The sequence below is a fragment of the Verrucosispora sp. WMMD703 genome (genome assembly GCF_049178935.1).
Lineage (GTDB): Bacteria > Actinomycetota > Actinomycetes > Mycobacteriales > Micromonosporaceae > Micromonospora > Micromonospora sediminimaris.
The window spans coordinates 3,816,168-3,931,510 of sequence record NZ_JBMHMM010000004.1 but is presented as its reverse complement, the minus strand read 5'-3'; the positions used below and the strand labels follow the sequence as shown (position 1 = coordinate 3,931,510).

The 115,343-nt window shown below is 70.7% G+C and carries 101 protein-coding genes and 1 pseudogene (2 of these 102 cut by a window edge); 62 read left to right on the top strand and 40 right to left on the bottom strand.

Features of this window, described 5'->3' with window-relative positions:
- Positions 1-602, top strand: partial view of a sensor histidine kinase gene (locus ACN26Z_RS18565; RefSeq protein WP_093406757.1) — the 3' portion only. 562 nt of this gene lie to the left of the window's left edge; the window shows 602 of its 1,164 coding nt (coding positions 563-1,164); its start codon lies off the left edge, out of view; it ends in the stop codon at positions 600-602.
- A gap of 64 nt (positions 603-666) precedes the next feature.
- On the opposite strand, the gene ACN26Z_RS18560 is transcribed toward ACN26Z_RS18565, so the two are convergent.
- Together ACN26Z_RS18560 and ACN26Z_RS18555 are read right to left on the bottom strand one after the other, a co-directional pair.
- On the bottom strand, positions 667-1,611 hold the full coding sequence (locus tag ACN26Z_RS18560) for an FAD-dependent oxidoreductase (RefSeq protein WP_282238198.1): 945 nt from the start codon (positions 1,609-1,611) through the stop codon (positions 667-669).
- A 9-nt stretch (positions 1,612-1,620) separates the two neighbouring features.
- The gene (locus ACN26Z_RS18555; protein ID WP_421462580.1) at positions 1,621-2,739 is read right to left on the bottom strand and encodes a GNAT family N-acetyltransferase; all 1,119 of its coding nucleotides are present in this window, start codon (positions 2,737-2,739) and stop codon (positions 1,621-1,623) included.
- A gap of 57 nt (positions 2,740-2,796) precedes the next feature.
- Between ACN26Z_RS18555 and ACN26Z_RS18550 the strand changes: the two genes are divergently transcribed.
- Complete coding sequence (locus tag ACN26Z_RS18550; RefSeq protein WP_421462579.1) at positions 2,797-3,246, top strand: MarR family winged helix-turn-helix transcriptional regulator; 450 nt, start codon at positions 2,797-2,799, stop codon at positions 3,244-3,246.
- A gap of 164 nt (positions 3,247-3,410) precedes the next feature.
- Entirely contained in the window at positions 3,411-3,908 is a 498-nt protein-coding gene (locus tag ACN26Z_RS18545) for a VOC family protein (protein ID WP_282238201.1), read from the top strand.
- A 28-nt stretch (positions 3,909-3,936) separates the two neighbouring features.
- On the opposite strand, the gene ACN26Z_RS18540 is transcribed toward ACN26Z_RS18545, so the two are convergent.
- Positions 3,937-5,403, bottom strand: a complete 1,467-nt coding sequence (locus ACN26Z_RS18540) for a hypothetical protein (RefSeq protein WP_421462578.1) — start codon at positions 5,401-5,403, stop codon at positions 3,937-3,939.
- A 419-nt stretch (positions 5,404-5,822) separates the two neighbouring features.
- Here ACN26Z_RS18540 and argS point away from each other — a divergent pair, with 419 nt between their 5' ends.
- From argS to ACN26Z_RS18525, 3 genes are all read left to right on the top strand, one after another.
- Positions 5,823-7,547 carry an arginine--tRNA ligase gene (gene argS, locus ACN26Z_RS18535; protein ID WP_421464676.1) on the top strand — a complete coding sequence of 575 codons (1,725 nt, stop codon included), beginning with the start codon at positions 5,823-5,825 and terminating at the stop codon, positions 7,545-7,547.
- Positions 7,548-7,747: 200 nt separating this feature from the next.
- Positions 7,748-8,362 carry a hypothetical protein gene (locus ACN26Z_RS18530; protein WP_421462577.1) on the top strand — a complete coding sequence of 205 codons (615 nt, stop codon included), beginning with the start codon at positions 7,748-7,750 and terminating at the stop codon, positions 8,360-8,362.
- Between the two features lie 194 nt (positions 8,363-8,556).
- Complete coding sequence (locus tag ACN26Z_RS18525; RefSeq protein WP_421462576.1) at positions 8,557-9,444, top strand: GNAT family N-acetyltransferase; 888 nt, start codon at positions 8,557-8,559, stop codon at positions 9,442-9,444.
- 218 nt (positions 9,445-9,662) lie between these two features.
- Here the strand turns inward: ACN26Z_RS18525 and ACN26Z_RS18520 are convergent, their stop codons facing one another.
- Positions 9,663-10,208: a GNAT family N-acetyltransferase gene (locus tag ACN26Z_RS18520; RefSeq protein WP_421462575.1), complete on the bottom strand. Its 546-nt coding sequence runs from the start codon at positions 10,206-10,208 to the stop codon at positions 9,663-9,665.
- Between the two features lie 266 nt (positions 10,209-10,474).
- On the opposite strand from ACN26Z_RS18520, the gene ACN26Z_RS18515 reads away from it, so the two are divergent.
- From ACN26Z_RS18515 to ACN26Z_RS18505, 3 genes are all read left to right on the top strand, one after another.
- A complete protein-coding gene (locus ACN26Z_RS18515; protein WP_093406731.1) occupies positions 10,475-11,929 on the top strand; it encodes a glycoside hydrolase family 43 protein in 1,455 nt (484 codons plus the stop codon).
- A 443-nt stretch (positions 11,930-12,372) separates the two neighbouring features.
- A complete protein-coding gene (locus tag ACN26Z_RS18510; protein ID WP_282238207.1) occupies positions 12,373-12,600 on the top strand; it encodes a potassium transporter TrkA in 228 nt (75 codons plus the stop codon).
- A gap of 49 nt (positions 12,601-12,649) precedes the next feature.
- Positions 12,650-14,128 (top strand): cation:proton antiporter, encoded by a 1,479-nt coding sequence (locus ACN26Z_RS18505; protein ID WP_421462574.1) that lies wholly within the window; start codon positions 12,650-12,652, stop codon positions 14,126-14,128.
- Positions 14,129-14,150: 22 nt separating this feature from the next.
- Here the strand turns inward: ACN26Z_RS18505 and ACN26Z_RS18500 are convergent, their stop codons facing one another.
- The 3 genes from ACN26Z_RS18500 to ACN26Z_RS18490 all read right to left on the bottom strand — a co-directional run bounded on the left by ACN26Z_RS18500 (position 14,151) and on the right by ACN26Z_RS18490 (position 20,069).
- Positions 14,151-15,857 (bottom strand): hypothetical protein, encoded by a 1,707-nt coding sequence (locus tag ACN26Z_RS18500; RefSeq protein ID WP_421464675.1) that lies wholly within the window; start codon positions 15,855-15,857, stop codon positions 14,151-14,153.
- 288 nt (positions 15,858-16,145) lie between these two features.
- Complete coding sequence (locus tag ACN26Z_RS18495; protein ID WP_421462573.1) at positions 16,146-17,738, bottom strand: xylulokinase; 1,593 nt, start codon at positions 17,736-17,738, stop codon at positions 16,146-16,148.
- 3 nt (positions 17,739-17,741) lie between these two features.
- The gene (locus tag ACN26Z_RS18490) at positions 17,742-20,069 is read right to left on the bottom strand and encodes an aminotransferase class III-fold pyridoxal phosphate-dependent enzyme (protein WP_421462572.1); all 2,328 of its coding nucleotides are present in this window, start codon (positions 20,067-20,069) and stop codon (positions 17,742-17,744) included.
- A 127-nt stretch (positions 20,070-20,196) separates the two neighbouring features.
- On the opposite strand from ACN26Z_RS18490, the gene ACN26Z_RS18485 reads away from it, so the two are divergent.
- Positions 20,197-21,378 (top strand): PucR family transcriptional regulator, encoded by a 1,182-nt coding sequence (locus ACN26Z_RS18485; protein WP_421462571.1) that lies wholly within the window; start codon positions 20,197-20,199, stop codon positions 21,376-21,378.
- A 234-nt stretch (positions 21,379-21,612) separates the two neighbouring features.
- Entirely contained in the window at positions 21,613-24,447 is a 2,835-nt protein-coding gene (locus tag ACN26Z_RS18480; RefSeq protein WP_421462570.1) for a BTAD domain-containing putative transcriptional regulator, read from the top strand.
- A 48-nt stretch (positions 24,448-24,495) separates the two neighbouring features.
- On the opposite strand, the gene ACN26Z_RS18475 is transcribed toward ACN26Z_RS18480, so the two are convergent.
- On the bottom strand, positions 24,496-26,757 hold the full coding sequence (locus ACN26Z_RS18475; RefSeq protein ID WP_421462569.1) for a hypothetical protein: 2,262 nt from the start codon (positions 26,755-26,757) through the stop codon (positions 24,496-24,498).
- 433 nt (positions 26,758-27,190) lie between these two features.
- On the opposite strand from ACN26Z_RS18475, the gene ACN26Z_RS18470 reads away from it, so the two are divergent.
- The 6 genes from ACN26Z_RS18470 (at position 27,191) to ACN26Z_RS18445 (ending at position 32,254) form a co-directional block, all read left to right on the top strand.
- Positions 27,191-27,346: a hypothetical protein gene (locus tag ACN26Z_RS18470; RefSeq protein WP_170863488.1), complete on the top strand. Its 156-nt coding sequence runs from the start codon at positions 27,191-27,193 to the stop codon at positions 27,344-27,346.
- Positions 27,343-28,380 carry a glycoside hydrolase family 11 protein gene (locus tag ACN26Z_RS18465; RefSeq protein WP_282238214.1) on the top strand — a complete coding sequence of 346 codons (1,038 nt, stop codon included), beginning with the start codon at positions 27,343-27,345 and terminating at the stop codon, positions 28,378-28,380. The genes ACN26Z_RS18470 and ACN26Z_RS18465 overlap by 4 nt, the downstream gene beginning before the upstream one ends.
- Before the next feature lie 272 nt (positions 28,381-28,652).
- Entirely contained in the window at positions 28,653-29,546 is an 894-nt protein-coding gene (locus tag ACN26Z_RS18460; protein ID WP_421462568.1) for a DUF1996 domain-containing protein, read from the top strand.
- Between the two features lie 71 nt (positions 29,547-29,617).
- Complete coding sequence (locus ACN26Z_RS18455; protein WP_421462567.1) at positions 29,618-30,232, top strand: DUF305 domain-containing protein; 615 nt, start codon at positions 29,618-29,620, stop codon at positions 30,230-30,232.
- A gap of 229 nt (positions 30,233-30,461) precedes the next feature.
- Positions 30,462-31,595, top strand: a complete 1,134-nt coding sequence (locus tag ACN26Z_RS18450) for a sensor histidine kinase (protein ID WP_282238217.1) — start codon at positions 30,462-30,464, stop codon at positions 31,593-31,595.
- On the top strand, positions 31,592-32,254 hold the full coding sequence (locus ACN26Z_RS18445; protein WP_421462566.1) for a response regulator: 663 nt from the start codon (positions 31,592-31,594) through the stop codon (positions 32,252-32,254). Before ACN26Z_RS18450 ends, ACN26Z_RS18445 begins: the two co-directional genes overlap by 4 nt.
- Positions 32,255-32,284: 30 nt before the next feature.
- On the opposite strand, the gene ACN26Z_RS18440 is transcribed toward ACN26Z_RS18445, so the two are convergent.
- A complete protein-coding gene (locus ACN26Z_RS18440; protein WP_421462565.1) occupies positions 32,285-35,011 on the bottom strand; it encodes a M48 family metalloprotease in 2,727 nt (908 codons plus the stop codon).
- Positions 34,995-35,516, bottom strand: a complete 522-nt coding sequence (locus ACN26Z_RS18435; protein WP_421462564.1) for a hypothetical protein — start codon at positions 35,514-35,516, stop codon at positions 34,995-34,997. The genes ACN26Z_RS18440 and ACN26Z_RS18435 overlap by 17 nt, the downstream gene beginning before the upstream one ends.
- Positions 35,517-35,671: 155 nt before the next feature.
- Here ACN26Z_RS18435 and ACN26Z_RS18430 point away from each other — a divergent pair, with 155 nt between their 5' ends.
- The 3 genes from ACN26Z_RS18430 to ACN26Z_RS18420 are packed head-to-tail and all read left to right on the top strand — an operon-like array spanning position 35,672 to position 38,909.
- On the top strand, positions 35,672-36,121 hold the full coding sequence (locus ACN26Z_RS18430) for a helix-turn-helix transcriptional regulator (RefSeq protein WP_421462563.1): 450 nt from the start codon (positions 35,672-35,674) through the stop codon (positions 36,119-36,121).
- 5 nt (positions 36,122-36,126) lie between these two features.
- Positions 36,127-36,537, top strand: a complete 411-nt coding sequence (locus tag ACN26Z_RS18425; RefSeq protein ID WP_282238222.1) for a VOC family protein — start codon at positions 36,127-36,129, stop codon at positions 36,535-36,537.
- Positions 36,534-38,909, top strand: coding sequence for an ATP-binding cassette domain-containing protein (locus ACN26Z_RS18420; protein WP_421462562.1), 2,376 nt, complete (start codon positions 36,534-36,536; stop codon positions 38,907-38,909). Before ACN26Z_RS18425 ends, ACN26Z_RS18420 begins: the two co-directional genes overlap by 4 nt.
- A gap of 330 nt (positions 38,910-39,239) precedes the next feature.
- Here the strand turns inward: ACN26Z_RS18420 and ACN26Z_RS18415 are convergent.
- Together ACN26Z_RS18415 and ACN26Z_RS18410 are read right to left on the bottom strand one after the other, a co-directional pair.
- Positions 39,240-39,419: pseudogene (locus tag ACN26Z_RS18415) on the bottom strand (hypothetical protein); the annotation flags it as partial.
- A 14-nt stretch (positions 39,420-39,433) separates the two neighbouring features.
- Positions 39,434-40,516, bottom strand: a complete 1,083-nt coding sequence (locus tag ACN26Z_RS18410) for a GlxA family transcriptional regulator (RefSeq protein WP_421462561.1) — start codon at positions 40,514-40,516, stop codon at positions 39,434-39,436.
- Between the two features lie 54 nt (positions 40,517-40,570).
- On the opposite strand from ACN26Z_RS18410, the gene ACN26Z_RS18405 reads away from it, so the two are divergent.
- The 3 genes from ACN26Z_RS18405 (at position 40,571) to ACN26Z_RS18395 (ending at position 43,529) form a co-directional block, all read left to right on the top strand.
- Positions 40,571-40,912, top strand: coding sequence for a helix-turn-helix domain-containing protein (locus tag ACN26Z_RS18405; protein ID WP_421462560.1), 342 nt, complete (start codon positions 40,571-40,573; stop codon positions 40,910-40,912).
- A gap of 119 nt (positions 40,913-41,031) precedes the next feature.
- Positions 41,032-41,730, top strand: coding sequence for a hypothetical protein (locus ACN26Z_RS18400; protein WP_421462559.1), 699 nt, complete (start codon positions 41,032-41,034; stop codon positions 41,728-41,730).
- A gap of 935 nt (positions 41,731-42,665) precedes the next feature.
- Positions 42,666-43,529 carry an IS5 family transposase gene (locus ACN26Z_RS18395; RefSeq protein ID WP_421464646.1) on the top strand — a complete coding sequence of 288 codons (864 nt, stop codon included), beginning with the start codon at positions 42,666-42,668 and terminating at the stop codon, positions 43,527-43,529.
- Between the two features lie 283 nt (positions 43,530-43,812).
- Here the strand turns inward: ACN26Z_RS18395 and ACN26Z_RS18390 are convergent, their stop codons facing one another.
- Positions 43,813-44,058 carry a hypothetical protein gene (locus tag ACN26Z_RS18390; RefSeq protein ID WP_421462558.1) on the bottom strand — a complete coding sequence of 82 codons (246 nt, stop codon included), beginning with the start codon at positions 44,056-44,058 and terminating at the stop codon, positions 43,813-43,815.
- 205 nt (positions 44,059-44,263) lie between these two features.
- Positions 44,264-44,938: an AAA family ATPase gene (locus ACN26Z_RS18385; RefSeq protein ID WP_421464674.1), complete on the bottom strand. Its 675-nt coding sequence runs from the start codon at positions 44,936-44,938 to the stop codon at positions 44,264-44,266.
- 1,483 nt (positions 44,939-46,421) lie between these two features.
- On the opposite strand from ACN26Z_RS18385, the gene ACN26Z_RS18380 reads away from it, so the two are divergent.
- From ACN26Z_RS18380 to ACN26Z_RS18345, 8 genes are all read left to right on the top strand, one after another.
- Positions 46,422-47,633, top strand: a complete 1,212-nt coding sequence (locus ACN26Z_RS18380) for a helix-turn-helix domain-containing protein (RefSeq protein WP_421462556.1) — start codon at positions 46,422-46,424, stop codon at positions 47,631-47,633.
- Positions 47,634-47,782: 149 nt separating this feature from the next.
- Positions 47,783-48,148: a hypothetical protein gene (locus ACN26Z_RS18375; protein ID WP_421462554.1), complete on the top strand. Its 366-nt coding sequence runs from the start codon at positions 47,783-47,785 to the stop codon at positions 48,146-48,148.
- Entirely contained in the window at positions 48,145-48,447 is a 303-nt protein-coding gene (locus ACN26Z_RS18370; RefSeq protein ID WP_421462553.1) for a hypothetical protein, read from the top strand. The genes ACN26Z_RS18375 and ACN26Z_RS18370 overlap by 4 nt, the downstream gene beginning before the upstream one ends.
- Positions 48,448-48,753: 306 nt before the next feature.
- Complete coding sequence (locus tag ACN26Z_RS18365) at positions 48,754-50,253, top strand: SulP family inorganic anion transporter (RefSeq protein WP_282238228.1); 1,500 nt, start codon at positions 48,754-48,756, stop codon at positions 50,251-50,253.
- Complete coding sequence (locus tag ACN26Z_RS18360) at positions 50,253-50,699, top strand: MerR family transcriptional regulator (RefSeq protein ID WP_282238229.1); 447 nt, start codon at positions 50,253-50,255, stop codon at positions 50,697-50,699. The genes ACN26Z_RS18365 and ACN26Z_RS18360 overlap by 1 nt, the downstream gene beginning before the upstream one ends.
- Before the next feature lie 243 nt (positions 50,700-50,942).
- Positions 50,943-52,598: a hypothetical protein gene (locus tag ACN26Z_RS18355; RefSeq protein ID WP_421462551.1), complete on the top strand. Its 1,656-nt coding sequence runs from the start codon at positions 50,943-50,945 to the stop codon at positions 52,596-52,598.
- Complete coding sequence (locus tag ACN26Z_RS18350) at positions 52,598-53,683, top strand: hypothetical protein (protein WP_282238231.1); 1,086 nt, start codon at positions 52,598-52,600, stop codon at positions 53,681-53,683. The genes ACN26Z_RS18355 and ACN26Z_RS18350 overlap by 1 nt, the downstream gene beginning before the upstream one ends.
- Complete coding sequence (locus ACN26Z_RS18345; protein WP_421462548.1) at positions 53,680-54,795, top strand: hypothetical protein; 1,116 nt, start codon at positions 53,680-53,682, stop codon at positions 54,793-54,795. Before ACN26Z_RS18350 ends, ACN26Z_RS18345 begins: the two co-directional genes overlap by 4 nt.
- Here the strand turns inward: ACN26Z_RS18345 and ACN26Z_RS18340 are convergent.
- Both ACN26Z_RS18340 and ACN26Z_RS18335 read right to left on the bottom strand, forming a co-directional pair.
- Positions 54,771-55,547, bottom strand: a complete 777-nt coding sequence (locus ACN26Z_RS18340) for an SDR family oxidoreductase (protein ID WP_282238233.1) — start codon at positions 55,545-55,547, stop codon at positions 54,771-54,773. The two genes, ACN26Z_RS18345 and ACN26Z_RS18340, sit on opposite strands and share 25 nt — an antisense overlap.
- A 72-nt stretch (positions 55,548-55,619) precedes the next feature.
- On the bottom strand, positions 55,620-56,309 hold the full coding sequence (locus ACN26Z_RS18335; RefSeq protein WP_282238234.1) for a DUF2306 domain-containing protein: 690 nt from the start codon (positions 56,307-56,309) through the stop codon (positions 55,620-55,622).
- 236 nt (positions 56,310-56,545) lie between these two features.
- Here ACN26Z_RS18335 and ACN26Z_RS18330 point away from each other — a divergent pair, with 236 nt between their 5' ends.
- The 4 genes from ACN26Z_RS18330 to ACN26Z_RS18315 all read left to right on the top strand — a co-directional run bounded on the left by ACN26Z_RS18330 (position 56,546) and on the right by ACN26Z_RS18315 (position 60,139).
- Positions 56,546-57,220, top strand: coding sequence for a response regulator transcription factor (locus tag ACN26Z_RS18330; RefSeq protein ID WP_093406167.1), 675 nt, complete (start codon positions 56,546-56,548; stop codon positions 57,218-57,220).
- A 186-nt stretch (positions 57,221-57,406) separates the two neighbouring features.
- Positions 57,407-58,039 (top strand): HNH endonuclease family protein, encoded by a 633-nt coding sequence (locus ACN26Z_RS18325; protein ID WP_421462545.1) that lies wholly within the window; start codon positions 57,407-57,409, stop codon positions 58,037-58,039.
- 148 nt (positions 58,040-58,187) lie between these two features.
- Positions 58,188-59,195 (top strand): 1-aminocyclopropane-1-carboxylate deaminase, encoded by a 1,008-nt coding sequence (locus ACN26Z_RS18320; RefSeq protein WP_282238236.1) that lies wholly within the window; start codon positions 58,188-58,190, stop codon positions 59,193-59,195.
- 83 nt (positions 59,196-59,278) lie between these two features.
- Positions 59,279-60,139 (top strand): class I SAM-dependent methyltransferase, encoded by an 861-nt coding sequence (locus ACN26Z_RS18315; RefSeq protein WP_421464673.1) that lies wholly within the window; start codon positions 59,279-59,281, stop codon positions 60,137-60,139.
- A 62-nt stretch (positions 60,140-60,201) separates the two neighbouring features.
- On the opposite strand, the gene ACN26Z_RS18310 is transcribed toward ACN26Z_RS18315, so the two are convergent.
- Entirely contained in the window at positions 60,202-61,440 is a 1,239-nt protein-coding gene (locus tag ACN26Z_RS18310; protein WP_421462543.1) for an RNA polymerase sigma factor, read from the bottom strand.
- Positions 61,440-61,829 (bottom strand): YciI family protein, encoded by a 390-nt coding sequence (locus ACN26Z_RS18305; RefSeq protein WP_282240785.1) that lies wholly within the window; start codon positions 61,827-61,829, stop codon positions 61,440-61,442. Before ACN26Z_RS18305 ends, ACN26Z_RS18310 begins: the two co-directional genes overlap by 1 nt.
- Positions 61,830-62,148: 319 nt before the next feature.
- On the opposite strand from ACN26Z_RS18305, the gene ACN26Z_RS18300 reads away from it, so the two are divergent.
- Together ACN26Z_RS18300 and ACN26Z_RS18295 are read left to right on the top strand one after the other, a co-directional pair.
- The gene (locus ACN26Z_RS18300) at positions 62,149-62,919 is read left to right on the top strand and encodes a neutral zinc metallopeptidase (RefSeq protein WP_093406018.1); all 771 of its coding nucleotides are present in this window, start codon (positions 62,149-62,151) and stop codon (positions 62,917-62,919) included.
- Between the two features lie 101 nt (positions 62,920-63,020).
- Positions 63,021-63,668, top strand: a complete 648-nt coding sequence (locus ACN26Z_RS18295) for an HAD family hydrolase (protein WP_282240786.1) — start codon at positions 63,021-63,023, stop codon at positions 63,666-63,668.
- Between the two features lie 80 nt (positions 63,669-63,748).
- Here ACN26Z_RS18295 and ACN26Z_RS18290 read toward each other — a convergent pair whose 3' ends face one another.
- From ACN26Z_RS18290 to ACN26Z_RS18270, 5 genes are all read right to left on the bottom strand, one after another.
- Positions 63,749-66,298: an ABC transporter permease gene (locus tag ACN26Z_RS18290; RefSeq protein ID WP_421462541.1), complete on the bottom strand. Its 2,550-nt coding sequence runs from the start codon at positions 66,296-66,298 to the stop codon at positions 63,749-63,751.
- Positions 66,298-67,065 (bottom strand): ABC transporter ATP-binding protein, encoded by a 768-nt coding sequence (locus ACN26Z_RS18285; protein WP_093406160.1) that lies wholly within the window; start codon positions 67,063-67,065, stop codon positions 66,298-66,300. The genes ACN26Z_RS18290 and ACN26Z_RS18285 overlap by 1 nt, the downstream gene beginning before the upstream one ends.
- A gap of 282 nt (positions 67,066-67,347) precedes the next feature.
- Entirely contained in the window at positions 67,348-68,034 is a 687-nt protein-coding gene (locus ACN26Z_RS18280) for a response regulator (protein WP_093406157.1), read from the bottom strand.
- 40 nt (positions 68,035-68,074) lie between these two features.
- A complete protein-coding gene (locus ACN26Z_RS18275) occupies positions 68,075-69,271 on the bottom strand; it encodes a sensor histidine kinase (protein ID WP_421462538.1) in 1,197 nt (398 codons plus the stop codon).
- A gap of 79 nt (positions 69,272-69,350) precedes the next feature.
- Positions 69,351-70,265 (bottom strand): RecB family exonuclease, encoded by a 915-nt coding sequence (locus ACN26Z_RS18270; protein ID WP_282238241.1) that lies wholly within the window; start codon positions 70,263-70,265, stop codon positions 69,351-69,353.
- A gap of 83 nt (positions 70,266-70,348) precedes the next feature.
- Between ACN26Z_RS18270 and ACN26Z_RS18265 the strand changes: the two genes are divergently transcribed.
- The 3 genes from ACN26Z_RS18265 to ACN26Z_RS18255 all read left to right on the top strand — a co-directional run bounded on the left by ACN26Z_RS18265 (position 70,349) and on the right by ACN26Z_RS18255 (position 73,218).
- Entirely contained in the window at positions 70,349-71,512 is a 1,164-nt protein-coding gene (locus tag ACN26Z_RS18265; RefSeq protein ID WP_282238242.1) for a site-2 protease family protein, read from the top strand.
- Between the two features lie 32 nt (positions 71,513-71,544).
- Complete coding sequence (locus ACN26Z_RS18260) at positions 71,545-72,531, top strand: tRNA (adenine-N1)-methyltransferase (RefSeq protein WP_232511299.1); 987 nt, start codon at positions 71,545-71,547, stop codon at positions 72,529-72,531.
- Positions 72,532-72,645: 114 nt separating this feature from the next.
- On the top strand, positions 72,646-73,218 hold the full coding sequence (locus ACN26Z_RS18255; protein WP_093406003.1) for a hypothetical protein: 573 nt from the start codon (positions 72,646-72,648) through the stop codon (positions 73,216-73,218).
- Between the two features lie 29 nt (positions 73,219-73,247).
- Here ACN26Z_RS18255 and ACN26Z_RS18250 read toward each other — a convergent pair whose 3' ends face one another.
- The gene (locus ACN26Z_RS18250) at positions 73,248-73,541 is read right to left on the bottom strand and encodes a ferredoxin (protein ID WP_421464672.1); all 294 of its coding nucleotides are present in this window, start codon (positions 73,539-73,541) and stop codon (positions 73,248-73,250) included.
- A 178-nt stretch (positions 73,542-73,719) separates the two neighbouring features.
- On the opposite strand from ACN26Z_RS18250, the gene arc reads away from it, so the two are divergent.
- The 6 genes from arc (at position 73,720) to prcA (ending at position 79,831) form a co-directional block, all read left to right on the top strand.
- On the top strand, positions 73,720-75,501 hold the full coding sequence (gene arc, locus ACN26Z_RS18245; RefSeq protein ID WP_093406000.1) for a proteasome ATPase: 1,782 nt from the start codon (positions 73,720-73,722) through the stop codon (positions 75,499-75,501).
- Between the two features lie 189 nt (positions 75,502-75,690).
- Positions 75,691-77,208 carry a depupylase/deamidase Dop gene (dop, locus tag ACN26Z_RS18240; RefSeq protein WP_093405997.1) on the top strand — a complete coding sequence of 506 codons (1,518 nt, stop codon included), beginning with the start codon at positions 75,691-75,693 and terminating at the stop codon, positions 77,206-77,208.
- A gap of 117 nt (positions 77,209-77,325) precedes the next feature.
- Entirely contained in the window at positions 77,326-77,541 is a 216-nt protein-coding gene (locus tag ACN26Z_RS18235) for a ubiquitin-like protein Pup (protein ID WP_013734319.1), read from the top strand.
- A 197-nt stretch (positions 77,542-77,738) separates the two neighbouring features.
- Positions 77,739-78,182, top strand: a complete 444-nt coding sequence (locus ACN26Z_RS18230) for an endonuclease VII domain-containing protein (protein WP_421462533.1) — start codon at positions 77,739-77,741, stop codon at positions 78,180-78,182.
- Positions 78,101-78,940, top strand: a complete 840-nt coding sequence (gene prcB, locus ACN26Z_RS18225) for a proteasome subunit beta (RefSeq protein ID WP_170863473.1) — start codon at positions 78,101-78,103, stop codon at positions 78,938-78,940. The genes ACN26Z_RS18230 and prcB overlap by 82 nt, the downstream gene beginning before the upstream one ends.
- Before the next feature lie 60 nt (positions 78,941-79,000).
- On the top strand, positions 79,001-79,831 hold the full coding sequence (gene prcA / locus ACN26Z_RS18220; protein ID WP_282238245.1) for a proteasome subunit alpha: 831 nt from the start codon (positions 79,001-79,003) through the stop codon (positions 79,829-79,831).
- A 103-nt stretch (positions 79,832-79,934) separates the two neighbouring features.
- Here the strand turns inward: prcA and ACN26Z_RS18215 are convergent, their stop codons facing one another.
- Genes ACN26Z_RS18215 through rfbB form a run of 6 tightly spaced genes read right to left on the bottom strand, consistent with a single transcriptional unit; the run spans position 79,935 to position 85,232 of the window.
- Positions 79,935-80,963, bottom strand: a complete 1,029-nt coding sequence (locus ACN26Z_RS18215) for a glycosyltransferase family 2 protein (RefSeq protein ID WP_282238246.1) — start codon at positions 80,961-80,963, stop codon at positions 79,935-79,937.
- The gene (locus tag ACN26Z_RS18210) at positions 80,960-82,267 is read right to left on the bottom strand and encodes a lipopolysaccharide biosynthesis protein (RefSeq protein ID WP_421462529.1); all 1,308 of its coding nucleotides are present in this window, start codon (positions 82,265-82,267) and stop codon (positions 80,960-80,962) included. Before ACN26Z_RS18210 ends, ACN26Z_RS18215 begins: the two co-directional genes overlap by 4 nt.
- Positions 82,264-82,965: a glycosyltransferase family 2 protein gene (locus tag ACN26Z_RS18205; protein ID WP_282238248.1), complete on the bottom strand. Its 702-nt coding sequence runs from the start codon at positions 82,963-82,965 to the stop codon at positions 82,264-82,266. The genes ACN26Z_RS18210 and ACN26Z_RS18205 overlap by 4 nt, the downstream gene beginning before the upstream one ends.
- Entirely contained in the window at positions 82,958-83,356 is a 399-nt protein-coding gene (locus ACN26Z_RS18200; protein WP_093405975.1) for a DUF2304 domain-containing protein, read from the bottom strand. The genes ACN26Z_RS18205 and ACN26Z_RS18200 overlap by 8 nt, the downstream gene beginning before the upstream one ends.
- A complete protein-coding gene (gene rfbD, locus ACN26Z_RS18195; protein ID WP_421462527.1) occupies positions 83,353-84,237 on the bottom strand; it encodes a dTDP-4-dehydrorhamnose reductase in 885 nt (294 codons plus the stop codon). The genes ACN26Z_RS18200 and rfbD overlap by 4 nt, the downstream gene beginning before the upstream one ends.
- A complete protein-coding gene (rfbB, locus tag ACN26Z_RS18190) occupies positions 84,234-85,232 on the bottom strand; it encodes a dTDP-glucose 4,6-dehydratase (protein WP_421462526.1) in 999 nt (332 codons plus the stop codon). The genes rfbD and rfbB overlap by 4 nt, the downstream gene beginning before the upstream one ends.
- 85 nt (positions 85,233-85,317) lie before the next feature.
- Here rfbB and rfbA point away from each other — a divergent pair, with 85 nt between their 5' ends.
- From rfbA to ACN26Z_RS18170, 4 genes are read left to right on the top strand one after another with little or no spacing between them, the layout of a single operon-like run.
- Positions 85,318-86,232, top strand: a complete 915-nt coding sequence (rfbA, locus tag ACN26Z_RS18185) for a glucose-1-phosphate thymidylyltransferase RfbA (RefSeq protein WP_282238250.1) — start codon at positions 85,318-85,320, stop codon at positions 86,230-86,232.
- Complete coding sequence (locus ACN26Z_RS18180) at positions 86,229-86,846, top strand: dTDP-4-dehydrorhamnose 3,5-epimerase family protein (RefSeq protein WP_421462525.1); 618 nt, start codon at positions 86,229-86,231, stop codon at positions 86,844-86,846. Before rfbA ends, ACN26Z_RS18180 begins: the two co-directional genes overlap by 4 nt.
- Positions 86,847-86,902: 56 nt before the next feature.
- Positions 86,903-88,261, top strand: a complete 1,359-nt coding sequence (gene pafA / locus ACN26Z_RS18175) for a Pup--protein ligase (protein WP_093405965.1) — start codon at positions 86,903-86,905, stop codon at positions 88,259-88,261.
- 53 nt (positions 88,262-88,314) lie between these two features.
- Positions 88,315-88,500: a hypothetical protein gene (locus tag ACN26Z_RS18170; protein ID WP_093405963.1), complete on the top strand. Its 186-nt coding sequence runs from the start codon at positions 88,315-88,317 to the stop codon at positions 88,498-88,500.
- A 42-nt stretch (positions 88,501-88,542) separates the two neighbouring features.
- Here ACN26Z_RS18170 and ACN26Z_RS18165 read toward each other — a convergent pair whose 3' ends face one another.
- The gene (locus ACN26Z_RS18165) at positions 88,543-89,655 is read right to left on the bottom strand and encodes a DUF3866 family protein (RefSeq protein WP_282238252.1); all 1,113 of its coding nucleotides are present in this window, start codon (positions 89,653-89,655) and stop codon (positions 88,543-88,545) included.
- 198 nt (positions 89,656-89,853) lie between these two features.
- Between ACN26Z_RS18165 and ACN26Z_RS18160 the strand changes: the two genes are divergently transcribed.
- The 8 genes from ACN26Z_RS18160 to ACN26Z_RS18125 all read left to right on the top strand — a co-directional run bounded on the left by ACN26Z_RS18160 (position 89,854) and on the right by ACN26Z_RS18125 (position 96,733).
- Positions 89,854-90,843, top strand: a complete 990-nt coding sequence (locus ACN26Z_RS18160; protein WP_282238253.1) for a helix-turn-helix transcriptional regulator — start codon at positions 89,854-89,856, stop codon at positions 90,841-90,843.
- Positions 90,840-91,862, top strand: a complete 1,023-nt coding sequence (locus ACN26Z_RS18155; RefSeq protein ID WP_421462523.1) for a helix-turn-helix transcriptional regulator — start codon at positions 90,840-90,842, stop codon at positions 91,860-91,862. Before ACN26Z_RS18160 ends, ACN26Z_RS18155 begins: the two co-directional genes overlap by 4 nt.
- Positions 91,863-91,872: 10 nt before the next feature.
- Positions 91,873-92,121, top strand: a complete 249-nt coding sequence (locus ACN26Z_RS18150) for a hypothetical protein (protein ID WP_282238255.1) — start codon at positions 91,873-91,875, stop codon at positions 92,119-92,121.
- A gap of 245 nt (positions 92,122-92,366) precedes the next feature.
- Complete coding sequence (gene tatA, locus ACN26Z_RS18145; protein ID WP_421462520.1) at positions 92,367-92,660, top strand: Sec-independent protein translocase subunit TatA; 294 nt, start codon at positions 92,367-92,369, stop codon at positions 92,658-92,660.
- An 18-nt stretch (positions 92,661-92,678) separates the two neighbouring features.
- Positions 92,679-93,629, top strand: a complete 951-nt coding sequence (gene tatC / locus ACN26Z_RS18140) for a twin-arginine translocase subunit TatC (RefSeq protein ID WP_421462518.1) — start codon at positions 92,679-92,681, stop codon at positions 93,627-93,629.
- A gap of 755 nt (positions 93,630-94,384) precedes the next feature.
- Positions 94,385-95,233 (top strand): hypothetical protein, encoded by an 849-nt coding sequence (locus tag ACN26Z_RS18135; RefSeq protein WP_421462516.1) that lies wholly within the window; start codon positions 94,385-94,387, stop codon positions 95,231-95,233.
- Positions 95,234-95,394: 161 nt separating this feature from the next.
- On the top strand, positions 95,395-96,030 hold the full coding sequence (locus ACN26Z_RS18130; RefSeq protein WP_232511292.1) for a response regulator transcription factor: 636 nt from the start codon (positions 95,395-95,397) through the stop codon (positions 96,028-96,030).
- Positions 96,031-96,154: 124 nt separating this feature from the next.
- Complete coding sequence (locus tag ACN26Z_RS18125) at positions 96,155-96,733, top strand: response regulator transcription factor (RefSeq protein WP_282238259.1); 579 nt, start codon at positions 96,155-96,157, stop codon at positions 96,731-96,733.
- A gap of 18 nt (positions 96,734-96,751) precedes the next feature.
- On the opposite strand, the gene ACN26Z_RS18120 is transcribed toward ACN26Z_RS18125, so the two are convergent.
- The 4 genes from ACN26Z_RS18120 to lanKC form a co-directional block, all read right to left on the bottom strand.
- Entirely contained in the window at positions 96,752-98,608 is a 1,857-nt protein-coding gene (locus tag ACN26Z_RS18120) for an ABC transporter ATP-binding protein (protein WP_421462513.1), read from the bottom strand.
- Positions 98,605-100,332 carry an ATP-binding cassette domain-containing protein gene (locus ACN26Z_RS18115; protein ID WP_421462511.1) on the bottom strand — a complete coding sequence of 576 codons (1,728 nt, stop codon included), beginning with the start codon at positions 100,330-100,332 and terminating at the stop codon, positions 98,605-98,607. The genes ACN26Z_RS18120 and ACN26Z_RS18115 overlap by 4 nt, the downstream gene beginning before the upstream one ends.
- Positions 100,333-100,405: 73 nt before the next feature.
- Positions 100,406-100,525, bottom strand: coding sequence for a SapB/AmfS family lanthipeptide (locus ACN26Z_RS18110; RefSeq protein ID WP_093405935.1), 120 nt, complete (start codon positions 100,523-100,525; stop codon positions 100,406-100,408).
- Positions 100,526-100,531: 6 nt separating this feature from the next.
- Positions 100,532-103,126, bottom strand: coding sequence for a class III lanthionine synthetase LanKC (gene lanKC, locus ACN26Z_RS18105; protein WP_421462509.1), 2,595 nt, complete (start codon positions 103,124-103,126; stop codon positions 100,532-100,534).
- 232 nt (positions 103,127-103,358) lie between these two features.
- On the opposite strand from lanKC, the gene ACN26Z_RS18100 reads away from it, so the two are divergent.
- Positions 103,359-104,294 (top strand): diacylglycerol kinase family protein, encoded by a 936-nt coding sequence (locus tag ACN26Z_RS18100; RefSeq protein WP_421462506.1) that lies wholly within the window; start codon positions 103,359-103,361, stop codon positions 104,292-104,294.
- A gap of 100 nt (positions 104,295-104,394) precedes the next feature.
- Here ACN26Z_RS18100 and ACN26Z_RS18095 read toward each other — a convergent pair whose 3' ends face one another.
- A complete protein-coding gene (locus ACN26Z_RS18095) occupies positions 104,395-105,150 on the bottom strand; it encodes an HAD family hydrolase (protein WP_421462504.1) in 756 nt (251 codons plus the stop codon).
- A gap of 86 nt (positions 105,151-105,236) precedes the next feature.
- Here ACN26Z_RS18095 and ACN26Z_RS18090 point away from each other — a divergent pair, with 86 nt between their 5' ends.
- The 3 genes from ACN26Z_RS18090 to ACN26Z_RS18080 all read left to right on the top strand — a co-directional run bounded on the left by ACN26Z_RS18090 (position 105,237) and on the right by ACN26Z_RS18080 (position 109,530).
- On the top strand, positions 105,237-108,017 hold the full coding sequence (locus ACN26Z_RS18090) for a DEAD/DEAH box helicase (protein ID WP_421462502.1): 2,781 nt from the start codon (positions 105,237-105,239) through the stop codon (positions 108,015-108,017).
- 167 nt (positions 108,018-108,184) lie between these two features.
- The gene (locus ACN26Z_RS18085) at positions 108,185-109,075 is read left to right on the top strand and encodes an MHYT domain-containing protein (protein ID WP_421462500.1); all 891 of its coding nucleotides are present in this window, start codon (positions 108,185-108,187) and stop codon (positions 109,073-109,075) included.
- A 41-nt stretch (positions 109,076-109,116) separates the two neighbouring features.
- Positions 109,117-109,530 (top strand): hypothetical protein, encoded by a 414-nt coding sequence (locus tag ACN26Z_RS18080; protein WP_093405922.1) that lies wholly within the window; start codon positions 109,117-109,119, stop codon positions 109,528-109,530.
- A gap of 95 nt (positions 109,531-109,625) precedes the next feature.
- Here ACN26Z_RS18080 and smpB read toward each other — a convergent pair whose 3' ends face one another.
- The 4 genes from smpB to ACN26Z_RS18060 all read right to left on the bottom strand — a co-directional run.
- Positions 109,626-110,117, bottom strand: a complete 492-nt coding sequence (gene smpB / locus ACN26Z_RS18075) for an SsrA-binding protein SmpB (protein WP_282238266.1) — start codon at positions 110,115-110,117, stop codon at positions 109,626-109,628.
- Positions 110,118-110,147: 30 nt separating this feature from the next.
- Entirely contained in the window at positions 110,148-112,499 is a 2,352-nt protein-coding gene (locus ACN26Z_RS18070; protein ID WP_421462497.1) for a hypothetical protein, read from the bottom strand.
- 257 nt (positions 112,500-112,756) lie between these two features.
- Positions 112,757-113,269, bottom strand: coding sequence for an NUDIX domain-containing protein (locus tag ACN26Z_RS18065; protein ID WP_093405913.1), 513 nt, complete (start codon positions 113,267-113,269; stop codon positions 112,757-112,759).
- A gap of 103 nt (positions 113,270-113,372) precedes the next feature.
- Positions 113,373-115,343: the 3' portion of a glycogen debranching N-terminal domain-containing protein gene (locus tag ACN26Z_RS18060; protein ID WP_421462495.1), read on the bottom strand. 87 nt of this gene lie beyond the right edge of the window; the window shows 1,971 of its 2,058 coding nt (coding positions 88-2,058); its start codon lies beyond the right edge, outside the window — the gene reads right to left on this strand; it ends in the stop codon at positions 113,373-113,375.

Sequence of the window (115,343 nt, the reverse complement as noted above, 5' to 3'; positions counted from 1 at the left end):
CGCTTGTGGAGCTGGCGGTCAGCCGACCGGACGCCCCGGACGAGGTTCGTCGGCTCGGTGAAGCGTTGCTGTCGGTGAACGAACGGCACGAGCGGCTGATCGACGGTCTGCTCACCCTCGCCGACTCGGAGAGTGAGGTGACCGAGCGCGCGGTGGTCGACCTCGCCGAGATCGCCGCCCACGTGGTCGAGCAGGTTACGCCTGGGCACCCCGGTGTTGCGGTGCACCGTTCGTTGGAACCGGTCCGCACGGTCGGCGACCCGGTGCTGCTGGAGCGGCTGGTGTTCAACCTGGTGGAGAACGCCCTGCGGCACAACGTGCCGGCGGGCGGCTGGGTGCGGGTGCGTACCGGGCAGGTGGCCGGGCGTCCCACGCTGGTCGTGGTCAACACCGGTCCGGTGATCCCGAGCTACGACGTGGAGACGATGTTCCAGCCGTTTCGGCGGCTCAGCCGGGAGCGGGTCGCCGGCACGCGGGGCTTCGGGCTCGGGCTGTCGATCGTGCGGGCGGTGGCCCGGGCCCACGGCGGCGTCGCCGAGGCTGAACCACGCCCCGACGGCGGCCTGACCGTGACGGTGACACTGCCGTCGTCCACGCCGTGACGGTGATGTCGCCGGTCGTGCCGTTGCGGTGATGTCGGCGCGTCGGCTCGCGGGGTGATGTCGCTCAGCGGAGTCCGGACACCAGGCGGGCGACGTCCTCGGCGCAGCCGTAGGAGAGCGTCACGCCGGCGCCGCCGTGTCCGTAGCAGTGAACCACCGGACCACGACCGGTGACCTCGACCTCCAGCCGAACGCTCGGACGGCCGGGTCGTAGTCCGACCCGGTGGCCGAGGATCCGCGCGTCGCGCAGCGCGGGTACGAGTTCGGCGCAGCGGTCGACGATGCCGCTGGCCGTGTCCGCCCGAACGGTCAGGTCCTCGTCGCCGTCGTCGGCGGTGCCACCGAGCAGCACCGTGTCACCCCGGGGTACGACGTAACGCAGGTGCGCCGGATCGGACTGGTCGAGAACCCACTCGCGCAGGCCGAACTGGGCGACGACGACCACCTGCCCCCGCACCGGAGAGAGGTGTACGTCACCGACCAGTTCCCTGGACCCGAGCCCGGTGCAGTTGACCACGGCATCCACGCCCACGAAGGCGTCGGCCAGCTTCTCGTACCGCCCGGCGCGGACCGTCACCCCGGCGGCGGTCGCCTCGCCGAGCAGCCAGGGCAGGTGGACCGCCATGTCCGCCACCGGGACGGTCAGCTCGAAACCGTCGGCGTAGCCGGTCGGTAGTCGTTCGGCGGCGACCCGGGCCAGGTCCGGCACCGCGTCCCGCCACCACGGCTCGGCGGCGGGCCGACGGAACAGCTCCCGACCCAGGCGCATCCGTACGCCGGTGCGCCGATCGGCGGCCAGGCCACGCAGGGTGGTGTAGGTGGACGCCGACCAACGGGTCACCTCCGCCGCCGGATACGCGCGGTAGGGATACCAGAGTGCCGCCGCGGTCGCCGATGTCGTGTCGTCGCCCGTCCGGGCGGCAACCACATCGACGTCATGGCCGTCGCGTGCCAGGCGCAGCGCACTCGTCAGACCGACGACGCCGGCACCGACCACCCGGACCCTCATGCCTGGAGATCACACCACAGGGACACCGTGCTGGACAGCGCCGGCCAGGTCGTCGGAGCGTGGCTTGGACAGGCGGACGCTGTCCGGTGGGATGTCGCCGGTGGCGGTGCGGGTGTAACCGGCGCGCTCGTACCGGCTGATGTTGCGGACACTGCGGTGGCCGGTGAAGAGGGTGCAGTGCGTGGTCTGCTCGGGCGCCTGTCCTTCGGCGTACGACAGCAGCCAGGAGCCGATGCCGTTGCCCGCCTGGTCGGGCGCCACCATCAGGCGACCGATGAGCCAGGCGCGCTCCTGCGCCCGGGCACGCACCGCAGCGACGAGGCGGCCGTCGCGGCGTACGCACCACCACCGCCAGGTCTCCAGCGACGCCCGCAACTCGTCGATCGTCTCCCGCAGCGGCGCCAGGTCGAGGGTGTCGTTGACGATGGCCTCCTGGACCCAGCAGCACCGCTGCAGGACGAGCAGCTCCGCCAGATCGCCGGCCTGGGCTTCACCGAGCGTGAGACCGGGGACCGGCCCGTGGCCGGCCGTCGGGTCGGTCCCGGCGCGCAACGGACGCAGCACGCGGGCCACCCGGCTCAGCTCGCTCAGCACCGCGCGGGCGGCCCCGTCGAGCGCTGTGGACCCGGTCACCCGGTCGTCGTGGACGCTGTCCGCGATGCGCAGGGCGACAGTGGCTCCGATGGGCATCATCCGCAGCGTCGTGACGACCTGCTTCGCCATCTGCGCGGATCGGGTGCCGGCGGAGGTGTTGCCGTAGCTGACGAAGGCCACCGGCTTCCACGCCCACTCGTGGTAGAGGAAGTCGAAGGCGTTCTTCAGCGCCGCCGGCATGCCGAAGTTGTACTCGGGCGTCACCACCACGAAGGCGTCGGCCGCGGCGACGGTGCGGCTCCACCGGCGGGTGTGCTCGTGCCGGTAGCTGCCGTGGGCGGGATGTTCGGGCTCGTCGAGCAGGGGCAGCGCGACGTCGGCCAGATCAGCGACGTCGACCGTTATCGCGTCGGACGCGGCAGCCGGGCGGACGGTCCGGACGAACCAGTCGGTGATCGCGGGTCCGAGCCGGCCGGGTCGGGTGCTGGCGGTGATGACGAGGACACGAAGGTCGCCGGAGCTATTCGATGACATGTCAACGACCATAGGCGTACTTTCAATGACGTGTCAATGACATGTAGGGTGGCGGACATGGAGACGGCTTGGCTGAGTGCGGAGGAGGAGCAGGCGTGGCGGGCCTTCCGGCGGCTGCTCATCGCCCTACCCGCCCGGATCGGCCGCGACCTGGCACGCGACTCGGGGCTCTCCGCCGCGGACTACGAGGTGCTGAGCACGCTGTCGGAGAAGCCCGATCGTCGGTGGCCGCTGCGTGAGCTGGCCGCCAAGATGGAGTGGTCACGCAGCCGCCTGTCCCACCACGCCGCCCGGATGCAGGCACGGGGGCTCATCGACAAGGAGCCGGACCCGCAGGACGCCCGTGGTTGTCTCCTGCACCTGACCGACGACGGCTTCGCCATCCTCGAACAGGCCGCCCCGCACCACGTCGTCTCGGTACGCTCCCGTTTCCTGGAGCACGTGAGCGCCGACGAACTCGCCGTGCTGCGCAAGCTCTCGACCCGGATCGCCGACCTACCCGACTGACTCCGGCGACTCGACGTGACCGGGGCGGTGACCGCCGCGAGGTGCCCGGCGGCGCGACGACCGGCCCGGCCGCCCAGAGTGGCGGTCGGCGGCCGAGCGCACCACCATGGCCGGTGGGTGCCGGCACCGGCACCCACGGAAACCAGCGCGGGAGAGTGGCAGCAGTGAGTTCATCCGAGAGGTCCACGTCGACGGTCCGCCAGTTGCGGCTCGTAGTGCAGGCCGACGACTACGACGCGGCGGTGCGTTTCTATCGCGACGTGCTCGGCCTGCCCGAGCAGGCCGCGTTCTCCGGCGCGGACGATGCCCAGGTGGTGATCCTGGACGCCGGACGGGCCACGCTGGAGATCGCCAACCCGGCGCAGAAACGCATGATCGACGACGTGGAGGTGGGACGTCAGGTCGCCCCGCGCATCCGGGTGGCGTTCGAGGTGGACGACACCGCCGCGACCACCGACCGGCTGGTCGCGGCCGGCGCCGAGCAGGTGGCACCACCCACCACCACGCCGTGGCAGTCGGTCAACGCCCGCCTCGACGCCCCGGCCGGCCTGCACATCACCGTGTTTCAGGAGCTGCGTACGCTCGACGAGCGCGCCGCGCTCGACGGATTCGGCACCGACGCGGCCGGTTCCTCACCCACTGGCGACGACGTGGGCCGGTGACCGGACGTCCGGGCCGCCGGCACCGTGCTCAGTCGGCGGCCGGCTTCGGGGTGCCGCAGAGTCTGGTGCCGGGCGGAATGACCTCCTCGTCGCTGTGGATGACGTACGGCGGCGGCCCCAGCTTGCCGGACGGGTCGATCGGCTTGACGTTGATCAGGCTGAGGAACTTGTTGATCACGTTCACCACCGGGGCCAGGATCGTGTATCCGACGCCGTACGAGGCTCGGACGCCGATGCCCACTCCCCGGCAGACCGCCAGCGGAGCGCCGAGCGCCGATCCGATTGTCGTCCCGTACGCGGTGGACACCTCGAAGAACAGGCCGGCCTTGAGCACGAACGCGCTGAAACCGACGTCGAACCGGACCTGATGCTCGATGAGCAGGCCCATCACCCCGACCGGAACGCCAGTCAGCGAGTTGATCAGGCTCTCCTTGCGCTTGAAGTTCTTGCTGACCTGGGGGCCGAACGTGCCGTTGGCGTAGCCGTAGCCGAGCGAGCCGGCGAGGGAGAACTCACCCTTGCCCTTGATCGTCCCCGCCTTCGCGCCGAAGGCGGTGGTGACCTTCACCGTCTGGCTGACGGTCAACGCCAGCGGTACGCCGAGCACCGTGCCCATCGGGATGCTGAAGTCCACCGGGATGGGAAGCACCGTCCTGATGTTCTGCCCGTCCCGGAGACCAGCCTCGAACGAGTAGCGGATGCCGAAGCCGCCGCTGATCGACAGCTCCGCCCGGGTCACCGAACCGCCCTTGATGTTCAGGTGGAAGTCCGCTTCCGGCTTGGCGAAGGTCAGTGCGGCCCGTCCGGACAATTTCGTACCGTTGCGGTGGTAGTGGAAGCTGACCTCCGCGCCGTCGTTGAGGCTGACGCCGGTGGAGAAGTTGGCGACGACCGTCCTGACCTCGCCACCGCCACGGCTCGGCGGCGGCTGGTTCGGTCGGGGCGGTGGCGGGGCGAGCCGCAGCGGCCCGGCCCGGCCGGCGCGGCCGGTGGGTGTGGCGACCAGGGCGCCGGCCTCCTCCTCGGACATCGCCCAGATCGGCTCACCGGCCTGGTAGACGACCGGGTTCTCAATGGCGATGCCGCGCTGTTCCAGAGTGCCGTCGCGGATCACATCGGTCACGCTGACCGGGCCGATCGTGACGAGCAGGTCGCCCCCGTCGCGCTGCACGTCGAGCACCCGGCCGACGCCACGTCCGGTGACGAACATGACCTTCCCGGGCGTCAGGTCTTCGGCACGGGAGGCGTCGCCGTCGATCCGCCAGGTCAACCCGTCGGCGGTGACCGACCGGACCGAGCGGCCCCCACCGCCGACGAGCACCACATCCGGCTGGTACGTCAGGTCGGGATGCGGCACCGGCGCCATGCCGTAGCGCAGCGCGGACTCGCTGTACGGGTCCTCGGCGGCGGTTGGATCGCCCGAGGACCGACCGCCACACCCTGTCGTTGCCAGCGCGAGGACCACGGTGAGGACAGCCGAGACAACCTTGCGCACCGGGACTCCTCGTCGGATCGGGACGGCGCCACCCACCGGCACCCGGAGACCGGAGTTGCGGCTTCAGGCGCGGTCAGACCAGCGCGTACCGGGGCGGGCCATGAATCGACCCTAGACAGCGCCGGAGGCGAGGGAATCAGGGATTTCCCCACGCCTCGACGGCACCGGCGGGAAACCCGGTCCACGTCCGCACGGGACGGCGCGTACACTTCCGGCATCTGGCCGTGCTCGGTTCGCGGCCCCGGCGTTCGAGGCGGTGGAGATGGATCGGGTGCTCGGCACCGTCCGCCGCTCGCGCCTGCGACGACGATAGTCGTCCCGCTCACCCGCGCGTTCCTTTCGCCGTGCCCGCACCTGCCGTGCGGCCGGCCCGCCTCGTGACGATCCCGTTCATCCCATCCCAGGGAGTTCCCGTGACCGTGCCCTCGCTGGCCTCGTCGTTGTCCGACTCCGTCACCGCCGCCGCGGCCCGCCTGGGAATGGCGGACCTCGCGCCGCAGATCCGCCGCTCCGAGCACGCCGACTTCCAGGCCGACGGCGTGCTGGCGGCGGCGCGGACGCTGCGCCGCAACCCGCGGCAGGTCGCGGCGGAGGTGGTCGCCGGTCTACCCGACGACGGCCTGCTGGCCAGCGCGGGGGTGGCCGGGCCGGGCTTCGTCAACATCGAGCTGACCGACCGGGCGCTGCTGGCGCAGCTCGCCAGCCGGTTGGGTGATTCCCGGCTCGGCGTCGGCATGCCCGAGGCCGGCGTCACCACGGTGATCGACTACTCGCAGCCGAACATCGCCAAGGAGATGCACGTCGGGCACCTGCGCTCCACCATCATCGGCGACGCGCTGGTACGCATCCTGGAACACCTCGGCGGCACCGTGGTGCGGCGCAACCACATCGGCGACTGGGGAACCCAGTTCGGCATGCTCATCCAGTACCAGGTCGAGCACCCCGACCCGCCGGCACCGGACGACACCGGCACCATGGGCCGGCTGGCCACGCTCTACCGGCGGGCTCGGGGGGAGTTCGACATCGACTCCGCGTTCGCCGACCGGGCCCGCCGGCGGGTGGTGGCGTTGCAGACCGGAGACCCGGGCACCGTAGCCGCCTGGCGGGACATCGTCGCCGAGTCGACCCGCTACTTCACCCACGTATACGACCGGCTCGGGGTGCGGCTGACCGACGCCGACACGGTGGGGGAGAGCGCCTACAACGCCGCGCTGCCCGAGGTCGCCGACGATCTTGAGCGCCGGGGGGTCGCGGTGACCAGCGACGGCGCGCTCTGCGTCTTCTTCGACGACCTCCGCGGCCCGGACGGCGAGCCGACGCCGCTGATCGTACGCAAGCGGGACGGCGGTTTCGGCTACGCCGCGACCGACCTGGCCGCGCTGCGGCAGCGCGTCGTCGAACTGCACGCCGACCGGCTGCTGTACGTGGTCGACGCCCGGCAGGCCCTGCACTTCCGGATGGTCTTCGACACCGCGCGGCGGGCCGGTTGGCTGCCGTCGACCGTGGCCGCCGTTCACGTCGCCTTCGGTACCGTCCTCGGCCCGGACGGGCGACCGTTCAAGACCCGGGCCGGCGACACCGTCCGCCTGGTCGATCTGCTCACCGAGGCGGTCGACCGGGCCCGGGAGGTGGTCGCGGCGAAGAATCCCGGGCTGACCGGGTCCGCCCTGGACGAGCGGGCGCAGCAGGTCGGAATCGGCGCGGTGAAGTACGCCGACCTGGCGACCAACCGGACCCGGGACTACGTGTACGACCCGCAGCGGATGCTGGCGCTGGTCGGCAACACCGGCGTCTACCTCCAGTACGCGCACGCCCGCGTCCGCTCCATCCTGGCCCGCGCCGACGGTGCCGACGCCACAGTCGACGTGACGGCGGCGCTGGAACCGGCCGAACGGGCGCTGATCCTCGATCTCGACGGGTTCGCCGACACCCTCGCCGAGGTGGTCGCCGGTCACGAGCCGCACCGCCTCTGCGGCTATCTGTACCGGCTGGGGCAGACCTTCACCGCGTTCTATGAGCACTGCCCCGTGCTACGCGCCACCGGACCGCAGCGCGCCAACCGCCTGGCCCTGTGCCACCTCACCGGCGACACCCTCCGCACCGGCCTACACCTCCTCGGCATCCCCACCCCCACCCACCTATAACCCCCCACCCCCGCCCACCCACCCACCCCCGCCCACCCACCCCCACCCCCGGCGGACGCGTTGATCAAGAAGTTTTCGTCTGCGTTCGCGCGTGTCGGAGACCAAAACCTCTTGATCAACGCGGGCGGACGGACGGGACGCAGGTGCGGTGCGGTACGGGCGGACCGGTGCACGCGACCCCGATTCGGGGCGAGTCTGGTGTGGACCAGTGGCGGGCGACGGCGGGCGTTGCGCCACTGGCCACCTACCTGAGTGAGATGGCCGCGATCTGTGCCGAGGCAGACGACCAGCCGCTCGACCGGCAGCCCCTTGGCGCGGTGGCGGCGCGCCGGCCATCACCCGTACCCGTGGGCCGGGTATGTGAACATGATGGTGTGATCGTCGTGGCGTTCGACGCACCCGTTGACGAGCCAGCGCAGGTCACCGGGTTCGAGTTGGGACACGTCAGCCTGCGCTGGGACGGTGGGGCCCACAGTTCCCGCCAGTTGGGGTCGCGCGGACTGTTGATGGTGTATCTCGCCGCAGCGGACATGCTCCACGGCGTCGCGACCCTGTTGGCGCGCCGGGATGACAGTTACGTGTTCACCGGCGCCTCCAGCGCCTGGAGTTTCGCCTTGCGTCGTACCCGCCGTCACGGACTGCACCTCAGCACGCCCGCCGGCAGGCTGCTCTGCCATACCTCCGAGGCCGAGTACGCGATGGCAGTCTGGCACGGCACCGAGCGGTTGCTGGCAACCCGCACCCCGATCGACGGCGGTCCCTTGACCGACCTGCGGACCGCCATGGCGGCATTTCCGGATATCTACCGGCGCTGAGGTGCCGAGGCAGGCAGGTTTGATGCAGCCAGTTGAGCTGTGCCCGGCTACGAGCGACTGGCTTCGAGTCATCTCGGCAGTCGCTGCAGCGGCCGGCGCGCGAGACCTGGATACCGACATTCGGCGAACCGTGACGAGCGCCGACTGCTTCGATAATCGATGGTGCCAGGCCGCTCCTTGGGTTTGGGTGCACCATGAGCATCATTCTGAGCACCCCGAGCGTTGATGAGCTGCCACCAGCGGTGGACGCGCTCAAGCGGTGGCAGCACGACGGGGGACCGCTGCGACTGCATTCCGGCGATCTCGGCTGGCACTCGTTACGTGGCGCCGAGGCTACGGCGGCTGACCTCCGGATGTGGTTGCGCGACGGGGTGGTTCACGCGATCGGGCTGCTGGACGGCCCCGAACTGGTGCGCATGGCCGTCGCTCCCGACTGGCGTGATGACGAGGCGCTGGCCCGCCGGCTCGCCGCTGACCTGGACACCCCAGGGCGTGTCCTGGATCCCGACGGTGCGACCGTCGAAGCCCGAGGTGCGCAGCGTCTCACCCAGTTGCTGCTGGAACGGGGTTGGGAGCGGGATGAGCCGTGGACAACGTTCCACCGCTGTCTCTCAGACCCGGTGCAGGACTGCGGTCTGCGTATCGAGACCATCGAGTCCGATCGCGCCGAGGTGTGGGTCGGCGTCCACTGGTCCGCGTTTCGCGGGTCGCCCTTCAACGATGCCGACCGGCGCCGCACGGTTGGGCGTTGGCTCGCCATGGCCGGTGGCCCGTTCTACGCTGACGCACGCTGCCTCGCCGCATTCGATCAGGGCGGCGAGGCCGTGGCAGTCGCGGCGGTGTGGTCAGCCGGCCCGGGGCGGCCAGGATTGCTGGAGCCGATGGGCGTCCACCAAAGTCACCGAGGCCATGGTTACGGCACGGCGATCACGCTCGCCGCCGCTGCGGCCCTTCGCGACATGGGTTCGTCCAGCGCGAGTGTGTGCGTGGAGAGTTCCAACGTCGGCGCCGTAGCTACCTACGCCTCGGCCGGCTTCACGCCGTCAGCTGAGGTGACCGATCTGCGCCGCGGTTCCCGGTGAATACCGGGGCAGCTGTCGTGCTAGATGAGGGTGACGGAATCCGGTAGCCGCGGCGCGGGACGGCTGGGTAGAAAGCGTCATGACGTCATGGACCGTGGCGGCTCCCGCCTGCTGCTGACAGTGCTGGAGCACCAGGCATGCGTGCCTGGTGCAGTACATGGAGATCTGGTACGGCAAGCTCGCAGGGCGCCGATAAATGATCTTCCGGTGGGTATTCGTCAGGGCCGCCCTCGGGGCGACGTCTGGTTCGAGGGCGGGCACAGGGTTCGGCGCATGCAGACGCGGGGCCAGCGGTCGAGTCCGTGTGCTGCCTCGCGTTGGCGGATGGCCCGAAGACCCGGGGTGAGGTCGCTCTGGTCCAGGGTGTGAAAGCCGCAGCGGGCGTAGTACGGGGCGTTCCACGGCACCTGAGTGAACGTGGTGAGGGTCAGGGCGGGGATGCCGCTGGCCATCGCATGGTCGGCGAGGTGGTCGATGAGCTGACGTCCGATCCCGCGACGGGCGGCGTCGGGATGTACGGAGACCTGCTCGATGTGGAAGTTGCCGTCGACGAGGTCGGCGATGAGGTAGCCGACCGGCCTTTCGGTCGTGTCGGTGGCCACCCAGGCACGGCCTGCCTCGCGGTAGCGGACGAGGATGTCCAACGGCAGCGGTGCATCGTCGGCTATCTGCGGCATACCGACGTCGCGGAAGCATTGTCCGGCGGCGCGTTCGATGTCCTGCAGGATGGGTAGCTCGTCCTGACGCGCCTCTCGGATCTGCACCGGAACATTCTGTCGGTGCTGTTCTGTACCGTCACCCACGTTTCCGTGCCAGCGCCAGGTGCCGAGACCGGCCGGATGCCGAGACCGGGCGGCCGCCGTCGGCCCGTCGCCGTTGGCGTAGGCCACGGCGTGGAAGCGGTCACTGTCTTGACGGGTGTCGATTTCAAGCGGAGACTGCGTAACACCCCCGAAACAGTGACCAGGGCCGTCCGGGCGCGGGTGATGTTAGCGCTAACGTCGGCCGCGCCGGACGGACGGAGAGTCGCATGTCCAAAGTCCTGACCAGGGCGAGCGCTCTGCTCGCCGCCCTGTGTCTGCTGTTGCTGCCGGCGGCACAGGCACCGCGTGCCGAGGCCGCCGCGCTCGACCCGTTCGCTGGCTACCTGATGGCGCACTTCACCGGCGAGTCGGCCACCGGCGAGCAGGTCTACTTCGCCCACAGCCGGGACGGGCTGAACTGGCGCGACCTGAACAACGGCGCACCCGTGCTGCTGTCCACGGTCGGCACCCGGGGGGTGCGCGATCCCTCCATCGTCCGTTCGCCCGCTGGCGACCGGTACTGGATCGTCGCCACCGATCTACGGATCGCCAGCGGCACCTCGTGGAACGACGCGGCGAACCGGGGCAGCAGGTCGCTTGTGGTGTGGGAGTCCCGCGACCTGGTGAACTGGTCCGCACCCTGGCTGATCAACGTCGCCGGTGCCATCCCGGGCGCCGGCAACGCCTGGGCGCCGGAGGCCATCTACAACGCGGCGACCGGTGACTATGTCGTCTACTGGGCGACGAACTCCCTGCGCGACGGCGTGACCAAGCACCGCATCTGGTACGTCCGCACCAGCGACTTCCGTAGCTTCACCGCGCCCCAGCTCTACATCGAACGCCCCGGCGGTGGGCAGGGCATCATCGACACCCAGATCGTCGAGGTACCCGGGTCCGTCGGTGGGTACCGCTACTACCGGGCGTCGGCCGACGGGCACATCACCATCGAGGGCAGCAACTCGATCCTCGGCTCGTGGACGACGCTGGGTAACCTCTCCCACCTGGGCATCTCCAACGGCACCGGCGGCGGCAACGTGGTCGAAGGGCCGATGTGGATGCAGTTCAACGGTCGTAACGAGTGGGCGCTCTGGCTCGACCAGTACGCCACCGGGCGTGGTTACATGCCGGTCACCTCCACCAACCTGGGCAGCGTCACGAACTTCCGGACCCGGACCGACTACCAGCTGGGTGCCAGCCGTAAACGACACGGCTCGATCCTGAACCTGACCGCCGCCGAGGAGAGTGCGGTGCTGGGACGCTGGGGCGCCACCACCCCGGCCAACCGGATCCAGGCGTACACCCACCAGGACCGGTACGTGCGGCACGCCAACTACGACGTACGCATCGACGCGAACGTCAGCCCGGCCCAGGACGCCCAGTTCCGGGTGGTGCCCGGGCTGGCCGACGCCGCCGGCGTGTCGTTCGAATCGGTCAACTATCCCGGCCACTACCTGCGGCACTACGGCTTCGACTTCGTGTTGGCGGCCAACGACGGAAGCTCGGTCTTCGCCGCCGACGCCACCTTCCGGCAGGTCGCCGGCCTCGGCAACACGTCCTGGTCGTCGTTCCGGTCGTACAACTACCCCGACAGGTACGTCCGGCACTACAACTACCAGCTGCGACTCGACCCGATCAACGACGCCCAGGCACGCGCCGACGCCACGTTCCGCCTCACCTCGTAGCCGTTCGCCAACGGGTGCGCGTCGACGGTTCCGTCAGCGAATCGGCACCGGGGCGATCACCGCGAAGCCCACGTGCGGGTGAATCGGGACGAACCGCCTTTGCGGCTGCTCCGGTGCGCTGATCGGCCGGGACCTGCCTCACCCGTGTCCATGAACGGGGTACGCCAGCGGACGGATCGCGGGCTCGCGCCGTTTGCGACGCAATGTCCCGGGCACCGCGCAGCTTAATGTCCCGGGCACCGCGCAGCTTCAAGCACCGGATGCTGGCTCAGGCCCCGGCCCGCATCAGGTACGCCACCGCCGGCACATCTCCGACACGATCAACGTGTCCCCGCCCCTGATTGACGCCCTGCCGCAGACCAGGCAGGTGGTGATTCAGCCGGCCCGCGCCGGCTGCCTCGTACCATTGCGCAGAGATCGTGGACCGCGCAGCGGGAGGGGCCATGGGCAAAGGGATTTATGTGCAGGAACTGCCAGGTATCGGCAAGCGGTACGACGTCGACCTGGGCAGCAACACCCAACGGATCTCGGTGGTGGTACGCCGGGACGGCAACCGTGACCTCTACGTCTTCGCCGCCGGGCAGGATGATCCGGTCGCCGTGATCGAGATGTCGGAGGAGCAGGCGCGTAAGGTGGGCGCCCTGCTGGCCGGCACGTACTTCTCCGAGTAGTCGTTCCGCGTCTTGCGCTCTCGCTCAGTCCGCTCCAGGAGTCCTCATCGTGCATGCTGACCTCGTGGGCTTCGGGGCCCTCGTACTGATCGCGGGCCTGCTGGCCCGTGCGGGTCGTCGGATCAACCTGCCCACCGTGCCGTTCTTCATGCTGGCGGGCATCCTGCTCGGGCCCGGTACCCCGGGGCCGGTGCTGATCGCTCATCCCGAGGACCTGAGCCTGCTCGCCTCCCTCGGCCTGGTCCTGCTGCTGTTCCATCTGGGCGTCGAGTTCCCGGTCGACCAGGTGCTCGGCAGCGGTAAACGACTGTTCGTCGCCGCCGGTTCGTACATCGGCCTCAACGTCGGTGCGGGGCTGCTCTTCGGCTTCGCCCTCGGTTGGGGTGGCTACGAGGCGTTCGTGATCGCCGGTGCGCTCGGCATCTCCTCGTCGGCGATCGTGACGAAACTGCTCATCGAGTTCCGGCGGCTGGCCAACGCGGAGACGCCTGTCATTCTCGGCATCATCGTGATCGAGGACCTGTTCCTCGCGCTGTATCTGGCGCTGCTCTCGCCGCTGCTGTCCGGTGCCGGGTCCGCCGGGGAACTGGTGCTGCGCATCGGCCTGAGCTTCGCCTACCTGGTGGTGCTCTTCGCCGTCGCCCGCTTCGGCGCCCGCCTGGTCGGCAAGGTGATCGACAGCAACGAGGACGAACTGCTGGCCATCCTGATGGTCGGGTTGGTCGTGCTCGTCGCCGGGGTGTCGGCCGAGATCGGCGTCTCCGACGCGATCGGCGCGCTGATGATCGGTCTCGTGGTGGCCCGTACTCCCATCCGCGAACGGGTCGAACGTCTGGTGCTGCCGCTGCGTGACGTCTTCGCGGCCGTCTTCTTCCTGGTGTTCGGGCTGAGCATCGACGTCGGCGAGTTCGGCTCGGTGGCGCTGCCAGTGCTGCTCGCCGTACTGATGACCATCGTCACCAACGTGGTGGCCGGCCTGATCGCCGGCCGGTTGTTCGGGCTCAACCAGCGCGGCGCCGCCAACGTCGGCCTGACCGTGCTGGGCCGGGGCGAGTTCTCGCTGATCCTGGCCACCCTCGCCATCGCCGCCGGCCTGGACGACCGACTCGGTCCGTTCATCGCCCTGTACGTGCTGATCTTGGCCGTGGCGAGCCCGCTGCTCGCGGCGAACTCACGTTTCCTGGCTCGGATGATCCCGGACCGGCTGCTGCACTCCAGTTGGCGGTACGTGCGTGAGGAGACGATAAGCACCGCCTGCACGCACCTCGACCGGATCCACATCACCGAGTCCGACGCGGACGCGTGCCCGCAGTGTGTGGAGAGCGGCGACGACTGGGTGCAGCTGCGGATGTGTCTGACCTGCGGGGCGGTGGGCTGTTGCAGTGACTCGGTCAACAACCACGCGGAGGAGCACTACCGGCAGACCGGCCATCCGTTGATCCGGTCATTGGAGGAGGGCGAGGACTGGCGGTACTGCTACATCGACGGCGCCCTGATCCGCGAGCCCATGGGCACCACCCGGGAGTGACAAGCAGTACGCTGGGCCCGCCTCAGTCGAGGCGGTACACCCACGCGCCTGCTATCTCCTCCCGGGTGATGCCGAGGCCGTCCACCGGCCGGGCGGGCAGGCCGTCCCAGGGCGTTCCGGCGAGCCTGTCCGGCAGGACGACCACCGACCGGATGCCGACCTGCCGGAGGAAGGCGATGCTGCCCGGATCGGGGAAGGTCGTGGTCACCGCGCGGATCTGTTGTTGACTGGCCGGCAGGAAAGTGACCGACCCGTTGGCGACGCGGGGAAATCCCTCGGTGGACCAGAGCATGATGTCGGATTCGGCCACGCCGTTGCTGGGCAGGACCAGCATCGGGTCGTCCGCCGCCTGGAACGCTGGCGGGGCGGTGGGCACGGTGGGATGTGGTGTCCGGTTGACCCCTTCAACCAGGACCAGCAGCAGGGGCAGCAGGAGCACGACCGCGCTCACCGGCTTCGGCCACCCGACCTTGGGGCGATTTCGTCCGAATTCGCTTATCGCTCCTGCTGCGAGAATGGCGAGCAGCAGGCTCGTCCACACCATCAGCCGACCCGGGGTTCGTAGCGCGTCCCATCCGGGCAGCAGTCGGGACAGGGTCAGGTATCCCGGGTCGCCCTGACCGACGAGATTGCTGCCTAGCCCGAGCGCGCCGCTGACCAGCACGCCGAGCCCGAGCAGGACGCGGTGGCGCACCCGGAACGTCGAGTAGCTCAGCCCGGCCACGGCCAGCACGATCAACGTGACGCCCGGCAGCAGCGCCATCTCCGGCGGCCAGGACAGCTGGGCGCGGGCGGCCGCGAAGTGGCCGCCCCACAGCCACGAGTCCGCAGGCGCGACGAAGTATCCCAGCAGGGGTGGGGAGAACATCTCCGTCCAGGACAGATCCCGGTGCGCCTCCGGGTTCAGCTCCACCACCCGCAGGAAGGTGATCCCCAACCAGATCAACACCGCTCCGAAGACGACGCCGCCGAAGAGGTTCGCGAGCACCACCCGGCGACCAAACAACCAGGTGCCGGTCCGCCAGCGGGCCCAGCCAACCGCCACGAGGACCACAAGCATGGTGCCGGCCAGGAAGTACGCAAGCGGCAGGCCGATCGCCAGACCCAGGGTCAGCTGCCAGGCGGCGACCAGCCAGCCGGCCACGATCCAGCCGGGACGGTGCAGCGCCGGTCGGTGACCGTCCCGCAGGGACCAGCCGTGGCCGCGAGCCAGCATCGCCAGGCACAGTGCGACGCCGCCGATGGAGAGGATGTTCAGATGGCCGCTGTGCGCGAGCCGCCACGGTGCGAAGGCCCAGGCGACGCCGGCGACGGCGGCCGCCGTCCGGATGGCGCCGAGTTGGCGCACCAGGGCGTACGCCCCGACGAAGGCGAGTGCGTGCGCCAGGACGTAGAGGAGGTTGTAGCGGAAGATGGCCGACGCCACGCCGTTGACGAACAGACCGGCAGGTGCGTATCCGAGCACGATGTCGGTGTAGGCGTACGTGTACAGGTCGGGGAAGAACGTATTCGAATGCCAGAGGTTGAGCGGGTCGGTGACCAGCGCATGCCCGGCCCAGGCGACCTGCCACGCCTGCAATGGGGGATCGCCGATGTCGCCCGGGATGGTCGTCCACGGCTGCTTCAACGTCGGCCAGGTGAGGACAACAGCCACCGCCACTCCAGCGATTGCCGCCAACGTCCATTCATGCAGCAACAGGCGCGACGCCACCCGGACGGCCCCCGCCAGCCGTCCCTGTCCCTTACGAGGCGGGACATCCGCTGCCTGTTCCGGGTCGGCCTGCTCAGGGTCGGCGGAGGGGGCTCCGAGTAGCCTGCGACGTATTGCCTGCACGTATCCTCCTGTCGATGGCCGACGCCGACGTCATAGCGTCGCATCGATCAGAGGATAAAAGCCATCATCGATGACCGCCGAAACTTCCAGGCGGGCATCACAGCCGCCAATCCCGATTAATGGGAAACGGGCAAAAAGCTGATCACCTGTCGATCGCGCGGAAACCGCGGGTCGCCAAGCAGGTCAGCCGCGATTGAGACGTCGGTAGACCGGGGCGAGTCGTTGGTGCAGCTGCCGGTAGACGTCGAAGACCTCGTCGTAGCCGGACCGGTGCGCCGGGTCCGGCGTGAAGACCCGGTCGGTACGCATCAGGCCCGGGATGTCGGCGAAGGTGAGCTGCCCGGTGCCGACCGCGCCGATCCACCCGGCGCCCCTGGCGTTGACCGCGAGCGGCTGGGCGTCGCGGCGGATCTCGACGTTGAGCACGTCGGCGAAGATCTGACACCACGAGTCCGACAGCGCCCCGCCGCCGGTGATGGCCATCGAGGTGACCGGCGCGCCCAGGAACCGGTTGACCGCGCCGAGCAGCCAGCGGGTGTTGAAGGCGACCCCCTCGAAGACGGCCCGCAACAGGTCCGAGCGGTTGGTGTCGAGGGAGATGTTGAAGAACCCGGCACGCAGGCTCGCGTCGTCCACCGGGGCACGTTCGCCGTACAGCCAGGGGGTGTAGAGCACCCCGTTCGCGCCCGGCGGCACCGTCGGGATGATCGTGTCGAAGGCGTCGAAGATCGTCCCTTCGTCGCGGCTGAGGTGACCGGCGCTGAGCAGTGGGTCGTCGTACTCGACGATCTTGTCCCGCAGCCAGGTCAGGTTGGCGCCGGCGGTGGCCTGGAGGGCGGTCATCAGGTAACGGTCGCCGACCGCGCAGGGTACCGAGGCGATGCCGGCGGAGACGTCGGTCTTCTTCCGGGGCACGTGGGCCGCGATCCAGGAGGAGGTGCCGACGTACAGGTGCGGCTTGTTGTCATCGGTGGTGCCGGCGCCGATGGCCGCGGCGGTGTTGTCGATCGCACCGGCGACCACCCGTACCGTCGCGGGCAGGCCCAGGTGCGCGGCAGCGGCCGGTGTCAACGTGCCGATCACTTCGGTGCAGGCGACGATCGGTGGCAGTTTGTCCGCGTCGATGCCGCTGTCGGCGACCAGGGTGGGGGAGTAGCGGATGTCGCCGGGACGCCGATTGTCGGTCACCCACGAGGTCAGGATCGAGTCGACGGTCGCCACCGTGCGTCCGGTGAGCTTCAGGTTGATCCAGTCGAGCACGTTGAGGAACGTCGCCGTGCGCGCGTACACCTGCGGCAGGGTGTCGCGGACGAACAGCATGTGGGCGGCGGGGTCCTTGCCGGTGGGTGAGGGCATGCCGCCGGTGAGCCGCAGCCAGCGGGCGATCCGGCGCACCGACATCCCCTGGTACGCGGGAAAGCCGCCGAACCGCCGTCGCAGGTGCGGCGCGCCGCGCATGTCGAGCCAGCTGATGCACGCGGTCAGCGGTGCACCGGCCGCGTCCACCGCGATGGTCCCCTCACCCTGGGTGGAGGCGCACACCGTGGCGACCGCCCGCATCTGCTCAGGATGGTCGCGTCCCAGCTCGGCGGCGACCTGCCCGAGCGCGCTCCACCAGGCGAGCGGCTCCTGTTCGGCGCCGCCACCGGGCAGCACCCGCAGCGGGACCGGTCGCTCGGCCCAGCCGGTGACCGTGCCGTCGGCGGCGACCAGCGCGGCCTTCAGCCCGGAGGTGCCCAGGTCGATCGCGAAGACCTGCGGCGGGCTGGCGGCCACGGATCAGACCCCCTCGACCAGCGCGAAGACCCGGTCGAACCGGGCGAGCGCGTCGTCGATGACCTCGTCGGTGTCGGCCATCGACGTGTACATCCGAGAGCCGGCCAGGGTGACGATGCCGTGTGCGGTGTAGGCGGCCCCCATCTGCTCCATCAGCCGCTTGCGAGTCTTGTTCTCCTTGAGCAGCTTCACCGGGTTGCGCATGTCCAACAGCATCACGCCACTGCACTCCAGGTGCACGATGGACCCCTGGTTGTACGCCACGTACGGCAGCCCGTAGGAGTCGATCAGCCGTTGCAGGCCGCGGGTCAGCCGGTCACCGGCCCGGCCCGCGATCACCGGCGCGTTGGTGCGGGCCATCTCCTCGATCGCGAAGTAGCCGGCCGCGCAGGACAGCGGGTTGGCCGACAGGGTGCCGCCGACCTGGATGTGCGCTCCGCTCTTGCCGTCCAGCCCGGAACCGAAGACCGCCATCACGTCGGCCCGCCCGCCGACGCCGCCGGCCATCGGGTAGCCGCCGGAGACCGCCTTGCCCAGCACGGTCAGGTCGGGGGTGACACCGAAGTAGCCGGCCGCGCCGCCCAGCCCGAGCCGGAACCCGGTGACCACCTCGTCGAAGATCAGCAGCGCGCCGAACTCGTCGCACAACTCGCGGACCCGGGCGTTGAAATCGCGTGGCGCCGGCCGGGTGCCGGATTCCGGGCCGACCGGCTCGACCACCACCGCCGCGGTGCCGCCGCGCAGCCGGTTCTCGATCAGCTTGCGTTTGAGCTGACCCAGGTCGTGGGGGAATGCCTCCCGGGTGCGGGCCGTGGCCCCGAAGGGAATGCCCTTGGCGTTCATCCGGTAGGTGCCGGGCACCCGCAGCCCGTAGACCATGGTGTCCGACCAGCCGTGATAGGCGCCACCGACCTTGATCACCATCTTCCTGCCGGTGAAGGCGCGGGCGCCCCGGACGGCCGCCATCACCGCCTCGGTGCCCGAGCCCAGCGACCGGTACATCTCCACGTGCGGCATGAACCGGTGGATGATCTCGGCGAGCTTCAGCTCGTACTCGTGGAACAGCCCGGTCACCGGGCCGGAGTCCCGGACCACCTCGGCGACCCGCTCGTTGACCGGGCCGTAGTTGCTGCCCAGGATCGTCGGTCCGCCGGCCTGGAGGAAGTCGATGTAGGTGTTGCCGTCCCGGTCCACCAGGTACGCTCCGTCGGCCTTGTCGACCGCGAGCGGGAACGGATAGTTGAACGCCAGGTTGTGCTGCACCCCGCCGGGGATGCGCCGCCGCGCCCGGTCGGTGATCTCCTTGCTGGCCCGGCACTTCGTGTCGAAGTAGTTCAGCACGTCGAGCATCGCGTCGTGGCGCAGTCCGCGCACCGGCTGGGCGGTGAGCGCCTTCAGCCGACGCATCACGTCGTCGACGTCGGGGTACTCGCTGATCGCGTACCCGAGCCGGGCCGACTCGACGCCCGGATCGCTGTCCGTCCCGTTGCCCGGGGACGCGGCACCGTCCACCGCGCCTGGCGTGATGTCCGCGGTCCGGCCGGCGGCGACCTCGGCGGCTGCCGCGTCGGCGCTCGGCAGTTCCTCGTCGGCGGGCACCCGTAGCGGCTCGACCGCCTCGGTGAGCTGCGCGGCGATCCGCTTCTCGTCGGCCCGCAGCTTGGTGAAGGCGATCTCCCGGATCGCGGTCGGGATGGTGTGCACCTTCCCCGCCTCGCTGGTCAGCGCCAGCAGGTAGGCGATGGACACCTTCTCCAGCAGCGCCATGTTGAACACCGCCCGGTCGGGGTCGGTGCCGACGGCGACCACCCCGTGGTTGGCGATGATGAAGGCGTTGTCGCCGCTGGCCACCTTCTTCTGCACGTTGCGGGCCAGGAACCCGGTGCCCGACGGGGCGTAGTCGATGATCGCCACCTCCCGGCCCAGGAAGCGCACCTGCTCGTCGGTGAGCGCCGGGATCGGTTTGCGCAGGAAGGCCAGCGCCGAGGCGTACGGCTGGTGGGTGTGCACGATCGCGTTGACGTCCGGCCGCTCCCGGTAGATGTTGGCGTGCATCCCGCACTCGATGGACGGCTTCAGGTCGGTGCCGGAGTCGTCGGGCACGTGCTTGCCGTCGAAGTCGACGATGCAGATGTCCTCGACCCGCATCCGGTCGTAGTCGTAGTTGCTCGGGGTGACCGCGTACCGCCGGTGGCCGGGCACCCGGACCGAGACGTTGCCCTCGGTGGCCTTGAGGTAGCCCCGGGCGAGCATGGTGCGACACATGTCGACGACGTGCTGGCGGGACAGGCGGTGCTGCACGGCGTTCTCCTCCGTCGGTTCGTCGGCCACCGGGCGGTCGCTGCGCTGGCCCGCTCGCCGGTCGGGTTCATCGTCGCGCGGCCGGGCCGATCGAAACACCGTCCCGTCGGCAGTGAGAACCGCCGCCGTTCTTATCCTGCCGTGACAAAATCGCCGGATGATCGCGCCTGTCTCCGCGACTCCCTGGCGACACCTGCCCGCCGATCTGGCCGCCGCGATGCGCCCGCACCTGCCGGCCACCGTGGCCGCCGTCGCGGTCGCCGTCACCGAGGCCACCCCGGCCTTCGCCGGCATCGCCGACGACAAGTTCGCCCGGGACGTACGCACCGCCGTGCAGGTGGCCCTCGACCGTTTTCTCGACCTCATCGGCACCGGGGAACCGGCGCTGCCGCCCCGGTTCCGGGAGGTCTTCGTCGGGTTGGGCGCCGCCGAGGCCCGCGAGGACCGGGGACCGGAGGCGCTGTTGACCGCGCTGCGGACAGCGGCACGGCTGCTGCTGCGTACGGCGTCGCAGTCACTGGCCCGGCTACGCCCGGTCGATCCGGAGGAACTGATCGACCTCTCCGACGCGGTCAGCGCCTACGTGGCCGAGCTGGCCGCCGCGAGCACCGACGGGTACGCGCTCCAGCTGCGCGAGCAGGCCGGGGAGGGCGACCGTCGTCGGCACCTCGCCGAGCTGCTGCTGCGCGGCGACGGCCTGCCCAGTGCCGTCGAGTCGGCGGCGGCCCGGATCGGTTGGGCCGAGCTGGACACGGTGGTGCCCGTACTGCTGCCGTTGGACCAGGCCCGCGACGCGCGGTTCCGGTACGGCCCGGACGGTCTGGTCATCGAGCGTGGTCGCGACGCCGTGCTGCTGCTGCGGGCGGGTACCCGGGCGGCCCGCGCCACCCTGACCGAGGCGTTAGCCGGCCGGCCGGCGGTGGTCGGGCCGGAACTGGGCTGGCCGCAGGTGCCGGCGGCGGTCCGGCTCGCCGAGCTGGCCGCCGGGCTGCTCGGACCGTCCCCCGGTCCGGTCTTCGTCGACGACCACCTGGTCACGCTGACCCTGCGTGGCGAGCAGCGGGCGTTGGCGGTGCTCACCGCCCGCCGCCTCGCGCCGCTGGCGCAGCTGCGCCCGGCACAGCGGGACAACCTGCTGGCGACGCTGTACGCCTGGCTCCGCCACTGGGGCTCGCGCGCCGAGGTCTCCACCGAGCTGTTCGTGCACCCGCAGACGGTCAGCTACCGCCTCAAGCGGCTGCGTGAACTGTACGGCGACGACTTGGACGACCCGGCCGTCCGATTTGAGCTGCTGGTGGTGCTGACCAGCCAGCTCACCAGCCGGCCCGGCGGCGGTTAGGGCGAGTGCCGGCGTTGGAAGGGACCGAGTAGACCCGACCGGCCGGTGCGGCGGCCCTCGGCGCCCGCGTGCCGCCGGTGGTTCGGTACTGCCGGGACCTCTACGATGACCGGCGTATAGCCTTTGCCACAAAGGAGATACAACGTCACCGTTGCCCGTGCCGACGCGCTCAACAGGTGCGGCAGTCGGGGCGGGTGACCGGCCCTTGCCCGGCGTACCCGATGGACGGACCCTGTGCGTTTCGACCTGCTCGGCCCGCTGGCGGTGCACCGCGGCGATCGGCTCATCCCGCTCGGCTCGGTGAAGCAACGGCTGCTGCTGGCCGCTCTGCTGCTGCGCCCCAACGAGACTGTGGGCACCGACGAACTGGTCCCGATGCTCTGGGCCGACGAACCGCCACCCTCGGCTGCGGCGAACCTGCGGACGTACGTGCGCGGGCTGCGCCAACTGCTCGGTGAAGAACGGATTCCGACGGCTGCCGGCGGCTACCTGCTCGCTGTCCGGCCGGGCGAGCGTGACCTGGATCGGTTCGACGCCGCCGCCGCGCGTGGCCGGGACGCACTGACCGCTGGTGACGCCGTCCGAGCGGAGACGGAGCTCGCCGAGGCGGTCACGCTCTGGCGCGGGGCGCCCCTGGCAGACCTGCCATCGCACCCGCTGCTGACCCGATGGGTCGCCCAGTTGCAGGAGCAGCGGTTGCTCGCCGAGGAGGACTACGCGGAGGCGATGCTGGCGCAAGGCGCGTCGGCCGCGGTGGTCGGCCGGCTGCGAGCCCTGCTCGACGAGCATCCGCTGCGCCAGCGGGCCTGGAGCCAGTTGATGCTGGGCCTCTACCGCATCGGCGACGTGGCAGGCGCACTCGACGCGTTCCAGCAGGCCCGGCAGATCCTTGCGGAGGAGACCGGTCTTGACCCTGCACCACAGCTGATCAGGCTCTACGACGACATCCTTCATCACCGCCCGAGCCTGGTGGCGACCGGGTTCACCAGCAGCGGTGAGCCGACGCCCGACGCGACCTCCCCGGCGACTCCGGGTTCCGGCGGTCGGCGGCCCGAGCAGCTGCCGCTCGCGGTGCCACAGTTCGTGGGCCGAGCCACCGAACTCGCCCGCCTGAACGCGCTCCTGGACCGCGAAGGACCGGCGACGGTCGTCATCTCAGCGGTGTCCGGGATGGCCGGCGTCGGCAAGACCGCCCTGGCGTTGCACTGGTCCCACCGGGTGTCCGACCGCTTTCCTGACGGTCAGCTCTACGTGAATCTGCACGGCTACGACGAGGCCGAGGTGGCGTTCCCGGACGACGCGCTCCAGGGTTTCCTCGAGGCGCTCGGCGTGCCGCCCTCCCGGATTCCGACCAGCACCGAGGCCCGCACCGGCCTCTACCGCAGTCTGCTGGCCTCCCGGCGGATGCTCGTGGTGCTCGACAACGCCCGCGACGCCAGTCAGGTGCGGCCCCTGCTGCCGGGAGCCGGTGGCTGTCTGGTCGTGGTCACCAGCCGGGACCGGCTGGCCGACCTGGTCGCCGCCGAGGGCGCCGAACCGCTGCGGCTGGACGTGCTCACCGACGACGAGTCGATGAGTCTGCTCGCCGGCCGGCTCGGCGCCACCCGGCTCGCGACCGATCCGGAGGCGGTCACCGACATCATCGCCGCCACCGGACGGTTGCCGCTGGCGTTGTCCATGGTGGCGGCGCGCGTCGCCACCCACCCGACCTTTCCGCTCGATGCCATCGCCGCCGAATTGCACTCCACCGAGGCCCGGCTCGACGTGCTGGCCGACGGCGACGTGCGGCGGGTCTTCTCCCGCTCCTACCTGGCGTTGAGTCCGCCCGCAGCGCGGCTGTTCCGACTGCTCGGCCTGCATCCCGGTCCGGACCTGAGCGCCGACGCCGCAGCCGCCCTGGCCGGGGTGCCCACGGCGGCCGTCGTGCCGCCGCTGCGCGAGCTGACCCGTTTGCACCTGCTGACCGAGCACACGCCCGGCCGGTACACCTTCCACGACCTGCTGCGGGTCTACGCGGCCGAGCTGGCCGACTCGTCCGAGCACGCCGGGGAGCGGCGAGCCGGCCGGCAACGACTCTACGACCACTACCTGCACGGTGCTTACCCGGCGGCCGTGCTGCTGCAACCACAGTGGGCGCCGATCGAACCGGTGCCGCCACTACCGGGGGTGATCCGGCGACCGGCCACCGACCACGACGCCGCCCTGGCCTGGTTCACCGCGGAGCACCGGGTGCTGCTCCGCATGGTCCGGCAGGCCGCCGACAGCGGGTTCGAGGCGTACGCCTGGCAGCTCGCCTGGACGTTGAACACGTTCGTCGCGCCCCGCGGTCTCTGGCAGGACCAACTCGCCATTCAGCAGGTCGCGCTGACCGCCGCCGAGAAGATCGACGACCTCGCCGGTCAGGCGACCGCCAACCGCCTGCTGTCGCGGGCGTTCACCCGTCTCGGCGAACACGAGGACGCCGAGCACCGGCTCCGCCGCGCGCTCGACCTCTACCGGAACCTCAACGACCCGACCGGTCAGGCACAGACCCTGCACAACTACTGCGAACTATGTTTCCTGGGCGGTCGGCTCGACGAGGCGCTGACGCACGCCCGCGAGGCGTTGCGGCTGTACCGGATGGTCGACAACCGTTCCGGAGCTGCCCGTGCGCTGAACGCGATCGGTTGGTTGCTGGCCACCACCGGCGAGTACAACCAGGCCATCGAGAGCTGCACTGCCGCCCTGGCCGAGCAGCGCCGCAGCAACGACCGCAACGGTCAGGCGGCGACGCTGGACAGCATCGGTTTCGCGTACGACAGGCTCGGTGACCACGCCCGGGCGGTCGACTGCTACCAGCAGGCGATCCAGCTGTTCCGCGACACCGCCGACCGCTACCACGAGGCCGAGACTCTGGTCCGGCTCGGCGATTCGCGGGAGACGATGGGTGACCAGGCCGGGGCCATCGCCGCCTGGCGCCAGGCGGCGCGGATCTACGACGACGTCGACGACCCGGCGATCGACGAGGCCCTACGACGCATCGAGCGACTGACGGAGACGACCGCCGGTCCCTGCGGAGCCAGCGGCTGACCGCGGCTCGTCGTGCCTGGTCGCGCCCCCACGGGCTCACCTGTTCGGCTACGACGGGGTAGGCGGGGAATCGTCGCCGGGACCGGTGGGCTGACCGGCCCGCAACCGCACGACCAGTTCCCGCGTCGCCGCCACGAAAGCCTCGTCGGACTCGCCGGGCGAATGGCCCTTGATCGGTGGCGGAACGCTGTCGCCGGGCGGGGCGACCAGGCCCGCCGGATCCGGCAGGCGGCGGTCCACCGTCGCAGAGGGCCCGCTGCTGGTCGGTGGCGTGTCGGGCCGGTGGTCGGAGAAGGTCCAGCTACCGATCGGGTCGGTGTCCCGCCACAGGTTCACCCATCGCCAGCCGACCCGGTCACCCACCTCGTGCAACATGTCGTCGTCGAAGTAGGCGGGAAAGAACCGAGCATAGAGTCGGCGCAGCGGCGAGCCGTGGGTGAGCAGGGCGACCCGATCGCTGACCCGTGGAGCCAGCTGCAGGATGGTGGCGGCGACCAGCACCGACCCCTGGCTGTATCCGGTGATCACCACCAGGTGGCCCCTGCTGATCAGGTAGGTGATGCGCCGGGCCAGCTCCGGCACGGCCCGCTCGGCGTAGCAGGGCGGGGCGAAGGGATGGGCGGCGCGTGGCCAGAAGGTGGCCAGGTCCCAGAGCACGCCCACATGGCGCCGGAATCCTGGCGTCCGGTAGGCGAAGATTCCACCGATGACGAGGCCGAGCACGGTTGCCGAGATCAGCTGGCTACCGAGTCCGATGCCGAATTCGATCAGGCCTGCGGGCACCTGCGCGTACCGCTGGATGACGTCGCCGGGATGCTCGCCGAGCAGGTCGATCACGGTGGTTGCCGCGCCGAGCCCGCCGAGACCGGCGTAGACCACGACCAGCGGTGGCAGCCATTCGGTGGACCGGGCCCGTGCGATCGCCTGCCGTACCTGCCGTAGTCGGGCAACGGCCTCCGGTGGCGGGTTCGGGAAGTCGCGCGCGAGGATCGCGGTCGCCGCGCGGGTACGGCCGCGCCGGGTCAGCAGGACCACCAGGCCCGCCACGACCAGCGTGATCAGCACCGCCCGGAAGAAGCCGTAGATCGCCCAGGTGAAGGCGGGTGGTGGCCGAATGGCCACCTGCCCGGCCGACGCGTTCCGGTCCAGGAGATCGGCCACCCGACGGACGAGTTCTGCCGAGAACGCCACCGCGATACCGGCTCCGGCGGCGGCTGCCGCCGGAGCGCCGAAGTAGCGTGGGCGTCGGTGGCCCGACCGCTGGCCCCGGGGCCGCAGCGTGACCGAGACCAGGGCGGCCAGCAGTACGGCGTGCGCGCCGAACAGCCAGGTGAGGGTTGGCGCGTAGCCGGGCAGGCCACCTTTCTCCCGCCAGTCGGCGGGGGCGGCGAGAACGTCGACGACGACCACGATGGTGAGCCCGATGGCTGTTGTCCGTAGTGCCCGGGCGATCCCGTCGAGCCGAGGGTCCGTGGGATCCCGCTCGATCAGTGGGGGAGTGCAGACCAGGACGACGCAGGTGGCCAGCACCGCTCCGGTGGCGACCGTGAGCACGATGGTGGCGGGCGCCGGGCCTTGGGCGTGTGCGGTCCGGGCGGCGAGCAGGCTGGCGTCGAGCGTCGCGAACGCCGCGGCGATGTGGATCGAGCGTAGTCGCCCCATCAGCGGCTCGGCGTCCCATTGGCCGACGGTGCTCAGCGGGTGTCCGGACCGGGTGCTCTCCGGCGGGCGGAACGCGTTGAAGGTTCGTCCGGGGCGGGTGCTGGCCCACCAGATCAGCGCGATGGCGGCGGCCGGCACCGCGGCGAGGGCCGTCAGTCGCAGACCGGTGGGGCGACCACCGAGCCAGGACAGCCAGCTGCGGCCGGACAGGCAGTCCGGGGAGGACATGCACTGCCACGCGGTCAGGTCCAACGCGACTCCGACGGCGGTGAGGACGTACAGCGCGGTCAGGGTGAGACCGAGCACCCGGCACAGAGCTCGTACCGCCGCGTCGGTGCCCGGGTTTCCCGGGCGCATCCATACCGCGACGTTGAGCAGCGTGAACGGCAGCAGGAACACCATCGACAGCGTCCGGATCATGGTGCCGGAGGGCAGGTCACTCCATCGGTACACCTCCACGGTGTCGGTGCGGTCGGTGCCGGCGCAGCTCGGGCGAGCCCGGTAGAAGCCGGCGTTGCGATCCCCTGCCACCTGCACGGGCGTTTGCGCCATCTGCTCGGCGGCAGGGGTGGAGACCCCGTGCACGCGCAGCTCCACCACGTCCTCGGGCGGCGCCAACCCACCGGTTGCCGCTGATCCAGTCGACATCGACCCTCCGGGACACCTCGCCGCCTCGCCGCCTCGCCGCGAGCGGGCCGGTACCAGGCGCGGCGTCATCCCACGGCAGCCCGGCCTACCCCAACCGAAGGGGTCCACGCCTGCGTTGCGCGGCGAGGCGGCGCGACCGTATTCATTTCTGGTCGTCGTAGCCCCGCCACCAGCACTGACGGCGCTGTGCCGCCGGTGCGCATCCGGAAAGTCTCTGGAACTTCCGCTGGTCAGCGGTGCCTACCTGGCGTGGTCGGTCGCGGCCTTGTCGAGCAATCGTCGGCCATCCCGTTGTTACTGACCAGCGCTGATGCGTTTCGTGGCGTGGCCGGGCGGTCGAGGGAAGGTTTCGAGAGTATTTCCGGAAGTTGTTGACGGGTCGGCGGATACGCGCCAATACTGTTGGCCATCGACGAACCTGGATGATCGTTGGATGTCGCTACCTACTCCGCCGGTCACGGTGCAGTTCGACCGGCAGACCGCCACCCGGTACGACGTCGACAGTCGATGGTGGCCGCACAGCCATCGGGACCGCCGGTTCGTAGCGCACTGCTGGCCACCGGTCAGCCGTCACGAGGAGGAAGCATGAACAACGTCCCCGTCCCACCACGAAGTCGCAGGCGTGGACGACTCAGGTCGCTCATCGGTGCCGCCTGCGCCGTGGCGCTGATCAGCACCGGCACCGTCGCGATCTCGGCCAGCCCCGCCCAGGCCGAGGCCGACCGGCAGGTCTGCTCGAACACGGAAGGTACCCACAACGGGTTCTTCTTCTCGTTCTGGAAGGACAGCGGCGACGCCTGCATGGTGTTGCGCGAGAACGGCCGCTACTCCAGTTCGTGGAGCAGGAGCACCAACAACTGGGTCGGTGGCAAGGGCTGGAACCCGGGAACCCGCCGCACGATCAGCTACTCGGGTAGCTACAACCCGGGTAACAACAACAGCTACCTCGCCCTGTACGGCTGGACCCGTAACCCGCTGGTCGAGTACTACATCGTCGAGAACTTCGGCAGCTACAACCCGAGCAGCGGGGCCACCCGGCTGGGCAGCATCACCACCGACGGTGGCACCTACGACATCTTGCGCAGCCAGCGGGTCAACGCCCCGTCGATCGACGGCACCCAGACGTTCTACCAGTACTGGAGCGTCCGGCAGCAGAAGCGCAGCAGCGGCACCATCACCACCGCCAACCACTTCGACGCCTGGGCGCGGGTTGGCCTGAACCTCGGTAACCACTACTACCAGATCATGGCCACCGAGGGTTACCAGAGCCAGGGAAGCTCGGACATCACCCTCTCGGAAGGCGGGGGCTCGAACCCGCCGCCGAGCAACCCGCCGCCGAGCAACCCGCCGCCCGGTGGTGGCAACTGCTCGGTCAGCGTGCAGCGCGCCGAGGACTGGAACGACCGGTTCAACACGACCTTCTCGGTCAGTGGCAGCAACAACTGGACCGTCACCATCCGTACCAACGGCGGCCAGAGCCTGCAGAACAGCTGGAACGCCTCGATCAGCGGCTCCAGTGGCACGATCACCGCACGTCCGAACGGTAACGGCAACAACTTCGGCATCACGCTCTGGAAGAACGGCAACAACACCACGCCGAGCGCGACCTGCTCAAGCGGCTGACCCGGTGAACCAGGCGGGGTGACGGCCGCAGCCGGCACGCCGCCGCCGGCAAACAGCACCCACGGCGGGCCGACCCTCAGGGGCCGGCCCGCCGTCGTTGCATGCCACGCCGACCCGGCACGTATTGACAACCATCGACCCAGGGGCGACGCTGGTGTGAGAGCGCTCTCTCGGATCGCGTCCGCGACCACCACCAGTCCGGCCAGGGAAGCTCCGATGTCTACGGCGGCGGCGTCGGAAGGTCCCTGACCCTCCCCGACAGGAGCCAAGAGATGGACAGCGCCGCACCCCATCCCGCCAGCCGCAGCCGGCTGCGCCTCGGCACCGCGATCGGCGCCCTGCTGGTGCTGCTCGGCAGCTACGTTGTGGCCAGCACCGCGCCGGCCGACGCCGCCCCGGGTGTCAACGCCATCCGGGTGGCCGAATTCCCGGCCGACTGCACGTACAGCCACCGGCTTCCGGACGACCCCATCGTCTTCCCCGGGCTGCCCGGTGCCTCGCACATGCACAGCTTCTTCGGCAGCACGGTGACCAACGCCCACACCACGCTGCCCGACCTGGTCGGCTCCGCCACCACCTGCAACCCGCGAGTCGATGTCTCGTCGTACTGGGTGCCGACCCTCTACCGCGACAACGTGCCGGTGGAACCGTCCATCGCCACCTTCTACTATCTCGGCGAAGGGGTGCGTCCCGACGTCGTCGCGCAGACGCAGCCGTTCCCGCTGGGCCTGCGCCTCGTCGCCGGAAACGCCCGGGCCGCCGGACCGGGCGACAGCATCGCCCGCTGGTCGTGCCTGCATGCCGGGCACGTGCCGCCGTCGAAGGACTTCGTCAACTGCCCGGCCGGCACCATGCTGGAGTCGTACCTGGACTTTCCGCAGTGCTGGAACGGCCGCGACCTCGACTCACCGGATCACAAGAGCCACCTGGCCTACCCGGTGAACCAGGCCTGTCCGGCCAGCCACCCGGTGCACGTGCCGAAGCTGCGGCAGGTCCTGCGGTACCCGGTCAACGGTGACCCGTCGCGGCTGCGGCTGGCCTCCGGGCCGGGCTACACGATGCACGGCGACTTCTTCAACGCCTGGCCGGTGGAGGAGTTGGCGCGCCGCGTCCGCGACTGCATCCGTCCGGTCATCAAGTGCGGGCACGACGGCAGGCCGCTCTGAGTCCACAGGTGACACCCGGCGGCGGGCCCGGTCGTACCGCCCCGCCGCCGGGCGGACGCGAAGGAGGCCGCGTGCGACCTCGGCTCGCCGCGCTGCTCGCCGCGCTGCTGCTCGCCACCGGGTGCGCCACCGGAACACCACCGACCACCGGAACACCACCGACCACCGGAACACCATCGACCACGGGAACACCACCCGCCGGACAGTTCAGCGCCACCGACATCGCCTGGCTTCAACTGTCGGTGGCCATGGCCGAACGGCTGCTGCCGATCCTCGACCTGGTGCCGGACCGGACCACCGACCCGGCCTGGCGGCGGCTCGCCACCCGGATCGAGACCAGCGAACGTATCCACCTGACCCGGTCCCGGCGGCTGTTGGCCGACTCCGGCGCACCGGTGGCCAATCCGCACGAGGGCCACGACATGCCCGGCATGGTCACCGACGAGGAACTTACCGCGCTGCGCTCGGCCACCGGCCGGACGTTTCACCGCCTGGCTGCCGGGCACCTGCGGGCGCATCTGACGCAGTCGGTGCGGATCGCCAGCGCCGAACAGCAGGGCGGGTCCGACCCGGCAGCCACCGGGCTGGCCGCGACCGTGGTCCGGGCCGGCACCGCCGACCTCGCTCGGCTCGACCACCTGGACCGGGCACCGACGCTTCCCCCGGTGCCTGCTGCACGACAGTGACGGCGACCCCCGCCGTCGACCGTGATCCGGCCGGCGCTCATGCTCACCCCTCCGGCGGCGGCCGGGTCGGCGGCGATGTACCTGGTCACCGGTGCGGCGATTCCGAGCGCGCCGCGTGACCGGCTGCCACCAACGCCGTAGCCGCCGCCCCACTACCGCGTACGTGGTAGCCGGCCAGTCGTCCGTGAGCAGGAGTCGCCGGGCCGCGCCGGCCGGTTAGGGTGCGCCCATGAGCGAGCGGTGCGGGCGGATCCTCAGGCGCGCCGCGGTCGGGGACTGGGCGATCGCGGTGGGCGTGACAGCCTTGCTACTGATCGCCGGACTGTCCGCAACGCGCCCCGCCACCGGGGCGGACCTGTTCGGTTACGCGTGGCTGGTGACCGGCGGCCTGGTGTTGGCGGCGCGTCGACGAGCTCCGGTCGCGGTGCTGATCGTCACCGGCGTGTGTGCGGTGGGCCACCAGGCCACCGGCATCGAGCTGCCCGCCGTCGCGTTCCTGTTCGCGGTCTACGCGGCCGTACGCGCGGGACACCGCGTGGTCACGGTCGTGGCGGCCGTCGCGATGCTGGTCTCCCTTCCGCTCGCGGCTCTGGTCCTACCACCGGGACTACCCGTCGGCGAGGCACTCGCGCGGGCCCGCGACGCGCTCGAAGTGGCCTGGCTGATCGCCGCCGGGGCTGCGGGTGAGGCGCTTCGGCAGGCCGAGCGGCGTGCGGAGGAGGCCGAGCGCACCCGGGAGGAGACGGCACTGCGCCGCGCCGACGAGGAGCGGCTGCACATCGCGCGGGAACTGCATGATTCCCTCACCCACCAGATCTCGATAATCAAGGTGCAGGCCGAGGTCGCCGTGCACCTGGCCAGCCGGCGCGGCGAGCCGGTGCCGGAGGCGCTCTCGGCCATCCGCGAGGCCAGCCGCGAGGCGACCCGGGAACTGCGCGCGACCCTGGAGACGCTGCGCGCCGACGGCACCGCCGGATCGCCCGGGCTCGACCAGCTCCCGGAACTGGTGCGACGGGCCCGGATGGCCGGCCTGGACGCGACGTTGACGATCGACGGAGAACGGCCCGACGTGCCGGTCGCGGTGGGCCGCACCGCCTACCGCATCGTGCAGGAATCCCTCACCAACATCGCCCGTCACGCCTCCGCCGCCACGGCCTCGGTGCGGATCGACTACCGGCCGGGCACCCTCGCGATCCGGGTGGACGACAACGGCGACGGCGTGCCGGGCCGGGCGGCGGCACCGGGCGTCGGACTGCTCGGGATGCGGGAACGCGTCGTCGCTCTGGGCGGACTGTTGCGGGCCGAGACACGCGACGAGGGCGGGTTCACCGTCCACGCCGAACTTCCGGTGGGCGCGGCATGATTCGCGTCCTGCTGGTCGACGACCAACCGCTGCTGCGCAGCGGATTCCGTGCGCTGCTCGACATCGAGGACGACATCGAGGTGGTGGCCGAGGCCGCCGACGGCCAGCAGGCGCTGACCCTGGCGCGGAAGCACCTGCCCGACATCGCGCTCGTCGACATCCAGATGCCGGTCATGGACGGCATCGAGACCACCCGGCACATCGCGGCGGATCCGACGCTGGCCGGCGTGCACGTGGTCATCCTGACCAATTACGGTCTGGACGAACATGTCTTCCACGCGCTTCGCGCCGGTGCCGCCGGCTTCCTGGTCAAGGACATCGAGCCGGCGGATCTCGTGTACGCCGTCCGGGTGGCCGCCCGTGGCGACGCCCTGCTCGCGCCGTCGATCACCCGCAAGCTGATCGACCGGTACGTCACCGAGCCGCTGCGGAGACCGACCGGTGCGCGACTGAAGGAGTTGACCAATCGCGAACGGGAGACGGTCGTCCTCCTGGCGCAGGGCCTGTCCAACGACCAGATCGCCGAACGCCTGGTGATCAGCCCGCTGACCGCCAAGACCCACATCAACCGGGCGATGACCAAGCTGCATGCCCGTGACCGAGCCCAGCTCGTGGTCATCGCCTACGAGTCCGGCCTGGTGTCGCCCCGGGACCACTGACCTCGACGACAGCCCGGACACACCAGCCGGTCACGGTTCAAGCAGTTGATGCTCCACGGTCGTCAGGACCAGCCGGAGCAGGTGCTCGTCCAGCGGCTCCTGCCAGGCTGACATGAACACCGTGACGACGGCGTACCCGACCGCCATCATCACGTACGCGTTGTCCGCGGTGACGGTGGTGCCATCGGCGAAACCAGCTGTCATCGTGCTGTCGTACCGCCAGCTCAGCTCGCCGACTATCGGCGCGCTGGCGGCCCGGACCTCGACGTCGAGCAAGTCGTCGAGGATGAACGACGGGCAGGCCCGCCGGGCGTCCCGGGCAGCGGTCAGCACGGCTTCGCCCACCGGGGCGTCGTACGCGTAGACGGTGACGGTCAGGTCGCTGTAGGGGAATTCACCGTCCGCCGGTTCACTTGTGTAGGTCCGTTTGCCGGTCGTGCGCAGGCTGGGCTCGCCCACCGTCAGGAACCGTTCCCGGACCAGGGGCTCACACTCTGGGACGGACACGGCCACCGGCCCGGACGCGATGCCCTGCCCCGCCGGCGCGGACTGGACGACGCGCCAGCTGAACGGGATCACCTGCACGCTGGCCTGGGCGGCCCGGTCGGCCTGTTCGGCGGTGAGCACCCGTTGCGCCACCTCGTACCGTCTGTCGAAGTCCGCCAGCCGGCGCTGGCCGGCGTTGATGGCGACGCCACCGGGCACGCCGACATTGACGACCACGATCGCGACGGCGGCGACCAGTACCGCCGTCGCGGTCGGCGCGGCCGTCGCACTCACCCAGGCCGGTGTGGCGCGGCCCCGCGTCGCGCTTTCGGCGATCATCGGCCGGCGTCGAGCGGCGCTGAGCGGTATCAGCAGCACGGCCAGCAGCAGCACGGCGTGACCGAGCCAGAGCGGGGCGACCGCGACGTCCATGGCGAACATGTCCGGTTCGGTCGGCCGATCCGTCAGCCGGCCGTACCCGTAGTGCGCCGCCGTGGCGGTGCCGGTGGTCGCGGTCGCGGCGAGCACCCCCCGCGCCCAGCCGTACGGCCAGGCGGTGCTCAGCGTCACGACGACCAGGACCACCGCGCCGGCGGCGGCACAGAGCCACCACCGCTGCTGCTGCGCCCGCAACTGGTCGGTCAGGCCGGCACCCTCCGCGGTCACCAGGATCGCCGCAGTGCCGCCGAGTCCTGCGGCGACGAGCGCCACCAGCCACGACCGCCGTCCTCCGGGCAGGCGCCGCGGCGACAGCAGCGCGTAGACCGGCAGCAGCCCGAGGGCGAGCGCCGGCCACGGCTGGTTGGCCAGCCCGTAGGTGAGCAGATACCGCAGGTCGTCGAGATCGTGCAGGACCGCGGCCACCAGACCGACGGTCCAGAGCGCGGCGACGGCGGTCAGTCCGGCCGCGCACCCGGCCAGGCCGGCGTGGACCGGCCGCCCCCGGCGGGCCGCCAGCTCGGCCAGGTGGGCGGCGAGCGCGACCACCCCGGCGGCGACCAGCGTGAGCAGCAGCACGGAGAGTGCCGTCCGCGCCGGGTCACCCGGCTGCGTCGGCGGGTAGCGCAGTGGCCTGGCCAGAAACACGACAGGCATGAACGCGGCTCCGGCGGCGACTCCGGCACCGGTGCCGAGCACTGGCCGCCACCATCCCCGGTACGGCAGCCGGGCCCGCCGCAGCAGGGATGGAAACAGCAGCCCGAGCACGGCGACACCGGCCGCCACCGGGACAACCCCGTTGCCCCACCCGTACCACTGTGGATCGCCGAAGTAGACCAGCACGAGGGTGGCGTACATGGCGGCGACCGCGACGAAGCCAACCGCCAGTGCCTGCGCGAACCCGCCCTCGTAGCCGGACGCCGGTTGCCGCAGGGCGCGTATCCGGTCCGTGGGTTCGGGATGGCGGGCCAGCGACCGGCGGGCCCAGCCGATCTGTCGCTGCCGCGCTGCCGGCGCCGTTCGGGCGAACGACGCCGTCAGGGCGGCCTCGGCGCCCACGTTCGCGGCGTAGCGGTCGGCCTCGTACTCGCGCAGCCGTAGCAGCGCGGCCGCGAGCAGCGTCACGACCACCGCCAGCAGCGCGACCCCGAGCTGTGCCGCGACCCGCCGTGGTGTCACCCCGAACAGGTTCAGAAAGGGAACGCCGGCCAGCGCCACGGCGGGCGGAGCCAACCATGCCGGACCCCGGATCGTCGAGACCAGACTGACGTCGCGGGCCAGCACATGCGCGATCTCGTGGGAGACGACCGCGTCGAACCGGTCACCGGCGTCGAGGGCCAGCCGCGCCGGGACCACCACGGTGGGTCGCCGGCCGGGCAGGGCGGTGGTGAAGGCGTGGCGCACCGCCGGCCCGGCCACCCACAACCGAGGGGTACGCCCACCAGACAGCCCCTGCCGCTGGCACAGCTCGGCGAAGCGTTGCTGGGCCGGCGGGACGTCGAGCCGACCGAGGCGACCCAACCGGCGCAGATCCCACCACGGTACGACCACCGCGAGAGCCAGCGTTCCGGCGAGTAGGACCAGTGCGGCTGACCCGACCACAAATCCGTGGACGCGCAGCTGCTCTGCCGCGCAGTCGCCGAACGCGTCGAGGGAGCCCTGGTGCAGCGCCTCGCAGCGCGTCGTCGTCAGGTCGTAGGGGATCAGCAGGGACAGGGTGCCGCGGAAGAACAGATTGCCGGCCGCCACTCCCAGACTGGTGAGGGCGACCGCGATCAGCCCGTACAGCCACCACAGCGGCCGGGGCCGTTGCTGGTCAGGGGTGAGTGTCATCCGGCGGCGCCGTATCGAGGTGAACCGCGCCGACCAGGGCGTCGGCGAGCAGGTCGGCGGCGGCCTCGTTGAGCCCGAGCGTCATCGCGTGTCCCCGGGCCACCGAACGCAACCTGGCCACCTGGGCGGCGGTAAGGACGACCCGACCGTCGACCGCCGGCAGCGCGGCGCGGTCCAGCTCGCTCGCAGACGGTCTGCGCCGGCCTCGTACCCGCCACCGCCGCCACCGCGACCGGACGGTGCTGGCACCGAGACGCAGCACGTCCAGGATCGATGCGGCCACCACCTCGATGACGATCGCGCTGACCAACGCGTCCTCGATGCCGAAACCGACCCCGCCGCCCGGTGCCCGGCGCTGCGCCAACCCGGCCCGCCAGACGGCCGCCACCTGGTCGAAGATGCCCGACTCCTCCGGAGCGATCCGCCCGCTCACCTCCCGGGCCAACCGGATCACGGCCTCGGAGCCGTTGACAGCCGCCGGTGGATGGGTGGGTTCGATCGTCAACGCCGGCTCCCCGAGGCACCTCATGCACGGACGGCAGGTCCGCCACAGACTACCGTGCGCTATGGGCCCGGTAGGGCCCCGTGATCCGCCCGAACGGCGCGCCTGGGGGCCGCCGCACTCGCCGCCTGTCGGACCGACGTGGCACGATCGCTCAGGTGACCAGCAGATCCACCACCGAACAGCGTCTCGACGACCTGGCCCGGCTGCGTCGGGTGCGCGACCGCATCGACCGGGAGTACGCCAAGCCGCTGGACGTCGAGGCCCTCGCCCGTGGGGTCAACATGTCGGCCGGGCACCTGAGCCGCCAGTTCCGGCTGGCCTACGGCGAGTCCCCGTACGGCTATCTGATGACCCGGCGCATCGAGCGGGCCATGGCGCTGCTGCGCCGTGGCGACCTGAGCGTCACCGATGTCTGTTTCGCAATCGGCTGTTCGTCGCTGGGCACGTTCAGCACCCGCTTCACCGAACTGGTCGGCGTGCCGCCCAGCGTCTACCGGCGCGACGCGGCCCGTGCGACGAAGGGGATGCCCTCCTGCGTGGTGAAACAGGTGACCAGACCGGTCAGGAATCGAGAAGCAGCGGCCCTCGCGTCGCAGCTAGCGTGACCGGCATGAACATCACCATTCACGCCAGCTTCCTGCCGCACAACGACCCGGACGCCGCCCTGGCCTTCTACCGGGATCTGCTCGGTTTCGAGGTCCGCAACGACGTCGGCTACCAGGGCATGCGCTGGATCACCGTCGGCCCACCCGGTCAGCCCGGCACCTCGATCGTGCTGCATCCACCGGCCGCCGACCCCGGCGTGACCGACGAGGAGCGCCGTACCATCACCGAGATGATGGCCAAGGGCACCTACGCCTCGATCCTGTTGGCCACGCCCGACCTCGACAGCGTTTTCGAGCGGTTGCAGGCCAGCGACACCGAGATCGTGCAGGAGCCGACCGACCAGCCGTACGGGGTTCGTGACTGCGCCGTCCGGGACGCCGCCGGCAACATGATCCGTATCCAGGAAGTGCGATGAGCAGGGACAACCGGTCGGCACCACCCGCCGCCGACAGCCACGATCTGATCCGGGTGCAGGGCGCCCGGGAGAACAATCTCAAGGACGTCACCGTCGAGCTGCCGAAGCGCCGGCTGACGGTGTTCACCGGCGTCTCCGGTTCAGGCAAGAGCTCGCTGGTGTTCAGCACCATCGCGGCGGAGTCGCAACGGTTGATCAACGAGACCTACAGCGCGTTCATCCAGGGCTTCATGCCGACCCTGGCCCGGCCGGAGGTCGACGTCCTCGACGGGCTGACCACCGCGATCATCGTCGACCAGGAGCGGATGGCCGCCAACCCGCGGTCGACCGTCGGCACCGCCACCGACGCCAACGCCATGCTGCGGATCCTGTTCAGCCGGCTCGGCAAGCCGCACATCGGGTCGCCTCAGGCGTACTCCTTCAACGTCGCCTCTATCAGCGGTGCCGGCGCGGTGACCATCGAACGTGGCGGCACCACCACGAAGGAGCGGCGGAGCTTCAGCATCACCGGTGGCATGTGCCCGCGCTGCGAAGGCACCGGGCGGGTGACGGACATCGACCTGACCGCGTTGTACGACGACAGCAAGTCGCTCAACGAGAGCGCGATCACCGTGCCCGGTTACAGCATGGACGGGTGGTACGGCCGGATCTACCGGGGTAGCGGCTTCTTCGACCCGGACAAACCAATCCGCAAGTACACCAAGAAGGAGCTGCACGACCTGCTCCACAAGGAGCCGACCAAGATCAAGGTTGACGGGATCAACCTGACGTACGCGGGTCTGATCCCGCAGATCCAGAAATCGTTCCTGTCCAAGGACGTCGAGGCGATGCAGCCGCACATCCGCACCTTCGTGGAACGGGCTGTCACCTTCACGACCTGCCCCGACTGTGGCGGCACCCGGCTGAGTGAGGCGGCCCGCTCCTCGAAGATCAAGGGCGTCAACATCGCCGACGCCTGCGCGATGCAGATCAGCGATCTCGCCGAGTGGGTACGCGGGCTGCGCGAGCCCTCCGTGGCGCCGCTGCTGGCGTCGTTGCAGCACACCCTCGACTCCTTCGTCGAGATCGGGCTCGGCTACCTCAGCCTGGACCGACCGTCCGGGACGCTCTCCGGCGGCGAGGCGCAACGCACCAAGATGATTCGCCACCTCGGCTCGTCGCTCACCGACGTCACCTATGTCTTCGACGAGCCGACCATCGGGCTGCACCCACACGACATCCAGCAGATGAACCGCCTGCTGCTGCGGCTTCGCGACAAGGGCAACACCGTGCTCGTAGTGGAGCACAAGCCGGAGACGATCGCCATCGCCGACCACGTCGTCGACCTCGGCCCCGGCGCCGGCACGGCGGGCGGCACCGTCTGTTTCGAGGGCACCGTCGAGGGACTGCGGGCCAGCGGTACGCTCACCGGCCGACACCTGGACGACCGGGCCACCCTCAAGAAGTCGGTGCGTACGCCCACCGGGCACCTGCCGATCCGTAAGGCGTCGACGCACAACCTGCGCGACGTCGACGTCGACATCCCGCTCGGGGTGCTGGTCGTGGTCACCGGCGTCGCCGGTTCGGGCAAGAGTTCGCTGGTGCACGGGTCGATCCCGCCCGGTGCCGGGGTGGTGTCGATCGACCAGGGCGCGATCCGTGGCTCGCGGCGGAGCAACCCGGCGACGTACACCGGGCTGCTCGATCCGATCCGTAAGGCGTTCGCGAAGGCCAACGGGGTGAAGCCGGCGCTGTTCAGCGCCAACTCCGAAGGCGCCTGCCCCAACTGCAACGGTGCCGGCGTCATCTACACCGACCTGGCGATGATGGCCGGCGTCGCCACGGTGTGCGAGGAGTGCGAGGGCAAGCGGTTCCAGGCATCCGTCCTGGAATACCGCTTCGGCGGTCGGGACATTGCCGAAGTGCTCACGATGCCGGTGAGCGAGGCGGAGGAGTTCTTCGGGTCCGGCGAGGCGCGTACGCCGGCCGCGCACCGCATCCTCAACCGGCTCGCCGAGGTCGGCCTCGGCTACCTCAGCCTCGGGCAGCCGCTCACCACTCTCTCCGGCGGTGAGCGGCAGCGGCTCAAGTTGGCCACCCACATGGCCGAGCAGGGCGGGGTCTACGTGCTCGACGAGCCGACCACCGGGTTGCACCTCGCCGACGTCGAGCACCTGCTCGGTCTGCTCGACCGGCTCGTCGACTCCGGCAAGTCGGTGATAGTCATCGAACACCACCAGGCGGTCATGGCCCACGCCGACTGGATCATCGACCTGGGGCCGGGCGCCGGTCACGACGGTGGTCGGATCGTCTTCGAGGGCACCCCCGCCGATCTTGTCGCTGACCGGTCCACCCTCACCGGCGAACACCTCGCCGCCTACGTGGGCGCCTGAAAGCCACCTCGATCCCAGGATCACCAAGCAGGTAGCGGCCGTGATCACCTGATGATCAGGGAAGGCGCAGCAGGACCTGCTTGTCAGTCCACTACAGCCAGTCAGCCCAGGTATCTACTGACGGAGACGGGTTTGCGCGGTGAGCGCCCCCCTTTCCTAAGATGACGCTCTATCTGTAGCCGAAGGCCGACTACCTGCGGGTCCCTAATTTGTCTTCGTGTTAGTGGGTCGCACGCGCGCGTTGCTGTGCTCGCTTGCCGAAGATCAGCAGACCACACCCTTCGGTCCTCAGTGGCCCTGGCCGCCTGAGGAGCGACCTGCGGGGCGAGGTCAGTCTGCCGTCGGGACGGAAACTTGCCACAGGGCACTGACCGGCATGGCGCGGAGTCTGTCGCCGAACGGCAGCGTGGAGGTTCCGGTAAAGATGACGATGCCGGCGACGGAGTCGCTGCAGAGGCGCTCGGCGAGTCGGCGTAGCCCACGGAAGTCGTCGGTCCCGACGGCGGTGGCTCTTGTTCAACTGTTCATCGGTCGCCGGACAGGAACGCCGGGCCGCGCGCCGGAACTTGCCGGGCGGCCAAGGTGGAGTTCCGTGGACGGAACGCCTTGCGGTAGGATCGGGGACTGGTGCCGATGTGGACGAGGAAGTGCCGGCGCAACGACTCGGTTGAGCCGAAGCCGGCAGCGTAAGCCACCTTGGTCACCGACAGGTCCGAGTCCTCGAGCAGAGCCCATGCCCGTTCGACCCTGCGTCGCGCGATCCAGCCTGACATGCTCTCACCTGTTTCCAGCCGAAACCGTCGCACCAGGGTGCGTGGGCTCATGTGTGTCCGCGCGGCGACGTCTTCGAGGGTGAGGGGTTCGGCGAGGTGGTCGGTCAGCCAGTTGAGGACCGGTACCAGCGAGCCGGTTGCCGGCCGGTGCGCCGCCTTGGCGTACTGCGCCTGCCCGCCGGTGCGGTGCGGAGGGCTGATGAGCACCCGGGACACGTCGTTGGCATACGACTGGCCGTGGTCCTGCCCGAGCAGGTACATGCAGAGGTCGGCCGCCGCGAGCATGCCGCCCGAGGACAGGATCTGGCCGTCTTCGACATACAGCGCGTGCTCCACGAGGTGGGCCCGAGGGCACGCCTCGCGGAACTCCTCCGCCAGCGCCCAGTGCGTGGTGACCCGGCGCCCGTCGAGCACCTCGGCCTGGCCGAGGACGAACGCCCCCGCGCACAGCGACACCAGCCGCGCCCCCGTGCTGCACGGCTTCGCCACGGCCTCTACGACGGCGGGATTCTGAGGTGCCCAGGGCGCTTCCAGCCCGGGGATCACGACGGTGTCCGCGTCGACGATCCACTCCACCGGCCGCAGGTCACCGATCGTGAAACCGAGTGAGGTGGGTGTCAGCGCCGCACCGCAGACGAAGACGTCGTACGGGGGCTCCGGCTCGTCACGGATCTTCGAGAACACGGACGGGCGGGGGCCGAACGCCTGGACGGCCACGGCCAGGTCCAGGACGAAGGTGCCGCCGAGCACGACTACCGCCACACGATGGCGTGCCACGAACACCCCCTTGGCCTCAACTGAGGCGAGTATGGCGTGCGCTGTGGGGACGGTCATCGCCCTTCCCACCAGCATTGACGATGAGGGAACGGTCTGGTCGGAGAGGCGGCCATGAAACCGGACAGATGGGCCGCGCCAATCAGTGTTGCAAGTGTGACCACGGGACCGGCAGGTCGCCGGGTTCCAGGAGGTACGGTGACCGATTTGTCGTTCGGGCCACGGCTGCGGGAGCTGCGCCGGTCGGCCGGGCTGACAATAGAGGAGCTGGCCGAGGCGTCCGGAGTGAGCGGGCGGGCGGCAAGCCGAGCAAACCCCCGCCCGACCCGCCAGCGTCCGAACGGGCGTCATGGCCCGCTTGACATGGCGGGCCGGCGGCGGCCCGCTCCCACGGGGCGGGCCGACGGCGGACGGGATGGCAGAAGATATTTCCTGGCAGGTGGATTGGGAGGATAGATGAGGCTCGGACCTCGCGCAGCTGCTCTGCGTCTTCGCTCAAGACATCGCATATTGAACCCCGCGGTCGGGTTACACCATCATGGATACCTCAGCGCTAACCGCCTCAGGGGGGCCTCGTGGTTGAGATCTTGAAAGCGCTTGTGGACGTACTTTCGCGAGTTGCGCCTGCTCTGGCACGGAGGGGGCGGGACAAACGTCTCCAAGATATCGGGGCAACCTTGCTGATGGTATACATTCGTCTTAATGAGATAGTTGTGTCTGCTGAGCGGATCATCGAAGAGCTGGAAGGCTACGTCGAGGAAGTCGAATCGAATAACGGTGGCTTCGAGCTGAGCCACGCAGAAGCGGAGCACCGGAATAGGATATCCAGCGAGCTTGCACAGCAAGAAATAAATTTGGCGCGCACGATCTCGCTTTTGGGGAGAAATGCCGCGCTCATGGTAGTCCTCGACGATGAGTCATACAGGCAGCTCCAGCACCTTCTTTCCTCTAAGATCGGCGCAGTACAGACACTCATGCATTCCCTGCATCGTCGAAGACTTCCGATAGTGACGGAGTATATCGAGGGCGGACCGACGCTTTTGGGGTTGGTCTTTTCGCCCGCCATCGATACGACCCAACCCTTGGGTCGGGAAGCGTTTGTGATCGTGAAGCCTTATCTCGAGAAGCGGAACCCTCGCGTCCAATTAAAAGAAGTTAAGGGTGCAATCCGCAATCTCAGGGCGGCGATAGTCGAGAGTTTTTCCGTGGAGGATCTACTACTTGCCGCGGGTGATCGTAGGTTCGGGATTGATCGCGCTAGGAATCTCGGATAGTTCGCTGCGGGTACCACATCGCACGGGTCGCCCGACGACCAAGCTTTTCCCCTGCCGCTTCAACCTCGGCACTTCGCGCCATCATTTCTTTGCATGATAACCTACATCTCTTTGAATTCTGCTTCCGCCTGAGCCTTGTCGCTGGTGAACGGCCACTTCTTGCCGGCCGCGCAACGAGAGACCCGGCCCAGGTCAGGACGCCGATCCACCCGAAATGAGATGATCCACAGACCCCCGGAGGGGTTAAGGGTTCAAGTCCCGGCTATACTGGCCAACCGCTAGCCTGCAACCCGGCGGGAAAAGAGCCCATACCATCCGTGGTCGGCTTTCGTGAACTCGTACACCTGCGCTGCCTTGCTGAGATGGCGGTGCAATATTTTCAAGGACAACCGCCTGCCCCTTGAAGAAGTGTCGAGGTAGCGGAAGAAATGGTCCGCGACATTGCTTTCGATTAGCCCCACGTCTTTAGAGTCCTCCGGCTCCTTGTATGTCAGTAGCGGAGAGTCAAGAACCACGAAACCGGGATGTGGGAGTTCCCGTTCGATGCACCACTGTGCCAGCCCGACGGTGAACGCGGCGTGTAGGGCCGCCCGCATTCCCTTTCCATGCGTTGCACGTGGGACACCGTTCATGCTGATTTCAGTCGTGCTCGTGTCGAAGGAAACGCTACGGAGCTCGAGCATACCCAAGCGCTAGGAATCTCGGCCAGCGAATTCGCAAACTCGCGAGCCGTGTCGTCGGTAATCACCGAGGGTTCAAGAGTAGCCGTGTCGATGGTGGCCGGGATAGCGGAACGGAGCACATCGATTCTCTCTACCTGTTCAAAAGCCGCCAGCAGCCTTTCTACTTCCCCCTTGGTTTTGACAAGCTCCCGGATCTGTAAACGCTTAGAGCGTGTTTGAGAAGGTCTGTTGTGGACGGCGTGGCGGCATGACATCCAGCGGTGGGGCGGGCAGGGTGGCGCGGTGTCTGCGCGCCGTGGCTACCCTTCCGACCTGACTGACGCCCAGTGGGCGCTGATCGAGCCGTTGTTGCCGGAGCCGAACACGGACGGCCGCCGGGAGAAGCATCCGCGGCGGGAGCTCGTCAACGCGATCCTGTACGTGGTGCGGTCGGGGTGTCCGTGGCGGTACCTGCCGGCGGATCTGCCGCCGTGGCAGACGGTGTACTGGTACTTCACCCGGTGGGAAGAAGCCGGCGTGACCGAGGAACTCCTGACCACACTGCGGATCAAGGCACGGGTGCAGCAGGGCCGTCAGTCGCAGCCGTCGGCAGGGATCATCGACTCCCAGAGCGTGAAGGGCGCCGACACCGTCGGCCGGGACACCCGAGGCTACGACGCGGGCAAGAAGATCAACGGCCGTAAGCGGTTCATCATCACCGACACCCTCGGCCTGCTGGTCACCGTCACCGTGCTCGCCGCGTCATGGCAGGACCGCGACGGCGCCAAGACCGCCCTGCTCCACGCCTACATGCTCACCCCGATCCGGCACGTCTACGCCGACCAGGGCTTCACCGGACGGCTGGTCGACTGGACCCGCGACACCCTACGCACGACGCTGGAGATCGTCCGCAAACCCGCCGACCAACGCGGCTTCGCCGTCCACCCCCGCCGCTGGGTCGCCGAACGCACCCTGGCCTGGCTCACCGCCTGCCGCCGCCTGGCCCGCGACTACGAACGCCACCCGACTGTCTCCGAAGCCCTCATCCGCTGGGCCGCCATCACCGGCATGACCCGCCGCATCACCCGCGGCCGACCGGCACGGCGTCAAGCCCGCCGCACCTTCAACCAGACCTGATCAACCCCATCTCAAACACGCACTTAGGTGCAAGCCGGACCGGTCTGCGATCGGCCGGGGCGAGTTGCCAAACGGAATCCGTCCGCCGCTCACGGGGTCCGAGGTGAAGGTGAGGGAGGGGCGTAGGGGTGGGGGCGGGGTTGGGGTTAGAGCTGCCTCCGGCGGGGGCCAGACGACTCCAGGATGGAGTCGCCGAACTGTTCCGGTTGTGGTCGGTGAGGGTGCCATCCCGCCAGCCACCGACCCAGGCAAGCCGAGCAGACCAGGGCCAGCAAACCCGCGTCTACCGCAGCAAATCCACGCTTTGCCCGCAGTTAATCAGCTTGATGCTGTAGCTCTTTCCACGATAACGGACGGTAGCACGTCTGAGTTGCCGAATCTGGATTGCCGAAAGGCTTTTCTTGACGAGGTATGCGCTGAATTCGGTGGAGGTTTTTGGGTTGAGCTTATCTGCCACCTCGGCCCCTTTCTGCAGCTGCTCAAGAGCGTGGTTAACTCTAACTCCATTGCCGCCCTTGAGTTCGAACACGAGAACGCGCCGATCCCCCTGATTTGGCTCCCAAAACATCAAGAGGTCGGCGAGCCGAATCTCCCTCTCGTGTGTGGCCTGATATTGGGTGCCTGAGATGCAAATCCACTGCGCCTTGTCCGTCGGAGGAACGATTGAACAACCGCTTTCGCTGTAGCTGGAAGCTGTGCAGCATCGCTCATGTGGTGCAACTTGATTGAGGAATTCACTTCGCGGTGCCCGCCGCGCTCTCGGCAAGCGCGATGTTCTCGTTGTAGAGCGATTCCTCGACCTCTCCAAAGCCGACCTCACCGATTCCGTCGCTAGCCGTTACGGGTAGTTCTCTGACAACCGTTCCGTCTGCTGATGGCTCAAAGAAATATGCGCTTACGCGGGTGTGACGAATTCGGGTTTCCTCGTCAAATCCCGCCTCCATGGCGGCTTCGTCTCCGAGAGACTCCGCGACGATTGAGTTGTTAAGTTTCTCTAGAAAGAACTCGCTGTGAGTTGTCAGAACCGTTTGGATTCCTCGATTTGCAAGTCGAACTATGTTGCGGGCGAATGCGACCTGATTTGCAGGGTGCAGGTGCGCCTCGGGCTCTTCCAGTGCTAGAAGGTCGCCTCTCCCGAGTACGTACCGGAGATAGAGAACTACAGGCGCTAGCTCCGAGATCATCGACGAGGTTCGAAAGAGCGGGTACTGTGCGTCGCCCTCTTGGAAGTAAACCTCGGAATAGCCTAAGGGGTTGGTTAGCAGTCCAACTGTGCCGTGCAGAATTTCTTGCTCAAGCATGTCGGCAATCTCCGGCCGATTGCTTCGGGTGCTTCGCTGAGTCGGCACGGGATCTTGCGGGTTCAATTGAATTAGTTCCGCTAAAAAGTCTGCTACGACTCCCGTCATGGTGGGAATCCGCATCTCTGCGAGGCCCGCCCACGAAGAGCTATGCATTATCGATGCGGAGAGTGCCCTGTGAGCGTGCATCAAGCCAGAACGTGCGGCCGGGAGGTATCGAGCGTGGCGAGGAAACTCCCGAAAGCAGTGTCTGGCGAGGGCCGTAATGAGTTCCCGGATGAGAATGGATCCCGGCAGTTGTCTGGCTGAGCCGGCGCTGCGCCCAAAACGGCTCCAGCCGAGATTGCTCCATTGATGCCAGAGTTCGTCCAAGCGAGGTGGCTTGATGTTGACTCTCCGGGAGCGGGCTCCGGCGACTATGCTAATTTGCCATTTCGGCCTCGCCATTTCCATGGTGATTGTGGCCCTAGTGGGCTTGGAAGGGTGGACCGCAGCTCTGCGGAGTGCGGGAAGGCTGGTGCCATGTACTCGCTCAACCTCCTGCAGTGCGATGTCGCCGTACTCCCGCAGAGCCGTCTCTAGCAAATGCTCGATAGTGCCTCGTATCTCAACGGGGATCGACTCCCACTCCGGAGCCTTATCGCCTTGAAGTAAAGCCTCGTAAAGGAACGCGCCTGCCCTAGTTCGGTCTCTTTCGGAGAGTTGACCGAATATCGCTCGGGCCCCTCTGACGCTGCGTAGGAATGCTTCAATTCCGGGATGCGGAAGGATTGCGTAGATCGTCGTTGCTACGACCGACTTGCCCGAGTTGTTGGGGCCCACGAAGATGTTTAGGCGGTTTAACTCGACGCTTGCACTTCTTATTGGTCCGAGGTTGGCTATTGACACTCTCATCGCTGCACCAAGCTCATCCCCTCGTGAGAGGTTGGAGGAACGAAGGACCATCCTATGCCTCGGCGTCCCGTTCCGGTGCCCTTGAGCACTTAACTCGCTCAGGCTCTGGGACCGTCGATGTATCCCGCTTGCCGGGCAGCAGGAGCCTGAGCGCGTCGCTGAGGCAAAGTTGCCCGCTCGTCGGCTTCGAGCGGCGCTGGCCCTCGGCGCCGGCTCGCCAGCTCGCTGGCACGCGCGGTCAAGTCCAAGATGGTGGGCGGTGGTGACGGCGATAGGTTGAGGGCTGTCGCCGGTTGGTAGTGGTACAGCAGCGGAGGGAAGCAACCCAAGCCGGCTGTGAAGGCAGGTCGGATGACCGAAGCTGGAACATCAGCCCACCCACTCTAACTTGATCTTTAACCTGTTGGGCGGTGGCGTCGACCCCGGCTGATCATGGGGACAGCCCTTGATCGATCATTCCTCTTGTCGAGGGAAGAAGATCGCAAACCAAGGGCTGTCTGGTGATCAGTGTGCACGATGCCGGCAGAGGTTAAAGATCAAGTTAGGCTTTACAAGCGAAAAGGTCGGGGTGCCTGCCGGGATGCGGAGGTGGCCGGCGTGTAAGGGGTTATGAGGCAGCCTGCGGATCGGTAGCGTTGGGCGTGTCTGCGGCCTGATGGGTCGGTGGTGCGTCCGGGGCTACGCGAGGAGGTTCCGGGTGGATTCCTTGCCGGAGTTGACGTTCGGGCAGCGGTTGAAGGTCTACCGGGAGCGGTCGGGGAAGACTCGGGCGGTGCTTGGTGGGTTGGTGGGTCGTAGCGCCGAGTGGGTCAAGGCGGTGGAGACCGATCGGATTTTGCCGCCGCGTCTGCACATGTTGGATCGGATCGCGCGTGCTCTGAAGGTCGACGTGTCTGCCTTGGCTGTGGAGTTGGGTGATCGGTCTGCGGTGGTCAATGGGCCGGAGCATCCGGCGTTGGCGTCGGTGCGGGATGCGGTGAACCGTGTCGCGTTCGCCGGTGACGCCTCGGCGGAGTCGTTGTCCGGTTTGCGGGAGCGGCTTGCGGTGGCGTGGCGGGCGCGTCATCAGGCGTCGGATCACCGGACGGTGCTGGGCGGGTTGTTGCCGGGGTTGCTGCGGGATGTGCAGCGTGCCGTGTTGGCCTACGAGGGCGACGATCGGCGGCAGGCGCAGGCGCTGTTGGCGGAGACGCTCGGGTTGGCGCAGATGTTCATCGCGTACCAGCCGGCGGCCGAGTTGTTGTGGCGGGTGGCGGATCGGGCGATGGTGGCGGCGCAGGAGTCCGGTGATCCGGAGGCGCTGGCCGGTGCGGGGTGGTTCCTGTGTCAGGTGCATCGGGACGCCGGGGACTGGGACACCGCGATGGCGGTGACGCTGGACGTGCTGTCCGCCTTGGAGTCGGCGACGGTCGACGGAAGCACGAATCTGTTGGCGCTGTGGGGTGCGCTGAACTTCGAGGCCGCGTACACGGCCGCTCGTGCCGGTGAGGAAGGGCGGGCCTGGCGGTACTGGGACCGCGCGGATCGGGTGGCGCAGCGTCTGCCCCAGAGCTTCTACCAACCGCAGACATCGTTTTCCCGGGTCATCATGGGCGCTCACGCGGTGACCGTGGCGGTGGAGTTGCAGAAGTCCGGCGAGGCGGTGCGGCAGGCCCGCCGCCACGATGCGGCGGCGATCCCGTCGAGGCCGCGTCGGGCACGCCATCTGATCGAGGTCGCGCGGGCGCACTACGGCAGGGACGACACGGAAGCGACAGTGGCGACGCTGCGGCAGGCGTACGAGTCGGCCCCGGAGACGATCCGCTATAACGGGTACGCCCGCCAGATCACCTTGGACCTGCTCGACGGCCCGCGTGCCACCCGGGATGACGCTCGTGACCTCGCGGTCCGAGTCGGTCTCGTCTCGTGATCCAGAGGTAGGAACCTTACCCGTTCCATCGCGCAGCCGATCGTAGCTTCTCGCTTACGGGATGCGGCGGGCGGCGCGAGTCACGCCCGGTCGCCGCGTCCCCCTCAATCAGAGGGCGAAGAGGCTGCCCTCCTGAGCGACGAGGGAGGGTGCGTGCGGCGCGTCTCGTACGACGAGTACCTGTCGGCCACCGCGTTGACGTTCGCCCGACGGCATCGGCCGGTCTGGTCCTGGCAGCTCTGGCGGCGCGTCTGTCGCTGCGGTGCCGACGTGCCGTGCCGTGCCCGGCACCGGATACCGATCAACCGGGGCCACTGGCCGCAGGAGAACGAGCAGTGATCGGCAGCCCGGAGCGGACGATCCTCGCGGTGCACGTTCGAGGACTCGACGGCATGTGCGCCGGCCGCCGCGCGTGGTGGTCGCGGCTGTCGCCGTACCCCTGCTGGCAGGTGGATTGGGCGACCAGTCGGCAGGCTCGCGCGAGCGTCGCCCGCTTCCTGGGCGGTGTGCGGTGACCACCCACGGGCCGGTGCTGCCGATCTGGAGCTGCGGTGGCTGCGACCTGCCGTGGCCGTGCCCCACGCGGCGGCGGGAGCTACGCGCGGAGTACGCCGACGCGCCGGTGTCGCTGGCGCTCTACCTCGGTGCCTATCTTGTCCAGGCGGCCGAGGACCTGCCCTGGGCACCGGCCGGCGCACTGCACCGCCGCTTCATCGGCTGGACCCGGCAGCCGGCGGAAGTACAGCAGCGAAGTACAGCAACCACGCCGGCCGAACGGGGAAAGAGTGTCACCAGGCCGAATGAACTCGTATGAAGCTCGATCCGACCCGCTCGCCGAGGGTTCACACACCCGGCGGTGGGCCTTCGCCATTCAATCGTGATGATCATCACCGTGGGGTGAAACCTACCCTCTCCGGAGGGTAGGTTCGGTGCTGGTCGTCGAGGTGCGGCTACGGCCCCTCGCGGTCTCCTTCCTGAGCGGTTCCTTCCGGGCGACGATGCCCGGAAACGGTCCGGAAACGTCCGACCGGCACTGGTATGTGCAGATCACGTCGCTCCCTGCCGGGGGAGCGGCATCGTGTGTGCGCCGGACGCGTGCACCCTGAGTGGAAACGGCTATATGTCTTCGATGCTGTCCGCGGTCGCCCGGCCGCGTCTGTCCCGCCCGTCCTGGCTGTCGCCGAAGGTGTTCCGGACCGAGGTCCTCGCCGGGCTGGTGGTGGCCCTGGCCCTGATCCCGGAGGCGATCAGCTTCTCGATCCTGGCCGGGGTGGATCCACGGGTCGGACTGTTCGCCTCGTTCACCATGGCCGTGGTCATCTCGATCTGCGGTGGCCGCCCGGCGATGATCAGCGCGGCTACCGGCGCGATCGCCCTGGTCGTCGCACCACTGGCCAAGGAGCACGGCCTGGACTACCTGATCGCGGCGGTGATCCTGGGCGGGGCGATCCAGGTGCTGCTGGCCGCCCTCGGGGTGGCGAAACTGATGCGGTTCATCCCGCGCAGCGTGATGGTCGGGTTCGTCAACGCCCTGGCCATCCTGATCTTCGCCGCGCAGGTGCCGTACCTGCTCGGGGTGCCGTGGCTGGTCTACCCCCTCGTCGCCCTCGCTCTGGTGATCATGGTCGGCCTGCCCCGACTCACCAGGGCCGTGCCGGCGCCGCTGGTCGCGATCGTCGTGCTGACCGTGATCACGGTGGTCGCCGCGGTGACCGTGCCGACCGTCGGGGACCAGGGCGAACTGCCGAACAGCCTGCCCACCCTCGGCCTGCCGCAGATCCCCTGGACGATGGAGACCCTGGCCCTGATCGCCCCCTACGCCGTCGGTATCGCGCTGGTCGGGCTGATGGAATCGTTGATGACCGCCAAGCTGGTCGACGACATCACCGACACCCACTCCAACAAGACCCGCGAGTCCTGGGGCCAGGGCGTGGCCAACATCGTCACCGGCTTCTTCGGTGGCATGGGCGGCTGCGCCATGATCGGCCAGACGATGATCAACGTGAAGGCGTCCGGCGCCCGGACCCGCCTGTCGACGTTCCTGTCCGGCGTCTTCCTGCTCATCCTGGTCGTGGCCCTCGGCGACGTGGTCGCCACCATCCCGATGGCCGCCCTCGTCGCCGTGATGGTCATCGTCGCGGTCTCCACCTTCGACTGGCACTCCGTCGCCCCCGCCACGCTCAAGCGCATGCCGCTGGGCGAGACCCTGGTCATGGTCACCACCGTCGCCACCACCCTGGTCACCCACAACCTGGCCATCGGCGTCGTCGCCGGTGTGCTCACCGCCATGGTGATCTTCGCCCGCCGGGTCGCCCACCTGGTCGAGGTCACAAGCGTCCTCGACCCCGACGGCGGCACCCGGATCTACTCGGTGCACGGCGAACTCTTCTTCGCCTCCAGCAACGACCTGGTCTACCAGTTCGACTACGCCAACGACCCGGAGAAGGTGGTCATCGACATGAGTCGGGCGCACGTCTGGGACGCCTCCTCCGTGGCCGCCCTGGACGCCATCACCACCAAGTACGCCGACCGCGGCAAGACCGTCGAGATCGTCGAACTGAACAAGCCCAGCGCGGCAATTCACGGCAGCCTCGCCGGCACCCTCAGCGCGGGCCACTGATGACCCTCACCGGACGCGACGTCGGGCCGCGACACGCCAGCGGCCCGGCACCCGACCGACTCATGCAGATCGGCGAGGCCGCCGAACGGGTCGGCCTGAGCATCCGCACCATCCGTCACTACGAACAGGTCGGGCTCATCGTCCCGTCGGCCCGGACCGACGGCGGCTTCCGCCTCTACACCGAACCCGATCTGGACCGCCTCGGGGTGGTCAAACGGATGAAACCCCTCGGGTTCACCCTCGACGAGATGCGCGACCTGCTCGGCATCCTCGACGCGCTGCCCGCTGCCGACGATGACGAACGTCGCGCCCTGCTCGACCGGCTCGCCATGTTCCACACCCTCGCCACCACGCGGGTCGACGCACTCCGCGAACAGCTGGCCACCGCCGAAGGCTTCGCCGACACCCTGCGGCAGCGGATCGACAAGCACACTCGCCCGGACTAGTTGCACTGCCCAGGACGTTTCGGCCACTCGCCCACGGCGGACCCGCGTGTCAGCCTGCTGAGGTTCACTGCTGATGCCGTCCCGGCCACCTGTTGTCCATGCGATGTCAACCTGAACTCTTCTCGGCGCCGGTACCTTGCGGTCTCCGTGAGTCGCGCCGGGCCTGCCGGCGGGTGTCGCGGTGCGCCAAACGAATTCAGACACAGCGCTCAGACGGGTATGCGGGGGAAGGCGGTTCTTCGGGTGTGGCTCGGGGCTGACAAGAAGGAGTTCGAGGCCTTCCTCGATTCCGCTGACGTTTACTGGCGCAAGAACCTCGGCTCCACGACGTCCCAGAACTACCTCGTCGTCGAGGTGTTCCACCAGGACATCAGGGTGGCGATGCGTAACCTGTCGGTCGCCAACGCGATCCGCCGCATCGTCCCGGCTCAACTGGTCGTGGTGACCGGGGTGGAGCAGATGTGGCACGACGCGCTGTGGACCGAGTTCGACGTGAAGCTGGTCGAGCGGATCGCGGCCGCCTACGGCGCCAGCCAGGTCATCGACCTGTACCGCCTGGTGGAGGGGCCGGCCAACTCCGCCACGCCGAGTGCCGTGCCGGTGGAGCTGTTCGGACGGCCGCTGCCTGCCGGCGCGCCGATCAGTGAGGAAACCCTCGCCGAGTTCGTCAGCGCCACCTACTGCCGGGTGACCAAGCGGCCCCGGCCGCCGGAGAACCCCGCCGTCGACCCGCGCTACCGGCGACGGCAGGCGCTGGCCCGGGCCATCTCCTCGGCCTACGACGCCCTGCTCGGCAGCGGCTCGGTGGTCGCGCTTGTCACCAGCCATGTCGACTACGACCACTGGGGGCTCGCGGTGGACTCCGCCCGACGGGCCGGGGTACCCGTGGTGCACACCCAGCAGACCGGCTGCCTCAAGGCGTACGCGCTGTTCCCCGAGAACGACACCGGCGAGCACACCTTCCGTGGTGAACTCACTCACCAGATTGGCGCCTTCTTCGAACAGCGGGTGTGGTCACGACGCAACGAGGTGCGGCGCAACGCCGAACTCGTCGCCTGGCGGTCAAAGGTCAACCTGGGCCGGCCCAGCTGGTGGCGGGGCGGCGCCAGCGCCTCCGTCGACATCACCAACAGCGGTGAGCGGGCCCGGCTGCGGACGCACTTCGCGGCCCGCCTGGGGTTCGACCCGGCTCGTCCGGTGGTGGCGGTGTTCAACCACGCGGTGTCCGACGCGCCGGGCACGAACCACCAGTCCTTCCCGACGCTGGCCGACTGGTTCGCCGAGACCGCCCAGTTCGCCAGCACCGCCACCGAGGTGCAGTGGCTGTTCCAGGACCATCCGAGCCAGTTCCGCTACGACAGCACCGACTTTTTCGACTCGGTCGCCCGACGGTACGCCCGGCACCGGCACATGGTGTTCCAGCCCAGCAAGGACCTGAGCAAGAACGGGCTGTGGAGCCTCGTCGACCTGGGCGTGACCGTGCGCGGCAGCGTCAGCAACGAGCTGCCCGCGTACGGCATCCCGGTGATCCAGGCCGGCTGGTCCGAGTGGAGCGAGTGTGGTCTGTCCACGGTGGTGAACGATCCCGAGACCTACTGGAAGGCACTCGACGCCGCGATAAGCGCCATGCTCAACGGCGAGGAGATCATCTCCGCCGAGCAGGTCGAGCGCGCCCGCCTGTGGTTGTGGTTCTACCGCAGCGCCACGGACCTGTTCACCCCTCAGGTGCCGCACTGGGAGGTGTGGCCCGCCGACTACCTGCTGCGCGCGGTGCGGACGTCGTTCCGACACATCGAGAGCGACGCGGACCCGGTCTTCGAGGCCGTCGAGCGCATGTGGACCCGGCGTGAGCCGGTGCTGACCCGGACCGACCTCCAGGTGCCGGGAGGTGTCCGGTAGTGGCGATCGGCGCCTGGTTCGCCACCGAGTTCGACGAGCCGATCCCGGCCCGGGAGCTTCCCGCGACGTTCACCTCGGGTGGGGATCCCGAAGTGTTGCTCGCCGACCAGGTCGCCCGGGGCGTGGCGATCGTGGGCCGGGTCCAGGGCGGGTCCGGCGCGGTCGTGCTCAAGGTACGCACCGACGGCCGCCCGGTTCGCGTCCGGGTCGACCTGCACATCGACGGTGCCTCACAGACCGCCTGGTCGCGGGCGGCGGCACCGGCTCGGGGGATGCGCGAGCTGCCGCGACTGGTCATGGTCCGGGCCCAGGGCGCGGACCGGGCCGCCGCTGTCATCAGCCGCCAACGGGGGCGGTTGCGGATGGTGGAGGCCCACGCCTGGGTGGAGTTCGACCTGCGGGCCGACGAGGTGGGGGACGACGGCCTCCTGATCATCGAGGTGGTGGACGGCACGCTGCCGTCGTGGGCGTCGACCGCGCTCAGCCCGCTGGCGGCGATCGGCGTACGGATCAACCAGGTCGAGATCGTCGCGATCGACGCGGCCGAGCAGCGCGGTGATGCCACTCGACTCGCCGGTGCCGCCGCCCAGCTCGCCGGGCTCGTCAGCGCCGGAGGTCTGGTCGGGGCGCGAGGTCGCGGACAGGGACACCCCCGGTCGCGGTTCATCGTGGTCAACGCCGACGACCCCACCGTACGGTGCCGGCTGCGGATCGCGGCCGCCACCGCCCCACCGGCAGCGGTGCGACAGCCGAGCCAGAAGTGGCTGCGCCGCCAGCAGGGCCAGACCGTGCTGAAGGCGTTCCGGGTGGCGCAGCGTGGGGCGGGATACGCGCTGTTCGAGGCGTCGCCGTTCACCCGGCCGCCGCAACCGGACCGGCTGGTGGTCCGGGGCGTCCATCTGGTCGACGGCACCGAGTGCCGGGTGAGCGCCACGCCGCAGGGCGAGGACACCCTCGACGTGGTGGTCGAGCGTACGGCGCCCGGTCCGGTGCTGGTCGGGCTCGCCGAGCAAGACAACCCGGCGGTACGGCGGCGGGTCGCCGAGACCGTCTGCCAGCTCGTCGAGTTGGAGTGTCACAGGTGACCGAGCACAACCACCACGACCTGACCCTCACTGCTGATCCAGCGGCCAACCGGCGGGCGCTCGAACAGATCCTGGCGTCCGGGCCCGGGGGCACCCTGCGGCTGCCGGCGGGCACCTTCACCCTGGACCGGGGAGTGGTGCTCGGCTCGGGTTGGACGCTGACCGGGGCCGCGCACGGCAACGGGCCGGTGACCACGTGGCTGGCGTCGTCCTCGTCGGCCGGCGAACCCATCGTCCACGTGCTGGGTTCACGGGTGACCGTCCAGGACATCGGCTTCCGCCCGCCGCCGTGCGCGCCGGGGGAGCACGGCGGCGACCGGGGCACCGCCATCACCATCGGGAACTACCTGTACCCGGCCGGGGCGGAGTGGATCGAGGACATCCAGATCCGGCGCGTCCAGGTCGAGCGCCGCGACGAGCGCGCCGCCAACTGCGTCGCCGTCATGGGCGCGGTACGCGACATCACGATCAGCGACGTCTCCATCGTCGGTGGCTGCACCGGCATCGCCGTGCACTGGGGTGCGGTCGGCGACGGGGTCGACTCGATCGTCGGGCCTTCGTACCATCCGCATCACCTCGAACTCCGTGACCTGAGCGTGTCCGACGCTTTCGAGGGGTTCTACCTCAGCTCGGTGCACGACGTGACGGTGGACCGGGTCCACCTGAGCGAGGTCGAGATCGGCTTCCGGCTGCTGCCCGGCGACAACACGGACCGGTTCCACTCCGCCGGCGACAACCCGGTCGGCGCGCGTATCCGCGTCGCGGGGGCCCACGTGGCCTGGAACGGCCCGTTGTACGCGGTCCGGATCGCGGGCTGGGGACGCAGCGAGATCGACCACTCGTTCCGGGTACTCGAATACCGGGACGTGGTGGTCCGGGACTGCACGTTCGTGCCGCTGCCGCTCGCTACGGCCGGGCCCGGCGAGGCGCGGCGTCCTCGGTCGCCCATCGTCGTCGAGCAGGCATCCGGTGTGATCCTGGAAGGGATCCGCGTCGACCTGCGGGCGGACCCGGCCGGCCCGCTGCCCGATGACGGGGCGACCGTCGGTCGCCGCCAGCCGGCCGGGTTCCGGTGGCCGGAGGTCGATCAGCGCAACTTCTCGGCCAGGTAATCCTCCCAGGTGCGGGTGCCGACGGTGACGCCGTCGACGGTGAGGTTGTGGCCGTGGCGGTACGCCCTGCCGACCGCCCCGGGCACCGGGACCGGCAGGAAGGGCCGGTTCCCGCCGCGGGCGGCGAGGTAGCTGCGGATCAGTTCGGCCAGCGGGTAGACCTGCGGTCCCGCCAGTTCGGGCACGAGACCGGACGGAACGCCCTGGACCAGGTCGACCAGCCGGTCGGCGACGTCTCGGGAGTCGACCGGCTGGAACCGGATCACCCTCGGGTCGGGCACGATCGGCAGGGCTGCCAGCTTCCGCACGACGGTGAAGACCAGGTCGTGGAACTGCGCGGCCCGCAGCGTCGTCCACGGCACGCCGGACTCGCTTACCGCCCGCTCCGCGCCGTGCTTGGCCTCGAAATAGCCGATCGGAACCCGGCCGGCACCGATGACCGAGATGTAGACGACGTGCCGTACCCCGGCTCGGACGGCGGCCCGCATCAGGCTGGCGGTGGCCCGGTCGTCGCCCTTCGGGCCGCCGGCCAGGTGCAGCAGCGTGTGGACACCGTCCACAGCAGGCTCGATGCCCTCGTCCCTGAGCAGGTCGCCCGTGACGTACTCGACGCCGTCGACACCTCGGTGGGTCTTGCGGCTGAGTACCCGTACGGTGTGTCCCGCCGCGCTCAGGCGCGGCAGGACGTGCCCGCCGAGTGTGCCGGTGCCGCCGGTGACCAGGACGGGAGCGTTCGTCGGGGCGTCGTTCATGGCTTCTCCGTTCGGATGGGTACAGGTCTTCGACCCCGCCCAGCCGCCGAACGTGACACCCGCTCGGAGGTCTCACACCGGAATCGCCGTGCCCTCGCGGGCGCGGCGCCTGCGCACCGCCGGACGCGCTCCGGCGGTACCGCCGCGCCGCCGGATGATCCATTCCGCCAGCACCACGTTGATCAGCCAGGCGGCGGTCATCGTTCCGGTCCGGCCGAAGGTCGTGAGTGGACCGACAGCGGCGAGCCAGGCCATCTGGGTGAAGAACTGGGTACCTGCGCCCATTCCGATGGCGTAGCCGCGGATCATCCAGGCGCGGTGCCGGGCGAAGTCGCGGCGTCGGACCGCTACGAAGCCGAGGACGATCGAGCCCGCCATGGCGACGCTGACCACCACGCGGACGGCGACCAGCGTGTCACTGTCGAGTGGCCCCCGGGCCGGGACCAGGGTCAGCCACAGGCCACTCACCGCGGTGAGCAGCCCGAAGGGAATCAGCACCCGACCGGCGATCCGGTGCCAACCACGGTGCGGCCGACGCGACCGGGGCGTGAACTGGAAGGCGCCGAGGACGCTGAACACGGTCACCGCGACGATGTGGGCCACCAGCGGCAGCGGGGGTGAGGCGATCCGGTCGCCGTCGGGCAGCACCTGGGCGCCGCCGGCCAGCTCGGCCAGGCGGAGGCCGCCGGCCACCACCGGCACCACGCCGAGCACCAGCAGACCGGCGGGAATGAGCCAGGTCGACCTGGCGGAGGCTGTCACAGCTGTGGCATCCCTTCTCGCGGCGACCAGCCCCCCGCCCACTGCCCGTTGCCCGCCCGACACTGGCCGGACGCGGTTTGCGGGTCAGTCGGGAAGGAACCGGCCGCTCCTGTTTCATCGATCCTGGCAACGCGGCGGACCGTACTCATCGCCGTGCGGGCCGGCGTCGTCTCGGCCGATGGACGGGGAAGCTGGTCGTACTTTGGGCCGGGCCGCCGGCCGTGTTCAATCGTGGGGTGGCCATCCGCGTGATCGTCGCCGACGACCAGGAGATCGTCCGTACCGGCCTGACGATGATCCTCAACGCCCAGCCGGACATCGAGGTGGTGGGCGAGGTGGGCGACGGTCACCGAGCCGTCGGACTCGCCCGGCGACTACGCCCGGACGTGTGTCTGTTCGACATCCGGATGCCCGGCGTGGACGGCATCGAGGCCACCCGTCGCCTCGCCGGCCCGGCCGTGCCCGACCCCTTGGCGGTGGTCGTGATCACCACCTTCGACCTCGACGAGTACGTCTACGCCGCGCTCCGCGCCGGAGCGCGTGGTTTCCTGCTCAAGGACGCCGGCGCGGCGCTGCTCACCCAGGCCGTACGGGCTGCCGCCGCCGGAGACGCGCTCATCGCGCCGAACATCACCACCCGGCTGCTCCGAGCCTTCGCCGACGCGGGTCCGGCCGCGCCGCCGCAGCAGCCGGTCGACGCGCTGACGCTGCGGGAGGAGGAGGTGCTGGTGGCTGTCGCGCGGGGTCGCACCAACACCGAGATCGCCGAGGAGTTGCACATCAGCCTCAGCACCGTGAAGACCCACATCGCCAGCCTCATGGTCAAGCTCGGTGTCCGTAACCGGGTGGAGATCGCGATGTGGGCGTACCGGACCGACCGCGTCCGCAACGGTCCGGAGCGCCCGGCGTAGCGCCGCGCCCGGTCCGACGCACGAAGCACCGCAGGGACGCGGCGGGTCTTCATGTGGCGTTCACGGTGCTTGTAGCGCGATGACATTTATTGATCGCGATTTCTGCGAGAATCCTGATGTCGCCTGCCGCGCCCCCAAGCCGGGTTCCCCCACCCGCCGTCGCAGGAGACAGTCAGGAGTCGTCCCGTGGCTCACCTACGCAAGGTGGCGATCGTCTCGGTGGTCGCCGTCGCCCTGTCGGTGGTACTCGTGCCGCCGGCCGCCCATGCCACACCCCCCAACATCCCCTCGTACAGCACGGCGGTGAGCCGGCTGAACTCGCTCACCGTCGCGGCCGAGTCCCACCAGTCCAGCTACAACCGCGACCTCTTCCCGCACTGGATCACCATCACCGGCGCCTGCAACACCCGGGAGCAGGTGCTCAAGCGGGACGGCAGCAACGTCGTGGTGAACTCCAGCTGTTATCCGACCTCCGGGTCCTGGTACAGCCCGTACGACGGGGTGACCCGCACGAACCCCGCCGAGATCTCCATCGACCACGTGGTGCCGCTGGCCGAGGCGTGGCGTTCGGGCGCCTGGGCCTGGAGCACCTCGCGTCGCCAGACCTACGCCAACGACCTGGGCGGGCCGGAACTGTGGGCGGTCACCGGCACCGTCAACTCGTCCAAGGGCGACAAGGACCCGGCCGCCTGGAAGCCGCCGCGCGCGGCCTTCCACTGCACCTACGCCCGGGCCTGGATCCAGGTGAAGTGGTACTACGGCCTCACCGTGAACAGCGCGGAGAAGTCGGCGCTGAGCACGATGCTCAACACCTGCTGAGATCCCGCCGGCCAGGGCGGCACCGGTGACCGGGGGCGTGACGTCGACGGACGTCACGCCCCCGTTGCCGTCGTCGTACCGCGTCGGGCCGCCCACCGTACGCGACGAGGGCTTGACACGCGAAGGCATGCAACGTGCAATATGTTGCATGTCTCTCGACGCGTTCGACCGCTACCCGTTGCTCTTCGGTCCCAGCCCGGTCCATCCGCTGGACCGGCTGAGTCGCCATCTGGGCGGCGCCCGGATCTGGGCCAAGCGGGAAGACTGCAACAGCGGCCTGGCCTTCGGCGGAAACAAGACCCGCAAGCTGGAGTACCTGCTGCCCGACGCCTTGGCCCTTGGCGCGGACACCCTGGTCAGCATCGGTGGCGTGCAGTCCAATCACACCCGTCAGGTGGCCGCCGTCGCGGCCCGGGCCGGCCTGAAGGCCGTCCTGGTGCAGGAGAGCTGGGTGGACTGGCCGGACCCGGTCAACGACAAGGTCGGCAACATTCTGCTGTCGCGCGTGATGGGGGCCGAGGTGCGCCTCGCGCCGGACGGCTTCGGCATCGGCATCAAGGAGAGCTGGCAGCGGGCGCTGGAGGAGGTCCGGGCCGGCGGTGGCGTGCCGTACGCGATCCCCGCTGGGGCGTCCGACCACCCGCTGGGTGGGCTCGGCTTCGCCAACTGGGCCTATGAGGTCCAGCAACAGGAGCGGGAGCTGGGGATCTTCTTCGACACCATCGTCGTGTGCAGCGTCACCGGCAGCACCCAGGCGGGGATGATCGCCGGTTTCGCCGGCCAGGACCGGCCCCGGCGGGTGCTCGGCATCGACGCCTCGGCGAAGCTCGACGAGACCCGGGCCCAGGTGGAGAAGATCGCCCGTGACACCGCTGGACTCATTGGCCTCGGGCGGGATCTGCGCGACGACGAGATCACCGTGCTGGCGGGCTGGGCCGGGGAGCGGTACGGCCTTCCGGTCCAGTCCACCCTGGACGCGATCCGGCTCACCGGTGAGCTGGAAGGCATGATCATCGACCCGGTGTACGAGGGCAAGTCGATGGCGGCGCTGATCGACCTCGTCCGTGCCCGGGACATCCCCGCCGACGCCAACGTTCTCTACGCCCATCTGGGTGGCCAACCCGCGCTGAACGCCTATCACACGCTCTTCGCCTGACCGGACCGCAGTGCCGGCAGGGGCGCCACCCGGCACCCCTGCCGGTTAGGGTTTTCATGTCCGACAAGATGGAGGGGGCGTCGATGACGGGCAGTGCCCGGCCAAGTGGGGCCGCAGAGGTGTTCGAACAGGCCGCGCCGAGCTACGACCGCACCGGAGTCTCCTTCTTCGGTCCGTTCGGTGCCGAGCTCGTCCGGCGCGCCGCCATCCGGCCGGGTGAGCGTGTTCTCGACGTCGGTTGCGGTCGCGGCGCGGTGCTGTTCCCGGCGGCGCACGCCACCGGGCCGACCGGGCACGTCACCGGGATCGACCTGGCTCCGGCCATGGTCGCCCTCACCGCCGAGGACGTCACCCGCGCTGGTCTGACCCACGTCGACGTCCGGGTCGACGACGCGCAGCAGCCCGACTTCCCGCCACGCAGCTTCGACGCCGTCCTGGCCGGGCTGGTCGTCTTCCTGCTCCCGCAGCCGCACCAGGCACTGCGGGCGTACGCTCGGCTGTTGCGGTCGTCCGGCCGCCTGGTGATCAGCACCTTCGGTGCCCAGGATCCGGCCTTCGTCGCCGCCACCGACGCCTTGGCGGCGCATCTGCCGACCGACCAGGCCCGACCGGCGCGGCCGGCCGGCCCGTTCGCCGACGAGCAGGCGATCACCGCCACCATGGACGGTGCCGGCCTCGCCGTCACCTCGATCGTCGCGCACCGGATCGAGAGCCGGTTCGACGACGTCGACCACTGGGTGCGGTGGATGTGGTCACACGGCGGACGGGCGTTGCTGCAACACCTACCGGCGGACCGCCTGCCCGCCGCGACCGCCGACGCCGCGCAGGCGCTGGACGCCGCCCGCGATGCTGGCGGCGGCTTGTCGCTGACCACCGAGATCCGGATCACCGTGGCGGTACCCGCCGACCGGACGGGTGACCTACCCCCGCCGTCGCACGTCTGATGCCCCAGCCGCCGCGGCGATGGCGGTCCGGCTGCCGAAGCCGTCGGTGCCGCCCCGGTGGGTCAGCCGTCGGTGAGGCGGTCGGCGCGAGCGTTGAGGTAACGCTGCTGCGCCAGGTTGGCGGCCCGCGCGGCGGCTGTCCGGTACTCGGCGCGGGCCGCCGCCGGGTCGCCGCGCCGCTCCAGCAGGTGCGCGCGTACGGCGGGCAGCCTCGGATCCCGGGCCAGCCGACCGTCGGCGGCCACCCGGTCGACAAGCGCCAGTCCCGCGTCGGGACCGTCCGTCATGGCCACCGCGACGGCGTGGTTCAGCGCGACCAGGGGGTTGCTGTCCATCTCCGTCAGCACCTCGTACAGCGCCGCGATCTGCGGCCAGTCGGTCTCGTCCGGGCTTGGCGCCTCGTCGTGCAGGGCAGCGATGGCGGCCTGGACCTGGTACGGCCCGGGGCGTCCCCGGCGCAGCGCCTCGACCACAAGCGCTGTGCCCTCGGTGATCTGCTCGGCCCGCCAGCGGGAACGGTCCTGCTCGGCCATCGGCACCAGCTCGCCGTGCGGCCCGGTGCGTGCCGGCGCGCGGGCGTCGGTGAGCAGCAGCAACGCCAGCAGCCCGGTCACCTCCGCGGCGTCGGGCAGCATCCGACGCAGCAGCCGGGTCAGCCGGATCGCCTCGGCACACAGGTCAGCGCGGAGCAGTCCGGGCCCGGAGGTGCTCGCGTACCCCTCGTTGAAGATCAGGTAGAGCACCCGGAGCACGGCCCTGAGGCGCGTCGGAACCTCGGCCGGGTCGGGCATCGCGAAGGGCAGGCCACTGTCGCGGATCCGCTGCTTGCCCCGGCTGATCCGCCGGGTCATGGTCTGCTCCGGCACCAGGAACGCCCGGGCCACCTCCGCCGTGCTCAGCCCGCCGACCGCCCGGAGGGTCAACGCGATCTGCGCGGGCGGGGGCAGCGACGGATGGCAGCACAGGAACAGCAGGATCAGGGTGTCGTCGGAATCCGCGATCCGCTCACCCGGCGGTGGTAGCCGCCATTCGGCCAGCACCCGCCGGCCGACGAGGTCCTCCCGTTGGCGTCGCGCCTGATCGGCCCGGAGCAGGTCGGTGAGTCGCCGCGACGCCACCGTGATCAGCCAGGCCCGGGGGTTGGCCGGTACGCCGTCGCGGGGCCAGGCGGTGGCCGCGGCGATCAGCGCCTCCTGGGTGGCGTCCTCGGCGGTGTCGAAGTGCCCGTAGCGGCGCACGAGCGCGCCGAGGACCTGCGGCGCCAGCCGGCGCAGCAGGTCCTCGACGGTCGGCTCACCCATCAGACGAGATCGTCGACGCCCTCGGCGATCGGGCGGACATCGACGTACTCGCCCGGGTTGTCGGGGTTCACCAGCATGGCGGCGATCTCGGCGGCCCGGTCGAAGCTGGCGCACTCGACCACCGTGTAGCCGGCGAGGACCTCCTGCGTCTCCGGGTACGGACCGTCGGTGACCATCGCAGCGCCGTCGCGCATCTGGACCCGGCGGGCGTGCACCGGTGCGGTCAGCCCCTGAGCGTCCACCAGCTCACCGGAGTCGGCAAGATCCTGGTGCACCCTGCCCATGTGCTCGTGCATCGCGGCCACCTGCTCGGCCGACATCGCCGGTCGGTCGGAGCCGTTCCCGGCCATCGCGTCGTAGTCCCGCTGCGAGCCGTACAGCATGATCATGTATTTCACGGGGTCTCCCTCTCGCGTCCGCCACCATCGCCGGTGCCGGTTCACCGGGGACGTCGGAGCCGGGCGTCCGTTCCGGACACCGACCACCGCACCCTAGTGCGGTGGCCAGCAACGTTCACCGGGCCGCGCCGGATCGCCGCCTGGCCCTCGCCGCGACACCGCCAACGTTTCTGGCCACCGCACTCGGCCGGGATCGATCCGACTGGCCCAAATCGGCCGGATGAACACGCCGGCAGACGGGCAACTGAACCGGACGGGGCGGTAAGGCGTACCTGACGGCAACGGGCGTGACGGTCGTACCGTCGGGGTACTGGACCGGCGACGTCGAGGCGGGAGGAGCACGGTGGCGGCAGGTGGGCGAGGGCGACGCCGGGGCAGGCTCGCCGGCCTGGCGGTAGCGCTGGTGGCGGCGGCCGCCTGCATGGTGGAGCCCGTCGGTGGACCGGCGGACCCGGGCGGGCAGCGGCAGCCGGCCGAGCCGACGGCCGAAGTGACCCGTGCCGACGGCACCGACACGGTGGAGGAGTTCCGGCAGGACGTGGCCGACGCGCAGCGGCTGGCCGAGGTGTACTGGGCCGACCAGTTCGAGGCGTCGGAGCAGTCCTTCCGGCCGATCCGGCAGGTCATCCCGTACCAGCGCGACGGTGAGGTTTCCTGCGGCGGGCAGGAGGTGCCCCGCAACAACGCGGTCTACTGCACCATCGACGACTACATCGCGTACGACATCAACTGGTCCTTCGGCGCCTTCCGGCAGATCGGTGACGCGTTCGTGTTCTATCTGCTCGGCCACGAGTACGCGCACGGCATCCAGACCCGGCTGGGCATCCGGTACAACTTCACCATCCAGCAGGAGTTGCAGGCCGACTGCATGGCCGGGGCGTTCCTCGGCGACTCGGTGCGGGCCGGCCGGCTCACCCTGGAGGAAGGCGACCTCGACGAGTTCAACGAGGGACTGCTGGCCGTCGGCGACGACCCCGGCCAACCATGGTTCGCCGAGGGCTCCCACGGCACCCCCGAGCAGCGGACCGAGGCGTTCTTCCGCGGCTACGAACGATCCCTGGCCGCCTGCGACCTCGGTTGAGAAAGGTCACTGTGCCGGGCGCGGAAGCACCGTCGGCTGACAGGATTCACCGGTTACCCGAGCCCGAGGAGGATCCGGTGAGCAGCAACCGTCCAGCCGCCGTGCTCTTCGACATGGACGGCACCCTGGTCGACAGCGAGCGGTTGTGGGACGTCGCGTTGGCCGAACTCGCCCAGCACTACGGCGGTGCCCTCTCCGCCGACGCCCGTCGGGCGATCGTCGGCACGGGCATGGCCGACTCGATGCGCATCCTGCACGACGACTTGGGGCAGCCGCACCGGGATCCGCAGACCAGCGCGGAGTGGATCAACGCGCGGATCCTGGAGCTGTTCCGCACCGGGCTGCAGTGGCGGCCGGGGGCGCTGGCGCTGCTCGGCGCGGTCCGGCAGGCGCGGATCCCGACGGCCCTGGTCACCTCCAGCGGGCGGGCACTTGTCGAGATCGCCCTGGACACCCTCGGCCGGGACAGCTTCGACGTGGTGGTCTGCGGTGACGAGGTCGACTCGACCAAGCCACACCCGGAGCCCTACCTGACGGCCGCCCGGCTGCTCGGAGTGCCCATCGACAGGTGCGTGGCGATCGAGGACTCGGCGACCGGGGTGGCCAGCGCGGTCGCCGCCGGGGCCGCGGTGCTGGCCGTACCCGCCGAGGTGCCGCTGGCGCCGGCCGACGGCGTACACCAGTTGGAGAGCCTGCTGCTGGCTGATCTGGACCTGCTGGCGGGGCTGCTGCGCCGAACCCCCGCCTGACACCGTCCGGCTGATCTGCTGGACGCGCAGCGCAAGGCCCCTGCCACCGGATCGGTGACAGGGGCCTTCGCTTCGGCGCCTCAGTCGTGGGCGATGGCGCCCAGCACGTTGATCCGGGCGGCCCGGATCGCCGGCAGCGCCGCCGCGATCACGCCGATGATCGCGGCCAGGCCGAGGAAGACACCCATCTGGCCCCACGGCAGCACCAGCTTGGTGATTCCCTCGTCGCGCAGGGCCTCCACCACGGCGGCACCCAGGCCGGCACCGACCACGACGCCGAGCAGCGCGCCGAACACCGAGATCACCACCGCCTCCACGGTGATCATCCCCATGGTCTGCGACCGGCGCAGGCCGATGGCGCGCAACAGACCCAGCTCCCGGGTCCGCTCCAGCACCGACAGGGCAAGGGTGTTGATGATGCCGAGCACCGCGATAACGATGGCCAGCGCCAGCAGGATCTGGATCATTTGGAGCAGCCCGTCGAGCTGCCCGGCCTGCTGCTCGATGAACGCGTCCCGGTCGGCCACCGACACCTCCGGACTGTCCGTCAGCAGCGCCTCCACCTGGGGCAGCACGTCGGCCGCCCGTACTCCGGGCTCCAGCTGGATGTAGCCCTGGATGGGCTGCGGGATGGCGAAGTCACGCGCCGCCTCGGCGGGCAACGTCACGCCGCCGAACAGCGGGGTGCTCTCGTAGATGCCGGTGACCGTGTAGGTGCGTTCCTCGCCACGGGCCAACTGCACCGGCACCGTCGAGCCGACCGACAGGCCACGCGACTCCGCCGCGTCAGAACTGATCAACATCTGGCCCGGCCCCAGCCGCCCGATGTCCCCGGCGGTGGCGGTGGCCCCGAACATATCCACCAGCGCGCTCGGTTCGCTGCTGGCACCTACCCAGGTACGCTCGCCGCCGACCAGCGCCATGTCGCCGTACTCGCCGTCGACGAGGCGGACACCGGGGATCGCCTTCGCCTCGTCCAGGACCGCCGGGTCGAACGTCGGCGGGCGCGGACCCGACTGCGCCCCGGCGATCACCAGCTCGGCGCTGATGCTGTCCTGCGCCAGCCCGCTGATGCTGCTCTTGGCCGAGTCCAGGATCACCGTGATGCCGGTGACCAGGGCGATCCCCACCATCAACGCGGCGGCGGTGATCGCGGTGCGGCGCGGGTTGCGGCCGGAGTTGAGCCGACCCAGCTTGCCCGGCACCCAGCCGGAGAAGACCGTGCCCAGCGCCGCCACCACCGGACGACTGATCAGCGGCGTCAGCAGGGCCACCCCGATGAACGAGAACAGCACGCCACCGAGAATTGTGGCCAGCGTGCTGCCACCGGCGTACCCGCCCAGGCCGAGGAAGAGCAGGGTGGCGCCGATCGCGGTGACCAGTGCGCCGCCGACGGTCACCTTTGTCAACGGCCGGTCCGGCGTGGCCACGTCCTGCATCGCCGCGATCGGTGGGATCCGCGCGGCCCGCAGCGCCGGCAGCAGCGCCGCCAGCACCGTGATCACCAGACCGACGCCGAACGCGCCGATCACCGCCGACGCCGGCACCGCGACCCCGGCCAGGGCCAGCCCACCGGCGAGGTTGCCGAACAGGTACGCCAGCAGCGCGCCGATGCCGATGCCGGCGGCCAGGCCGAACACCGAGGCGATCAACCCGACGGCGACCGCCTCAAGCACCACCGAGCCGATGATCTGCTTGCCGCTGGCGCCGACGGCCCGCAGCAACGCCAGCTCACGGGTGCGCTGCGCCACGATGATCGAGAAGGTGTTGAGGATCAGGAACGTCCCGACCAGCAGGGCCACCGCGGCGAAGCCGAGCAGGATCCGGTTGAAGAAGGACAGCCCTTCCTTCAGGCCGGCGGCGGCGTCGGCGGAGAGCTGCTCGCCGGTCTTGACCACATAGTCGTCGCCGACCGCCGTGGCCACCGCGTCGCGCAGCTGGTCGTCGGAGACGCCGTCGGCGGCGGTGACCACGATGTTGCTGAACACGTCCGTCTCGCCGAGCATCAGCTGCTGCGCCACGGGGGTGGTGAACATGACCTCGTTGGCGCCGCCGAGGGAGTCGCGGTCGCCGCTGTAGCCGAAGATGCCGACGATTGTGAAATCCTGGCGCGGCTGGAGGGTGAGCACCCCCACCCGGTCGCCGAGCGCCACCCGGCCGGCGTCCGCCAGCCCCTTGTTGATCACGATCTCGTCGTCGGCCTGCGGTGCCCGACCCTCCCGCAACCGCACCAGGTCGCTCTCACCGGTCCAGTTGCCGCCCAACTGCGGCGGCCCGAAGGAGGTGACGGCCTTGCCGTTGCTGCCGATCAACCGGGCCCCGTCGACGCCGACCACGCCGGTGGCCTCGGCCACCCCGTCCACCGCGCGCACCGTCTCCAAGGTGGCGGCCGGGAACGGGGTGGCGAGCTGCTCGCCCTCCATCTCGCCGAGTTCCAGCTTCGGCTTGGCGGCCACGTTGACGTCGACCTCGGCGTACGCGTCGGCGAACAGCGAGTCGAAGGAGCGGCCCAGGGTGTCGGTGAGGACGAAGGCGCCGGAGACGAACATCACGCCGAGCACCACGGCCAGGCCGGACAGGATCAGCCGGACCTTGCGGGCCAGCAGACTCTTCAAGGTTGCCCGGAACATCAGCCGGCCACCTCGGCGGGCGTGTCCAGCTTCTTCATCGTGTCCAGCACCGTGTCCGCGGTCGGCTCGATCAACTCCGAGACGATCTGGCCGTCGGCGAGGAACACCACCCGGTCGGCGTACGCGGCGGCCGTCGGATCGTGGGTGACCATGACGATGGTCTGCCCGTGCTGGCGTACCGAGTTGCGCAGGAAGTTCAACACCTCCGCGCCGGAACGCGAGTCGAGGTTGCCGGTCGGCTCGTCCGCGAAGATCACCTCGGGGCGGGCGACCAGGGCACGGGCACACGCCACCCGCTGCTGCTGGCCGCCGGACAACTGCGCCGGCCGGTGACCCAGCCGGTCCCGCAGGCCCACCGTGTCGATCACGACGTCGAACCAGGCCGGGTCCGGCTTGCGCCCGGCGATCGAGAGCGGGAGCAGGATGTTCTCCTTGGCGGTCAACGTCGGCAGCAGGTTGAACTGCTGGAAGATGAAGCCGACCTTGTCGCGGCGCAGCTTCGTCAGACCCGCGTCACCGAGCCCGGTGACGGTGGTGTCGCCGATCGCCACCGTGCCCCGGGTGACCGAGTCCAACCCGGCCAGGCAGTGCATCAACGTCGACTTGCCGGAACCCGACGGGCCCATGATCGCTGTGAACCGTCCGCGCTCGAACTCCGCGCTGACCCCCCGCAGGGCGATGACCTGCGCCTCGCCGCTGCCGTACACCTTCCACACGTCGCTCGCCCGGGCTGCGGCCGATGCCGGCTGGCCTGTGGTAGCGGTCACGTCACGTACCTCTCCGTCGCGGTTTGCTCGCACCGCCCCCGCTGGTCCGGTGCGAGTCCATCATCTGTGCTGCCCACCGCCGATCCGTCCGACTCCGGGCGGAGCCGAAGCGGATTTCCGGCTGCGGGTATCCCCCAACCGAAGTCAGGGTTGTCCCCGACTCCGGCAGCTGTCGCTCATCTGCCGTCGGTGGTCATGGTCATCCTGGACGTTGCCGTCGCGTGAGGGTCAACCGATTTCCGCCGCAGGTCGTCACGGTAGGTGACGGATGCAACGACGGCGTTAACCCCCAGGTCGGACCAGGCCCGACTCGTACGCCAGCACCACCGCCTGCACCCGGTCGCGTAGCCCGAGCTTGGTCAGCACATGTCCGACGTGCGTCTTGATGGTGGTCTCGCTCACCGACAGCGCCCGGGCGATCTCGGCGTTCGACAGGCCGCGGGCGACCTGCACGAGCACCTCCCGCTCCCGTTCGGTGAGCGCGCCCAACGCCTTCGGCGGCGTCGCGGACGGATCCGGCAGCACGTCGGCGAAGCGGTCCAGCAGCCGACGCAGGATCCGTGGCGCCACCACTGCGTCGCCGGCGGCCACCGTGTGGATCGCGGTGACCAGATCCTCCGCCGGCACGTCCTTGGCCAGGAATCCGCTCGCTCCGGCGCGCAGCGCACCCACCACGTACTCGTCGAGGTCGAAGGTGGTCAGAATGAGCACCCGCACCGGCAGCCGGGCGTCCACGATCGCCCGGGTGGCGCTCACCCCGTCCATCCTCGGCATCCGAATGTCCATCAGCACCACGTCCGGCAGCAACCGACGGGACAGCTCCACCGCCTCCACCCCGTCGCCGGCCTCCGCGACGATGTCCAGGTCGGTCTCCGCGCCCAGGACCATCCGGAAGCCGGTACGCAGCAGCGGCTGGTCGTCGGCGAGCAGGATCCGCACCGGCCGGGCCTGCCCCGTCGAATCGGCCATCTGGTCCTCCCTGTCGACTGCACCGCTCACCAGGCCCACCTCACCGCCGGCTCGTCTCGGGCAGCGGCTCGACCGGAATCCGGGCGTACACCCGGTAGCCGCCGCCGCTGCGCGCGCCGGTGCGCAGGACCCCACCGTAGAGGCCGACCCGTTCCCGCATCCCGACCAGGCCGTGTCCGATTCGATCGGTGTCCGGTGACGGCCCGCGACCGGTGTCGGTGACCTCGACCTCCACCGCATCGCCACCGAAACCCACCCGCACCTGCGCGGTCGCCGACCCGGCATGCTTGAGGGCGTTCGTCAGCGCCTCCTGCACGATCCGGTACACGGTCAGCGCCACCCCCTCCTCCAACTGCCCCGGCGTTCCCGCCACGGTCAACGTCACCGGCAGCCCGGCCTCCCGGACCTGATCGGCGAGCGTCGCGATACCGGCCAGACCCGGCTGCGGCGCCAGCTCCGCCGCCGGCTCGGCCTCGGTACGCAGCACGTCCAGCAGCCGGCGCAGCTCCCGCAGCGTCGCCCGGCTGGTCTCCTCGATCGTGGCCATCGCCTCGTCGGCGCTGTCCGGGTCACGGCGCAGCACCCGCCGCACCCCGGTCGCCAACACCCCCATCACGCTGACGTGGTGGGCCACCACGTCGTGCAACTCCCGGGCGATCCGGCGCCGCTCGTCCGCGACCGCCTGTTCGGCAAGCGCCCGCTGGTTGGCCTCGGCGACCCGGGCCCGTTCCCGCAGCGCCTCGGTGGAGGAGCGGCGCGCGTGCACCGTCCGGCCCACCGAGAACGACACGATTCCGACCAGGATGTTGTTCGCGATCAGGAACGCCGTACCGACCTGCGGAACACCGTCCGGCGGCACCACCGTGTTCACGACTGCCACCGGAAGCCACAGCCCCACCGCCGCCACCAGCGCCGGCCGCACCGGGCGGTAGGCCGCCATCGTGTAGGTGAGCACCACGAAGGTGAGGCTCTGCGTCGTCGGCGCCACCTCGATGACGACCGGCAGCAGCAACGTGGCCAACGCGGCGAGCAGCGCCGGCCAGGGCGCCACCCGGCGCAGCACCACCGGCGTCGCGCACAACACGCTCCATCCCAGCGCCGACGGCAACGGTCGAGGCCAGAACTCCCGGGGAGTGAGCAGGGTGAACACGACCTCGCCCAGCACCAGGCCGACGGCCAGCAGCGCGTCACCGGCCGCCGGATTGCGACGCAGCCACTGCCTCAGCGCGTTACCCACGCCCCGACGCTAGCCGCCTGCGCCGCTGAAAGATCGTCTTGTGTGGTGACTCGTCCCTCATCCCCGGGAAGGAGAACGGCTACTCGTCGGCGCCGGGTGGCGCGGGGGTGGACCGGGCGTCGCGCAGCGGATCGGGCGTCGCAGTCGGCTCCGGGAAGGGCGGCGGCGTCCCCCCGTAGCTGGGGCAACGGGCCTGGTGACTGCACCAGTCGCACAGCCGGCTCGGCCGGGGCCGGAAATCGCGGGCGGCGGTGGCCTGCTCGATCGCCCGCCACAACGCCACCACCGTCCGCTCGAAGCGCACCAGCTCCTCGGCCTCGGGGGCGTAGTCGCACACCTCGGCGTCCTTGAGGTAGAGCAGGCGCAGCACCCGGGGTACCACGCCCCGGGTGCGCCACAGGACCAGGGCGTAGAACTTCAACTGGAACAGGGCCCGCGCCTCGAACGCCTCCCGTGGGGCGCCGCCGGTCTTGTAGTCCACCACCCGCAGCGCACCGTCAGGAGCCACGTCGAGCCGGTCGAGATAGCCGCGAATCAGCAGCTCGTCGTCGACCACGGCGGAGATCAGGCTCTCCCGCTCCGCCGGCTCCAGCCGGCGCGGATCCTCCACCGCGAAGTAGCCGCCCAGCAGGGCCGACGCCGAACGGAGGAACTCCGCCACGGCGGCCGGGTCGTCATCGGGGAACAGCCCGGCCAGCTCCGGCTGCTCGGTGACCAGGCGGTCCCACTGGCCGGGGACGAGATCACCGGCGGCCTCCGGCGTACGGGCGGCCGGCGCCAGGTCGAACAACCGCTCCAACACCGCGTGCACAAGCGTGCCGCGAGCCTGCTCCACGCTGGGCCGCTCGGGCAGCCGGTCGATGCTGCGGAACCGGTAGAGCAGCGGGCAGGTCTTGAAATCCGCCGCCCGCGACGGTGACAGCGAGGCCCGCACCGTCGCCGGCAGCTCGGTCGGGGTCGGGGCCTGCTGAGTGATCACCGGATCCGCCGTCATGCCCCGGAAGGTTAGGCCACCGGTATGACAGGCCGACCGCCGCCGCTCCGGTACGTGATCTCCCGCCGCGTAGCATCAGCCCGATGGAACAGCGCAGGCGACCACGGGCCGGCCAGCGCCCCGGCATGCGGGTGGGCCGGATTCTCGGGGTGCCGCTCTACCTGAACGGCTCGATCCTGCTGCTCGCCCTCCTGATCACGGTCCTGTACGGCGAACTGGCCGGCCAACGACTGCAACTGTCCCCGCTCGGCGGCTACCTCGTCGGCGCCGGGTTCGTCATCGCCCTGCTCGGCTCGGTGCTGGCCCACGAACTCGGCCACGCCCTCACCGCCCGCCGCTTCGGCATCGGGGTGCGCGGAATCACCCTGGAACTGCTCGGCGGCTACACCGAGATGGACCGCGACGCACCCTCGCCACGAGTGGACCTGCTGGTGTCGCTGGCCGGGCCGGCCGTCTCCGCCGTACTCGGCGCGGCCGCCGTCGCCGCGACGCTGGCCCTGCCCGACCGTACCGTGGCCGACCAGCTCGCCTTTCAACTCGCGGCGAGCAACGTCATCGTCGCGCTGTTCAACATCCTGCCCGGGTTGCCGCTGGACGGCGGTCGGGCGCTGCGCGCGGTGGTCTGGGCGTTGACCCGGGACCGGCACCGGGCCACCGAGGTCGCCGGTTGGGCCGGACGGATCCTCGCCGTCGGCACCGCGTTGCTGGTGGCCGCGCTCTACGCGATCGACGTGCTGAGCCTGCTGGCCCTGCCGCTGACGGCACTTGTCGCCCTCACGCTCTGGCACGGCGCCGGACAGTCGATCCGGATGTCCCGCATCGGCCGGCGGCTTCCGCTGGTCGATCTGGCCACCCTCGCCCGTCCGGTGCACACCGTGCCCACCGGCACCCCGCTGGCCGAGGCGCAGCGCCGTGCCGCGCAGACGCACCCGACCACCGAGCCGCAGCACCCGGCCGCGTTGCTGGTCACCGACTCCACCGGCCGGCCGGTGGCCCTGGTCGACCCGGCCGCCGCCGCGGCGGTGCCGGAGGCCCGCCGCCCCTGGCTGGCCGTGGACGCGGTCGCCCGCACCCTCGCCGACCTGCCGGCCATGCCGGTGGACACGGACGGCGAACGGGTGCTGGAGACCGTGCAGACCCACCCGGGCGCACAGTACGTCGTGACGGCAGGCGAAGATGTCGTCGGCGTTCTGCACATCGCGGATCTGGCTCAACTGCTCGAACCTCACCGGAAGATGAACACGTGACCGTCACCCACTCCGCCCACCCGGCCAGCGACCTGCCCGAGCAGAAGGTGGAGCCGCCCGCCGTGCGGCGTGGGCCGTTCCAACCCGGTGACCGGGTGCAGCTGACCGACCCCAAGGGGCGGATGCACACGGTGACCCTGGAGCCGGGCAAGGAGTTCCACACCCACCGCGGCATCCTGGCGCACGATGCGCTGATCGGCCTGCCCGACGGCAGCGTGGTCACCACCTCCGGCGGCGGCACCGCATTCCTGGCGTTGCGCCCGCTGCTGTCGGACTACGTGCTTTCCATGCCCCGGGGCGCCCAGGTGATCTATCCCAAGGACGCCGCGCAGATCGTCGCCATGGGTGACATCTTCCCCGGGGCCAAGGTCCTCGAGGCCGGCGCCGGCTCCGGAGCGCTGAGCTGCTCGCTGCTGCGCGCGGTCGGCACCGCCGGAGAACTGCACTCCTACGAGCTCCGCGAGGACTTCGCCCAGATCGCCCGACGAAACGTCGAGTCGTTCTTCCACGGCTCGCACCCCGCCTGGCACCTGCACGTCGGTGATGTCGCCGAGTGCCGCGAGACCGGTTTCGACCGGATCATCCTGGACATGCTCACCCCCTGGGAGAACCTCGACATGGTCGAGCGCGCGCTGCTGCCCGGCGGCGTGTTCATCGGCTACGTGGCCACCACCCCGCAGCTGTCCGAGCTGGTGGAGGCCCTGCGCGAGCGCGGCGGCTGGACCGAGCCGCGGGCCTGGGAGTCACTGGTCCGGGACTGGCACGCCGAAGGGCTGGCGGTCCGCCCCGACCACCGGATGATCGCCCACACGGCCTTCCTCGTCTCCGCGCGTAAGCTCGCCCCGGGAGTCACCGCCCCGCCCCGGCGTCGCAAACCCAGCAAGGGCACCGAGGCGTACGCGCAACGCCGCCAGGCGCTACGCGAGGTGGAGGCGGCCCGGCAGGCCGCCGTACCGCCCCACGAGGCGTCCGCCGAGCAGACAAGACCCGACGTGGCGCAGGAGACGGACAGGCCGTGACGGCGGAGGTGATCCGATGAGTGAGCGTCAGCGAGCGAATCATCAACTCAGCGCCTCAGTGCCTCATGCTGGTCCGCAGCGCAATGTCGGCCCGCAGCGCAGCGGAGGGCCGGCATGAGCCGTCCCGGATTCGGCGGTGGCGACCTGCCCGCGGTCTTCCCCGACTGGTCTCCGTACACCGACCTGGAATCCGCGGCGCGCGCCTACCTGCGTGACCCCGACGTCGCCCTGGAAGCGCTCGGCGGCGTCCTGCGCGGGGCGTCGGTGCTCGGCTTCACCCTGGAACGCTTCGTCAACGAGGTGAACGGCGTGTGGCAGGAGGTCGTCGTCTGCGACGGCAGCCGCCTGGTGCTCTGGCACGGCGAGGACGTGCCACCGGGGGAGGGGCCGCCCGGCTCGATGACCTCCTCGCTGCGGGTGGTGCCGGTCTCCTCGGTCACCGAGGTCGGCTGCCGACGCCGGCTGTTCCGCCACGACAACGGGGAGATCCGGGTCGACAGCATCGACGTCTACCTGCTGCTGACCTCGCTCGACGAGTCGCCGCCGGGCGAGGAGAGCGCAGGCGGCCCGCGGCACGACGCACTGCGCTTCGGCAAGACGCTCGACGACGGCGGCGCCGGACAGATCGCCCGGTTGGAGGAGTTTGCCCGGCTGGTCGCCTCGGTGGTCGGTCGCCCGTTGCTGTAGCCCGACCGGGTGACTCCGGGATCAGCGGGTCAGTCCTCGGCCTCCGGTCCGGCGACCTCGACGCCGTGGCTGCCGCGTACGACGTGAATGCACTCGCCCGGGCACTCCTTCGCCGAGTCGATCACCTCGAGGCGCAGGTGCTCCGGCACGTCCACCCGGCCGCCCGGTGCCTGCACCAGCTCACCGTCGGGACCCTTGACGTAAGCCAACCCGTCGACGTCGAACTCGAAGACCTCCGGCGCGTACTGCACGCACAGCCCGTCGCCCGTGCACAGATCCTGGTCGACCCAGACCTGCAGCTGGTCGGTCGCGACCTCGGCCACCGGTGCACCCCCCATGTTCTCCCGTCCCACCCCTCGACGGTACCCGAATGCCCGTATGCGCCCGTCGACCCACCCTTGGCGATCAAGCTTCGGTGACGGGCGCGTTGCGGAGGACCGAATCGGGCTCATAGCGGCTAGTGTTAGGTCAGAACGTTCAAGCCCCCCGGGGAGGTGGGACGTGGCACGCAGCGACGACGCGGACTCGCGCGCCGCACGGTGGGAGAAGGAGGCCCACGATCTCTCCACGCAGGTCGCGTTCCTTCAAGAGGAACTCGCTCTGGTGCGGCGCAAGTTGACCGAGAGCCCCCGACACGTCCGGCAGCTCGAAGAGCGGCTGGCCGCCACCCAGGCGCAGTTGGCGCGGCTGACCGAGAACAACGAACGGCTCGTGAGCACCCTCAAGGAAGCTCGCGCGCAGATCGTGACGCTCAAGGAGGAGATCGACCGGCTCGCTCAACCCCCAAGTGGCTACGGCGTCTTCCTGGCCAAGCACGACGACGGCACGGTTGACGTCTTCACCGGCGGACGGAAACTGCGCGTGGCCGTCTCGCCCTCGCTCGACGTCGACGAGCTTCGGCGCGGCCAGGAGGTCCTGCTCAACGACGCGCTCAACATCGTCGACGCGTTCGGCTACGAGCGGGTCGGCGAGGTGGTCATGCTCAAGGAGATCCTCGCCGGTCCCGAAGGCGCGCCGGGCGATCGGGCGCTGGTGGTCTCGCATTCCGACGAGGAACGCATCGTGCACCTGGCCGAGACCCTGATCGGCAGTCCGATCCGGGCCGGCGACTCGCTCATGATCGAACCTCGCTCGGCGTACGCGTACGAGCGGATTCCCAAGAGCGAGGTCGAGGAACTCGTGCTGGAGGAGGTGCCGGACGTCGACTACACCGACATCGGCGGCCTGCACTCCCAGATCGAGCAGATCCGCGACGCGGTGGAGTTGCCGTTCCTGCACGCGGACCTGTTCCGGGAGCACCAGCTGCGCCCGCCGAAGGGCATCCTGCTGTACGGCCCGCCCGGCTGCGGAAAGACCCTGATCGCCAAGGCGGTCGCCAACTCGCTCGCCAAGAAGATCGCCGAGCGGCGGGGCGAGGAGAAGCACACAAGCTTCTTCCTCAACATCAAGGGCCCCGAGCTGCTCAACAAGTACGTCGGCGAGACCGAGCGGCACATCCGTCTGATCTTCCAGCGGGCTCGGGAGAAGGCCGGCGAAGGCACGCCGGTCATCGTCTTCTTCGACGAGATGGACTCGGTCTTCCGCACCCGTGGCTCCGGTGTCTCCTCCGACGTGGAGAACACCATCGTGCCGCAGCTGCTCAGCGAGATCGACGGCGTCGAAGGGCTGGAGAACGTCATCGTCATCGGCGCCTCCAACCGGGAAGACATGATCGACCCGGCGATCCTGCGTCCTGGACGACTCGACGTGAAAATCAAGATCGAGCGTCCGGACGCCGAGGCGGCCAAGGACATCTTCTCCAAGTACATCCTCCCCGGCCTGCCGCTGCACGCCGACGACCTGGCCGAACACGGCAGCGACCCCCAGGCCACCGTCGCCGCCATGATCGACGCGGTGGTGCTGCGGATGTACTCGGAGACGGAGGAGAACCGCTTCCTGGAGGTCACCTACGCCAACGGTGACAAGGAAGTCCTGTACTTCAAGGACTTCAACTCCGGCGCGATGATCCAGAACATCGTCGACCGGGGCAAGAAGATGGCCATCAAGGAGTTCCTCACCTCCGGACGCAAGGGACTGCGCCTGCAGCACCTGCTCGACGCCTGCGTCGACGAGTTCCGCGAGAACGAGGACCTGCCCAACACCACGAACCCGGACGACTGGGCCCGCATCTCCGGCAAGAAGGGCGAGCGGATCGTGTACATCCGCACGCTCGTCTCCGGCGGCAAGGGCACCGAGGCCGGACGCTCCATCGAGACCGCCAGCAACACCGGTCAGTATCTCTGACCGGCCGGCGCCACCGGGGCCCGCGACGCACCGCGTCGCGGGCCCCGTCGTACTCCCGGACCGTGTCGCACAAGACCCGCCACCCCGGTCCCGGGGCGGACCCGCCCCACCGCCACGCCCCCGGTTGGCGAAGTGGCGACTACGCTCGACATGACGGGGACCGGTCGGGCAAACGAAGCGGGTAGGTCGATGAGCGTTAGACGAATCATGGGCACCGAGGTCGAGTACGGCATCTCCGTGCCCGGCCAGGCCGGCGCCAACCCGATGGTCACCTCCTCCCAGGTGGTCAACGCCTACGGCGCCCGACCGGAACTGAATCGCGGTGGCCGGGCCCGGTGGGACTACGAAGAGGAGTCACCGCTGCGGGACGCCCGAGGTTTCACCTACTCCGGCGCGGCCTACGACCCGGCCGAGGCGCTCGCCGACGAGGACCTCGGCCTGGCCAACGTGATCCTGACAAACGGGGCACGGCTCTACGTCGACCACGCCCACCCGGAGTACTCCACCCCCGAGGTGACCAACCCCCGCGACGTCGTCCGCTGGGACAAGGCGGGGGAGCGGGTGATGGCGGAGGCGGCGCGGCGGGCCGCCACGATCCCCGGCACGGCACCGATCCACCTCTACAAGAACAACACCGACAACAAGGGCGCCAGCTACGGCGCGCACGAGAACTACCTCATGCGCCGGCAGACGCCGTTCGCCGACATCGTGGCGTACCTGACGCCGTTCTTCGTGACCCGGCAGGTCGTCTGCGGCGCCGGCCGCGTCGGCATCGGCCAGGACGGTGGTCAGAGCGGCTTCCAGATCTCGCAGCGGGCCGACTTCTTCGAGGTCGAGGTCGGCCTCGAGACCACGCTCAAGCGGCCGATCATCAACACTCGCGACGAGCCGCACGCCGACGCGGACAAGTACCGCCGGCTGCACGTCATCATCGGAGACGCGAACCTCTCGGAGATCTCCACCTACCTCAAGGTGGGCACCACCGCGTTGATCCTCACGATGATCGAGGAGAAGGCACTCGGCCCCGACCTCGGCATCGCCGACCCGGTCGGCGAACTGCGCGCGGTCAGTCATGACCCGTCGCTGTCGCACCTGATGCGGCTGCGCGACGGACGCCGGCTGACCGCCATGGACGTGCAGTGGGCATACCTGGAGCGGGTGCGCGCGTTCGTCGACGACCGCTACGGCAACGACGTCGACGAGCAGACCGCCGACGTGTTGGACCGGTGGGAGGACGTGCTCGACCGGCTCGGGCGCGATGTGATGCTCTGCGCCGACGAGCTGGACTGGGTGGCGAAGCTGCGGCTGTTGGAGGGCTACCGGGAGCGGGAGAAGCTCGGCTGGGGCTCGCACAAGCTCCAACTGGTCGACCTGCAGTATTCCGACGTACGCCCGGAGAAGGGCCTCTACCACCGGCTGGTCTCCCGCGGGTCGATGAAGACGCTGCTCAGCGACGAGGAGAGCCGTACGGCGATGACGGAGCCGCCCGAGGACACCCGGGCCTACTTCCGGGGGCGCTGCCTGGCCCAGTACGCCTCCGAAGTGGTCGCCGCCAGCTGGGATTCAGTGATCTTCGATGTCGGTCGCGAGTCGTTGGTGCGGGTGCCGATGATGGAGCCGGAGCGCGGCACGAGGCGGCATGTCGGTGAGTTGTTCGATCGCTGTGCCAGCGCCAAGGATCTGCTGGAGACCCTGACCGGCGGCTGACCCACCGGCTCGCGTCCATCAGCTGTTCGTTCCCGCGCGCCGGTACCGGCGCGCGGGGAACGTTTCGTCGCTCCCGCGAGGTAAGTTCATCGCAGGGAGATCGTGGAGGAGGCAACGATGGCCACTCGTGACAGCGGCGGTCAGTCGCAGTCGGGCAAGTCCCGTCAGGGCGAAGAGGTCGAGGACGTCACCGTCGAGGCGAACCCGGAGGTCGCCGAGCGGCACGCCGAGATCACCGAGGACGTCGACGACCTGCTCGACGAGATCGACTCCGTCCTCGAAGAAAACGCCGAAGAATTCGTGAGAGGCTACGTCCAGAAAGGGGGTCAATGAGGCATATGTCCGATTTGCCCGTCGGGTCGGACAAGACATGCCCACAATGCCAACGCACGTTGCCTCTCACCGAGTTTCACCGCAACAGCCGCCGGGTGGACGGGCGTGCCTACTACTGCAAGGCGTGTGCGACAGCTCGCTCCCAGGCCAGCCGGCGCAAGCGCGGCATCGCCCCCGCACGGAGGTCGGCGCTTCCGGTGGGCCAGGGTCTGAAGTGGTGCCCGGACTGCGAGCAGATCAAGCCGTTGGGCGAGTTCCCGAGCACCACCCGGAAGACCAGCGGCCGGCACAGTTACTGCAAGCCCTGCCACAACGCACGGGGCAAGGAGACCGCCCAACGGCGGTACGGCATCGGGCAACGGGAGTTCGACGAGCTGCTGGCCGAGCAGGGCGGTGTCTGTGCGGTCTGTGGTGACCCCGATCCGGAACATGTGGACCACGATCATCGCACCGGGTGGGTGCGCGGGATACTCTGCTTCAACTGCAACGGTGGTCTTGGCCAGTTCCGTGACAGTCCGACGAGGCTGGCCAGGGCCATCACGTACCTGAGAGGAACCACGTGGCAGCGGGTTTTGATCCATCCGGGCGTCTTCCAGATGTGTTCACCAACGCGGGGACGTCCTCCTTCACGGCATTCCTGAGCAAGGTGGCCCCCGAGATGCTGCCGGGCCGTCGGGCGCTGCCCCCGGGCATGGCCGCCGATCTGGCCCCGCACGCCACCACGATCGTGGCCATCGCCGCGTCCGGTGGCGTCGTGATGGCCGGTGACCGGCGGGCGACCATGGGCAACCTGATCGCCCAGCGGGACATCGAGAAGGTGCACCCCGCCGACGCGTACTCGTTGGTGGGCATCGCCGGCACCGCCGGGATCGGTATCGAGCTGATGCGGCTGTTCCAGGTTGAGCTGGAGCACTACGAGAAGATCGAGGGCGCGATGCTCTCCCTCGACGGCAAGGCGAACCGGCTCGCCTCGATGATTCGCGGCAATCTGGGCGCGGCGATGCAGGGGCTGGCGGTGATTCCGCTCTTCGCCGGTATCGATCTGGCGGCCAGCGATCCGGCGCGGGCCGGGCGGATCTTCAGTTTCGACGTCACCGGCGGTCCGTACGAGGAGACTGGCTACGACGCCATCGGCTCGGGTTCGCTGTTCGCCAAGTCGGCGTTGAAGAAGCGGTACCGGACCGGGCTGTCCGTGGACGACGCGGTGCGGTTGGCGGTTGAGGCGCTCTACGACGCCGCGGACGACGACACCGCGACCGGCGGTCCCGACCTGACGCGGCGGATCTACCCGGTGGTGATGACCGCGACGGCGGAGGGCACGCACCGGCTGACCGACGCGGAGACCTCGGCGATCGCGGAGAGCGTTGTCGCCGGTCGGATGGAGAATCCGGGCGGCTGAGCCGCCCGCGCCCGCAGCTGATCCCGTTTCCCGAGTACCGCCCGAAGGAGAGCCGCCGCCGTGGCCATGCAGTTCTACGCCTCGCCCGAACAGATCATGCGCGACCGTTCCGAGTTGGCCCGCAAGGGTATCGCTCGGGGACGCAGCTCGGTGGTCGTCAGTTACACCGGCGGGGTGCTCTTCGTTGCCGAGAATCTCTCCAGCACGCTGCACAAGGTCAGCGAGATCTACGACCGGATCGGTTTCGCCGCCGTGGGGCGGTACAACGAGTTCGAGAACCTGCGCCGGGCGGGTGTGCGGATGGCCGACCTGAACGGTCTGAGCTACGACCGCAGGGACGTGACCGGTCTGGCACTGGCCAACTCGTACGCGCAGATTCTCGGTGCCATCTTCACCGAGCAGTCGAAGCCGTTCGAGGTGGAGATCTGCGTGGCGGAGGTGGGTGCCACGCCGGAGGAGGACTCGCTGTACCGGTGCACCTATGACGGGTCGGTGACCGACGAGCCGGGCCGGATGGCGATGGGCGGTCAGGCCGAGGCGATCTCCGGGGTGCTGAAGTCGAACCATCGGCCGGACATGTCGCTCGCCGACGCGGTCAAGGTGGCGGTGCAGGCGCTGGGCAGCGTCGGCGGCGAGGGCGGTGCCGCCCGTACGATCGCCGGCGACCAGTTGGAGGTCGCGATCCTGGACCGTAGCCGGGTGGGTCGTACCTTCCGGCGGATCACCGGGGCCGCGTTGACCGCTCTGCTGGACGGCGATGCGGCCGGCGGGTCGGCGCAGGGTGATCGGGCGCAGACCCCGACCACGCCGACCGAGGAGGGGCACAAGCCGACCACCTCGGCTGGCTCCGCTGATCTGGAGGACAAGCCGGGCGACAACTCCGGCACCTGATCTTCACCCCGAACGATGGTGGCGCCCGAGCGGTTTCGACCGTGTCGGGCGCTGTCTCGTTCGGGGTCGACGGTCGGCTTACGGTGGGCGGTTTCGGGGCGGGTCAGCGGCGGGCGAGCAGTGGCCGGGCGGCTGCCCACCACGCGGCGGCGACCGCGTTGAAGACACCCATCCCGGGTGGGACCGGCACGTTCGACGGGGCGACGCGGGCGGTCATCAGGTCGGCGAGGGCGCCGTCGCCGACGGTGCGCTCGGCCTGGAGGCGGCGTCGACGGGCGCGGATCCAGTTCCGGTGACGCCACAGCCACGCCCAGCCGCGGGTCTTCTGGCGTCCCCAGCCGCCCACCAGCGCGGTGGCGAGCATGGCGAGTTCGGTGAGCAGCAGCATCGGTGCCAGCAGCGCCAGGGTCCGGCCCTGGTACGCGGTGAGCAGGGTGAGCAGGCGGTTGCGTTCGACCAGGTAGAGCTTGAGGTCGTTACGGGAGAACTCGTAGTGGTGCAGGACGACGGCGTCGGGCACGTACTCCAGCCGTAGGCCGCGCTGCCACAGCCGCAGGCTGAGTTCGGTGTCCTCGTGGTAGGCGAAGTACGCGTCGGGGAAGCCGTCGAGTTCTTCCCAGCGGTGGCGGCTGATGACGAAGCAGCAGCCGCTCAGCGAGGGTACGGCGGTGCGCTTCGCGTGGGCGCTGGCCGGTTCGCCGTTGCCGCCGGCCCAGGACAGGCCGGTGAAGTGCAGCGGGTTGCCCGAGGTGTTGATCAGGTCGGGGTCGTGGGCGAGCCGGATGGAGGCCATGGCGGCGCCGATCCCTGGCTCGGCGGCCACCGCGACGACCTGGGCGAGGGCGTCGGGGGCCACGATGGCGTCGGAGTTGACGAAGGCCAGCCACTCGCCGGTGGCGTCGGCGGCACCGACGTTGCAGCCGCCGGAGTAGCCGGTGTTCACCTCCGGCCGGATGACTCGTACGCCGGGCAGGCCCTTGACCACGTCGATGCCGTGGCCGGTGCAGCCGTTGTCGACCACGACCAGCTCGACGTCGACGCCGGTGCTGGCCAGTACGGCCCGTGCGGCGTCAACCAGCCAGGGCTCGGCGCCGTAGGCGAGCATCACGGCGGTGACGCGGGGCGGTCTCATGGGGTTCCTCCGCTGGTGGTGGCGGGCATCGGCGCGGCGACCGGTGGGGCGGGTGGGGTGGCCCGGCGACGGCGCAGCAGGGTGATCATGGCGGCGGCGGCGGCCACCACGGAACCAACGGTGTAGCCGAGTTCGACGCGCAGCGCGACGGGAAGCGGAGGCAGGGTCGCGAGGACCAGCGCGGCGACGCCGATGGTCCAGGCCAGGGCCTGGGCGCGGTGCCGGGCGCGGGCCAGCAGGGCCTGACCGAGCACCATCGCCCACAGGTACGCCAGGGTGGCCACCGAGAGCCAGGCGAAGTCGCCGTGGCCGAGGACGTCGGGGGTGTCGAAGAGAGCTCGCACGAGCGCCGGGCCGAACAGGGCGGCGAGGATGCCGCCGAGGGCCCCGAGGGCGGTGACGACGGCCAGGGATCGGCGGAGCAGGGCACGGAAGGCCGGTTCGTCGCCGGTGGCGGCGGCGGTGGACAGGCCGGGGAGCAGCGCGGCCTGCATCGAGCCGAAGACGAACAGTGGTATGCGGACCAGCACCAGCGCGGAGAGCAGCGCGCCGGCGGTGGCGACCTCGGCCGGGTCGAGCAGCCGTACGTTGATCACTCCGACGTTGACGACCACCTGGGCGAGCAGGCTGGAGACGGTGAGCAGCGCGAGTCCGCGTAGCAGCGGCGGCCACGGGACCGTCGGTCCACGGCCGGCCGTCCGGGCGACCGGCGCGACGGTCAGCGCGACGGCGGCCAGCGGTGCCGCGACCAGGACCAGCGCGTAGGCGACGGGGGAGTCCACGCCGGCGACCGCGAGGGCGGCGACCAGGCCGATGCGCAGTCCGCCGTCGAGGCCGAGTTGGGTGCCGTACCAGCCGAAGCGGCGCAGGCCGGCGAGCACACCTCGGCTGGTGTGTGCGACGGCGAGTGCGGCGAGTGCGCCACCGAGGGCGGGCACCATCGCCGGGTCGCCGTCGAAGAGCCGATCGGTGAGGAAGTCTGCGCCACCGACGGTGAGCACCAGGAGCAGGCCGAGCACGGCGGCGGCGACGGCGGCGCCGCGGGCCAGTACCGGCCCGGGTGGCAGGTCGCGGGTGCGCCGGGCCGCGACGAGGCGGGCGACTTCCTGCTCGACGGGGAAGAACACGCCGATGCCGAGGGTGAACACGACGGACCAGAGCACCGACAGTGAGGAGTAGTCGGCGGCGTCGAGGTTGTGTCCGGCCACGGCGAGGTGGACGTACGAGGCCAGTCCGACCACGGCGAGGCCGATGCCGACGCCGACCGTGCCGGGTGGGACGAAGCGGAGCAGGCGGCGGATCACCGGCGGATGAGGGCGAGCGTGAGGACGGCCAGGGCCCGGCCGAGGTAGATCATCGCCCGGGTGGGGGAGTGGCTGGGGGTGCCGGCCATCCGACGGCGCATGGCGACCGGGACCTGCTGGATCCGGTAGCCGCGCCGGGCGGCGTGCACAAGCGTCTCGACGGTGTCGCCCAGGTACTCGACGGGGTACCAGTGGGCGAACATCTCGATCATCCGTCGGTTTGCGGCCCGGAAGCCGCTTGTGGTGTCGGTCAGTGTGGTGCCGGCCAGGCCGGACAGCACCAGCGACAGCACGGCCATCGCCCAGCGGCGGGGGCCGCGTACGGTGTATTCGCCCTCGCCGGCGAACCGGGCCCCGATGACCAGGTCGTGGTCGCCGAGCAGGTCGACAAGCTTCGGCACGTACCGGGGGTCGTGTTGCCCGTCGGCGTCGACCTGCACGGCGGCGTCGTAGTCGTGTTCGTGGGCGTAGCGGTAGCCGAGCCGCATGGCGCCACCGACGCCGAGGTTGTAGGGCAGCCGGGCGACGCGGGCACCGGCGGTGATGGCGACGGCGGCGGTGTGGTCGGTGGAGCCGTCGTCGACGACGAGCACGTCCGCTGTGGGTAGTTCGCCGCGGATCTCGCCGACGACGTCGCCGATGGAGGCGGCCTCGTTGAACGCCGGAATGATGATGAGGAGTCGTTCGCCGTCAACCATCGCGGGAGACCACTTCCGTCCGGTCCAGGCGTCGGGTCCACTCCGCCCGTTCCGTCCGTTCGGCTTCGACTTCGGCGCGGAGCAGGGCGAACTCCTCGGCGAGGGTGCGGGTCTCCTCCTCCAGCGCGCTGACCTCCCAGCTGAGATGGATGCAGACCAGCAGGAGGAAGACGATGCCGAGGAACAGCACCAGGCTGACGCCGGAGGCGACGCCGAGCAGGTCGGCGACGCCGTCGAGCAGCCGGGGGAACAGCGACAGCGGGATCACCACGAACAGCAGGCCGAGCCAGAGCATGCCGTACTTCTCGCGTAGTTGGCGGCGGCGCAGCAGCTCGACGATCGTGGCCAGCAGAAGCAGGCCGGTCAGGCCGGTGACCAGGGTGAGCTTCATACGACCCTCCGCGGGAAGCGTGGGGCGGTGGGGATGAACGCGTCGACCAGGGCGGCGTGCCAGTCCGGCAGCGGCGGCAGCCCGGCCTCGGCCCACCGGCCGTGCGCCAGCACACTGTACGTCGGCCTGGGGGCGGGTCGCACGAACCGGGAACTGGTGGTGGGGCGGATCCGGTCCGGGTCGAGGCCGTGCCGGGCGAACACGGCGCGGGCCAGGTCGAACCAGGTGGTCTCGCCGGCGCAGGTGCCGTGGTAGATCCCGGGTGCGGCGTGTCCGCTGTGGGCGGCCTCGGCGAGCCTGACCAGGTGGCGGGCGAGGGCGTGGGACCAGGTTGGCTGGCCGTGCTGGTCGTCGACGACGTCGAGGGTGTCGCGTCGGTCGGCCAGGTCGAGCATGGTGGTGACGAAGTTGCGGCCGTGGGTGCCGTAGAGCCAGGCGGTACGCACCACGTATCCGGTGTCGGGCAGCAGCCGGGTGACGGCCTGTTCCCCGATGAGCTTGCCGCGACCGTACGCGTTGAGCGGGGCGGTCGGCGCGTCCTCGGGGTAGGGGGTGGTGGCGGTGCCGTCGAAGACGTAGTCGGTGGACAGTTGCAGCAGGCGGGCGCCGTGCGCGGCGCACGCGGTGGCGAGGTGGACGACGGCGTCGCCGTTGACGGCGGTGGCCGCCGACTCGTGCGCCTCCGCGCCGTCGACGTCGGTCCAGGCGGCGGTGTTGACCACCACGTCGTGCCCGTCGACGGCGGCGTGCACGGCGACGCTGTCGGTGATGTCCAGTTCGGTGCGGGTGACCGCGGTGAGACGGTGTTCCGGTCGCGCGGCGAGGATGTCGACCAGGTCGCGTCCGAGCATCCCGCCGGCCCCGGTCACCAGGAATCTCACGCGTTCCCTGCTTTCAGTGGCTCCCACCAGTCGCGGTTGTCCCGGTACCAGCGGACGGTCTCGGCGAGACCGGTGTCAAGGGTGATGCTGGGGGCGTACCCTAGCTCTTTGCTGATCTTGGTGATGTCGAGGGCGTAGCGGCGGTCGTGTCCCTTGCGGTCGGCGACGGGTGTCACGCGGTCCCAGCCGGCGCCGCAGGCGTCGAGGAGCCGGGCGGTCAGTTCCTTGTTTGTCAGTTCGGTGCCGCCACCGATGTGGTAGATCTCGCCGGCGCGACCTTTGTCCTGCACGAGGGCGATGCCGCGGCAGTGGTCGTGCACGTGCAGCCAGTCGCGTACGTTGCCGCCGTCGCCGTAGAGCGGGACGCGGTGTCCGTCGAGGAGGTTGGTGACGAACAGCGGGATGACCTTCTCCGGGTACTGGTAGGGCCCGTAGTTGTTGGAGCAGCGGGTCACCACCACGTCGAGGCCGTGGGTGCGGTGGTAGGACAGGGCGAGCAGGTCGGAGCCGGCCTTCGACGCCGAGTAGGGGGAGTTGGGGGCCAACGGCCAGTCCTCGGTCCAGGCACCGTCGGCGATGGAGCCGTAGACCTCGTCGGTGGAGACGTGCACGAACCGGGCGACGCCGTGGCGCAGCGCGGCGTCGAGCAGGTTCTGGGTACCGAGGACGTTCGTGGTGACGAAGGGCGCGGCGCCGGCGATCGAACGGTCGACATGGGACTCGGCGGCGAAGTGCACGACGACGTCCTGCCCGGCGACAGCCCGGTCGACGACGTCGTGGTCACGGATGTCGCCCTGCACGAAGCGCAACCGGGGGTCGTCGGCCACCAGCGCGAGGTTGGCCACGTTGCCGGAGTAGGTGAGCGCGTCGAGCACGGTGACCTGGGGCGGTTTCCACGCCGGCACGCCCGCCGCGCCGCCACCGGGGACGCCGAGCAGCGTCCGGACGTATTCCGAACCGATGAAGCCGGCGCCGCCGGTGACCAGGATCCTCACGGGTCCGAAAGTCTACGCGAAACGGCCACATCGACAGTGCAGGCGAGGCGGGGCTGCGCGTCCGATTGCCGGTAGGCTGCCGCGGGTGCGTGGAATCCTGCTCGCCGGTGGCACCGGGTCCCGGCTGTGGCCGATCACCCGGGCGGTGTCGAAACAGCTGATGCCGGTCTTCGACAAGCCGATGATCTACTACCCGCTCTCCACCCTGGTGATGGCCGGGATACACGAGATCCTGGTGATCACCACGCCGGAGGAGCAGGGCCAGTTCCAGCGGCTGCTCGGCGACGGCGCTCAGTTCGGGCTCCGGTTGGAGTACGTCGCCCAGCCTCGCCCGGAGGGCATCGCGCAGGCGTTCCTGCTCGGCGCGGACTTCATCGGCGACGAGTCGGTGGCGTTGATCCTCGGCGACAACATCTTCCACGGGGTGGGCCTGGGCCGGCAGCTGGCGGCGGCGGGCGAGCCGGTGGGCGGCCGGATCTTCGCCTACCCGGTGGCCAATCCGCAGGCGTACGGCGTGGTGCACTTCGACGCCGAGGGTCGGGTGCTGTCGATCGAGGAGAAACCGCAGCGCCCGACGTCCCGGTACGCGGTGCCCGGCCTGTACTTCTACGACAACCGGGTGGTGGAGATCGCCCGGGGGCTCACCCCCAGCGCCCGGGGCGAGTTGGAGATCACGGCGGTGAACGAGGCGTACCGGCGGTGGGGTGAGCTGTCGGTCACCGTGCTGGACCGGGGGACCGCCTGGCTGGACACCGGCACGTTCGCCTCGCTGGTGCAGGCCGCGGAGTTCGTCCGGGTGATCGAGGAACGACAGGGCATGAAGATCGGCTGTGTCGAGGAGGCCGTCTGGCGGGCCGGGCTGATCGACGACGCGCAGTTGCGTGCCCTGGCCGAGCCGCTGACCCGCAGCGGCTATGGCGACTACCTGCTCGATCTGCTCGCCGGTGGGGGGCGGCAGGAACCGACCGGTGAGTTCCGTGGGGCGGGTGCGGTCCGATGAAGCTGCGGCCGTTGAGCGTCGAGGGTGCCTGGGAGATCACCCCGCGGCAGCACGGCGACCCGCGCGGGCTGTTCCTGGAGTGGTACCGCTTCGACCGGTTGATCGAGGCGGTCGGGCATCCGCTGCGGCTGGCCCAGGGCAACCTGTCCATCTCGGCCCGTGACGTGGTGCGCGGTATCCACTTCGCCGACGTGCCACCGGGGCAGGCGAAGTACGTCACCTGTGTGCGGGGGGCCGTGCTGGACGTGATCGTCGACCTGCGGCTCGGCTCGCCCACCTTCGGCCGGTGGGAGGGGGTGCGCCTGGACGACGTCGACCGGCGCGCGGTCTACCTGGCCGAGGGGCTCGGCCACGGGTTCTGCGCGTTGACCGACGACGCCACCCTGACCTACCTCTGCTCGACCACGTACAACCCGTCGGCCGAGCACACCGTGCACCCGCTGGACCGGGAGTTGGGCATCGAATGGCCGACCACCGGGGCGCAGCTGTCCGCCCGCGACGCCGCCGCGCCCACCCTGGCGCAGGCTCGGGCGGCCGGGCTGCTGCCGGAGTACGACACGTGCCGTCGGTACGTCGAGACTCTCTCCGCCATGGCCGGTTCCACCGACGGCTGAGGCCGGCACGTCCCCGACAGTGACGAACAGGGCCTCCGTACGGCTAATGTCTCATCATGGAACGGCGAATCTTCGGTCTGGAGACCGAGTACGGCGTCACCTGTACCTACCGCGGACAGCGGCGGCTGTCCCCTGACGAGGTGGCCCGGTACCTCTTCCGCCGGGTCGTGTCCTGGGGCCGGTCGAGCAACGTTTTCCTGCGCAACGGCGCCCGGCTCTACCTGGATGTCGGCTCACACCCCGAGTACGCCACCCCGGAGTGCGACTCGGTGGTCGACCTGGTCGCCCACGACCGGGCCGGTGAGCGGATCCTGGAGGGGCTGCTCATCGACGCGGAGAAGCGGCTGCACGACGAGGGCATCGCCGGGGAGATCTATCTGTTCAAGAACAACACCGACTCGGCCGGCAACTCGTACGGCTGCCACGAGAACTACCTGGTGTCCCGGCACGGTGAGTTCGGCCGGCTCGCCGACGTGCTGATCCCGTTCCTGGTCACCCGGCAGCTGATCTGCGGTGCCGGCAAGGTGTTGCAGACGCCGCGCGGCGCGGTCTACTGCCTGTCGCAGCGGGCCGAGCACATCTGGGAGGGCGTCTCCTCGGCGACCACCCGCAGCCGCCCGATCATCAACACCCGCGACGAGCCGCACGCTGACGCGGAACGCTACCGCCGGCTGCACGTTATCGTCGGCGACTCCAACATGAACGAGGTCACCACGCTGCTCAAGGTCGGCACCGCCGACATCGTGCTGCGGATGATCGAGGGTGGCGTGGTGATGCGCGACCTCACCCTGGAGAATCCGATCCGGGCGATCCGGGAGGTGTCGCACGACATCACCGGCCGGCGGAAGGTGCGGCTGGCCTCGGGCAAGGAGATCAGCGCCCTGGAGATCCAGCAGGAGTACCTCGCCAAGGCCACCGAGTTCGTCGAGCGCCGGGGCGGCGACCAGACCGCCAAGCGGGTGGTCGAGCTGTGGGGTCGGGTGCTGCGGGCGGTGGAGACCGGTGACCTGGAACCGGTCTCCCGGGAGATCGACTGGGTGACGAAGCTGCGGCTGATCGAGCGTTACCAGCGCAAGCACGACCTGCCGCTGTCGCACCCCCGGGTGGCGCAGATGGATCTGGCGTACCACGACCTGCGTCGGGGTCGGGGCCTCTACGCGCTGCTGGAGCGGCGCGGCGACGTGGACCGGGTGGCCACCGATCCGGAGATCTTCGAGGCCAAGGAGACGCCGCCGCAGACCACCCGGGCCCGGCTGCGCGGTGAGTTCATCCGGCACGCCCAGGAGAAGCGGCGGGACTTCACCGTCGACTGGGTGCACCTGAAGCTCAACGACCAGGCGCAGCGGACCGTGCTCTGCAAGGACCCGTTCCGGGCGTACGACGAGCGGGTGGAACGGCTGATCGCCAGCATGTGACCGGTCGACCGGGGCCGTGCCGACCGGCCGGCCCCGGGTAGGCTGGTGGGGTCATGATTCCTCCGGAACCTCCTTCCCCGGGCGCTCAGCGGCAGGGCTGGCTCGAACGCCGCCGCGACAAGATCCGCGCCGAGATCGAGCGTAACCGCCGCGGCGAGTACACCGTGCCCACCTGGGTGCTGGCCGTCGCCCTGGCGCTGATCGTGGGCGCCTGGGCCGCCCTGATCATCTTCGCCTGAGGCGCAGCCAGGGGCCCCGGCGGCAGCAGCGCGGGCCCCCGGTCAGCGCCCGGCCGGTGCCGGGGGCGGCTCCGCCGCCAGCCGGGCGGCGTGCCGACCGGCCGCGGCGGCGGCCAGGAAGTAGGCGTGGTCGGCGTCCAGCCCGCGCCCCATCGTCGACAGCGGTACCGGGCTGCGTCGCAGCGCCGCGTCCAGCCCGGTGGTGTCCACCCGCACCAGGGTGTGCCGCTCGGCGAGCGGTTTCAGCGCGGCGTCGACCTCGGCGGCCAGCAGCGGCTCCAGGTCCGCCGGCACCACCAGCTCCGCACGGGCCAGCGCCACCCGGCCGTACGCGGTGAGGCTGTGGTGCGACACGCCACGGTGCCGGGGTCGCGGGTCGGCGGCGGAGATCCGCAGCGAGCCGATCGGGCGGCCGCCGAGGGCGGCGACGGCGTTCACCGCCTCACCGACGGCCACCCCGGAGAAGCCCCAGCGGGTGCCGGTGCCGAGATTGCCCGGGCCCTGCGCCACCACCACCACGTCGGCGTCGAGCACGTGCCGGGCGGCGAGCAGCCCGCTGTGCAGCGTCGAGGCCTCCAGGTCGCCGCCGAACGCCTGCCCGACGCTGATCGTGCCGACCAGTTCGTCGCTCAGCCCGGCGAGGGTGCGGGAGAACCAGGCGGGCAACGCCCCGCCGTCGGTGAGCAGGTACGCCACCCGCGCCTGCGGCGCGTCGACCCGAACGCCGGCCAGGATCGCCGGCAGCGCGGAGTGCAGGTCGGCGGTGACCACCGGCAGACCGGCCAGGTCGTCGGCCGCGGCCAGCACCTCCCGATGTGGTGACGCCTCCTCGTCGACACCGAGCAGGATCGGCTGCAACGGGGTGTAGCGGGCCTTGACCAGATGACCCGCGTCGCGGGAGTCGAGGGCCTGCGGCGGGTCCGGCGGCAGCCGCTCCGGCAGCGCGACGACCAGGGCGTACCCGCCGGTGCCCAGGCCCATCAGCAGCGCCCCGGCGTTGAGCAGCACCCGATCGCCCGGCTCGGGCTCACCGACCAGTGCCGGATAGGCCAGCGCCCGCATCGAGCCGCCGCCGTCCACCTCGACGTCCAGCTCCACCGCTCCGGCCCACCGCCGACGCACCCCGACCACCGCACCTGCCCGCCACCGCACCACCCCCGCACGCTAACCCCCATCCCACCCCACCCCGCACCCACCCCACCCCGCGATCTTGCACTTTCTGCCCCCGCGTAGCACCTCAAAAGACGCATATCGACGACCACAAGTGCAAGATCGACGAGAGGGGGAACGGGGAGTGAAGGTGGGGGGCGTGGGGTGCCTGCGTGGGAGGTCAGGGCTGCTAGCGTCTACGGGGTGTCGCGCAGCCGCACCGAACGCCTGGTCAACCTGGTGATCTGCCTGCTGTCAACGCGGCGGTTCCTGACCGCCGCGCAGATCGCCGCGACCGTACCCGGCTATGAGCACGATCCGGACGACGCCCGTGAGCACGAGGCTTTCCAGCGCAAGTTCGAGCGGGACAAGGCCGAGTTGCGGGAGCTGGGGGTACCGCTGGAGACCGGGACGGCGAGCGCCTTCGACGCCGAGCCCGGGTACCGGATCGCCCGCCGGGAGTACGCGCTGCCCGACATTCCCCTCCAGCCGGACGAGGCCGCCGCGGTCGGCATCGCCGCGCGGCTGTGGCAACACGCCGGCCTGGCCGCTGCCGCCTCGTCGGGGCTGGCGAAGCTGCGCGCCGCGGGCGTGGACGTGGACCCGCAGGCCACCCTCGGGCTGGAGCCGATGGTCACGGTCGATCCGGCGTTCGCGCCACTGACCGCGGCCGCCCGCGACCGGCGGGAGGTCCGCTTCGACTACCGGATTCCGGACCGCGACGCGCCCGCGCGGCGCCGGCTGCAACCGTGGGGTGTGGTGTGCTGGCGGGGCCGGTGGTACGTGGTCGGCCACGACCTGGATCGCGACGCCACCCGCTGTTTCCGGTTGTCGCGGGTGGTGGGTGCGGTGCGGGCCACCGGCGAGCCGGGCGCCTACCAGCCCCCGACCGGAGTCGACCTGATCAGTCACGTGGCCCGCTGGTCCGGCCCGGTCGAGCGATCTGGCCGGGCGACCGTGCTGGTCACCCCCGGGCGCGCCGCCGGGTTGCGCCGCTGGGCGGTCGAGGTCACCGCCGGGTCGGACGCGGACCGGCTGGTCCTGCCGTACGGCGACGCCTGCTCGCTGGCCGGCCACCTCGTCGGCTACGGGCCGGACGTGCGGGTGGTCGACCCGCCCGAGGTCCGGGAGGCGGTCATCCAGCGGCTGAAGGAGATCGCCGCCCGACACGACACCCTGGCGGTGGTGCCATGAGCAGCCCGACCCGTCCGGCGGCGCGTGCTGGTTCCCGGGCCTCGGCGGACCGGCTGGCCCGGCTGCTGAACCTGGTGCCGTATCTGCTCGCCCGGCCCGGGATCGAGATCGCCGAGGCGGCCGGTGACCTGGGCGTCACCGAGCGGCAGTTGCGGGAGGATCTGGAGCTGCTCTGGGTCTGCGGGCTGCCCGGGTACGGCCCGGGTGACCTGATCGACATGGCCTTCGACGGTGACCGGGTGACAATCACCTACGACGCGGGCATCGACCGGCCGCTGCGGCTCACTCCGGACGAGGCGCTGGCGCTGGTGGTGGCGTTGCGCATGCTCGCCGAGACGCCCGGGGTGGCCAACCGGGAGGCGGTCGAGCGGGCCCTCGCGAAGATCGAGGACGCGGCCGGCGACCTGGTCGCCGCGCCGGTGGAGGTGCGGCTGCCCGGGGACACCGGGCGGGTGGAGCAGTTGCGCGCCGCGGTGGAGGGTGGTCGCGCGCTGCGCATCACGTACTACACGGCGACCCGCGACGAGACCACCGAGCGGGTCATCGACCCGCTGCGGGTGCTGATGGTCGGCGGCCGGACGTACGTGGAGGCGTGGTGCCGTCGCGCCGAGGCGGTGCGGCTGTTCCGGGCCGACCGGATCGACGCCGTCACCGAGCTGGCCGAGCCGGCCGTGGTGCCGCCGCAGGCCCGACCGCAGGATCTACGCGACGGGGCGTTCCGGCCCTCGCCCGACCTGCCGCTGATCACGTTGCGGATCGGCCGGGGTGAGCGGTGGATCACCGAGTACTACCCCTGCGAGCGGGTCGAGTCCGACGGCGAACGGTGGGTGGTGTCGCTGCGGGTCAGTGATCTCGGCTGGGCCCGTCGGTTCGTGCTGGGTCTCGGCCCGGACGTCGAGGTCGTCGCGCCGGCCGAGCTGGCCGGGCAGATCCACGAGTCGGCGGTGGCGGCCCTGGAGGCGTACGCCCGGCCGGTGCCGGCCGGCGCGGACCCGGCGGCGGCCGGCGACAGGCAGTAGGCTGGCCGGCGTGCTGAAGTGGATCGTGCTCGCGCTGGTGCTGGTGCCGTTGGTTCTGCTCGCCCTGGCGGTACGACCCGTGTTGGCGCGACTGCCCCGGCTGCGTCGGGCGGCGCTGGCGTTGCAGCGGCGTGCCGACGAGGCGACGGCGCTGCGTGAGGCGGCGGAGAGCCTCCAGCAGCGGGCGGAGGGGTTGCAGAGCCGGCTGGAGACGACCCAGCGGCGGCTCACCGTGATCAAAGCCCGCCGCGGCGACTGAAGCCGCCGGTCCACCGGCGGAGAACGCGCGGTGCGCGTTTCTGCCCGTACGGTGCGTCCTCCTGCACGCGGCGAGCCGACTTCGCGCAGAATGATCCAGCCGCCTGGTTGACGGGACACTCGCGGTTGGCCGAGACTTCACCCGCCGGGACGAACCACCACCGCCCCGGCGGGTGGCAACGGCCCTCGTCGCACGTACGATGGGCTGCGGAACACCCCCGTTGGCACAAGCGACTGGAGCTTCACATGGGTGCCCTCAAGCCGTGGCACATCGCCGTACTCGTGGTCGTGCTGATCCTGCTCTTCGGCGCGAAGCGGCTTCCCGACGCCGCCCGGTCCCTCGGTCGCTCGCTGCGGATCATCAAGGCCGAGACGAAGAGCCTTGCTGACGACGACCGCGACCTCGCCGGCAAGGCCGACGCGCAGGCCGGCTACCAGCCGTACCCGCCGCAGCAGGCGGCGCCACCGCAGCAGCAGCCCTACCAGGGCACCGTGCAGCAGCCGGTCGTCGACCCGGTGCAGCGCGCCCGCGAGAACTGATCCGCGGGTCCGGTAACCGTGGCCTTCGGACTCCGCAAGCGCGGACCGAGCAACTTCGAGCGGGCCGCCGACGGCTCGATGACCCTCGTCGAGCACATCCGCGAGCTACGCGATCGGCTGTTTCGCGCCTCGCTGGCGATCGTCGTCGGGCTGATCGGGGGCTACCTGCTCGCCCAGCCGGCGTTCGACCTGCTCAAACAGCCGTACTGCCGGCTGCCGGGAATGATGGTCGACGGCGAGTGCCAGCAGTTCCTGCTGCTCGCCCCCGCCGACGGTTTCATCCTCAAGCTCAAGCTGGCGCTCTGGATCGGTCTGATCCTCGGTGCCCCGGTCTGGCTGTACCAGTTGTGGGCGTTCATCGCGCCGGGGCTGCACCGGCATGAGCGCAAGTGGGCGTACGTCTTCGTGACGATCGCGGCGCCGCTGTTCGCCGCCGGCGCGGTGCTCGCCTTCCTGGTCGTCGACAAGGGCCTGGCGTTCCTGCTCGAAGCCGGTGTCACCGGCACCGACTCGCAGCTGGAAGTCACCCGCTACATCAGCTTCGTCACCACCATGATCCTGCTCTTCGGGGTGGCGTTCGAGTTCCCCCTCACCCTGCTGATGCTCAACTTCACCGGCGTGGTGAGCGCCCGGCGGCTGCTCAGCTGGTGGCGGATCGTGGTCTTCGTCTGCTTCGCGTTCGCGGCGGTGGCCACGCCCGACCCGGGGCCGTTCGGCATGACGTTGCTGGCGCTGTGCCTGTCGCTGCTCTACTTCATCGCGGTCGGGGTCGCGTTCCTCAACGATCGGCGGAAGGGACGCGGCAAGGAGCTGTACGCCGACACCGCCGACGACGAGGCGTCACCGCTGGAGCTCGACCGGGAGCCGGTGGAGGCGGGACAGCCGGTCGGCAGGGTCAGTCCGATCGACGCCCCCGATCCGGTGGCCCGGCCCCTGTCGATCGAGCGACGCTACGACGACGTGACCTGACCCGCGCCGCTTCGCGGCACCAGAGCGACAAGCCTTCCACGTCTGGAAGGCTTGTCGCTCTTTGTGTGGGGAGCGAACCGCGCGGCTACCTGACGGCCGTGCCGCCGTCAGCCGGACAGTCGGCAATCCGTCACCACGTTGTTCACGGTCAGCGACTGGGTACGGGACTGAATACGATGAGTCGACGTTCTCGGCGAGAGAGAGGCTCCGTGCGCCGTCCGACGTTCCGCCGTCCACCCGCCGCCCGGCGGGGGCCCGACGCCTCGGCAGCGCGTCTGGGGGCCACCATCGCCCGTTTCGCCTTTACGGGAGCCGCCGCCGTCGGCGTCGGGTTCCTCCTCGGTGCCCTGTTGAGCGACCCGGCCAGCGCGGACACCGCAGCTGTGCCGTCGGTCGGCGCCGACGAGCGCAAACTCGAACGGATCCGGTCCACCTCGCCCATCGATGATCTGATCAACGACCTCGTCGAACGCCCGGAGGCCCGGCATCCCGGTGCGGGCCGGAGCGCGACGCCGGGTTCCCCGGACGCCGGTCGGCAGGATGACCGGCGGGGTGCGCGAAGGGGCACGGCACGGAGCGGCCGACCGGCTGGGGACCGCCCGGCGGCGCCACCAGCGCGTGGCAGCCGAGAGCCTGCGCCCGATGGTCCGTCCGCCGGCCCGTCAGCGGGCAACCGTTCACCGGCTGACCGATCACTGACTGACCGCTCACCGGCTGACCGGCCGCTCCCCGGCCGTGCACCGGGTGACCGTCCGATGGGCGACCAATCGTTGGGCGAGCGTTCGGCAGCGGACCCCGCGTCGGTCGGGCGCGCGCTCGCGGCGCCGCCGGCCCGGTCGACCGTACCGGTCGTCGGCGACCGGACTCCGGTCCCGGCCGAGGGGACGGACCTGCCGTTACTGCCGGGGGTGACCCGGGCCGTGACCGGCGTGGCGTCCCCGCCCACGACGGCCCTGCCGACCCTGCCCACCACGGGCGCAGACTCGCTGCTGACGGCGAGCCTCGCGGCCTTGCCCGCCACGGAAGCCGTCATCGGGCGAACCGAGGCTGTCGTACGGCCGGTGCTGGTCACGGTCGTCGCGGCGGTCTCGTCCGGCGTGGCAACGGTGACGACGCCGGTCACGCAGCTGACGGAACTGGTCACCCCCACGCTTCCGGTGCTGCCGGGACGGTCCGCCACCGATCCGTACACAGTGGACAGATCGACGTCGTGGGCACCGACCAGCGACGCTGTCGCGGGTGTGACCCCGCCGGCCCGGCCGCTGGCGCCCGATCCGCCGCCCGCCGCAACACCACGGGCCGCACCACCGGGGGAGGTGACGTCGGCCGCGACCGTGGCCGGGGTGGCGGTCGGGTGGCATCGGCCCTCGACCGGCACGTCGGGTGCTGGATCCGGGTCTACGCCGGCACCGACCGGCTTTCCGCAGCGCCCTCACCCGCCCGGTGGCGACGGTGTCGCCGGTGCCGATGGCGGTCCCGGGCCGCTGCGGGCGGTGATCCTCGACGGGTGCCAGGTGCCGGCGACGGCCAGCGCCCGGGCCGATGTCTGTTCGCCCCGCCGGCACGCGGGCCGTTTCCCCGGGGTGGCCGCCCGACCCGGCTGAGTCCGCCCTGACCCGCCCGCGCCGCCGGGAATCACCGGCTGGTCGCCCGGCGTGGTCGTACGGGTGCCCGGGGTCGTCCAGTCGACGTCCCACGGGCCGGGCCCAGTCCGTTCGCGTCTGGCCGACCTGCGCAGTCCCGTCCAGGGGACCGGGAGACGGCCGTGGCGCGTACCTCAGATCGGAGCTACGTGGTGATCCGCGTTGTGGTTGGCGAAAGTATGGGTCTGCTGCGCAGTGCGTTGTGCGCGGCACTGGCCGGTGAGGAGGACATCGAGGTCGTCGCCGAGGTGACGGGTATCGGTGAGTTGCCCGCGATGGTGCGCCGGCACCTGCCGGACGTGGTGCTTGTCGACCTGGCGTCGGGCGTGCCCGAGCCGGTGGCGGTGATCACCGAGATCACCGAGGCGGCACCCGCGACGGCGGTTCTGGCCTTGAGTGACCGGTGGGGCCGGTGCCTGGTGGAGGAGGCGCTGACGGCGGGAGCGAAAGGACTGGTCGGTAAGGACGAGCCGCTGCACGAGCTGGTCCGGGCCGTACGGGCGCTCGCGGCAGGGGAGCGGGTCATCGACGTGGCCGCCGCCGCGACGGCGTTGCGGCCCGCCACGGGCCCGCTGACGCCTCGGGAGGCCGAGGTGCTGCGGATGGCGGCCGAGGGGCTGCCGCTCAAGGAGATCGCCCATCGGCTGTTCCTGGCGCATGGCACGGTGCGTAACCACCTGTCGGCGATCATGCGCAAGACGGGTGCCCGCAACCGGATGGAGGCGGTCCTGCTCGCGCGCCGTGACGGCTGGATGTGACAGTGGCCGGGGCCGCCACCCGGCGGCCCCGGCCGGCCGCCGTCCGTCGACGGGCGAAACCGGCCAGGGCGTGTTTGAATGCTGACGTTCCGTGATCCAGCTGACGATGCTCGGGGAGCCTACGGTGATCCGTACCCTGCTCGCTATCGATGGTGCCCTGGTCCGTGGCGCCCTGTCCCTCGTGCTCGCCGCGGAGGACGACATAAACGTGGTGGCGGAGGTGGACCGCGGTGACGTGGTCACGTGGACGATCCGTACGCGCCGTCCGGACGTGGCAGTGGTCGACCTCGACCTCGTCGAGGGGCTGCCGGCGACCGACTCCTGTCCGCTGTTGGTGCTCGCCGAGCCGCGCCGGGCCGGGAGTCTGCATCGGATGCTCACCCCGTCCCGGACCGTCGGCGTCCTCGGCAGCGACGTCCCGCCGCAGCGGGTGGTGGACGGGATCCGCCGGCTGTCCCGTGGCGAGCCGGTGGTCGACGCGGATCTGGTGCTGGCGGCGCTGCACCGGGACAGCCCACTGACCCAGCGTGAGGCGCAGATTCTCAGCCTGACCGCAGGCGGCGCGCCGGTCTCGGAGGTGGCCGGCTCGCTCGGTCTCGCCCCCGGCACCGTCCGCAATCATCTTGGCCGGATCATCCGGAAGACGGGCGGGCGCACCAGAGTGGAGGCGGTCCAGGTGGCCCGGGACGCGGGCTGGATCTGACCAGGCTGCCGCGCCGGATCAGCCGAGATGCGGCAACCCACCGGCAGCCGCGGCGCGCTCCGCGACGGCGGCACGCTCGGTGGTGACGACACGATCCGCGCCGACCGGACGGTCGCCGTCGGCGGCGCGATCCGGGTCGGCGGCCGGCGGTGCCGACCCGTCGCCGTCCCAGTGGCCTACGAGTTCCCGGTAGGCCGGTGAGCGGGCGAGCAACTCGTGGTGGCTGCCCTCCAACGGTCCGTCGTCGTCGAACACCAACACCCGTCGGGCGCGGACGGCGGAACTGATCCGGTGGGCGATGACGACGAGGGTGCCTGGTCGTCGGGCGAACGCCGACTCGACGGTGGCCTCCAACGTCGGGTCCAGGTGACAGGTGGCCTCGTCCAGGATGACCAGCGGGGCGGGGGCAAGGTAGGCGCGCACGGCGGCGATCAGTTGTCGCTCACCGGCGGAGAGCGTGGCCGGGTCGACGGTGGCGGCGAGGCCGCCCAGCCGCCGGGCGAGAGCGTCGGCACCGAGCCTGGCCAGCGCGGTCTCGACGACGGTGTCGTCCGCGTCCGGGCAGAGGTAGCGGAGGTTGTCGGCCAGGGAACCGGTGAAGACGTACGCCTCCTGCGGCACGAGCACCCGCAGCGCGGCCCGGTCGGCGGGGGCGACGGCGGCCACCGGCCGACCGGCGAGGTGGACTGTGCCGCGTTCCGGCTCGACCAGGCCGGCGACCAGCGCGGCCAGGGTGGACTTGCCGGTGCCGCTGGGCCCCACCACCGCGAGATGCGCCCCCTGGGGCAGGTCCATCGAGAAGTCGTCCAGGATCGGTCGGGCGCGGGGGCCGTACCGGAAGGTCAGGCCGGCCAGCCGAACCGCCGGAGGGTCAGCCTCAGGTTCCGGGGTGGGCGTGGCCGCGGAACCGCTGTGCGAAGGGGTGCGGCAGGTGGCCAGGATCCGCTCCAGGGTCACGGCGTAGCGCAGCCCTCCGCCACCGAGCCCCTGCACCAGTGCGTGCAGCGCGGGTTGCAGGCTGGTGGTGACGTACACCAGTGCGCCGAGCACCGCGCCGGTGCTCAGCCCGCGGCGCACCAGCCATGGCGCGGCGAGCAGCAGGACCACCACCGGCAGCCAGCCGCCCAGGCCGAGGCTGAGGCTGCGTAGCGCGGACATCCGGGCCAGCGTCCGCTCGGCGTCGGCGTGGTCGCTGACCCTGCGGTCGACCTCGGCCACCGTGCGTTCCTCGGCGCCGCAGGCGAGCACGTCGCGGTGGCCGGTGAGCGCGGTCGCCGCCGACCGGCCGAGCGCCTCACCGGCCTGTACCTGGGTGCGCTGGTGCGCCAGCATCGCCGGGAGCGCGGCGGCGAAGACGACCAGCCCGGTGAGCAGCGGGGCCGCCACCAGCGCCGCGACGGTGGCATCCAGTGCCAGCAGGCCGAGCAGGGCCGCCCCGGCGGTGAACAGGAAGCCGCGTACCACCATGACCAGGCCACCGAAGGTGTCCCGGACGATCTCCACGTGATGGGTCAGGCGGGCCACCGGGGCGCTGTCCGGGTGACCACCGGCCCGGGTGGCGTCGTGCAGCGCGCCGTGGACCACCAGCCGGGCCAGCTCGTCGCGGAACGGTTCCACCACGGCACCCAGGCTCCGGTAGACCCGGCCGGTCGCCACCGCGCCGAGCAGGATGGCCACGGCGAGTCCGCCCAGCCAGGCCAGGCCGGTGGCGAACCGGCCGGCGAGGAAGCCCTGGTCGACGGCGCGGGCGACGAGCAGTCCGGCGAGCAGCGCCGGCAGGGACTCGACCACCGACCACGCGGCGAGCCGGCCGACCTCCCGGCGACGCGCCCGCAGCGCCCGCCACGTCGTCCGACCGACGTCGGGGCGGCTCATCGGGGGACACCGTCGCCCGCGAACACCGCCCGGTAGTCCGGGTCCGCCCAGAGCCGCCGGTGCGGTGCCAGGGCGCGCAGCCGACCGGCATCGAGCCAGGCGACCAGGTCGGCCGCGGCGGCCGTCGTCACCCGGTGGGTGACCACCAGGCGGGTACGTCCCGAATTCCGGCCGGTCAGCGCACGGGTGATCCGATGTTCGGTGGCGGTGTCCAGGCTGGACGTCGCGTCGTCGAGGATGAGCAGCCGCTCGGCGTGGAATGCGCGAGCCAGCCCGAGCCGTTGTGCCTCACCACCGGAGAGCGGTGCGTCCACGGTGCGGGTGCGAAATCCGTCGGGCAACCGGGCGACGACCCCGTCTACCTGCGCGGCCCGGGCCGCCGCCAGCACGGCGGCGGTGGCCGGCGCACCGGTCGACGGCGGCCGGGCCTTCCGTTCGGGCAGACCGAGGCCGATCGCGTCGTGCACCGTCTCGCCGACCAGCACCGGGCGGTCGAAGGCGTGACCCACCGCCCGCCGCAGCGCGGCCCGGTCGAGGCGGGTCAGCGGCACCCCGTCCAGCAGCACCGCACCGGTGTCCGGGTCGTACAACCGACCGGCCACGGCGGCGAGGGCGGACTTGCCGGCGCCGGAACGCCCGACGACGGCCACCGTGCAGCCGGCGGGCACGTCCAGGTCGACCGCGTCCAGGACCGGCCGGTCGTCGGCGTGCACACCGACCCCGCGCAGCCGCAGGTGGCCGCCGCCGGGCGGTAGCGGCTCGTCGCCGCCGGGGCGGACCGGACACGACAGTGGCTCGGCGATCCTGCGGGCCGCGGCCCGGCTGCGGACCAGCCGGTTGAGGGTGGCCAGCACCGCACCCAGCCCGGCCCCGAGCGCGGCGTACTGCACCGCGGCGACAAGTTGCCCGGGAGTCAGCCAACCGACGCTCAGCGCGTACCCGCCGACGGCGACCACCGCGACCTGGAGCAGCGGCGCCACGGCCGCGACCCGGGCGTTGGCCCGGGCCAGCAACCGCCAGCCGAGCCGCCCGTGGTCGCGCAGTTCGGGCAGCGCCGCCAGCACCCGGTCGCCCTCGGCGTCGCTGGTGCCGGCCGCGGCGATGGTGCGGGACCCGCCGAGCGCCTCCTGGAGCCGGCCGGCGATCGTCCCGAGCACCCGCTGGTACGCGGTGATCACTGCCGAGGCGTCGGTGACGAAGGTGGCCATGAGGACGGTCAGCACGGCCAGTCCGGTGAGGAGGGTGAGCCCGAGCACGGGCTCCAGCAGGAACAGTGCCACCACGCTGCCCAGCGGCGGCAGGACCGCGATCCCGCCAAGCGCCACGGCGGTGCCGGCCTGCCCGGTGTCGGCGGCCTGCCCGGCCAGCCGGCCGACCAGGTCACCGACCGGAAAGCGGCCCACGGCCCGGACGTCCAGCGCGAACAGGTGCCGCAGCAGCCGCCGGCGGAGCCGGGCGGTGGCCCGGGCGGCTCCGTACCCGCCGGCCAGGTCGCCGAGGACGTCGGTGACCAGCAGGATGACGACCAGGGCGCAGGCGACCACGGGCCACCGGGGGGAGGCGTCACCACCGACGGCGGCATCGACGGCCAGCCCCAGTACCGCGGGCAGTGCCAACTCGGCGGCGGCACCGCCCAGCGCCACCACCACGAGCGTGACGGTCCAGCCGCCACCGTCGCGGACCACCCGGAACAGCAGACGGTCCTCGCCGGCCAGCGTTCGCATCGGTCCTCCCGGTCGTACGGCGTGGCCCTGGACGGTCAGGTCACCGTCCAGGGCCTCGCGTGGTGCGGTCCGATCAGTTGCAGGTCGTCACGGACAGCGAGCTGTCGCCGCAGAGCAGCAGGCTCGCCCGGCTACCACCGCCGGTACGGTCGGCCGGAGCCGCCTCCAGTCCCTGAAGGTCGAGGAGCGCCATGTCGTGTCACCTCCTATCGGGCGTCGGGGTCAGGGTCGCCCCCGCCGTCGCGGGGGAGTCGGGTGCGCCGGTGAGGGGCGCGAGGAAGGGCAGGGTGGCCGGGGCGTTCGGCCGGGCGGTGGCCAGGGCCAGCAGTACGCCCGCGGTGCCGGTGGCGAGGTCCATGGACAGCCGCAGCAGCTGCTCGCCGGGGAAGGCGGTGCCGTCCCGGTACGGCAGGGCGTGCCAGCCCAGCCGCCGGATCTGCCGGTCCAGCTCGCCGCATAGCTCCGGATCGCCGGGTTGGGCGGCGAGGTAGGCGATGATGCCGGCCCGCCCGGCGAAGAGGCCGGACTGCGCGTAGAACGGCGACCGGGCGGCGCGACGCACCCCGGCGCTCGCCTCGGCGAACTGCTCGTCGCTGCGGTGGCGCAGGTACTCATCGAGGACGAGCCCGATGCCGACGCTGCCCTGCCCCAGGTAGGGCATGGTCCGCCAGCCCTCGTTGACCTCCAGCGCGCCGTCGGGGCGTACCACGCAGCGGCGCAGGTCCTGTCGTAGCGCGGTGGCGGCGTGGTCGAGCAGGTCCGTCTCGCCGGTCAGCTCGTACAGGCGCACCAGCAGCAGCGCCGCTCCGGTCCGGCCGCGTAGCAGCCCGGCGTAGGGGTGCCGCCCGCCGCTGACGTCGCCGCCGGGGTCGTCGGCGAGTCGTTCCACCAACTCTCCGGTGACCTGCCAGGCCGCCTCCCGCAGCGCCGGTTCCCCGGTACGCCCGCCCAGCTCGGCCAGGTTGAGGGCAATGCCCGCCAGCCCGCCGGCCAGGCTGTGGTCCAACCCGGTGGTCGATTCGCGGAGGCAGATGTCGAGCACGTCGAGGGCGTCCTGCCGGCGACCGAGCACTTCCAGGGCGTACGCGACGCCGTGCAGGCCGTCGTAGAAGCCGCACCGGGTGCCCGACGGGGGTGCGGTGGCCTGGCGGACCAGCCACTGCTCATGTTCCGGCCACCGGCCGGCGCCGCCCTGGTGCAACGCGTACAGCACGCCGGCCGCCCCGTGGGCGAGGTTGAGCCCGCCGCTGCGGAACTGTTCGATGTCGCCGGGGAACAGCCGGTCGGTGCGTGCGGGCGTGGCGCTGGTGAGGATGGCGCGGGCCAGCCGGTCCCGGTCGACGGGTGGGACGTCGGCGGTGGGCGGGACGCGGTCCCCGGACTCGGCGTCCGCAGCGGTGATCTCGGCTACCGCCGCGTCGAGGAAGTCTCTCGGCACCGGGAAGGTGTCGGCGATGATGTCGGCCAGGTGCGCCGCCTTCGCCGGGGCGAGGCGGACCAGTTGGGTCAGCGGCAGGAACAGGGCCAGCCGCAGGCAGGCCAGGGCGTAGTGGTCGACGGCCACGCCGGTCCGTCCCCGGGGCGCGGCGAAGCCCTGGTTGCGCAGGCCCGGCCGGCGGTGCCCGTCGATCGGGGCGGCCACCTCGAAGTCGACGAGCGCGATCCGGTCGTCCGGGCGCAGCATGATGTTGAACAGGTGCAGGTCGCCGTAGACCAGGCCGCGTGCGTGGATCGCCCGGACGACCTCGTCGACCTGGCGGTGGACGTCCAGCGCCCAGCTCGCGTACGCGGCGCGGTCCTCGTCGGTGGCGTCGGCGTCGATAAGCGGGTAGCGGTCGACCAGGACCTTGTTCAGTGGGCGGCCCTCGATGAACTCCAGGGCGAGGAACCGGTGGTCGCTCAGGGCGAACTCGTCGTGCACCCGGGGCACCTGCGGCAGGTCGGCGAGTTGGCACAGGACGGCGGCCTCCCGAGCCAGCCGGGTGACGGCGTCGGTGCCGTCGGCGTCCAGGCCGGCGTGCGGCCGAGCCTCCTTGAACACGAGCTGGGTGTCGGTGCGCCTGTCGCGTCCGACGTACAGGCCGCCGCCGTTGGAGAAGTGGATGACCTTCTCGATCCGGTAGGGGACCTCGTCGGTGCTTGTCGCGTTGCGGGCGGCCAGGTGGGGCGCGAGGAAGTCGGGTAGCGTCACCCAGGACGGCACGTGGAAGACCGGGTCGCGGCGGTCCGGGACGAGGGTGCCGGTGTCGTCCTCGACTGCCGGGACCACCTGGCCGTCGGGGGAGTGGCAGTACCGGGCGGCGAAGCCGCCGTAGCGGACGTACACCGGGCCGGCCGCGTACCGCAGGTCGCTGAGGATGTACGGGCCGGCCTCGCCGGAGAGCAGCTCGTCGAGTTCCTTGCAGACCAGTTCGAGCTCGGCGTCGTCGCGCGGGTAGACGGTCACGAACTTGCCGCTGGCGGCGCGAGCGGCGTACTTGGAGTTGCGTAGCAGCAGGGTGCGGGGGCCGCGCAGGAACTTGAAGGAAAGCCCCCGGGGTACGCAGTAGTCCCAGACGGTGTCCAGCACCCGGTCGGCGTTGGCGACCGTGGCCGACACGTGCACCTTCCAGCCCTGCTGCGGCAGGCGTTCGCCGTCCGGCGCGTGGATGAGCCAGTCGTCGAGCGGCTCCCGACGCCAGCCCGTCGGCAGCGGCCGGCTCGCCGCGGCGAAGGCGGGCTGTGCGACGGCGCTGCCGAGGGAGTCGTAGAACAGCGGGTCGGCGGCGCAGTAGCTGTCGTAGCGCTCGTCCACTGTGTCGCCTCCCATCCGCCTGCCGGCTGCGGTCCTGTTGATGGATACGAGTCTGTCCGTTCGGCCTATGGCGTCCCTAGTGTTTTCAGTCATGGAGATGAATGCGTGCCGCACGACCGGTCGTGACAAATGACAGTTGCGGCGCAGACGGTGGGACTGTCCGGTTCCCGTTGCCGGCGCGGGTCGGTGCCGGGTCGGCACCGGCACGCCCGCACCGGTCCGGGCAGGTACGGTGCTCGCCGTGACCTCAGACGATCACCCTTCGGTGCCTGGTGGGCCCGTCGCCGTACTGGCCAACCCGACCGCCGGCCGTGGCCGGCACCGGGGGCTGCTGCCGGACCTGCTGGACGGGCTCGCGGCGGCCGACCGGCCGGTGCGGCTGTTGCGGGCCGGTAGCGCCGCCGAGGCCGAGGCGGCCTGCCGGGCCGCCGTCGCCGAAGGAGCCGGTGCCCTGATCGCGGTGGGTGGCGACGGCACTGTGCACCGGGCGATGCAGGCCGTCGCCGGCACCTCGGTGCCGTTCGGGCCGGTGCCGGCGGGCACCGGCAACGACTTCGCGGTGGAGACCGGGTTTCCGGCCGACCCCCGGGCCGCGGTCGACGTCATCGCGGCGGCCCTGCGCGAGGGGCGCAGTCGGCCGGTCGACCTGGCCCGGATGACCGGCGCCGACGGCACGGTCCGCTGGTACGGCGCGGTGCTGGCGGCCGGGTTCGACGCGATCGTCAACGAGCGGGCCAACCGGATGCGCTGGCCGCGTGGTCCACGCCGCTACGACCTGGCCATCCTGGTGGAGTTGGCCCGGCTACGTCCCCGCCGGTACACCCTCACCCTCGACGGCGAGCGGATCGAGGTCGACGCGGTCCTGGTGGCGGTCGGCAACGGAGCCAGCTACGGCGGCGGGATGCGCATCTGCCCCGACGCGGACCCGACCGACGGCCTGCTCGACGTGGTGGTCGGCGGCCGGTTCGACCGACGCACCCTGATCCGGGTCAAGCCGCGCATCTACGCCGGCACCCACGTCACCCATCCCCTGGTGCACACCTACCGCGCCCGTACCGTCACCCTCGCCGCGGAGGGCAGCATCACCACCTACGCCGACGGCGAGCGCTCCCTCTCCCTCCCACTCACCGTCACCGTCACCCCGCACGCCCTCCACCTCCTCCGCTGACCGCCCGCACACCCTCACCACCCGCGATCTTGCACTTTCGGTCGGGAAATAACTACCCAAAGGCGGCATACCGGCGACCACAACTGCAAGATCGCGGAAGTCAGGGGGTGGGGAGGAAGTTGAGGACGGAGCCGAGGGCGTTGGGGCGGCCGGGGTCGGCGGCGGGAAGGATCAGCGCGGCGCATCCGGCGGCGACGGCACCGGCGTCGGCGGGAGTGTCGCCGACCATGAGTGACTCCTCCGGGTCGACGCCGAGCAGGCCGCAGGCCCGCCAGAAGATCGCCGGGTCGGGCTTGCAACGGCCCACCTCGTACGACAGCACGTGGGCGTCGACCAGGTCGGCCAGTCCCCAGGCGTCGAAGAGGGGCCGGATGTCGAAACCGATGTTGCTGACCACGGCCACCCGCACGTCGGCGGCCCGCAACGCGGCGAGGGTCGGCGCGGTGTCCGGGTAGGGCACCCACCCCTGCGGCGTGAGCACCCGCTCGTACAGCGCCTCGGCGAAGCCGTCGATGCCGGTGTCGACCGTGGCGGCCAGCCCGGTGTAGGCACCACGGTGGGCGTGCTCGTAGAGATCCCGGTCGGCCCACACCTCGGCCAGGTGAGGCGGCACCCGGGCGGGCAGCGGCCCACCGGCGCGGCCGGCGGTGAGCAGCCGGTCGGCCAGGGCGGTCGCCCGGACGCGGTCCAGATCCACCCCGCACGCCGACGCGGCGGCCAGCACCCACCGGCTGGGCTCCTCCACCTGTGCCAGGGTGCCGTGGAAGTCGAACAGGACCGCCCGCACCTGCCGACGGGACGGACCCCGACCGTCGACGTCGGGCACGGGGCTGGTCGGTTCGGCATGATCCGGCACGTCGTGCACCCTACCGACCCACTCCGACCGCCCCGGCGGTCGGCCTTGCCGGGTACTCGTCGTGGGCACGCACTAATCTTGGTGACATGTCGAGCCCCGCCGAGCGGTACGCCGCGGCGCGCCGCCGGGCCGCCCAGGCCTCACAGTTCCCGGCGCTTGAAGAGTTCACCGCTGACCTGGGGTTCGACCTCGACGACTTCCAGCGGGAATCGTGCCAGGCCCTGGAGCGGGGCAGTGGCGTGCTGGTCTGCGCCCCGACCGGGGCCGGCAAGACGGTGGTCGGCGAGTTCGCCGTACACCTGGCGTTGCGGGGTGCGCCCGGGCGGCCGGAACCGGTCGACGGGGCCCGGCGCAAGTGCTTCTACACGACGCCGATCAAGGCGCTGTCGAACCAGAAGTACCACGACCTGGTCGACCGCTACGGTGCGGAACAGGTCGGGCTGCTCACCGGTGACAACGCCATCAACGGCGACGCCCCGGTGGTGGTGATGACCACCGAGGTGCTGCGCAACATGCTGTACGCCGGCTCGGCCACCCTCGAGGGCCTGGCGTACGTGGTGATGGACGAGGTCCACTACCTGGCCGACCGGTTCCGCGGCGGGGTGTGGGAGGAGGTCATCATCCACCTGCCCGCCTCGGTGACCCTGGTGTCGCTGTCGGCGACGGTCTCCAACGCCGAGGAGTTCGCCGACTGGCTGATCACGGTTCGGGGCGAGACCACCGTGGTGGTCAGCGAGCACCGGCCGGTGCCGCTGTGGCAGCACATGTTGGTCGGCAAGCGGATGTTCGACCTGTTCCACGACGCCGCGGCGGCCCGCAAGCACGACGTGCATCCGGAGCTGCTGCGCTACACCCGGGACACGATGCGCCGGCTGGATCTCGGTGAGGGACGCTCCGCCGGCTTCGGCGCCGGCCGGCGCGGCCCCCGCTGGCGTGGGCCGCTGCGCCCGGACATCGTCGACCGGCTGGACCGCGAGGGCCTGCTGCCGGCGATCCTGTTCATCTTCAGCCGGGCCGGCTGCGACGCGGCGGTGCAGCAGTGCCTCGCCGCCGGGCTGCGGCTCACCTCACCGGAGGAGCGGGCGGAGATCCGCCGCGTGGTGGAGTCCCGGGTGACCGCGATCCCCGGCGAGGACCTGTCGGTGCTCGGCTACTGGGAGTGGCTCGACGGGCTGGAGCGCGGGCTGGCCGCGCACCACGCCGGGATGCTGCCGGCGTTCAAGGAGGTCGTGGAGGAGCTGTTCGTCCGTGGGCTGGTCAAGGCGGTCTTCGCCACCGAGACCCTCGCCCTGGGCATCAACATGCCGGCCCGCTGCGTGGTGCTGGAACGCCTGGTCAAGTACAACGGCGAGGCGCACGTCGACCTGACCCCGGGGGAGTACACCCAGCTCACCGGGCGGGCCGGTCGTCGCGGCATCGACGTGGAGGGGCACGCCGTGGTGGTGTGGTCCCCGGAGACCGACCCCCGGCACGTGGCGGGTCTGGCCTCCACCCGGACATACCCGCTGCGCTCCAGCTTCCGGCCCTCGTACAACATGGCGGTGAACCTGGTCGGCAGCGTCGGCGCCGAGCCGGCCCGGGCGCTGCTGGAGTCGTCGTTCGCGCAGTTCCAGGCGGACCGCTCGGTGGTCGGCCTGGCCCGGCAGGTGCAACGCAACACCGAGACCATCGAGGCGTACGGCGTCGAGGCGGAGTGCCACCACGGCGACTTCGACGAGTACTTCGCCTTGCGGGTCGCCATCGCCGACCGGGAACGGGCCATCGCCCGCCAGGGGCAGAGCCAGCGCCGGGCGGCAGCGGTGGCGGCCCTGGAGCGGCTGCGGGTGGGTGACGTGATCCGGGTGCCGTCCGGGCGGCGGGCCGGCCTGGCCGTGGTGCTCGATCCGGCGGCCGGTGGCTTCAGCGAGCCGCGCCCGCTGGTGCTCACCCAGGACCGCTGGGCCGGCCGGATCAGTCCCGCCGACTTCACCACGCCGGCCGAGGTGCTGGCCCGCATCCGGGTGCCCAAGCACTTCAACCACCGCAATCCGGCGGCCCGGCGTGACCTGGCGGCGCAGGTGAGCGGCACCGGACTGGACCGACACTCCCGCCGGGGGGCCCGGGGCCGGCAGTCCGGGGAGGACCACCAGCTCAGCCAGCTGCGTACCGAGCTGCGCCGGCATCCCTGCCACGCCTGCCCGGAGCGGGAGGAACACGCCCGCTGGGCCGAGCGTCGTCGCCGGCTGGAGCGCGACACCGAGGAGCTGCGGCAGCGGGTCGCCGGTCGGACGGGGTCGTTGGCGCGTACCTTCGACCGGATCGTCGCGCTGCTCACCGGGCGCGGCTACCTCGCCGCCGACGGCGCCGTCACCGACGCCGGCCGGATGCTCGGGCGGATCTGGACGGAGGCGGACCTGCTCGTGGCGGAATGCCTCCGGCGCGGCGTCTGGGACGGGCTGTCGCCCGCCGAACTGGCCGCCGCGGTCTCGGTGGTGGTCTTCGAGGCCCGCCGCGACGTCGACGAACGAGCCTCGCTGCCCCGCGGCGCGGTGGCCGAGGCGGTCGACGCGACCCTGAAGCTGTGGAGCGAGATCGAGGCCGAGGAGGCGTCACGCGGGCTGGCCGTCACCCGCGAGCCGGATCTCGGTTTCGCCTGGCCGGTCTACCGCTGGGCCCGGGGTGAGGCGCTGGCGAAGGTGCTGGCCAGCGGGCACGAGCTTGACGGCGAGATGCCCGCCGGGGACTTTGTCCGATGGGCCCGGCAGGTGGTGGATCTGCTCGGCCAGCTCGCCGACTCCGGTGGTGCCTCGACCGAGCTGCGGGCCACCGCACGGCAGGCGATCAGCGCCGTCAACCGGGGTGTGCTGGCGTACCATTCACCGGCCTGAATCGGTCCGGCGGGCGCCGGGCGACCGTCGGAATCGACGCATCGCTGTGTTACCGCAGCGGTACCCCGAGAATTGCCCGGGGGGCCTGTTGTGCCTGGTGAGAGCGTCCCGGATCATGTCATCGGCGCGTGCGCTACGCGCCGGTAACAGCTCTGGGGGGAGCCCACGTGGCGGACATCAATCACTTTGAGTACGGCTGGATCACACCGGCGCTGAGCTACGCGCTGTCGGTGCTCGGTTCCATCCTCGGCCTGGTCTGTGCCGGCCGCATCCGGACCGCCGCCAGCACCGGCCAGAAGCTCTGGTGGGGGACCCTGGCCGCCTGGGCGCTCGGTGGCACGGCGATCTGGACGATGCACTTCATGGCGATGCTGGGCTTCGCGGTGACCGGGTCGCGGATCCGCTACGACGTGCCGATCACCGTGGGCAGCGCGCTGCTCGCGGTGATCGCGGTCGGCATCGGGCTGGCGATCGTGGGCACCGGCCGGCTCTCGGCGGGACGGATCCTCGGTGGCGGCCTGTTCACCGGCGCCGGAGTGGCGGCGATGCACTACACGGGCATGGCGGCGATGCGGCTGGACGGTCGGCTGCTCTACGACAACCTCCGGGTGGGGTTGTCGGTGTTGATCGCCGTGGTCGCGGCCACCGTCGCGCTCTGGCTCGCGGTGACCGTGCGCAAGGGGGTGGCGATCTTCGCCTCGGCGCTGGTGATGGGGGTGGCGGTCAACGGCATGCACTTCACCGGGATGAGCGCCCTGTCGGTGCACCTGCACGAGGAACGCGGCGAGATCAGCGGGGCCGGTGTCGGTACGTTGCTCATCCCGATCGTGCTGCTGGTCATCTTCGGCGTGGTCGGTCTGGTGTACGCGTTGCTCGCCGCACCCACCGACGAGGACCGCGCCGCGCTCGCCTACCTGGACGCGCGGCGACCGCAGCCGCCCACGGCCAGCGCGACGCCGAATGCCGACGCACCCGATCCGGTGGGGCTGCGCGCCCGGTCGACGCTGGCCCGCCCCGGCGCCCAGTTTCCGTCCCGCCGGGACCATCCGTCGCGCTGACCGTCGCGGAAAGTGTCGTACCCGGCACCGACCATGTATTCATGGCTGTCCCCGCCCTCACTCCGCGAAACGCCCCGGCGCGCTCGCTGCCCCTTCGCGAGGCGCGCACCCGACTCAGCCAACTCGTCGCCATGGCCGAACTGACCGACTCGGTCACGGTGGTCACCCGCGACGGCGATCCCCGGCCGGTCGCCGCGATCGTGCCGGCGGCGGCCGCCCGCACCGTCGCCGAGGCGCGCGCCGACGCCGGGCGCCTGGCCGAGGTCACCGCCGGCTGGTCCCGACGCCTGGACGCTCAGCGGCAGCAGAGCGGGCGCCGGCACGCCGCCGAGCTGCGGGCGGTGACCACGGCGCTCGCCGAGGTCTGGGCCGAACTGGATCGACGTTTCCCGCCGGGAAGTGATCCCGCGCTGACCCGGTTACGCGCGGCCCACGCCCAGCTGCTCGCCGACTGAGAGACGGTCGGGGACCGCTCCCGAGGTTCCCGACCGTCTCTCAGGTCGCGCCCGCTCCGGCGCGAACCGCCCCGAGGCAGCCACGGTTTCCGGGCTCAGCCTCGACCGGGGCGGCCCTTGAGCCGGCGGCCCAGCTCGCGGGCGATCTCCCGGTTCGCGTCGCGTTCGGCCAGCACCTGCCGTTTGTCGAACGACCGTCGACCCTTGGCCAGCGCCAGCTCGACCTTTGCCCAGCCGCCGGAGAAGTACATCGACAGCGGCACCAGGGTGATCCCGCCCTCGCGGGTCCGGTCCAGGATCCGGGCGATCTCCACCCGGCGTAGCAGCAGCTTGCGGGTACGCCGGGGCGCGTGGTTGGTCCAGCTGCCGTAGCCGTATTCGGCGATGTGCAGGCCGTACAGCATGATCTCCCCGTCGCGTTCCTGCGCGAAGGCGTCCACCAGCGAGACGCGTCCCGCCCGCAGCGACTTGACCTCGGTGCCGGCGAGCACGATGCCGGCCTCGTACGTCTTGAGCACGGCGTAGTCGTGGCGGGCCCGGCGGTTCGACGCGATCACAGTCCGTTCGGCGCTGGGGGAGGTGCCCATCCGGGAAGGATAGCCGCACCGCCGGTCGGCTCAGACCGGCTTGTCGTGCTCACGCAGCCGGCTCGCCAGCTCCGTCACCGCGGTCTCGAAGCGCGGATCGGATTCGCCGGGCCAGTGCCCGACGATCGGGTGCGGGACGCTGTCGCCGGGCGGCGGGACGACGCCGACCGGGTCGCGCAGCCGCCGGTCCACCGTGCCGGCGGCGCCGGACACCGTCGGCGGACGCTCCGGCCGGTGCGGCGAGAAGACCCAGCCCCCGATCGGGTCGGTGTCCCGCCACAGGTTGATCCACCGCCAGTTGACCCGGTCGCCCACGTCGCGGAGCACCTCGTCACTGACGTAGGCGGGGAACAGCCGGGCGTAGAGCCGGCGCAGCGGTGAGCCGTAGGTGAGCAGCGCCAACCGGCCGCACACCTCGGGTGGCAGTTGCAGGATCGTGGCCGCGAGCAGCACCGAACCGTGACTGTGTCCGGTGAGCAGCACTCCGTGACCCTGGTCGGTGAGGTGCGCGATCCGTCGACTCAGTTCCGGCACCGCGCGCTCGGCGTAGCAGGGTGGTGCGAAGGGGTGCGCCACCCGTGGCCAGAACGTCCCCAGGTCCCACAGCACGCCCACGTACCTGCGGAACCGGGACGTGCGGTACGCGAAGACGCCGCCGACGAGCAGCGCGAACACCACCGCCGCGATGAGGAAACTGCCCATCTGGATACCGAAGTTGGTCGCCGCGGCCGGAATGCCGGTCAACTGCTGCACCGTGGGGCCCGGCGCCAGCCCCAGCATGCCGAGCAGACTGCTGGGCATGCCCACCCCGACGACAGAGGCGTACACCACCGCGAGTGACTCCACCCGTTCGGTGAACCGCGCTCGGGCGATCATGCGCTCGACCTCATGCAGGCGGTACCGGGCGGCCGGCGGTGCGTCGGGAAAGTCGTGCGCGACGGTGGCCCGGGCGGTGCGCATCCGGGGGATACGACTGGCCAGCACGATGATCAGCGCCGCCAGCAGGGTGGCTGCCGCCGCCACCAGGAACACGAAGATGGCCCACTTGTAGCCCAGCGGCGGGCTGATCGCCCGCTCCCCGTCGGCGTCGGCACGGCGGTTGAGGAAATCGGCAACCCGGTAGACCAGGTCTGCGGAGATCGCCACCGCCAGCCCGGTGGCACTGGCCGCGATCACGGGAGCACCCAGCCCGCGTAGCGGTCCGGCGCCGAGCCCGTTACGGCCGAATCCGCGACGCGCCTCGTCGGGCTCGACGCTTGGTGCGGGCGCCGCATCGCGGCCGGGGTCGCCACGGTCGAACGGTTCGCCGCTGCCGGTGGTGTCGGCGGTGTTGTGCCGTCGTCGGCTCCGGGCGATCAGCGCGCCCGCGCCGAGCAGGAACAGCAGCACCGCCTGGGAGGAGATGACCAGCCCGACGGCGGTGGCGTAGCCGGGCAGCCCGTCCCGGATCCGCCACGGAGTGGGGTCGACCGACACCGCCACCAGCACCACAGCGATCAGCACGAAGGCCAGGTTGCGCAGCCCGCGCGCTATCCGGTCCGCGTACGAGCCGGTTGGCAGCAGGTCGACGAACGGGTGGGCGCAGACCAGCACGATGCTGGCCAACAGCACCGCCCCGCTGACGACGGCCAGGGCCACGCTGAGCGGCGACGGGCCCGAGCCGATCCGGGCGGCGACCAGACCGAGACTCAGGGTCATCAGCCCGGCGGCGCCGTGCAGCGAACAGAGCCGGTCCACGGTCGGCGCTCTGTCCCACTGGCCCACCGCGCTGAGCTGGTGGCCCCCCGAAGTGCTGATCGGGGTGTGGAAGGCGGCGAAGTTGCGGCCGGGGCGGACGCCGAGCAGCCAGACCAGCATGAGCGCGCCGAAGGGCAGGAGCGCGAAGACGGCCAGGGTGAGCCCGGGAGGTCGGTCGCTGATCCAGGACAGCCACGGCCGCCCGGCCAGACAGGACGGGTTCGGCACGCACCGCCAGGCGACCAGGTCCAGTGCCACGCCCATCGCCGCCAGCACGTACAGCATGGTGAGGCTGAGGGCGAGCAGCCGGCACAACGCCTTCACCCCGGAATCGGACTTGTGGCCTGGGGGCGGCCGCATCCAGATCGCGACGTTGCACAGCATGAACGGCAGCAGGAACATCAGCGACAGCGTGCGGACGGTGGTGCCGGAGGGCAGTTCACCCCAGCGATACGCCTCCAGCGTCACGCCCGCCGGGCCCCTGGTGTCCGGATAGCCCGGGCGCGGCCGGTAGAACCCGCCGCTACGGTCCCCGGCGACCTGGTGACTGTGCGGACGGTCGAGGATCTGTTCGGCGTCGGCACCGGACACGCCGTGCACCCGCAGCTCCACGACGTCGTCCGAGGCCCCCGGCTTGCTGGTCATCGGCCCCCCGGAACGTGTGCACCGACCCGACCCGGCACGGGCCCGGCGTCCCGGTGCGGTCTCCCCGTCTACCCGCCGAGCCGTCGACCACGCCTGCTCGCGGCGTCCGGCTGGTCAGGCGAACCGGCTGGTCAGACGGCCCGGCTGGTCATGCGGGCCGGTGGTCAGGCGGCCGGTGGTCAGGCGGCCGGTGGTCAGGCGGCCGGTCGTCAGGCGGGCCGGCGGTCAGGCGGGCCGGCGGTCAGGCGGGCCGGCGGTCAGGCGGGCCGGCGGGCGAGGAAGTCGGCCAGCACCTCGGTGTGGGTGGAGAAGGCCAGCTCGGTCGGCTCAGTCAGCACCAGCCACTCGGTGGCCTCGGCGGTCGGCACCGAGGGCGGAAGATCCTCGGCGGGTCGTACCGGCAGTTCCCCGAAGATCAGCATGGTGCCGCCGGCCGGCGCGCTCTGCACGGTGACCAGCCTGGCACCGGCCGCGTCGGCATGCAGGCCGGTCTCCTCGCGCAGCTCGCGGACCAGCGCGTCCTCCCATCGTTCGCCGTGCTCGATGAACCCACCGGGCAGCGCGAGCAGCCCTCGGGCGGGTTCGATGTCCCGCCGGACGACGACCACACCGAGACCGGTGGCGGTCAGCACCGGCTGTACGGCAACCGCCACCGGCAGCGGGTTTCGCCAGACCTGTCGACCGCAGCTCGCGCAGAGCCGGGGCCAGCCGACCGGCGGCGGGTAGGCCGCGCCGCAGTACGAACAATGCGAGTACGCCACGCCAGTCATGCCGCAGCACGTTACCTGGCATGCGGCCGGGCACCGCCGGCAGCGGAGCCCGGGGCTGCCCCGCCACCGCCCGACCAGCTGCGCAGCGCGATCGACCTGGTCGTCAGCGCGGTGCTGGCGGACCGTAGGTCCGGGCGTTGCCGATCGCGTCCTTACGACCCCAGCGGCCCGGGATGTTCAGCAGCTCGATCCGGCCGAAGCGCGGCGGGATCTCCGGATGCACCACCAGGTGGTCGCCGTACGGCTCCAGGCCGAGCAGGGCGCGCAGCAGCAGGAAGGTGGCACCCGTGGCGGATGCCTGGGGACTGTTCGCGGCCGGGTACGGCACCGGAGAGCGGGTCAGCTCGCGGTCGTAGCCGGCGAAGGCCTCCGGCATCCGCCCGGCGAAATGCTGGGACGCCTCGACGACGGATTCGGCGATGATCCCCGCCTCCTTGACGAACCCGTAGTGGCGCAGCCCGCAGGCGATCAGCGAGTTGTCGAACGGCCACACCGTACCGACGTGGTAGCCGAGCGGGTTGTAGCTGGCCTGCCCGGTGGCCAGCGTCCGCACCCCCCAGCCGGAGAAGAGTCGGGGCCCGAGCAGGTGATCGGCGACTGCGGCGGCCCGGGAGGGGTCCACGATGCCACTCCACAACAGGTGCCCCATGTTCGACGCCAGCGCGTCCACCTGGTCGCCGTCGGGGCCGAGCGCCAGCGCGAAGTACTCACCCCCATCGATCCAGAAGTCCCTGTTGAATCGCTGCTTGAGCTGCTCGGCCTGCCGATCCAGGCGTTCGGCGTACGCCGGGTCGCCCCAGAACTCGCGAGCCAGCCGGGCCCCGCGCCGTTTGGCGTCGTACGCGTACCCCTGCAACTCGCAGGTGGCGCGGGGCAGCCCCGGCAGCCGGCCGTCGCGGTAGCAGATCGCCTCCGGTGAGTCCTTCCAGCAGTGGTTCTGCGCCCCGCTCTCGTCGTTGCGTGGCTGGTACCAGAGGTAGCCGTCGCCGCGCAGGTCGCCGTACTCGTCGATCCAGTGCAACGCCGCGCGGGCGGCGTCCTCCAAGTTCCGCACCAGCGCGGCGTCGCCGGTCCAGCGCTCGTACTCGTCGAGCAGCACGACGAACAGGGGCGTCACGTCCGCTCCGCCGTAGTACGGCGACTGGGGACGATGTTCGAAGGCGGCCATCTCCCCGTACCGGAACTCGTTGAGGATCTTGCCGGGTTCCTCGTCGCGGAAGTCGTCGAGCACCGTGCCCTGGTCGATGGCGAGCAGGCGCAGGGTGGTCGCCGCCATCCGGGGCACGAACGGCAGAGTCTGGTAGCAGGTGAGCAGGTTGTCGCGGCCGATGATGGTGGCCGACCAGGGCAACCCGGCGGCGAGCATGGTCTCGTGCGGCAGCGCCAGCGGAGAGAAGCGCAGGCCGGCCAGGTCCATCAGCCCGCGCTGGTAGGTGGTGCACAACGACTTCCAGTCGCAGTACAACTGAGGGGCTTCGGCGACCCACTCGCTGAGGTCCTGGCGCAGTTCGGTGCCCACCTTGCCGCGCGGATGCCGCAGGCGTTCCCGAATGTCCGCTCCGTCCGGACGCAGCACCAGCCCTTGCACCCGCAGGGTCGTGGTCCATCGGCCCTGCGGGTCCACCCGGATCCGAAAGGTCAACCCGCGCTCGTCGAACTCGGCCGGTTCGCTGCTCGAGACGTCGGTGACCCGATGGAACTTCTCTCGCCGGTAACCGAGCCGCAGACCGTCCCCCGACACTTCGCGGTAGCCGCGAAGTGTCGACCCGTGCGGCCAGACCACGTTGTAGACCGGCGCGAAGTCGCTGTCCGCGTCGATGCGCAGCACGTAGTCGACGGGGCCGTTGGTGTGGTTGAGCACGGTGAGGTGCTCGATGAAGGCGCTGTCGGAAATCCACCGGTCGCGGATCACCGAGACCTTCGCGTCGACGTAGTGGGTCGGGTGACCGGGAACCAGGAAGAACCGGATCTTGTAGTAGCTCGGATCGTGCACGGCCAGCGGGTGCAGCCGCTCCCCGTCCAGACGCAGCCGCCAGGTGGACAGGAAGCGGATGTCAAAGGCGAAGAATCCGCT

Bases quoted from the DNA above. Each gene is read 5' to 3' on its own strand.
- ACN26Z_RS18120 (WP_421462513.1), bottom strand. From the start codon at position 98,608: ATGAGCCGCCCCGACGTCGGTCGGACGACGTGGCGGGCGCTGCGGGCG.
- ACN26Z_RS18515 (WP_093406731.1), top strand. From the start codon at position 10,475: ATGTCCAAAGTCCTGACCAGGGCGAGCGCTCTGCTCGCCGCCCTGTGT.
- ACN26Z_RS18280 (WP_093406157.1), bottom strand. From the start codon at position 68,034: ATGGCCGATTCGACGGGGCAGGCCCGGCCGGTGCGGATCCTGCTCGCC.
- ACN26Z_RS18235 (WP_013734319.1), top strand. From the start codon at position 77,326: ATGGCCACTCGTGACAGCGGCGGTCAGTCGCAGTCGGGCAAGTCCCGT.
- smpB (WP_282238266.1), bottom strand. From the start codon at position 110,117: ATGGGCACCTCCCCCAGCGCCGAACGGACTGTGATCGCGTCGAACCGC.
- ACN26Z_RS18410 (WP_421462561.1), bottom strand. From the start codon at position 40,516: ATGACCGTCCCCACAGCGCACGCCATACTCGCCTCAGTTGAGGCCAAG.
- ACN26Z_RS18550 (WP_421462579.1), top strand. From the start codon at position 2,797: ATGGAGACGGCTTGGCTGAGTGCGGAGGAGGAGCAGGCGTGGCGGGCC.
- ACN26Z_RS18385 (WP_421464674.1), bottom strand. From the start codon at position 44,938: ATGACGGGAGTCGTAGCAGACTTTTTAGCGGAACTAATTCAATTGAAC.
- pafA (WP_093405965.1), top strand. From the start codon at position 86,903: ATGGAACGGCGAATCTTCGGTCTGGAGACCGAGTACGGCGTCACCTGT.
- dop (WP_093405997.1), top strand. From the start codon at position 75,691: ATGAGCGTTAGACGAATCATGGGCACCGAGGTCGAGTACGGCATCTCC.
- ACN26Z_RS18465 (WP_282238214.1), top strand. From the start codon at position 27,343: ATGAACAACGTCCCCGTCCCACCACGAAGTCGCAGGCGTGGACGACTC.
- ACN26Z_RS18555 (WP_421462580.1), bottom strand. From the start codon at position 2,739: ATGTCATCGAATAGCTCCGGCGACCTTCGTGTCCTCGTCATCACCGCC.
- ACN26Z_RS18070 (WP_421462497.1), bottom strand. From the start codon at position 112,499: ATGACCAGCAAGCCGGGGGCCTCGGACGACGTCGTGGAGCTGCGGGTG.
- ACN26Z_RS18525 (WP_421462576.1), top strand. From the start codon at position 8,557: ATGAGCATCATTCTGAGCACCCCGAGCGTTGATGAGCTGCCACCAGCG.
- ACN26Z_RS18450 (WP_282238217.1), top strand. From the start codon at position 30,462: ATGAGCGAGCGGTGCGGGCGGATCCTCAGGCGCGCCGCGGTCGGGGAC.
- ACN26Z_RS18405 (WP_421462560.1), top strand. From the start codon at position 40,571: ATGAAACCGGACAGATGGGCCGCGCCAATCAGTGTTGCAAGTGTGACC.
- ACN26Z_RS18560 (WP_282238198.1), bottom strand. From the start codon at position 1,611: ATGAGGGTCCGGGTGGTCGGTGCCGGCGTCGTCGGTCTGACGAGTGCG.
- ACN26Z_RS18180 (WP_421462525.1), top strand. From the start codon at position 86,229: ATGAAGCTGCGGCCGTTGAGCGTCGAGGGTGCCTGGGAGATCACCCCG.
- ACN26Z_RS18305 (WP_282240785.1), bottom strand. From the start codon at position 61,829: ATGATCATGCTGTACGGCTCGCAGCGGGACTACGACGCGATGGCCGGG.
- ACN26Z_RS18365 (WP_282238228.1), top strand. From the start codon at position 48,754: ATGTCTTCGATGCTGTCCGCGGTCGCCCGGCCGCGTCTGTCCCGCCCG.
- ACN26Z_RS18420 (WP_421462562.1), top strand. From the start codon at position 36,534: ATGAGCAGGGACAACCGGTCGGCACCACCCGCCGCCGACAGCCACGAT.
- ACN26Z_RS18080 (WP_093405922.1), top strand. From the start codon at position 109,117: ATGGCTGTCCCCGCCCTCACTCCGCGAAACGCCCCGGCGCGCTCGCTG.
- ACN26Z_RS18485 (WP_421462571.1), top strand. From the start codon at position 20,197: ATGATCGCGCCTGTCTCCGCGACTCCCTGGCGACACCTGCCCGCCGAT.
- ACN26Z_RS18265 (WP_282238242.1), top strand. From the start codon at position 70,349: ATGGAACAGCGCAGGCGACCACGGGCCGGCCAGCGCCCCGGCATGCGG.
- ACN26Z_RS18510 (WP_282238207.1), top strand. From the start codon at position 12,373: ATGGGCAAAGGGATTTATGTGCAGGAACTGCCAGGTATCGGCAAGCGG.
- ACN26Z_RS18340 (WP_282238233.1), bottom strand. From the start codon at position 55,547: ATGAACGACGCCCCGACGAACGCTCCCGTCCTGGTCACCGGCGGCACC.
- ACN26Z_RS18425 (WP_282238222.1), top strand. From the start codon at position 36,127: ATGAACATCACCATTCACGCCAGCTTCCTGCCGCACAACGACCCGGAC.
- ACN26Z_RS18290 (WP_421462541.1), bottom strand. From the start codon at position 66,298: ATGTTCCGGGCAACCTTGAAGAGTCTGCTGGCCCGCAAGGTCCGGCTG.
- ACN26Z_RS18170 (WP_093405963.1), top strand. From the start codon at position 88,315: ATGATTCCTCCGGAACCTCCTTCCCCGGGCGCTCAGCGGCAGGGCTGG.
- ACN26Z_RS18200 (WP_093405975.1), bottom strand. From the start codon at position 83,356: ATGAAGCTCACCCTGGTCACCGGCCTGACCGGCCTGCTTCTGCTGGCC.
- ACN26Z_RS18315 (WP_421464673.1), top strand. From the start codon at position 59,279: ATGACGGGCAGTGCCCGGCCAAGTGGGGCCGCAGAGGTGTTCGAACAG.
- ACN26Z_RS18460 (WP_421462568.1), top strand. From the start codon at position 28,653: ATGGACAGCGCCGCACCCCATCCCGCCAGCCGCAGCCGGCTGCGCCTC.
- ACN26Z_RS18470 (WP_170863488.1), top strand. From the start codon at position 27,191: ATGTCGCTACCTACTCCGCCGGTCACGGTGCAGTTCGACCGGCAGACC.
- ACN26Z_RS18445 (WP_421462566.1), top strand. From the start codon at position 31,592: ATGATTCGCGTCCTGCTGGTCGACGACCAACCGCTGCTGCGCAGCGGA.
- ACN26Z_RS18135 (WP_421462516.1), top strand. From the start codon at position 94,385: ATGGGCGACCAATCGTTGGGCGAGCGTTCGGCAGCGGACCCCGCGTCG.
- ACN26Z_RS18205 (WP_282238248.1), bottom strand. From the start codon at position 82,965: ATGGTTGACGGCGAACGACTCCTCATCATCATTCCGGCGTTCAACGAG.
- tatA (WP_421462520.1), top strand. From the start codon at position 92,367: ATGGGTGCCCTCAAGCCGTGGCACATCGCCGTACTCGTGGTCGTGCTG.
- ACN26Z_RS18440 (WP_421462565.1), bottom strand. From the start codon at position 35,011: ATGACACTCACCCCTGACCAGCAACGGCCCCGGCCGCTGTGGTGGCTG.
- ACN26Z_RS18090 (WP_421462502.1), top strand. From the start codon at position 105,237: ATGTCGAGCCCCGCCGAGCGGTACGCCGCGGCGCGCCGCCGGGCCGCC.
- ACN26Z_RS18320 (WP_282238236.1), top strand. From the start codon at position 58,188: ATGTCTCTCGACGCGTTCGACCGCTACCCGTTGCTCTTCGGTCCCAGC.
- ACN26Z_RS18215 (WP_282238246.1), bottom strand. From the start codon at position 80,963: ATGAGACCGCCCCGCGTCACCGCCGTGATGCTCGCCTACGGCGCCGAG.
- ACN26Z_RS18255 (WP_093406003.1), top strand. From the start codon at position 72,646: ATGAGCCGTCCCGGATTCGGCGGTGGCGACCTGCCCGCGGTCTTCCCC.
- ACN26Z_RS18115 (WP_421462511.1), bottom strand. From the start codon at position 100,332: ATGCGAACGCTGGCCGGCGAGGACCGTCTGCTGTTCCGGGTGGTCCGC.
- ACN26Z_RS18360 (WP_282238229.1), top strand. From the start codon at position 50,253: ATGACCCTCACCGGACGCGACGTCGGGCCGCGACACGCCAGCGGCCCG.
- ACN26Z_RS18155 (WP_421462523.1), top strand. From the start codon at position 90,840: ATGAGCAGCCCGACCCGTCCGGCGGCGCGTGCTGGTTCCCGGGCCTCG.
- ACN26Z_RS18270 (WP_282238241.1), bottom strand. From the start codon at position 70,265: ATGACGGCGGATCCGGTGATCACTCAGCAGGCCCCGACCCCGACCGAG.
- ACN26Z_RS18110 (WP_093405935.1), bottom strand. From the start codon at position 100,525: ATGGCGCTCCTCGACCTTCAGGGACTGGAGGCGGCTCCGGCCGACCGT.
- ACN26Z_RS18310 (WP_421462543.1), bottom strand. From the start codon at position 61,440: ATGGGTGAGCCGACCGTCGAGGACCTGCTGCGCCGGCTGGCGCCGCAG.
- ACN26Z_RS18065 (WP_093405913.1), bottom strand. From the start codon at position 113,269: ATGACTGGCGTGGCGTACTCGCATTGTTCGTACTGCGGCGCGGCCTAC.
- ACN26Z_RS18475 (WP_421462569.1), bottom strand. From the start codon at position 26,757: ATGTCGACTGGATCAGCGGCAACCGGTGGGTTGGCGCCGCCCGAGGAC.